Genomic DNA, 115,343 nt, shown 5'->3' with positions numbered 1-115,343 from the left:
AGGATCCCCGTCCCGGCCCTTCACTCCGACATCGGGCTAGCGGCCGACGAATGCCACTGCACCCGCCGGCGCCACGCCCGCTGGTATGCCGAACTGAAGTTCGAACGTGTAGACGATTGCGTCGCTCACGTTCGTATTCTCCCTCACCGGGTGACTACCGGGAACCGGAGCCCGCGCCGCGCACGCATGTCGGCACGACCGCGCCCTGCCAGGCGATGTCTCACTGTCCTGGGCAGCTCAGCGCCCGTATGGCTTCCCGATCGATCCGGAAAAGATCGCGGAGAATGCTCGTGGCCGACATGGTGCGGCCCAGATGTCTCCCGACGGACGCTCGCTGTGATCCCGGGGTGACCTGCTCACGTGGAGCAGCGTGGTTCACGCGCCGACCGGCGTGCGGTGCCCACCGGCGTCACGGGATGAGGCTTGCTCGTGGGGAAGCAGTGTCTCGACCAGTAGCTGGGCCTGGGCGGCCGGGCCGGTGGGGCCGAACGCTTGTGTTGTGGCGTAGACGCCTTCCATGATCAGCATGAGGTGGTCGGCGAGTGCTTGCGGATCGCCTATCGGCGTGGTGGCCGCGAGTTCGCCGGTCAGCGCACCGAACTGGGCCCGCACCCAGTGCTTCATCGTCACAGCGTGTCGGTGACCGAGCGCGTCGTGGTCGGGCAGTTCTCCGAGGGCGATGAGGAAGGGACAGCCGCGGCACGATTCGGGACGCACTTGTTCGGCCAGCGCGTCGAACAGGGCGAGGATGCGCTCGCGCGGCCCGTTCCCGGCCGCCGCGGCGCGGAACCACTCCCGGTAGCGGTGGTCTTCTCGTTCGAGATACGCGGCGACCAGATCGTCCTTGGAGCCGAAGAGCCGGTAGAGGGTGGGCGGTGCGACGTTCGCCTCGGCCGCGACGCGGTCCACGCCGGTCGCGCGAATACCGTGCTGGTAGAACAGCTCTCGCGCGACGGCGAGGATGTGCTCCCTGGTGTCCGCGGCGGCGCGGCGTTTCGATCCCACGGGAATACGGTAGCGCTCGCCAGCGATGTTAGGGAGCGTTACGTTACAACGATGCGGGAGTGCGCAATGACCGACTTGAACGGAAAGACCGCCCTGGTGACCGGCGCTTCACGGGGAATAGGCCGGGCCATCGCCGAGCGTTTGGCCGCCGACGGCGCCGAAGTCGCCGTGCATTACGGCACCAACACCGAGGCCGCGGAAGCCACGGTGTCGGCGATCCGGCGCTCGGGCGGCCGGGCTTTCCCGGTGCGCGCCGAGCTGGGCGTCGAGGGGGACATCGACCAACTGTTCGGCGAACTCACCGCGGGTCTCGGTGACCGGCCGTTGGACATCCTGGTCAACAACGCCGCGATCATCGCCTATGACGCCACGGTCGAGCAGGCCACGCCCGAGCACTTCGACCGGTTGTTCGCGGTCAATGTGCGGGCGCCGTTGTTCATCGTCCAGCGGGCGTTGCCGTTGCTGCGCGACGGCGGACGCATCGTCAACATCTCCTCCGGCGTCACCTGGTTCGCCACGCCGGAGGTCGTGTACGGCATGACCAAAGGCGCGCTCAACGTGCTCGGCCGGTCACTGGCCAACACCTTGGGGCCGCGCGGGATCACGGTGAACACGGTCTCGCCCGGCATCACCGACACCGACATGAATTCCTGGCTGCACACCAACGACGGCGCGATCTCCGGTGTGGCGGGCATGACCGCGCTCGAGCGCGTCGGCCGCGGCTCGGACATCGCCGACGCGGTGGCCTTCTTCGCCTCCGACGACGGACGCTGGGTCACCGGTCAGACGCTGGAGGTGAACGGCGGGCTGTTCCTTGGGCCGAGATCACCGTCCTGGTGACCGCCCCGATTGCGGGCCTGCGGCACCGGTACCCGTGCGGCGGGCGGACGCATGGTCGCGAACGAGCAGCCACCGAAATTCGGTGGCTGCCTCGCGGCGTGCGGCGGTAGCGTTGCGCGACCTCGCCAGCGCGAGAGTCTGCCGACGTGTGAAGGAGTGATTTATGTCCCGGCGAGCGCCGAGCGCGCCTCCCCGTGTGGATCCGAACGACCCGTCCGGCCACGCCTGATCCAGCCGACGCCGCAAGCGCTTGTCGAGGCGCGCTCGGTCTTCTCCTGCTGCATTGCACACCGCTCAGTTAGGAGTGATCCGGGTGTCCAGTAACACCTCTTCGTCTCACCGCGGTCCCAGCCCGTCGCTGCGGACCGATACCTTCACCTGCGTCCGTTGCGGGCTCGTCGTCGCGACGCTCGCGCCGGACCACAGCCGGCGCAACCACTGCCCGAGCTGCCTGAGTTCGCGACACACTCACGACCACGTCGAGGGCGGCGCGTCCGATTGCGGCGCCCGCATGGTTCCGCTCTCGATCGCCGTGCTGCGCACGGGCGAATGGGCCGTGGTGCACCGGTGCACCCGCTGTCACGAATTGGCGCTGCACCCGGTGTGTGGCGACGACAATCAGCTGATGCTGATGCGGATGGCCGTGCGCCCGCTGGCCGAGCCGCCGTTTCCGCTCGAAGTGTTCGGCGATCTGTAGGGGTACGTGATGCCACGACGGAAACCCGAGGCGCGCCGTCCGCAGCGCGCCAAGCACGTCTTGCACGGGCGCGGAGGAGAATCCGGCGACATGTTCCGCTGCGTCGAGTGCCGCAGGGAGGTGGCGGTCCACGCGCCGGGCACCGCGCACCGCAATCACTGTCCGCACTGCCTGGCCAGCAAGCACGTCGACCGGCGTGTGCCGGGCGACCGGGCCGAGTCCTGCCGCGGCCGGATGGCCGCGGTGAGCATGTCGGTCCGGGATGATGGCGAATGGCTGCTGGTCCACCAGTGCCTGGCCTGCGGGCGCCTGCGGGTCAACCGCATCGCGGGCGACGACAACGCCGTGGCGCTGATGCGGATCGCGTTGCGTCCGCTGGCGGATCCGCGGATCGGCCGCCGGGTGATGCTTTCGCTGTGATCGACCGGTGAACCGCTCGGGCCGCGTTGTTCTCGGCCCGAGCGGCCGCCGGATCAGGTCCACCCGCCGTCCCGCTAGGAACGGAATCCGGCGCTGAGGAACCACCGATAGCGGTGCGGCCTTCCCGCGCCTGGCGAGCCCTTCGATGAAGGGGGCGAGGACAATGAGGTCGCGTGAGGATCGGAACGAACCCGTTCGGGCGGAGCGGGGTAGCGGTGTATTCGAGCGGCCGTGGATGAGCACCGGCGTGACAGGCTTTCGATCGAATCTGCCCGCCGGCTCCAGCGACAGCTGCCGGCCGAGATCACACCGGGACTGACCGACAGCGAATTCGACACCATCGAATCCCGCTACAACTTTCGATTCGCCGAGGACCACCGAGCCTTCCTAGCGGCCGGACTTCCCGTGGACGAGCCTGGTGAGTCCGGGTGGCGAGGCTGGCCGGACTGGCGACGCGACGACCCGGAAGTCTTGCGTGCGTGGCTCGCTCAACCCGCCGAAGGTGTGCTTTTCGACGTCGAACACAACGGTTTCTGGCACCCAGCATGGGGTGACCAGCCCGCCGATCCGATCCGATGTCTGGCGATCGCGCGCCGCGGGCTCGAGGACGCGCCGCGGCTGGTTCCTGTTTTCGGTCATCGGTTCCTGCCCGGCGTCGCGGGGCAATGGGGTCACCCGGTGCTGTCGATTGTACAGACCGACGCGATCTACTACGGCCTCGACCTTTCCGACTATTTTCGGCACGAATTTCTGGGACAGGCCAGCGACCTCGACTCGGCTCACGCAACAGTTCCCTTCTGGAACTACCTGCTCGGTGACAGCGGCGGACCACCGGACTTGAGGGTCGTCGCACCGTCTGATCCCTACGCTGTCAGTCCCGACCAAGCCGTAGAACGACTGCGCATGCTGGCGCTGGAGCGTCTCATCGGACACCGGGTGGAACCGGAACAGCTCATCGAAGCCGCCCTCGTCGCACTGGTTCTCGATATCGACAGCGAGTCCCTGCCTCTGCTTGGTGGACTCACCCGAGCAGAGATCGAACTAGCCGAAGACCTGTTCGAAAGGGTGTTGAACGAACTCGGCATCGTGGCAACGATTCCCACCGATGAGTGCGATGTCCGGCGCCTGCTGGTTCGATGGTGGCTCGGTCAGATCTCACACGGCCATCTGTCACCCGTGATCGGTGCCGAACTGATCGCGACCCAGGCTTGGATGCAACTCGACCGGCCGCAATCGCTGCGCCCGCTGCTAGAGCTCGCCGACCGCTACAGCGACTGGGAAGCCAACCAAACCGCCACGCCTTTTCAGCTTGCTACAGACATCGTTACCGCGGCGCGGGGGCTTTTGAACGGCTCGTGGGCGTACTGATCAGCTCTCGGGCAGGCGAAGAGCAGCTCGACCGCCAACACCGATCGGCGCGGCACTCAGTGGGCATGGCGGTTGATGCCTGCTGGTGGGCAGGTGTCAGCTGAATCGGCGCCAGTGAGTGCCGGTGCGGGCGAGTTCGGTGTGCTCATCGCGGGTGAGGGGTGTGCGGCCGCTGCCTTTTGCCAAAGCTGTCGGGGTGTCCCAGCCGAGGCGGTCGGCTGCCTCGGTGACGCCGAGGAATTCGGCGACCAGGGTCGCGGCAGTCGGTGTGGTCCAGGCCAGGGTGTCGAGGGCGGCGGTCAGATCCAAGCCGTGCAGAACCAGTTCCACGACGCGAGTGAGCAGGAACTCCCGCAGAATCATGCCGTCACCCCAGCGGGTAACGATGAGCCGGTCGAGTGGATGACCGGCGACGACGTGCGAAGCGAGGCGGCGCTGGTGCTGGAAGGCGGCGACCAGAGTCACCGGATCGGGGTGGGCGGCTGCGTCGCGTTGCGCGGCCGCTACTCGTTCGGCGTTGGCGGCCGCGTCGAAGATGCCGGGATGGTAGTAGCCGGCCGCATCGAGATCGGCGTGAGGGGGCGGCGCGACGGCCAGTCCGGCAGGCACCCGGGCGACCGCGGAGGTGACATGGGCGATCAGTTCGGCCACCGTCCACGGCGGACAGGGAGTCGGACGGGAGAACTCGCTCCCGGTGAGTGCGGCCAATGCCTCTTCCCACCGGGCGCTCTCCTCGCTGAACGCACGCACTACGGGCTCGGGGATCTCAGGCATCGACTTCACCCCGTCTGGCGCGCAGGGTGATCAGGACGACGAGCGCGGCGGACACGGCCAGAGTGGGGTGCACGATCCGGTCGCGCATGTCCACGGGGATGACGCCGAGGATTTCGCCGCCGCCGAGGATTCCCAGCAGCGTCTCCAGCGCGTACAAGGCGCCGACCGCGGTCACCACCGTCAGTGGACGCAGTCGTAGACCTACCAGCAACGTCAGCGCGACCACCAGTTGCAGGCAAGCACGCCAACCCGATCCGGGCAGGGTGAATTCCGCGCCTGTGATCAGCGTGGTGACGGATCGGACGAGCAGGAACGCGCCGACGATCAGGCAATACCATTGCGCGACAGCGAATGTCGAGAGTTTTCGAGAGGTGACGGTGGACATCGAACTCCTTGTTGCCAGTGCGGCAGTAACAGTAGCCTTATACTGCCACAGTGGCAATAGTGGCGGGTAAACGGCGCAGGCGTTCAGCGGACGAGGCGCGGTCGGAGATCCTGGCCGCAGCGAGTGCGTTGTTACGGGAGCAGGCCGTCGAAACGGTGACGGTGAGCGCGATCATGAGCCGGACGACGTTGTCGCGGAAGTCGTTCTACGTCTACTTCCCCGACCGGGTCGCGCTGCTGCGAGAGCTGTTGGCACCGTTGCGTGCCGAGACCGATGCCGCGATCGCGCGGTGGCGCACAGCGCCGGATCCGCGAGCCGCGGCACGTGCAGCGCTGGAGTCCGCGGCGCGCATGTATCAGCGCGACGGCGCGGTGCTGCGCACCTTGGCGGCCGCCTCCCAACGCGATGCCGAAGCCGCGCAGCTGTGGCGGGAGTTCCTCGCCCCCCTCGAAGAGGCGGCCGCCGAGACGATCGCCCAAGCCGACGACCGGTTACCCGCGTCCGCCACGGCTCGGGCACTCGTCACGATGAATGTGCACCATCTACTCGACGAGGCCGTCGACGCCGCACCCGAAACCGTCGACATCGCAGTGGAAACCCTGGCCGCCATCTGGGAACGCACCCTCTATCCACACGACTGACGAGTGCCGTCTTCGGCGACCTCTCGGGGAGCGAACGGCGTCTCGGCATTCCGTGACCGGTCCCGCTCTGAAAGTGCCCGGGTTGCGTACACCTCAGCCGCGCAACGCCGCCGCCAGTTCGGCGCACAGCGAATTCGGATGCGGGATCCGAGGCCCGTCCGGGGAATCGACGTTGTGCCACGGCACATCCCGTGCGGTGCCGGCCGGGCGGGTGAAGACGTGCTGGTGGAGGTGAACACCAGGCCACGCTCATCCAGGATCCGGTAGGACGTCGACATGGACGCCACCTCAGCCGACGGGCGGAAGGTATTTCCGGGCGAGCCCGGGACTCAGCACTACACCCGACAACGGCGCGAACAGCGTCAGGATGAAGTGGTTCTCGCCCCATCCTGACGCTGTTCTGCTGCTGTATTGCGTCGGGTCCGACTATGGGCGGGTCACCTCGGTAGCCTGGAGGTTGCGCAGGACGCCGTCGCCGGCCTCGTGCTGGGAGGGGTAGAGCAGTTGCACGGCCACGGTCAGGGGCGTGCCGGGCTCGATGGTGTGGGTGTCATCCGGCGTGGTGATCACGACCGATCCGTCTGTGCCGTCCTCGATCACGCGGTACCACTGACTCTGCTGGGGATTGATGCGTGTCCGTGGCGGGACGTCGAAACGGATCTCCCACCACACCACCCGCTGCTCGTGGGCGGCCAGCGTGAGGTCATAGCTGATGACCCATCCCTTCGCGTCGTCAGGCCAGGTCTGGGGCCACTGCCCGACGATCGCGGGGGAGACGGTGACGGGGGGCCGATCGACGTCGGTGGTGACCGAGCCGGAGTGCCGTTCGGCGGTATTGGCGCGTGAGGGCGAGGTGATGAGGCTGGTGCAGGTGAGGCGGCCCTCGAACTGCGGGTCGATCGTGCCGGTCAGTTGGATGACCGCCTTACCGCCCTTGGGCAGGTCGATCGGCAGGTGCAAGCCGTCGCGAACCGATCCGGTGCCGCAGACGGCCCCGTTCTCGGCCTGGCAGGTCAGTTCCAGGTCGGTCAGCTCTGTCGGAACAGTGCCGTCCAGCACGGCGTCGGGGGCGTCGTTGGGGCCGAGGTTCTGCACGCCGATGGTGTAGGTGATCCGATGTCCCGACTGTGCCGTCTGCGGGCCGCTGATCTCCAGAGGCATTTCCGCGGGCAGTGTCACCTTCAGGTTCCTGATGCGGTGAGAGGCGGTCGCGGCGCCGGTTCCGGCCGCGAAGCCCAACTTGAAGGTCTCGGGCACGCGGGGCTGACCGCTCGCGCCGCCGAGATCGAAATTGTCGATCAGCAGGGTGCCGTTCGGGTTGGTCCTGTCGGCGTGCCGAACGGTCAGCCGACCGCCGATGATGGAGACCTGGATGTGCGCGCCGCGCTCCCAGTCCGCGCGGAATCCACCCGGCACCGTAACGCCGGTTAGCCAGCCGAATCCCTCCCGCAGACTGCCCGCTCCACGTACCCCGACGGTGTTGGGCCGTTGCGCGCCGCCTCCGGTACCGGCCAAGGGTGTGGCGAAGTTGCCATAGTTGTCGAAGCCGACGCCGACGAACCCGGCAGTGACCCCGGGCGCGACGATCTGCCCCGACCCTGTTTTCGTCATCGAGTAGCCGAGTGCGGCGCCGATACCGCCGGGCTGAGTGGTGTGCGCGCCGTCGATCACGTAGACGCTGAAGCCGTCGCCGAGCATTGCTGCTCCCTCGCAGGAGTAGTCGAAGTCGATGGTGACCCCGAGCGTGGACGAGAACGGCTGATCGAGGAACGCCGTCCCGGCCTGGGAATTGGCGTTGGGCGTCAGCTCCAGGCTGCCGTCGTGCAGCCGCGCGCTGCCCAGCAGTTGCCAGTGCGGGTTGGTCACCGTCTGCTGGGTGAACGATTCCACGATCGGGAACTGTGCCTGCTGGATGGTGACCGGTGCATACGTCGTCATAGTCGAACCCTCCTTGGCCGGATGTGCCATGAGATGAGCGATTGCGCCATGCAGATCGACTCCGCCGCAGATGCAGCGGAGCCTCGGTCCAGTGATGTGGCTCCTGGCCGAGCAACCCAGAGCCACACAGTCGACTGTAGGAACATCCGAACGCGACCGATTCACCCCTTTCGAGTGAATCGGGGCAACCGTGCGGCTCGCTCGGTCGGCGAACCACGCCCAGACGCAGGCGTGGTTTGCGTTTCCGCACCGTGAACGAAGACCCGCCGCCGTGTGTGACAGAGTGGCTGTGCCTGCTCGGCATCGTTGACAATGAAAGCTTTCGACGCCGAGACCACGCAATGAGGCCGGTTTGGTCGGAGTCACGATCATGGCGCTGGATGATCACGCCGGACTGGTGCCGGTCAAGCAAAGTTTTGCTCACAACGCAGTTCCCTGGCTCCCCCCGCTGAGCTGACCTGTGCTCGGCAGGGGTTACTTCTTCCTCAGTCCGTCCAGGGCCTGCTGGGCTTGATTCCTGGCGACGGCGCCGAGCTCGTCGAGGTTCACCGAGGGCTCGCCATGCTGGCGCAGGATGGGGATGCGCACTCGCACCGAGACGTTGCTGTCCTGCACGCCGACGAGGTAGTCCATTCCAGTCGTGTAGCTGGATTCCGATACCGCGGTGTGCCAATAACCCTGGGCGCCTATGCCGGTCATTTCGCCGGAACTCGATCCCGGCCCCGGAGTGGTGTCTTGGCGTTTCCAATCGTCATAGGCGGGAGCGGCTCCGGCCGCTGTGAACTCGACGCTGAGGTCGACGGCCGCTTGATTCCAGTGGACGCCGTCGCGCGCGAGGCTCTTGTAGCTGAATTGGCATGACAGACGGCCGGGGGTGTAGACGCTCGGCGGAGTTTCGTGGTGGGAGGGCGGCTGGTCCGGTGTGGACGACCACTGGAGCAACGGGGCGGGATCGATCAGATCGCACGCGTTGGCGATCCTGCTCATCGAATAGATCCCCGGCGCCGGTTCCGGACGTGGGGTGGCCGTGGCGGTAGACGATGTCGCCGCTGCGCTGGCGGACGCTTCGACAGGGACGGACCCACTGCCACCGGCGCCGTCGGCGATGACGATGCCGATCACCACACCGGCGCCCAGCATCGCCACCAACGCGACGACACCGGCTGCGAGCAGACCCCGCTTACGGTAACCGGCAGAGGAGGACGCACCCTGCTGTGCCCACGGCTGATACTCCTGACCAGGTTGGCCGTACCCTGTGACCGGCCGTGTCCAGTCGCCGGTCGACGAAGGTGCTTGCCGTAGAGCGGGATCGGAGTCGCCCGGGACGGGTGGGCTGGGTGTGTGCCGCGGGTCCGTCATCTCTCGCAGCCCTTCGATTCCTCGACGTGATCACCGTCGACCCCTCCGTTTCGCGCCGATCGTACTGCGCCGGTGTCCGAGTAGCCACCGACCATCCGCATCGGCCCGTTCGAGTCGATGGTCGCTAGTTCTGGCGCAGTCCGGCCAGCACCTTGCGCGTTTGGGATCTGGCGACCGAATCGAGTTCGTCCCGGCCGACCACCGGTGCTTCCTTTTCGCGTGAGAGGTCGATCTCCACCCGCACCGCGACACCGCCGTCCCATACGCACATCACGTATCTGGCGTCCACGATGCCGCCGAAGTTGTCGTCTTCGAACTGCCAGTAGCCTTGGGTGCCGATTCCGGTGAACTCCCCGGACGTCACCACGGATCCGTCATCGGCGAGGTCGGCGGCGCTGCGTTTCCAATGGTCGTACGTTCGCGAAGCCGAACCATTCATGACGTCGGCCCGGACTCTGACCGTCGCGGTGTTCATGGGAAAGGTGTCGCCGGTCGAATTGCCGTAGTGCAGATTACAACTCAGGGTGCCGAAGTCGCCGGATGACGGAGTTTCCTCATGTGTCGGATCGAGGTGCGGCGCCGACGCCCACCTGGTCAATGGAGTGAGATCGACAAGGTCGCACGCATTGGTGACCGCCCTCATCGAATAGGTCACCGGTCCCGGCGGCACGATGGCCGAGGCCGTATCGCTGTCCTGAGCCCGCATCGTGAAACCGATCACCACCCCCAACACCAGCACAATCACTCCTAGCCCGACTAAACCGGCAACAATCAATACCGGCTTGCTTCGGCCGACCCGCTGCGTGGGAGCCGCCGTCGGCAGAGGTTGTTGCGGCGGCCAGTGCCCCCCACCGGCGTGCTGGTGCCCGGTAATCGGGTGACCGGAGGGTGGAGCCGACATGCGAGAGTAGACGTCCGAATCCGGGACCGGCCGGCCATCTGTCGAAAATGGCCGCGCAAGAGAATCGGCGTCAGCCGCCCGCCTATGATCATCCGATTCGTGCGCAGCGCCAGTCATGTCTGTAGCCCCTCCGGCCCTGAACGGGCCCCCGCCACGTCGTCGAGTCGGCCCTGATCATAGCTGTTCTTTCGATCGGGCTGCGGGGGCGATATGGAGAGCGCCTTGGTTGAGGCCGAGCATCAGCGGCCCCTGGGTCGCTTGCAGCTTGCTGCGTAGCTGGTCGGGGATGTAGTCCATGGTGGCGATTCGGTTGGCGTAGTTGAGAAAACTGTGGCAGCCGACTGCCTTCACTCCCGCCCGGCTGATGCCTGCGACAGCTTCGGCCAGTGTCCACGAGGCATTTTCGGCGGACTGGATGATGTCGATGGCGTCGAGGTGCCGTGACCGGATCTGGGCAGCGAAGAACCTTGCCGCGAAGCGGCGGTAGAGCACATACTCCGAGGCGCCGGTCCATTTCGTGTGTTCTATCGTCGCCAGGAATGCCTCCCAGAACGGTCGCTCGTGCTGATCTTCGACTCGCCGGATCAGGTCCGCGAGTATCTCCCTGTCGAACACCATGTGATGCTGCATCCCGCTGTACGGATCGACCGCCCGCCACTCGGCGAGTAGCCGGGTCGCGGCGGCGATGGCGGAGTGGCGGTCAGGCATCGCGTGCCTGCGGGTGCCGAGGCGCCATCGCAGCGGGTAACCGAATGCCAGACAGGATCTGCCGTCGCTCTCGACGAACACGACATCGTCGACGATCGCATAGTCCGCGTCGAGCACCAGGAGGTGCCGGACGGTTCTCGGCAGGATGTGGAAACAGTTCAATTTGACCAGCTGCTGGAAATACCAGGAGGAATTATGGTGACGGCCGCCGACTCTGCGCAGGGCCGCCTCGATGGCGGCCGGTGTCGGCGAGATCGCTTCCTCATCGATCCACTGCACCACGTGCTCGGTCCGCACTTGTTCGCGCAATGGCGCGGATCCGACTATATGCACCGACCGGATCTGATTACGGCAGTGCGCCCTCAGCCCGGTGATGCAGGCGTCGAGGCTGGACAGGTCCTTGGCCGCTACCGGAATCATGACGTCGATTGCCGGTAGGCGCGTAGTGTCGGTGACCACGTTCGTACTCCCGTAGGCTGGTCGGCGGCGGTAACCGTAGCCGGTATCCCTGGCTCTCGGAAAGCCTCGCACCGTTGGCATTTCAGCACTGGCAGTCGGTGAGCGCCGTTCCTGCGTCTTGGTCGATGAAGACACTACTGCCTGCCGCGCAAGTCTTGACCGGCCGATCGAGACCAGGCCGACCCCAATCGGATGCCGGTGACGGTGGACAGGACAATCGCGGCGGTGGAGTGCAGGCCGACTGATCCCGCGCGGTAGTGGTATCGAGAGCCGGCAGCCGGCCAGGGTCGATCGTGCGCAGGACCGCCAGCGAAGCGGTGAGCTAGGTGGCGGGGCCGCGGCGACAATCATGACCGACTATCGATCGGTGTTACGCGGGCGGGATGCTCTGCTCGTACTGGAAGACGTTGTACGGGTCGTACTTCGCCTTGATCCGGCGCAGTTGCTCGAAGTGCTGTCGCCCCCAATAGGCGGTCGCCCACTCTTGCATTCCGGCGTTCGGCACGTTGACGTAGGCGCCGTCCGTGTAGGGCCGCAGCGCCTGGCTGAACTCGGCGATCCAGGCCTGGGCCTGCGGGGTCAGCGGGTCGCTGACGCCCGGTTGTGTCGAACGCGTCCCCCACGCCGCGCCGATCTCACCGTAGAAGAGAGCGTCGCGATGCACGAACGCCGTCCCGCCGCGCGGCTCGCTCTTGATCGCCCCGCCGAAGGCATCGACGAAATAGTTGCTCTCCTCTGTGGGTGCGTTTCGCATGAAGGAGCCGATGATGTCGATCGCCTTCGCTGGGAACGGCTCTTTGACGAACTGCGAGAAGAATTTCCAGTTCGCGGGCTCTTGCTCGAGCGGGATCTGGGCTTTTGCGAAAATATCGCCCCAATTACCGACCTGCACCGTGACCTCGGGCGTGCCGACCGACAGGATCGGAGCCAGCATCTCCCTGGCCTGCGCCGCCGCACCTTCCACAAGCCACGCGGACAGCAGGATCTGGGACTTGTGGACCTCGAGCTCGGATCCCAGGCGGCTGTCGGCGGACGGCACCGTACGCTGCCATGCCTCGAAGACCCCAGCCAGATCCCCGAGTCCATCCCATGTCGCCTGCACATTGGCGAGCCCCGTGAGCGGATACACCTGGTAGGTGAGTTGTGTGACGATCCCGAAGTTGCCGTTTCCCGCGCCGCGAAGCGCCCAGAGCAGATCCGAGTGCTGCTGCGAGTCCGCGTTGATCACCTCGGCGCAGTCCTGACCCGAAGGGACGACGACCTCGGCCGCCATCAGGCTGTCGCAGGCCATGCCGGCCCATCGGTTGAGCGGCCCGAGGCCACCGCCGAGCGTCGCGCCGCACACGCTTACGCTGCCCTCGCTTCCGGTCGTGATCGCGAAGTTCTGCTTCGCGAGCGACGTCACCGCTTCCAACTGGTTCAGCCCGGCGCCGACCGTCGCGGTTCGAGCGCCAGGGTCGATCCGGACCGACTCGAGCCGGCTGACGTCGATCACGATGCCGTTGTCGACGTTCGACCAGCCTTCGAGGGCGTGGCGGCCGCTGCGCACCCGCAACACGACGTCGTGCTGCCGCGCCCACGTGAGGGCGTTCACCACGTCCTGTGTGTCCTGCGCGAAGACGATGACCAGCGGATAATGCGAAAAGAGCTGGTCCCAGCCGAGGCGTGCGTCCGTGTACGCCGCGTCACCGGGGCGAACGATGTAACCGGTCAGCGTCGCGGGCGGGCATCCCGGGCTCGCATACGCGATATCCGGAGTGTCCGCGGCTATCAGGCCCGAAACGACGACCGCTCCCATGCCGGCGGCCGTCGACGCCCTGAGCAGGTCACGACGGGAAAGATCACTCAAGTCCACTCCTCTCCGGTCCCTGCAGCGCCGCACGACGCTTGGCGTAGATCTCAGCGACCGCTATGTGCTCTGCACGGCCGGACAACCCGTCGCTGAGTAATCTCGGAGCGCTCGGATCTCGGAGCGGGGCCGCAGGCGTCGCCGAGTCGGTGATCGGCATGACGCGACGGCACGACGCGTCGCTCCCGCCGGGCTCCCATCGTTCTTCATCGGTTCGGTCACCGGTTCTCGCCGCCCTGGGTGAGTATGCCATGATTTGCTGAATAGTTGCCAGGAGTCGATCACCGAGAATCGGCGCTCCCTTACTTTCCGAATGTCAGCCGACGGCATGGCGAACTGTTGAGTTCGTCCGGCCGCTGACGCGGCTATGGACATGTGCACCCTTGAAGCGGCGGCGCGAGTCCGACACGGCCGCGGGCTCCTGGGACTCTCAACCTGCGCGTCTACTTGGGCCGAGTGGGTCATCACCGCCAGACCCGGATTCGGGTTCGACCAAGTGCCTCGCGGGTGAAACGCCGAAATGCGCCACACCTTCGTTCGTAGCTCGCGGGGTTGCGTCCAGTGGCGGGCACGGTCGGGGAGGGGCTGGTGGTGTCCGACGACGCTCGGCCGGCGCAAGTGAGGAGTAGCGCGGCCGCGGCGTCCGGCTCATCGGTCAGCTGAGGCCGTATCCGATTCCGAACGTGATGGCGAGCCATCTGAGGACCATGTGGAGGTCGACGCCGAGATCGAGGCCGAAGGGGCCCATCGATCTCATCTCCTTCCGAGATCGAGATTTCTGCGGTTCCCCGACCTGTTCATGATTCTATCGCTGGTCACAGCCTTGCTGCATCATCGATCGGCACTGATGGACGGTTGATCGGCGTGTTCGGCGGCGCGGGTGCGGCCGAGGGGAACGGAGCGTGATGGGTCGCCGGGGCGGTGGACCTCGATGAGGGTGAGGAAGGGGGTGCGGTGGGCGAGGCGTACAAGAAATCAACAATTCTCGTGGTGGCGTGGCGATGAGTTTTGCCCTTCGGTGCAGTCTGATCTGCATGGGCAGACTCATCTATGGCTTCAACGTGTCGGTGGACGGCTACATCGCCGACGCGCAGGGCAACATCGACTGGTCCGATCCGAGCGAAGAGCTCCACCAGTACTGGAACGACTTCGAGCGGGAAACCGCCCTGTCGTTCTACGGGCGGCGGCTCTACGAACTCATGTCCGCGTACTGGCCGACCGCCGACAAGGCCCCGGACGCCACCCCGCTGATCGTCGACTTCGCCCGCATCTGGCGCGACATGCCCAAGGTCGTGTTCTCCCGCACCTTGGAGTCGGTCGACTGGAACTCCCGCCTGGAACGCGGCGACCCGGTCGAGGTGGTGACCAAACTGAAAGCAGAAACCGACGGCACGTTGGAGGTAGCCGGCGCAACGCTGGCCGCCCCGATCGTGCAAGCCGGACTGGTGGACGAGTACCGGCTCGTGGTCACGCCCACCGCGGTGGGCGGCGGCACCCCGTTCTTCCCGACACTGCCGTCATGGATCTCGCTGCGACTGTTGGAGAACCGCACCTTCCCGGGCGGCACGGTCCTGCTGCGCTACGAGGCGAAACGCGACTGATCGGACATACAGGGCGGACGGCCGCTGCGGGGCCACGGACGGCCTGAGTGGAGGGCGGCCGGTCCAGGTCCGCGCCCCGGTTTCATTGGCGAGCAGCTCGGGCTGTAGCGCATGATCCGGCGGAATCATGCGGTCGGTGTCCACTCTGGCGCAAGGCGCCACCAGCGCCGACTATTGGGCCTCCGACCAGCTGTATCGATCGATGAACACTGGATGCAAGGACCACATCTTCGGCATGACGGGCCAGGGCGGAGCCACGCGAACAGGCTGTTCTTCATCGACGCCTTCCTCGGATGCCTCCTGCCGCGTCACAGCGCAATGCAACGGCGCGAACGATCGCAGCCCGCGAGAGTCGGTGCAGTACGGCGCTCCGCAGGACACCCTGGATGGCGCTGTCTGAGCCGAACTAGCCTGGGAGGCCGGTGATCCTGTAGACCCGGCCTTCCAGAGCAGATCCGCGGGGCTGTCGTGCGCGAGGGGCGGCGGCCGGCTCGGGTCAGGTCAGTTTCATGCCGTGGACCGTGTCCCCCGGAATCACGCCGCCACGGGGTCCGACTCGATAGAAGGCGGCGGTGACAGTCATCAAGGTTCCTGCGGCTGCGGGGGTGAGTTGGCCCCTGGTAGCGGAGATGGTGACCGTCGTCGTGTGGGGGGAACGGTCGCATGTCAGCTTCATCTGGTTGGCCCCTTCCACCCTGAGATTGCTGGGGGCGTTCGCCAGCGCGAAGGCTTGGATGCCGTCGACGTAGGGGCGCTGCGGATCGGTCGTCCAGTTGGGGGGACATTGATAGTCGACAGTGACCCTCGCCTGACCGTCGCCGATGCGAGTGATGGCGGTGGGGGTGACTCTGTGGTTGGTGCCCGCATGGGCGGCCGGGGCGGCGGTGATCAGACCGGCCGCGGCTGTGAGGGCACCGAGCGTGCCGATGATGATACGCATCCAACTTCTCCCGTTCGTCAGTGTGAAACCGCAAGCAGTCGAAGAACAGACAGACGATACGGCGGAGAACGTCTTGTGGAAGTCACCCGGCCGGCCTCGTGTGTCGGCGCTGTCGGGCATCCACTGGGGCAATCTGTCCATCCGACAACCGCCGACGACCCACGGCCGGGGTTGCCCGCCCCACCAAGCCCCCCCCGTCGACCCCACGCCGGAACTGCGATCGCACGCCGGAAACGCTCCGTTCCGCAAGAAGATACGCCGATTATCGACCGAAGCCGGTCACGCCGGAGGTGGCCGATTCGGCCCGGGCCGAGGTGATCCGGCAGCGCTACACCAGAACGGCCCATCACCTGGCCGCCGGAGACGCCTCAGTCCGGCGTCGAATTCGTGCTGCGCAGGAAGGTGAGGGCGGCCAGGACGCGCTGGTTGTAGAGCGAGCCGCGCCGGTTCAGTCCGGTGGTCTCCGGCAGCGCCAGTTTGCTGGTGATCGCGGACAATTGCTTCTCCACAGTACTGATCTTGGTGCGCAGCGTCTGCGCGATGCCGCGGTTGGAGCGGCCCTCGGCGACCAGAGCGAGAATGCGCCGCTCGTGCGGTGTCAGCTTGTCCAGCGGATCGGTCACCCGGTGGCGCGACATCAGTTTGCTGATGATGTACGGGTCGATGACCACCTCACCGCGGACGATTCGGGTGAACGCGTCGATGAGCTCGTCCAAATTGCCGAGTCGTTCCTTGCCGAGATAGCCGACGGCACGCGGGATCTCCTCGATGCTGAGCAGACGCTCGGCGTACGCGGCCTCCAAGTAGTCCGAGAGCAGCAACAGACCGACGTCAGGATAATTCGCCCGCACGAGTTCGGCGATATCCAGACCGTCGGTGTCTTGGAAGGCGGTCAGCCGGATGTCGAGCAGGGCGAGATCGGGTGCGTGCTCGTCGATCAGCGGCAGCGCTTCCGGCCGGGTCGATGCCTGGGCGAGCACGTCGATGCCGCGACCGCGCAAGGCGTCGGTGAGCAGATCCAGGAAGAGGCCGCGATCTTCGACGATGACGATTTTCATGACGTCGCTCCCGTCTCGGGCGCCTCGGGAAGCCGAGCGCGCAATGTCGTTCCGTGACCGGCCTCGCTGATGATGCCCAGCTCGCCGCCGACGCCCTCGACGCGATGGCGTAACCCGGTCAAGCCGTCGCCCGGGCGGGCGCCGCCGTGGCCGTCGTCGGTGATTTCGATGACGAGATGCCGGTCGTCCGGGTGCGCTCGCACGTGCGCGGTGGTCGCACCGGAGTGCTTGTAGACGTTGGCGAGCGCTTCGCTGATCACGAAATAGGCGGTGATCTCCACGTGTTTCGGCCACCGTCGCGCGGTCAGTTGGAAGGTGACCGGCAGCGGGGCGCGATCGGCCAGATTCTCGATCGCGGCGCCGAGGCCGTGTGCGTTCAGGACGGCGGGATAGATGCCCTGGGTGAGGTCACGCAAGGCGCGGATGGTGTCGGTGAGCTCGGCGTGGGCGGCCGAGACCGCGCGCCGCGCCTTCTCCGGTTCCGGCTCCTCGCCCGAGGCCAGCGCGCGGTGGGCGCTGTCGAGCAGCATGAGGATGCGGAAGAAGCGCTGCTGGGAGCCGTCGTGCAGATCCCGTTGGATTCGCCTGCGTTCGTCGAAAGCCGTCTGCGCCAACCGCAGACGGGAGAGGCGGAGCTGTTCCAGCTGCGCCTGCTGGGTGGCGTAGAGGCGCGCGTTGTCGATGGCCAGGGCGACGGCCGTGATGGCCGCGTCGGTCGCCTCCGCCTGACCGTCGAGCGCGGCGTCGTGCTCGATCACCGCGATGGGGTCGCCGCGGCGCCGGACCACGGTCGCCGAGCGGGCCGGGGTGTGGCCGGTCACGGTCACCGGCTGGCCGTGGATGTCCACGTACCGGCCGTCGCCCAGGACGTAGGCGATGGTCAGCGTGGGATCACCGAGGGAGCGTCGCAGCGCGGCCTGCAGTGCCCCGGGATCGGAGATCGAGGCCAGGTCGCGTTCGATGTCGTTGAGCAGATCGACCACGCCTTGGTGGGCGAGTTTGCGCACCAGCCAGCGGACCAGATACAGCAGCGGGATCAGGACGATGACCGCGACGGTGAACAACGACGCGAGCACGGCTTTGGCTTGGACGGGCGCGGGTATCACGGTAACCACCGCTTCCGCGATCTTGATCGCCGCGGTCGCGCCGATGCCGATCCAGACCGGGCCGGCGGGCCTGCGGCGCACCGGTGCTGCCACCGCCCAGCGCCGTACCACGATGGCGACGGCCGCGACGCCCATGACGACGCCGAGGACGCTGCCGGTCGCCCCCCAGAAGGTGACCGGGCGGTGGATACCGATCGCCCACGGCGGTTCAGGGTGATCGACGACGTACCGCACGACCTGGGTGCCCGTCGCGATGAGGTGCGAAGCGATTACGAAACCCTGGTCGAACCTGCTGCTCAATCGACCGGTGGGCCAGGCCAAGAGGACGTGCGCCGCGATACCCATCCAGCTGTAGGCGAGGCAGAAGCCGATCGCGAACAGCACACCGTCGGCAGCCCTGAGGTACTGGAGGTAGTACACGGCGGCGCCGAGCACCATCAACCATCCGATGCGCGGTGAGGGCAATCGGACCCAGGCGACCACGCCGGCCGCGATAACCACCAATCCCGCGCTCCGTGGCGGTATTTCCTGCCACCAGAGCGGCGTCCACACCGCCCAGGACACGGCCATGGTCCAGCACGTCACGCCCAGCGCGGCGAGCCCGGCCGCGGCCGCGGGCGCCCAGCGCGGCGCCCGCGCAGGACGCGCGTCGCTCTCAGCAACCATGACCGTCACCGCACGATCTCCTCGTTTTCCCCCGCTGGCCCGATCATCCACGACCACACCACAGACGCAACCAAGGTTTCCACCCATCCGCGTCCGAGTTTCCCGTCGCGCGGGCGGCGGATCACCGGGACAGCGCACGCCGCTCGAGCCGCGAGAATATCCCTGTCGGCACAGCCGATTTCGAGGGGAAGATGCCATGAACGAGTACTGGTCGAATTTCCGCGCCGTCCGTCGGCTGCCGCGTCCGGTGGACCGCAGACGGTTTCTCACCCGCGCCGCGGCGGCGGGAGCGGGTCTGGCGCTCGGCGTTGCCATAGCGCCGAAAATTGCTTTCGCCGGGTCCAATTCGGGCTTCCGGTGGTGCAGCCGCTGCCAGAACATGTGGTTCGCGTGGGGCGATGATCAGGGCCACTGCCCGGTCTCGCATCTCTGGGACCACAGCCACTACCAGGACGGCAGTGCGGTCTACTGGTTTGTCGACGAACAGCCCGAGATCGGCCAGGATCGCGCGGGCATGCTCGGCCTGAAGTGGTGCCGCACCTGCAAAGCGGCGTACTTCTCCTTCGATCGGGGCGTCTGCCCGAACAACTCGGAGGGGCACACACCGTCGGCCGAGACCTACCGCATCGAAACGGATCTGCAGCCACCACTGTCGGACTTCCCGAAACAGCCCGGCTGGAACCGCTGCACGAAATGCCAAGTGCTGTACTTCGGCCCGAATTGGATCGACAGCCATTGTCCGGCGGGCGACGCGCACCGCGGAGCGGCGGTCGACTCGGGCGCGGGATGGCGGTTCGAAGGCTACTTCCCGAGGATTCGATGAGCCACCGGACACCACACGACGACACCGGGACCGCGGGCGTGCTGCCTGCAGGGTTCTCGGCGGTCGAACTGCTGGACGACGACGTGGTCGCGACGGTGACGTCGATCGCCGACCGCGACGGCCGCGAGGCCGTGCTGACCCTCGCCAAGGCGCCCGCGCCGGACCAGGGGCGCACGGCGTTCCGGCGGTGGGCGAAGGCGCTGCTCGACATCTCCGCCGGCCCGCACGTCGCCCGGATGATCGCCGCCGACATCACGCTGGACGGACGGCCCTTCCTGATCGTCGAGAGTGGGCCCGTGCTCGCCGACCACCTCGACGAACACGGCCCGCTCTCGGTGCGCACCACCCGCGAGCTCGGCATCGCGATCGCGGACGCGCTGGCCGCCGCGCACTCCGTCGACCTCCCGCACGGGGCGCTGCAGCCCGCCACGATCCTTCTGACGAACGACAGGCCGGTACTGGCGGGCTTCGGCATGAACGCCCCCGGCTTGGCGATGCCCGCTGCCGTCGACGCGTACACCCCGCCCGAGGATCTGCCCGCGGCGCTGGCCGGCCGGATCGTGGCCGGGCCTGCCGGTGACGTCTACCGCCTCGGCGTCACCATGTATGTGTTGCTGGGCGGCGAATTGCCCTGGCAGGAAGCGCTGTTCGACCTCGGGGCGCGTAGTGTCGCGCTGCCGGAGATACCTGGTGTCGCCGCCGAATTGGTGGCGCTGCTGCGGGCCGCGACCACGGCCGATCCGCTCGCCCGGCCGAGCGCGGCGCAATTGCGTGACTGGCTGGCGGGGATCGTCATCGATTCCGACCATCGCGCGACCGGCGCCATCCCGCGTGAACTCCTCACGGGCAGCGGAGTACGCAAGGTCGGACGCCGCAGAGCGGCATTGCTGGGCGCGGCCGGCCTCGGGTCGGGGGCGGTGGCGGGAACCCTTGCCCGGCACGCGAGTCCGGGTACCCCGCCGCCCGCGCCCATCGCGCTGCCGAATCTGGCGCCGGTGCTCCCCGCTGCGGCGACGGCCGCCACCGGTGGGTTGTCGATCATCACCGTCGTGGCGATCACCGTCGTCACGGTGACGGTCGGCGTGGTCGGCGCGATCACCGCTCCGCGCATCCTGCCCGACGTCTTCGGCGGCGCGCAGCCGTGCGACTCGGTGATCGGCGACCGTCGCTACGCCGACGTGCTGGCCGACTCGGCGCGGTTCCTGAACGACAACGGCTACAACTTCGTCTTCAAATTCGCCACGGAGGCCAACGCACGCGGCTCGGTCGACCTCCCGGCGCGCACCGCCGCCTTCGTCCTCGAACCACCGGGCAGATACCGAGGGGAAGTCCGTGTGGAAGGTGACGACCTCCTGCTCAGCGGACCAGTGGGCGGAACGGCTCCGGGCACCTGGACCCGGCGCCCCGTGGCCACCAACCCCATCGCCCGCGCCGTCCTCGGCGTGCCGGGAATCGCCGCCGAGACACTGCGCACAGCCGATCCCGTCGAGCGCGACGGGTGCGACTTCACCGGGCAGGTGGACGTCGGCGCGCTCCGCTCCGCCACAGGGCAGCCCGCCGGGACGGGCCGCGCCGCCTTCGAAGCCGGAATCCGGGACGGCACCGGCGAATTGCGCTACTTCAACATCGAGACCGGCAATCCCGCGCAGGACATCGAGCTGAAAGTGGAGCGCTCCGCTTCCCCCTCGGCGCCAGGCGACCCGGAGCCGACGAAGTCACGCACCGATCTGTCCGGCCGCTGGACCAACAACGAGTACTCCTTCCTCACCAACGGCTCCGTCGCGGGGCTGATGATCGGCGACCAACCCGCGTGCAGGTCGACGACAGTGCGTTCCGCCGGGACCAGTATGGACGTCCAGTTCGACTGCCTGCCCGGGACGCAGCTGCCGCGAACCGTCGCCGTGCACGCGGAGCTGCTCGACGACGAGCACCTGACGCTCACCGGGAACGCAGTGCTCAGCGGCACCTACCGGCTGGCGAGCTGACGATGACGCGGCTACCCGATCCTCTTCGGTCGCGCGCCGTCCTCGTCGGCGCGAGCAGTTATGCCGACCGAGATCTCGCCGATCTGCCCTCCGTGCGCGCCAACGTGACCGACCTCGCGGAGATCCTCACCTCCGATCACGGCACCGACCTGCCCGCCGCGCACTGCACCGTGATCACCGAGGATCGGCCCATCGCCGAACTCGGCGCACGAGTCGAGCGAGCGGCCGAGGACGCGGAGGACCTGCTGCTGTTCTACTACGCCGGGCACGGCCTGCCGGACAACTCCGGCGGGCTGTACCTCACTCTGCCGTCCACCCGGACGACCACCCTGCGGTGGACGGGCCTTCCGTTCGAGACGATCCGGGAGGCGTTCGCCGAATCGAGGGCGCGCAACCGGGTGGTGATCTTGGACTGCTGCTACTCGGGGCGCGTGATCGGAGACCGGATGTCCAGCGGCGCACCGACCTTGACCGGTCAACTGGACGTCGACGGCACCTTCACACTGACCTCCACCCCGCGCAACGAACTGGCGATGGCGCCACCGGGCGCGATCCACACCGCCTTCACCGGTGAACTGATCACGCTGCTGACCGAAGGCGATCCCGAAGGACCCGAACTGCTCACCCTCGGGCATATCTACCAGCGGCTCCGGTGGACGATGGACCAGCGCGGCCTGCCCCTGCCCGAACGCTGCGGCACCCGGACGGCCGATCTGCTGGCGCTGGCACCCAACCGCGGGGACCGCGGCGCACCGATCTCCGCGACCGACCGCTACGCCGAACAGGTGCGGCAGCGGACCGCGGCGCTCGGCCCCGACCACCTCGCGGTACTGGCGATGCGCGACCGGCACGCCTTCGCGGTCGGCGAATCCGGCGCGGCGGCGGAGGCAGCGCGCCTGTACGCGGGTCTGGCCGCCGATTTCGCCCGCCTACTCGCCGCCGATCACCCGGAGACGCTGCGGGCGCGGGAGCAGCACGCCCGGTGGACCGCGGCCGCGGGAGACCAGGCCCGCGCGGCGGAACTGCATGCCGCGCTGCTCGCCGACCGCACGGACGTCGGCCGAGCCGTCCGCAGCGGACCCCGGGCGGTCGGCCGGTCCCGCGCGTCCCGGAAGGAGCCCCCATGACATCCCACCTCGCCCACCTGCGGGTTGTCGTCGGCGACTACGACGACCTGCTGTCCCTGCGGTCCTGGCTGCGGGACGAGGACGCCCTGCGTGGCCGGATCGAACTCGTCCACGCCGCTCCAGCTCCCGACCGAATGGGCAGTCTGTCCGATGCCCTGATCATCGCGCTCGGCGCCGGCGGCACCCTCACCGTGCTGGCCCGTGCCATCCCCGACTGGCTGCTCCGCCACAAGAATGTCACCATCGAGATCACCGGTCCGCAGGGCAGATCCGTCACGATCTCCGCGACGGGCGTCCGCGACCCGCGTGCCTTGATCCGAGAAGTCCTCGCCCGCAACGGAAACGAGTCCGAAGGGCATGGTCTTCCGGATGCGGATCAGTGATCCGCTCCCGCGGGGCGAAGGCGCAGTCCAGCGCCGAGTTCGCTTCCGGATCGAAGGCTATCCAGGACGCTCGACGGCCGCGCGCGGCGAGTACACCACGGCCACCTTCGTCGGTGCGGCAGCGCTCGACAGTTGTCGGCGCGGTCTGTACTCAGGCGAGACCAGCGGTGGACAGCGCGGTTGCCAGGTCGGCGTCGTGGTTGCCGACCCAGGCCAGGTAGCCGTCCGGTCGGATCAGCGCGGCTGTCGCTCCTGCCCACTGTGGCCGGTCGTGGACGGGGACTGCTCGTGCGAGCGGCAGATTCGCGGCCGGTTTCATGGCGCCGGTGAGATCGACCAGTACGTGGCGTGCGCCGGCGAGGGTCGCGAACAGTGTGCGGCCATCGGTGAGTGGCAGGTCCGGGGCGCGGTGACCGGTCAGGGGGTGTGCGCCGGGGGCGGCCGGGTAGGTCGCCGACAGTCCGGACAGGTGCTCGCCGAGTGTGCGAGCGAACTCGGGTCGGTGGGTGATCATGTCGGACAACAGGGCGCGCAACTGCCTGCCGTCCGGTGAGAAGGCGGTCATCAGTGCGGCCTGGGCTTGGGTGATGTGCAGTGCTCTGGTACCGATCGGGTGCCGCTCGGTGTGGTAGGTGTCGAGCAGGCCGTCGCGTGCGCGTCCGGAAACGGTGGCTGCCAGCTTCCATCCGAGGTTCATCGCGTCCGCGAGCCCGAGGTTCATTCCGATTCCGCCTGCCGGCATGTGCTGGTGTGCCGCGTCACCGGCGAGCAGTACCCTGCCCGCCCGGTAGCGTTCGGCTTGCCGGGCGGCATTGCCGAAGCGCGACAACCACTTCGGCGAGTGCATAGCCCAGTCCGTGTGGACGATCGTGCGCGTCTTCCGCTGAAGTTCGCACAGGGTGAGAGGACCGGGCCAGTCGGTCCGCAGATCCTCGGGGGTGATACCGATCAGGCGATATGTCTCGCCGGCCAGCCGCACACCCATGAGCAGTCCCGCCTCGGTCCACTCCGTGAAGACCGGCTGAGGCGGCGGATCGGCGAGTTCGACATCGCCGAGCCAACCCAGCAGTGTGGAATCGACGCCGGGATAGGCAATGCCCGCGGACTGCCTGACCGTGCTGCGGACGCCGTCGCAGCCCACCACCCATTCGGCCTCGATGTCGGCCTCCTCATCGAGGTGCACCGTGACCGACTCGGCGCGAACGGTCAACCCGGTCACCCGCTGCCCGCGCCGGACATCGGCTCCGGCCGCGCGAGCGTGTGTTTCCAGCAGTTGCTCGGTGCGCACTTGCGGAAGAGTCAGCGTGAACGGGTACGAAGTGTCCAGCAGCCGGAAGTCCAGCCGACTGTCCAGGGCGGCGAAGTGTCCGCTCGGGATGCGGTTGCCTTCGGCTAGGAACCGGTCCACGAGGGCTCGAGATGCGAGGATCTCGAGGGTGCGCGGATGTATGGCCATCGCTTTGGAATTCGGGTCCGGCTCCGTTCGCGCCTCCAACACCAGCACTTCGGCGCCACCCAGGCACAATTCCGCCGCCAACCACAACCCGACCGGGCCCGCGCCGACCACGACAACCTGGCGATGATTCACACCCGATCTCCTTCTCCCCGAGTGACACAAACGCTAGGGGTCAGTCCGCATGGTGGAATCGGCGGCCGAGATCGGCGCCGAGACGTTCGGACTCGCTGAAGCGTTGGAGGGGTTCGACGATGGACACCCCGACCCCGGCATCGCGCAGATCGTGCCGCAGCGCCAGAGCGAAACCGCGCAGCCCGAATTTCGAGGACATGATCGGTTCCTTTCCTGCCGGGCCGATCGGCTCGGTCCAGGTGACGGACTCGTGCGCCCCTTCGGCTTCGGGACTACACCGTGCTGGCCACCTCCGCGCCCCTATCCGGGCAGGTCGGGGTCGTCCGGCCGCTGCGTCTGCTCGGCGTAGAGCTGTTCGTCCTCGGCGTACGACTCGGTGTGGCCTGCGACGGTGGCCATGGTTGCTCCTGTGGTCGGGATCGGCTGCACGCCAGCGTGTTCGACGCCGCTAAAGCCTCGGTTGAGCCGAGGCCGGCGCGCGGTCGACCGGACCTATTGGCTGTGGCCTGCCCTCGACACCACGGGAACCCGCGCGGAGACGGGGAATGGTGTGCACAGCCGCCTCGAACTCTGGCGACGGGTAACGGCGAGTCCGGCCGATCTTCGGTCTGAAGTCGCGGCGTCAATCGGAACGCGACAAAGCCCGGTAGGTGCCGATGACGAATCCGGTGGCGGCCCCCGGCTGCGGTGGATAACCTTCTTTCTGCCAGGGGTCGGAGCAGAGGCCGAGTGGCGTACTATCGGTGCGCAGTGAAGCGATGAGGGTGGGGAAACCGTGAATCAATCACATTCGAGCCCGGGACGCGCCGGTAGCGGAGATGCCGTGCAGCCATCATATGGGGCCTGCCCGCCGCCGGTAGATGTCGGCTCACTGCCGCATGACGTGCTGCAGTGGTCAGCGGCTGCGTTCGGCGCGGTTGCGCCCGCGGCGACTGTGTTCGGTAAGGCGTTCCTCGAAGCGCTGGGTGAGCGTGCCGCCGACGGTGCGGCAGCGCTTCCGGGCAAGCTTCGCCAACGCTGGTTTCAGCGGACAAGGCGATCTCACAGTGGCGTCGAGGTGGTGACCGTGCTCGACATCGAGAACGTGGACGCCGCAGCGATTCTGGTCACCGCCGATCTCCCGGACGACGCCCGTCTGGCCCTGCTCGACCTCGATCCCACCGCGCCTGGCGTGCACGGGAAGGTGTTGGGCTGGGACGTCGAATCCCAGCAGTGGGTACCGGTGGAAATACCAATCACACAGGTGAGTCCACCGCCGGGCGTCGGGGGATAGGATCTGGCCGACCGCGGCAGCGAATCTCTAGGCAGGCCGATCCTGGACGGTGTCCTCCGTCCGGATCGTGGGCTGTGCTCCGCCGCCGCGCTCGCCAGACCGGAGGGGGTGGTCGGGCCCGACGAACGGGTGTCGCTGCGGGCGGGCTGCCCGCACTGCACAATACGAGGGGAGTCATGTCGAACCGGATACGTCAGGCGCATGCCGAAGATCAGCTGCCCGCTGTAGAGGATGGGTCTCGTCGCTGATGAGCAGTTCGTAGGATCTGTGTCGGTCGACCGGATCGAAGAGATTGGTTCTGATCAGGAGTTCGTCAGCGCCGGTCGCATCGACCAGTGCCTGTAACTGTGGCAGCACAGTCGCGGCTGCCCCGACGATCACGCCGGTCAGCTCGTCGTTCCTGTCTCCAGACGTCGCATATCCATGTGCTTCAGCGGTTTCCGGGCTGGGTAGTTGTATCGGTCGGCCCTGTCGGCGCTGGGCAATCTTCATTCTCAACGATCCGGCCAGCCATTGGGCTCGCTCGTCGTTCTCGGCGACGATAACTGCCACGCTGATCGAGATCCGCGGGGCAATCCGGGCGGTATGGTCACCGCTGCCGAGCATCCAGATTTCCGGTCCAGCCCCTGACCTGCTGTGCACGAAACGTTCCACGTCAAGGTCCAAGTGTCGTACGCAATCGCACGGCAACCCATCAGGCACGACTGCCTCGCGCTCGATGGGTTGCCCGCCAGTACCGGCGTCATCAGCCATGTTCACCAGCATTCGATGCCCGGCAATCCGCTGGCGATGCTCAGCGACGCGGCGATCTCGGCATGGGCTTGCCTGGGGGAGCGACCGAAACGGGCCCTATGCGACCGTTCCGCGCGCGGCGTGAGCGCGCGACCGACCTTGCGCCGCACCGCCGTTGCGACGGCCGCTGCTCTGGCGCGGTCCGCCGCTGCCCCTGCGCGGGCCGCCACTGCTACGGTACGGTCCGCTGCTGCGGCGGTCGTCTTCACGGGCCGCCCGCTCGCTGTAGGAGGGCGCGACGAATGGGGCAACCGTGCCGACGAGCTCGGCCACCACGGGCGAATCGGCGGTGACCCGTTGCGGGGTCACAGTGATCTCGGCCTTGCGCATGAGGGCGGTCAGGTCGCGCCGTTCCCCGGGCAGCACCAGGGTGATCACCTCACCGGAGTTGCCCGCCCGCGCGGTACGGCCAGAGCGGTGCAGGTAAGCCTTGTGTTCGGCGGGCGGATCAACGTGCACGACCAGTTCGACACCGTCGACGTGCACGCCGCGGGCGGCCACATCGGTCGCCACCAGCACCAGGGCATCACCGGCGGCGAAGACCGCGAGGTTGCGGTCGCGGGCGCTCTGCGAGAGGTTGCCGTGCAGATCGACGGCCGGAATTCCGGCGAGGGTCAGCTGTTTGGCCAGTTTGCGAGCCTGATGTTTGGTGCGCATGAACAGGATTCGCCGACCCGAGCCCGAGGCGAGCCGGTGTACGACCTCGCGCTTGGCTTCGACGCTCGCGGTTTCGAAAACGTGATGGGTCATGGCGGCGACCGGGGAGTTCGCCTCATCGACGGAATGCAGCTCGGCATCCGGCAGAAAGCGGCTGACCAGCTTGTTGACACCGTTGTCCAGGGTGGCCGAGAACAGCAGGCGCTGACCGTCCTTCGGGGTGGCCGCGAGAATGCGGGTCACGCCTGGCAGGAACCCGAGGTCGGCCATGTGGTCGGCCTCATCGATCACGGTGACCTCGACGGCATCCAGGGAGATCAGACGTTGGTTCATGAGATCCTCGAGCCGGCCGGGGCAGGCGACGACAATGTCGACCCCGGTGCGCAGCGCCCGGACCTGCCGGTTCTGCGGGACCCCGCCGAAAATCGTGGTGACGGTCATGCGGTAGGCCGCGGCGAGGGGTTCCAGTGCGGCCGTGATCTGGCTGGCCAATTCCCGAGTCGGCGCCAGCACCAGGCCGGTCGGGCGGCTCGGTGCGCGCCTACCGGCGAGACCGCCGCCGAGTCGGTCGACCATCGGGATGGAGAAGGCGAGCGTCTTGCCGCTGCCGGTCCGGCCACGGCCCAGCACGTCGCGCCCGGCCAGGGAATCGGGCAGTGTGTCGGTCTGGATCGGAAAAGGTTCGGTGATCCCGGCGCGAGTCAACGCCTTCACCAGCGGTGCGCTCACGCCGAGCGCGGCGAAAGAGACGTCAGCAGAACTCATAGGTGTTGCGGTGCCTTTCGGACATCAGGTGGTGCCCGAGCCGTTTGTGGACCTTCCGGGTCCGCGCCGGGGGCACGAAGTGGCGAGATTGCCGATGGGCAAAATCGATCGCCGTAAGAAGAGCGGATGCGGCAAGCGCTGGTTGCGAAGCGAATGCGATCTACGACGCTTGGCGTGACATGTCACGCACTTGATCAACAATAGCCTGTGATGCGCGGTTCGTACTCATCGGGTGAGATTTCTCGCCTCTGGCCAGGGCTGGGTGGCCAGGCTCGTGTTCGAATCTCCACCCGGGATCCTCTCCGGAGGCCCCGCATGACGCGCTTACCGTCGCCGGGTGCGAGCAGATCTTCCTCGACAAGGCTTCCGGCAAGCTTGCGTCTCGTCCGGAAATGGACAAGGCGGTGGTGGTGGCCATTCTGCAGAGAGGGGCCGTGGCGCTGGCGGCCTCCGACCCGGCGCTGCTCGTGTGGTCGTGCGGGCGATCCTCGACTGGATGTCCGGCGGCCTGACTTTCTGTGCCACACACTGAGGGTTCGATCTTTACCGCATCGGGCTCGGCGCTGTCCGCTTCTTGCGCCCGCATGCGGTGTGTGTTCGTCGTGAATGGCTATCCGCCGCTGGCTATTACGCGGGACCACCGGATTCGGCGTGCCCTGCTGACGCCGAGGAGTGTTGGCCGCCACTCGGGTCAATGGTGCGCCGGTTCGATGTCGAGCGCGCGTTGAAGCTGGCTTGCCCACCAGCGCAGGTGAGCGGTCGAGTCTTGTGCTGCCGCGCCGGTGAGGCCGGCGCTCCGACGGAAATCGCTGCCGTAGAGCGGCTCGGTTGCCATCGCCTGGTGGAGGGCTGCGACCGCGAGTCGTGTCTCGTCGAGGGAACTCCCGGGAGGCCGACTTCGATGCAGGGCGTCGACGACCGGGTCGAGCATGCCGCCACCGCGGTCGCGCCAACCCGCCGCGTGCAGCGCCACCGCGAGTTCGCCATAGCCGCCTCGATACACGGACTCGAGCGACTCGACGAGTTCGAGCACATCGGTGCCGTGCTCCAGCCACGTGGCGATGACGTCTTGGAGCGCGGCTCGAAGCCGGCGTCCGCCATGGCGGAGGAGTTCGGCGAGCAGCTTCTCGCGATTGCCGAAGTGATGCGAGACGCCGGCGTCGGTCATGCCGACCCGCGCTGCCACCGCGCGCACCTGGACAGCGGCGACGCCTCCCTCGGCCAGCAGCGAAGCCGCGGCATCGAGGATCAACCGACGGGCTTCGTCCGGTGGTCTGCGCGTTCGCGAATTGGTCACCTCGGAATCCTACCTTGACTAGCCAAGGTGTCACTGCGTATCGTTACCTCGACATCTCAAGGTAAATCGGGGAGGGTGTGTCGATGGCCGAAATCATGGTGCTGAGAGGGAGATTCGGCACGGAGGTGAATCAGTGATGACAGACATGACCCTCACGCTGCCCGATGTCACCCTTCGAGCCACGGTGACCGGCGCGGGCCCCACGGTCCTGCTGCTTCACGCGGGCCGAGAGCGTCGCGACGTCTGGGCACCGGTCACGGAGGGGATGACCGAGTGCGGACTGCGGACGGTGGCCTTCGATCTGCGCGGGCACGGCGAGAGTTCAGGACGGGCCACCGCACTGCGGGTGATCGCCGATGACGTGATCGAGATGGTGGTTCGCGAACCGGCGCCGATCGTCGTGGTGGGCGCCTCCCTCGGAGGGCTCGCCGCCGTCGCCGCCCTCGCGGAGCCGTCCGTCGCGCAGCGTGTCGCCGGCCTCGTGCTCGTGGACGTGGTCCCCGATATCGATGCGGATCGCGCCCGGCGCTGGCTCGACGACCACGGACTCCTCGCCCGCGATACCGAGCTCGTCGACGATATTCTCGCCTCCCGCTCCGAACTCCACGCGATCATCGCGGCATCGGACCTGCCCATCCTGCTCGTGCGGGGCGGACTGCGGTCTCCGCTCGGCGACGCCGACGTGGACCGGCTACGCATGGCGAACCGCCGTATCACCGTTACCCGCGTATCGGACGCCGGGCATCTCGTCGCTCGCGACGCCCCGGCGGAACTCGCGCGCATTCTTTCGGCGCACGCCAGCAAGTGGCTCGGGACCGACGACGTCGTCCGCCGCGCGTTCGAGCTACAGCGCACGCTCGGCGCCGATCGGATCGATCACCCGGGCGGAACCCTCTTCGAGCACCTTCGCCGGGTGCACGCCCTCACGGTCGAATGGAACTCAGCGCCACCAACCCGGCTGGCGTCGATCTGCCACGCGTCATACGGCACCGATGGGTTCCCGCATGCCCTGCTGCCGATCACGGATCGCCAGCGGCTGGATCGCGTCATCGGCCCCGACGCGGCGGCGCTGGTGTACCTCTACGGCGCATGCGATCGCTCGCGCACCTACCGCGAGCTCGGCCGTCGGCCCTTGCCCGTGACCGACAGGTTCAGCGGCGGCACGAAGACGATCGGAGGAACTGAACTCCGTGATTTCGCCGTCCTGACCATCGCAAACAAGCTCGATGTCGCGCGCCACGCCCGGCTGGCACCGTCGATTCGCAGCGATATCTATGATCTCGTCGCCGCGCTGGCCGCGTACGCGCCGGACGAGGCGGCGGTAGCGCTTGCCGATGAAGCGCTCGCTCGAGCGAGCGCCGAGTGAGCCCACCCGGCTGCTCGAAGCCGTCTGGGTACTCGGCTGGATTCCGTCCTCGACGGCGCCGCGGCGCGCCGGGCGGCGCAACGGTCTCCCGCTCCGCTGTGTCGGCTTAGGCGTGACCGGTGCGCCGGGTGCGGTCAGTTCAGCGCGTGAGCGAACCAGCCGCCGGGTGCGAGATCGGGGCGTGGGGAGGACGGTGGGTTCCACGTCGAGGTGGGTTGTTCCGGCCACAAGACCTGTGCCCGTTCGGCGGCGCTGCGGAAGGGTTCTGCGTCGAGTTCGACGCGGTGCTCGTCGATTCCGGCGGCTGGCCAGGCGACAATTATCGACAGGCGTCCCGGTGGCGGGACGGGTGTCAGGTAGTAGGTGTAGCTGCTGAAGTCCGGGCTGCCACCGCCACCACACGACATCAACACCGCGGTTGTGCTGTTGTCATCCGAGGGGGAGTCGTCGATGTTTGTCGCGGTGCGGCTGTCGGCGAACTCGACACCGAGGAGATACTGGTCGCTACCGCCTCCGTGGAGTCCTGCGAAGGCCGCGGTCGCGGACACAGCGCCGGGCTGGCGAACGTGCAGCCGGAGGAATAGTTCGATTCCCTGGGTGTAGGCGCGGGCACCGCTGAGCGCGATCACGATGTCGTCGGTGCGCGCGAGCACAGCGTCGATGCCCACGATCGCGGGAAGCTCGTTCGACGGCCTGGTACGCCTCCGAAAGCCGGACGCCAGTTGCTCAGTGGTGGAGAGCTTGTCCAATGGTGCCTCCCTCGTCTTATCGCCCGTTTCGGTGCAGGCGCGTATGAGGCACGGTAGCGGTCCCCTCCGACAGCCAGGCGGCGATGGCTTCACATATCGGGCCTTCTGACATGGCAACACTGGCGTGGGCCGCCAGCCGGGGTCGGGTAAGTAGGCGACGGCCTGGCCGAGGGTGCTGCCGTGCTACGCGGCTGTCACGACCGCGTCGTATCGGCCGCTATGCGGGCAGGTGGCCGTAGCCGACGATCTTGATGAAGTAGTGCCCGGGCCGCATCGACGTTATGCAATTTACCTGCGCCTCACCTGCGCCAATTTCGAAATACCGCACTGAAACGGACTCGAAGACCACGCGGCCACATTGGTTGCGCGGCGAGTGGGCTTCGCCGTCGACGACGAGCTCGTAGGCGCCTGATCGGAGACGGTCCATCGCCGACTGCGCTAGCAGCGGGTCGGCCATCATGCGCGGGATTTCCGGGGTTCCCGGTTGCTGGTGATGATAGAGGCTTTGCGGTGGCGTTCGACGATCAATTCGTAGCAGTCGGTGCGGATTTGCTGCGACGCTACAAAGGCAGGCCAGCTTCACGGACAGGCAACAGCGATGTCGGCGCGCGCGAATAGGAACGCCGTCAATCGGTGGGCTGCTCGCAGGCGTGATGGGGAGGATTCGCTGCGAAAGAGTGTCCTATCACCCGATCGAATGTCGGTATGCAACCGGTCGTGGCCGCATGGTGTTCATCGGGCGCTGGTCGAATGGCGGGGCAACGTTCGCAGGGAGGAAAAACCATGACGAGCATCGACACTCACGTCGACGGTACGGTCGCGTCCCGGGTCACCGAACTGACCACGGTTTTCGAGCGGGGACTTCGCGAGAACCTGGGCGTCGGGGCGTCTCTGGGCATTCGACTGGAGACGGCAGGAGACGGCTACACCAGGTACCACCTCGACCCGAACCCGGCGACGATCAACGCGATGTTCACCGTGCACGGTGGTGTGCTGGCCACTTTGATGGACACCGCGATGGGTAGCGCGGTCTTCACGAAACTCGGCGACGGCGTGGCCTATACGACGCTGGAGTTGAAGGTGAACTTCATCCGGTCGGTGACGCTGGACGGTTCCCGGCTGACCTGCGAGGCCAACGCGGTGCACGTCGGGCGGCGCACCGCGACGGCGGAGGGCCGGATCACCGACGCGGGCGGCAAGCTGATCGCGCACGGTTCGACCACGATCCTGGTCTTGCAGCCCGGACACTGAACACAGCGTGCGGCCCGGCTCCCGAACAGCGTCGGGAGCCGGGCCGCGCTGTGGCGGTGCTCAGGCCAGCGATCGGCACTCGTCGATGAAACGCACCAATTCGTCGAGGCGGTCGCTGCGGGCGTCCACCGCGCGGTCGATCACCTTCACCAGGTGTTCGTAGGCCTCGGTGTGGTCGTAGGAGGCCACATCGGCGATCTTCAGCGCCCACCGCCAGTAACCGCGCATGGTGTCGGCCAATGGCATACGGAAGGTCGCGATCACCTCGCGGATCGGCTCCACAGTCGCGTCGCCCCGCACCCGCAGATAGCGGCCGACCACGTCGGCCATGAAACTGAAATGCCGCGCCTCGTCGCGCGACAGGCGCGCCAGCACCGCCCCGAGCACCGGGTCGTCCACGACCTCGCGCAGGTGCTGGTAGTACATCTGCGTCGCCTTCTCCTGCACCAGCGCGTACGCGAAGAACTGCACCGGATGCCGGTAGGGCAGGTCGAACGGCTTACGGCCCTCGATCGCGAGCTCGGCGCGCAAGGCGCCGCGCTCGGCCATCCCGGACGCCACCTGATAGCGGCTCAGCGCGCGTGCGTGGGTGTCCTCCTCCAGCGCCCAGCGGACGGTGAAGTGATAGAGCTCGCGGTTGTGGACGAACGTGTCCCGGTCGACCGTGTCGTCCACCGGGAAGTAGCGGTGGTAGACGTCGAAGTAGCCGGGCAGATGGTCCTCGATGAGGGTGACGAACTCGACCGCCGACCGCTGGCCGTCGGTGAGTCGGCCCGCGTCCGCCCGGGACCAGTCGACCGCGGTCTCCACATCCCAGGCCCGTGTGGCCGGTGAGGCCGCGAGGAACCCGTCGACGGCCGCGACCACTTCGTCGACGGGTATCAACGCCGATTCGATGTTCATCTGTCGCTCCTGCGGCTCAGCGGGCGTTGCGGCAGGTCAACGCGTAATGCTTGGTGGTGTAACCCCATCCGGCGTTCGCGATCTCCAGGTAGTGCCGCAGCTTCGCGGCCAAGCCGGGACCGTGCGCGTCGATGCGTTCGGCGGCGGCGTCGACGCCTGCGATCCAGTCGTCGATGGTGCGGCGGTAGTGCTCGGTGAGGTCGTCCACCGCGACGACGGAGAAACCCGCGTCCTCGGCGGCGGTGACCAGGTCGGAGAGCGGACGCAGATCGCCCCACCCGAAGATGTCCGCGCGCACGAATTCCGTTCCGGCCTTGGCGTCGAACGCCGTACGCGCGGACGCGTTGCGAAAGCAGCTCTCCGACACATACAGCGTGCCGCCCCGGCGCAGCACCGCGCGGGCGCGGCGGAAGACCGCGTCGAGGTCGGGCATGTGCACGATCGAGCCGAGCAGCGTCACGGCGTCGAAGCCGCGCGGCGGCAGCTCCAGTCGCTCGAAATGGCCGACCCGGGTGTGCACCCGATCCGCGAGGCCGCGGGCGCGCGCCTGCTCGGCGATGTATTCGTGCTGACGCGGGGCCGGGCTGACACCCGTTGTCCGGCAACCGAATTCCTCGGCCATGAACAGGATCAGCGAGCCCCATCCACAGCCCACGTCCAGCAGGCGTTCCCCGCCGGTCAGCCCGAGCCGTCCCGCCACGAAACGCAGTTTGCGTCGCTGCGCCTGTTCGAGGGTGTCGGAGTCGGATGCGTAGAGCGCCGAGCTGTATTTGCGCAGCGGGTCGAGGAACTGGCCGAAGATGTCGGGGTCGAGGTCGTAGTGCTGGTTGGTGTCGGCGGTGACCGGCTGGTCGGTGACGGTCATGCCGCCGCCTCGTCGAGCGCCTTGCCGACCACCGTGACGACGTCGTTCAACGAGGAAAGGCCGAACACGTCCTGGTCCTCGAGTTCGATGTCGTAGGCGCGCTCGATCTTGGCGACCATGCGCAGCACGCGCACCGAGTCGACGCCGGCCATGCCGCGCAGGTCCTGGTCGGGGCGCAGCTCGGCTTCGGGGATGCCGGTCTCGGCGGTGGCTATGGCGGTGACCGTGCGCAGGATCTCGTCGGCGGTGTGGGTGGTGGTCATGACTGGACTCCGTTGGGTGCGGGGGCGGTGCCGATGGACAGTGCGTGGGAGAGTGCGGCGACCTCGTCGTCGCCGAGGGTGAGTTGATGGCGCACGTCGTCGAGCGCGAACGGCTGATAGGCCGCGGTGGAGCTGGCGCACACCAGGCCGTCGGCGTCGCGGATCTCGGCGGACGCCTGGATCGGGTGGTGCTCGTCGCCGGAGAGCATGGCGACGCAGTGGTATTCGCGTCCGACGAGCAGCGGGGTGAGGAATCGGGTGCGCTGCGTGACGGTGAACGCCGGGTGGTGGCGGGCCAGGACGATGAGGTTGCCCATCACCTCGTCGCAGATCACGCCGATCAATCCGCCGTGCACGACTCCCGGGTAGGACTCGAACTCGCGCCCGAGCCGGAACCGAGCCTGGAGTCCGTCCGGATGCGGGGTGAACCGCAGGCGAAGGCCGGTCGCGTTGTGCGGCGAGCAGCCGAAGCAACGGTAATCCGGGATCACCGACCAGGGCACCCGGACGGTGTCGTCGAGGGCGCTGTCGCGGTCCACGGCGCTAGGCGATCGCGTCGGCCAGGGCCCGGCGGACCTTGGCGTTGCTGGACAGGTCGAGCCCGGTCATGGTGCCGAAGGTGCGCCGGATCTTGTCGTGCAGGACGTCCAGCTCGCCCTCGGCGGCGACCTGCTCCAGGAACAGGTCGAAGCCGGTGTCGATGGTCTCGTGGTCGCCGAGCTCGCTGATCCCGGCCTTGAACGTGCTGACCGGATGTTTGATCTTGGCCTCGGAGCTGTACACGTAGAGGGTCTCCAGCACCGACGGCAGCTCCTCGGGCCGCCGCCGCAGCCGCTCGGTGGCGTAGTGGATGAATTCTCGCGCGTGGCCCGCTTCGTCGCGACTGGCGTTGAGCAGCAGTCCCTTCAGCACGGGTTCGGCAACCCAGTTCGCCACCGCGCGGTAGATGTGGTTGACGGTGAGTTCGGAGATGATGTTGGTGGCCAGGGTCGCCGAGGGCGTGGTGCCCGGCGCGTAGGGCTCGCGCATCGAGTCGACGGCCTTGTCGTCGACGCTCTCGCCGAGCGCGCTCAGCCAAGCCCGGAACGCGTAGTGGTGCTGCACTTCCTGATAGCCCCACACCACCGCGAAGGTGGAGAAGTCGTAGTCGTCGACGAACTCGTCGAGGAATCCGTGCACGGCGGCGATGACGTTGGACTCGCCCATCGTCGCGCTCTTGGCCAGGGTGATGTACTCGGGACGGACCATGGACTTCTGGACGGCGTCGAGATCGAGGTCGGCCAGCTTCCAATGCAGGCGCTCGTAGTGGCGGAAGACGTCATAGCTGTGCACGAAAGGCTCCGGTTCGGGTCGGGATTACCTGCGGTGGGTGAGGAGATCGCGGGCGGCCAGCCGCTGGAGCTTGCCGCTGCTGGTGCGGGGGATGCTGCGCGGCGCGACCAGGTGAACCCGGACCGCGACCAGGCCGAGTTCGGCGGAGACCCTGGCGCGGATCGCGTCGGTCAGGGCGTCGGCGTCGGCTCCGGTGCGCTCGGATTCGGCGATGAGCGCGATCACGTCCGCGTCGTCGGGGTCGATCGCCGCCGTGCACCTGCCCTTGTACACGCCGTCGAGGTCGCGCACGGTCGCCTCGACGTCCTGGGCGTAGTAGTTCACGCCGCGCACCGTGATCATGTCCTTGCACCGGCCGGTGACGAACAGCTCGCCGTGGCGCAGATAGCCGAGGTCGCCGGTGCGCAACCAGCCGTCGGTGAACAGCCCCGCCACTCGTGCCGGGTCGGCGGTGAGGTATCCGTGGGTGACCGCGTCGCCCCGGATGAGGATTTCACCGACTTCACCGTCGGCCAGGTCGCGGTCCTCGCCGGGGGCGACGACGCGCAACCGCATCCGCGCAACCGGCGTGCCGACCGCGGCGACCGGCCGAGCGCCCGGGGCGTCCGATGGAACCGGCCGGGCGACCGCGTCATCCGACAGCGCGGCGCGATCGACCCACTCGAAGACGGGCGCGCGGCCCAGCGGCGGGAAAGTGACCGCGAGCGTTGCCTCGGCCATGCCGTAGACGCCGAACATCGTCGCCGGGCGGAAGCCCGCGGGAGCGAAACGCTCGCAGAACGCGACGACGACGTCCCGCGAGATCGGTTCGGCCCCGTTGAACGCGATCCGCCAGCGGCTCAGGTCGTAGTCGCGCACCCGCTCGGCGGGCACCGCGGCCAGCAGCGCTTCGTAACCGAAATTGGGCATCGCGGTGATGGTGGTGCCGCCGGCGGCGAACTCGGCGAGCCAGCGGGCCGGGTCTTTGACGAACGACAGCGGGGACCACACATGGGCGGGAATGCCGCGCAGAATCGCCGAGAGCGTGCCGAACAGGCCCATGTCGTGGAACAGCGGTAGCCAGAAACCGCCCTGATCCTCCAGGCTCAGATCGATGCCGGTGCGAATCGATGCCAGGCCGCTGAGCACGTTGCGGTGGGTCAGGCGAACGCCTTTGGGCGTCGCGGTGCTGCCGGAGGTGAATTGGACGATGGCCGCGTCGTCGCCCGTCAGGGCGGGCAGCGCTTCCGGCGCCGCGTCGTGGCCGGCGAGAAGTGTCGCGCTGTCGACCAATTCCACGTCGAGCGCGGCGCCGATCAGTGCCGCCAGGTCGGCGAAGCGGTGCGACACCACAATCGTGCGCATGCCCGCCGCCGCGATGACGGCGGCCAGCTTCCGCGGGTAGCCGCTCGCGGCCCGCGCGCCCGCGGGCAGTGGAAGGGGAGTGGCGGCGCCGCCCGCTGCGGTCACGCCGAACAGGCAGGTGAGGAACTCGGGGGCGTTGGGACTCAGGATACCCACCGGTTCTCCGCGCCGGATCTCGCGCCGGTGCAAGGCTGTCGCCGCGACCAGCGACCGCCGGTGCAACTCGGCGTAGTGCACGGTTTCCGGCACCGACCAGAAGGTGGCGGCGACCGCGGGACGGGTGGCGGCGATCTCGGCGAGGCGGCCGTGCAGGGTCACGGCCGGATCCGCGGAATTCATGTCTGCCACGGAAACAGCGAATTGTGACGGCGCATTGAACTGGCTGTGAATTGACGTCGGCGATAAACAAGGCCGATCAGCCGATCACACTGCGCGATAAAGTATTCCGGCTATGGGCCGATAGGAACGGGTGATCGTCGCCGCGCCGGGCCGGTCCCGAACACCACGATGGACGGGAAATTTCTTCCGCGTCCCGGAATTGTCCGCAGCGATCCGGCGGATGTCATGTGTTTTCCGCGCCGTGTCCATTTCTACCCAGGAGTCGCCGGTGAGTTCCGACCAATCCGAGGCCGAGGAACCGACCCCGGTTCAGCTGGCGGTCGTCGAGAGCGTCGCCGCGCACATGCGGCACGACCCGTACCCCAGTTACGCCGTGTTGCGCGCCGCGGGTCCGTTCGTGCCCGGTCCGCACGACACCCACCTGGTGACCCGCCATCACGAGGCGCAGGCGATCATGCAGGACCCACGCTGGAGCCACGCCGAGGAACCGGAGCTGCTGCACGGTGACAGCGAGGTGGAACTGCCCGGATCCTTTCTCTGGATGGAACCGCCGGAGCACACCCGCCTGCGCGGACTGGTGAGCAAGGCGTTCACCGCGCGCACCGTCAGCGGCATGCGCGAGCGCGCCGAGCGTCTGGTCGAGGACCTGATGGCGAAGATGCTCGCCGAGCGCGACGTCGACCTGCTCGAGGCGCTGGCCTATCCGCTGCCGCTGACCATGGTGTGCGACTTGCTCGGCGTGCCGCCCGAGGCGCACGAGCACGTGCGCGCGATCTCCGCCGGCATCGCGCGCGGCCTCGACCCCGACGTGCTGCTGTCGAAACAGGAGCTCGACGCGCGTACCGCCGCCGTGCACGCCTTCGACGAATTCTTCGGCGACCTGGTCGAACAGCGCCGTCGCGCCCCGCGCGCCGACTTGATCACCGCACTGGTTCGGGCCGATGACGCGGGCGCCCGCCTGACGCGCGCCGAACTGCTCGGCACGCTGCTGATCCTCGTCGTCGCCGGGCACGAGACCACGGTCAACCTGATCGGCAACGGTGTGCTGGCGCTGATCCGCGATCCGGAGCAGTTCCAGCGGTTGCGCAGCTTCCCCGAGTTGTCCGAGGCCGCGGTGGACGAGGTGTTGCGCTACGACGCCCCGGTGCATCTGACCACGCGTACCGCGCACGACGAGATCACCGTTTCGGGAAAGGTTTTCGCACCGGGCGAGGCGGTGATCGTGCTGCTGGCATCGGCCAACCGCGACCCGGCGGCGTTCCCGCGTGCCGACGAGTTCGATATCGCGCGGTATGCGCGCGGGCGAAAGGCCGAGCGGCACTTGTCCTTCGGGCTCGGCCTGCACTACTGCCTCGGGGCGCCGCTGGCCCGGCTGGAGATGAGCGTGGTGCTGCGGGCACTCGCCGACCGGGTGGCGTCGCTTTCCCTGCTCGAGGAACCGCTCTACCGGCCGAACGTGGTCGTGCGCGGCATGTCGCAATTGCGTGTCCGGATGGAGGCCCGATGAACACCGTTACCCCCGCCGATGTGACCTTCGATGCTTTCGAGCCGAGCGAGCGCGCCGACCCGTATCCGGCCTACCGGCGGGTGCGCGACGCGGCAGCGCTGTTCCCGTACGCGTTCGGCGATGTGCCGGTCACGCTGATCACCCGCTACGAAGAGTGTGCCGCGATCCTGACCGGCGCCGACTGGGGGCACGGTTACGCGGCGGGCATCAGTCCGTTCCGGGACACCACCGCGGCGATCCCCGGTTCCTTCGTCCGCATGGATCCCCCCGAGCACAGCCGGTATCGCAAGCTGGTCGCGAAGGCGTTCACCCCGCGGCTGATGGCCGAGATGGCTCCGGTCGCCGGGCAGGTCGTGCGGACCATCGTGGACGCGGCCCTCGCCCGTCGCGAGCTCGACGTGCTCGACGGCCTGGCGGTGCCGCTGGCGGTGGCGATGGTGCCGGTCCGGCTGCTGGGCGCGGATCCGGCCGACGGACCGAAGTTCCGGCAGTGGCAGCTGGCCATCGCTCGGGGCAGTGACCCCGACTCCCTGCTCGGGCCGCAGGACGTCGCGGCCCGTACCGCGGCGGCGGTGGAGTGCATGGGCTACTTCGCCCGGCTGGTCCAGCTGAAGAAGCGGAATCCGACGCCGGATCTGTTGAGCGCGCTGGTCGCGGCGAGCGCGGGCAGCGACCAGCTCACCGAGGCGGAGGTGATCGGCATGGCCCTGCTCACCCTGGTGGCGGGGATGGAGACCTCGATCAATCTCATCGGCAACGGCATGCTCGCGCTGCTGCGCAACCCCGACCAGCTCGCCTTGCTGCGGGAGCGGCCCGAGCTGATCGCGCCCGCGCTGGACGAAATGCTCCGCTACGACGCGCCGACCCAGTTCACGATTCGCGTCGCGCTGGCCGACACCGTGGTCGGCGAGCACCGGTTCCGCAGGGGCGACGGAGTCGTGGTGCTCACCGCGTCGGCCAGCCGGGACGACCGGGTGTATCCGGACGCCGACCGCTTCGACGTCACCCGCTACGCGGGAAACCACCCCGCGCGCAAACATCTCGGCTTCAGCCTCGGCATTCACTACTGCGTGGGCGCACCGCTGGCGCGGATCGAGGCCGAGGCGGCGATCGGCGCGCTGCTCGCCCGGGCGCCGAGACTCGCGCAGGCGACCGACGCGATCGAGTACCGGCCGAGCTTGATCCACCGCGGCATCGTTGCGCTGCCGGTGACGTTGTGAACGAGACACGGCACGCCGTCGTGCTCGGCGCGGGCGTCGCCGGGCTGCTGGCGGCGCGAGTCCTGGCCGAGCACTTCGCGCGGGTCACGGTGTTCGAGCGCGACGGCTTCCACGCAGAGGGCGTGCGCAAAGGCGCTCCCCAGGCGCGGCACCTGCACGGCCTGCTGGATCGCGGGCGCACCATCATCGAGGAATTGCTGCCCGGATTCACCGACGAAATGACCGCGCGCGGCGCGACCAGGGCCGAGGCGCTGGTCGGCACCAGATGGTACGTGGGCGGGCTGCGGGCCGCGCCGGCCGCGACCGGGCTCACGTCGCTGATCGCGACCCGGCCGCTGCTGGAATCGGTCCTGCGGCAGCAAGTTTCGAAACTCCCCGGGGTGCGGCTCGTGGCAGCGACCGCGCGCGGCCTGATCGGTGACCGGCACGGCGTGCGCGCGGTGACAGTGTCCGGTGATTGCGGCGTCGAGACCCACGCCACCGACCTCGTCGTGGACGCGACCGGACGCGGCTCGCGTGCGCCGGTGTGGCTCACCGCGATCGGCGCCGAGCCGCCGGGACAACAGCGGCTGGAGGTGGATCTGGGCTACTCGTCGCGCTTCTACCGCCGCGTCGAAGGCCAGCTCGACGGGCACGCGTCGGTGATCATCTCGACCGGGGCGAATGGCCGCGGCGGCGGCGCGGTCCGGGTGGAAGGCGACCGATGGCACGTCACGCTCGCCGGGATTCTCGGCGACCATCCGCCCACCGACCCCGACGGCTTCACCCGCTTCGCCGCCTCGCTCGCCGCGCCGGACATCCTCGAGCTGATCACCCGCTCCGAACCGCTCGGCGACGCGGTGCCGCATCGCTTCCGCGCCCCGGTGCGCAAAAGCTACCGCGACCGCGCCGCGGCGCCCCCAGGCTTCCTGCTGCTCGGCGACGCGCTGTGCAGCTTCAACCCGCTCTACGCCCAGGGCATGGCGGTGGCCGCCCAGCAGGCCGTGGCGTTGCGCGCTTGCCTGCGCTCCGGCGGACCCACGCCCGACCTTTCCGCGCGGTACTACGCGGCGGCCGACAAGGCGCTCGACGTCGCCTGGCAACTGTCGGCAGGCGCTGATCTCGCGCACCGAGGTGTGGTGGGGCCGCGCACGGTGCGCACGCGGCTCACCAACGCGTATGTGGCCCGCGTGCATCGCGCCGCACACGTCGACCCGCGAGTGTCCCGGACCTTCCTGCGGGTGGCGAACCTGGTCGAACCGCCCGCCGCACTGCTGCACCCGGCGATGGCGGGACGAGTTCTGCTGCGCTCCCTCTCTTCCGATCGCTGACCCATTTCCACGACCGGCAGCATCGACCGGCGTCGGTGCTCCGCACAGGAGGAACCACTCGACATGGACTCGTCAACTGCCGGCGCGGCCGTCGCGGAACAGGATTCCGCCGTCCAGACCGCCCTGATCCAGCTCTTCGGCCCCGAGGGCAGGCCGGATCCCTATCGCCCCGCCCGGGTGTTGCGCGAGGCGGGCCGACTGCACCGGACGCCCATGGGCCACCACGTGCTCACCCGCTACGAGGACTGCGCTGCCGTCCTGTCGACCACCGCGTGGAGTCACGCGGAGGAGGCGGCGATGATGCATCCGACGGTGTCGCCGCAGGACGCGCCCGAGGAACTGCCCACCTCCTTCTTGTGGATGGAGCCGCCGGACCACACCCGCCTGCGAAATTTGGTGACCAAGGGCTTCACCCCGCGCATGGTGACCAGGCTGCGTCCGCGGATTCTGGAACTCACCGAGCAACTGGTCGACCGAGCCCTGGAGGCGGGCGAATTCGACCTGGTAGAGATGATCGCCTACCCATTGCCGCTGATCATCGCCTGCGAGCTGATCGGCGTGCCGCCGGAGGCCTACGACCAGGTCCACCAGTGGTCGCAGGATCTGGCGCGCGGCTTCGACCACGACTACACACTGCCCGAGGAGGCGCTGCGGGCGCGCAGCGCGGCCTCGCGCGGATTCATGTCCTACTTCCGGCAGTTGCTGAACGAACGCCGCCGCGACCCGCAGGACGATCTGCTCAGCGCGCTGTCGCAGGTGGAGGATCGCGGGGACGTGCTCACCGAGCAGGAGTTGCTGGCCACCTGCATCACCACCTTCGTGGCCGGGCACGAGACCACGGCCAATCTGATCGGCACCGGCACGTTGCAGTTGATGCGCGATCCCGAGGCGATCGATACGCTGCGCAAGAGACCGGAGCTGGTCGCGACGGCGCCCGACGAGCTGTTGCGCTTGGAGCCGTCGGTCCAGATCACCACGCGTGCCGCGACCCGTCCGATCACGCTGGCCGGTCACGACTTCGAGCCGGGCGAGGGGGTGGTGGTGCTGATCAATTCGGCCAACCGCGACGACGCGGCCTACGCCGACGCCGACCGCATCGACGTCGCCCGGTACGCCGATCCGATGAACCCGGCCAAGAAGCATCTCGGTTTCAGCCTGGGCATCCACTACTGCCTCGGCGCGCCGCTGGCGCTGCTGGAGATGGAAGTGCTGCTCGAGGTGCTGCTGCGCAGGGTTCGCGATATCGAGTTGCTGTCGGACACGCCGCCCTACAAACCGAATGTCGTGATCCGCGGTTTGGCGGCGCTGCCGACCCGCTTCACCGCCGCGTGATCCCGCCGTCCTCGGGTCGACTCGGCCGAGGACGGCGGTCGGTCGCCGACCGTCTCGATCTTCGCCTCGTCGACCTCGACGTGGGAGTTTGTCGGATCGCGTCGGTTCGGGTTGCCGTCCGGACGAGTTCGGAGGATCCTGGATGGTCACGGGTCTGGGTAGCACAGCCTGCCCGAGCCTCGGAGCCAGTTCATTCATCCGCCACGGTATCGGTGCCGTTCGTCCGATCCTGGTTCATCGTCGGTTACCTACTGGCGCTACCGTTTCCGGTACGCGGAAAAAGGAGCCGGCGGCATGGAGTTCCGACATCTGGTTTCGTTCATCACGATTGCCGAAGAGCTGCATTTCGGCCGCGCAGCGCAGCGCTTGCATCTCACGCAGCCCAGTCTCAGTGCCCAGCTGCAGAAGCTGGAGAAATCGCTCGGCGTGCAACTGGTCGCACGCAACTCGCACGAGGTCAAGCTGACCCCGGCCGGCCGGGAGTTCGAAAGCCAGGCCCGGCTCATCGTGGCGCAGATGGACCGCGCGGCCCAGGCCGCGAAGGCGACCGCCGAAGGGCGGGCGGGCACCCTCAATATCGGTTACAACCTTCCGGCCAGCAGACATGTGCTGCCGGAGGCGCTGACCAGAATGACCGAGCGACATCCCGACATCGTGGTGTCGCTGTGGGAGAAGCGCACCGGACCGCAGTTGGCCGCGCTCTCCGATGGATCTCTCGACCTGGCCCTTGTCTACGGCCATCCCAGCACGACCGATTTCCGGTACCGGCGGCTGCTGCACCGGGTGCCGCTGGTGGCCGTGGTCGGGCGCAGGCATCGGTGGGCCGACCGGCCCGGCGTACCCTTCGCCGAGCTCGAGGGCCAGGAATGTGTGCTGTTCGCCCGGGAGCAGTGTCCGGCGATGTACGACTCGATCTTCCGGGCGGCGGCGGATTCCCGCATCTCCCTGGCGGTGGCGCAGACCGCCGACGACCCGGGCGCGACGGCGCACATGGTGTCGGTGCGCCCGCTGGTGGGATTCGCCTCGCTGCCCCGGGCGATTTCGATGGGCATGGGCGGACCGGGGACGGCTTCGGTCGCGGTGAAACTGTTCGATCCGGTGCCGACGCTCGATTTGTACGCGGTGTGGCGTGCGGACGAGTCGAATCCGGCGGTCCGTTTCTTCTTGGATTGCATAGATGCTCGGGAACCGGCGCACATCGATATTGCCCGCGCGGTTTCTGCCTGACCACGTCGATAGGTGATGACATTCGCACGGTAGGAACCGCGATATCGGCGGAGCGGTAATTCCCTGCCGCCGACCAGAATTCGACATTGTGAACACAGTGTCTGTCATCGCAGTGTCGGTCGGCGAGAATGGTTACGATCTGCCGGACTCGGCGAGTTTGTACTCGGTGATTTCCGGCGCGGCCGCCGAGCATCCGGACCGGCTTTCGCTGTGCGACGCCGACGGAACTCGGCTAACCAGCGCCGAGGTGGACCGTACGGCGCGCGCCCTGGCCTCGGCGCTGGCCGAGCGCGGCGTCGCGGCGGGTGATCGGGTCGCGGTGCTCGGCCGCACGAGCCTGGCCTGGGTGCTGCTGGATTGCGCACTGCTGGCCCTCGGCGCGGTGGTGGTGCCGGTCTATCCCACCTCGTCGCCGAGCCAGATCGAGCACATCCTGCGCGACAGCGGCAGCACGCATTTCGCCGCCGAGAGCGCCGAGGACGCCGAGCGGCTGCGCGCGGCGGGCGCGGGCGAGGTCTGGGTCTTCGAGCAGATCGCCGACTGGGCCACCGGCGCGATCGATCCCGGACTGGCCGCGCGCATCGCCGCGGTGCGGCCCGACGACCTGGCGATGATCGTGTACACCAGCGGCACCACCGGCGTGTCGAAGGGCTGCCTGATCACCCATCGCAACATGTTCGTGTCCTCGTCGAACACGGTACGTCGCACCGGCACGATGTTCGACGGGACCACCGTGCTGGCTCTGCCGCTGTCGCACGTCTTCGGCCAGACCATCTTGTTCGCCTGCCTGTTCGGCGGCAGCCGCACCCACTTGCTGCCCGGCATTCCCGACCTGGTGCCGACCTTGCCTGCCGTGCGGCCGACCTTCCTCGCGATGATTCCCTACGGCCTGGAGAAGATCCGCAAGTACTGCCGCACCCTGCTCACCGAGGACGAGGAGCGGGAGGCGGTGCGGCGCGGTCTCGAAGTGATGCGGGCCGGGGCCACCCCGCAAGCGTCGGCGCATCCGGTGGCGGCCGCGCTCGGCGGCGAGCTGCGCTTTGTCATCTCCGGTGGCGCCTCGCTGGACGATTCGACCGTCGGGTTCTACGCGGCTTTCGGTGTTGTGGTGCTCAACTGCTACGGCCTCACCGAGGCCGCCACCGCCGTGACGGTGAGCGCTCCGGAGACCAACCGGATCGGCACCGTCGGCAGGCCGATTCCGGGGACCTCGGTGGCCATCGCCGCGGAGGACGGCGAGGTGCTGGTCGGCGGACCGCACGTGTCGCCGGGGTATTGGGGCGCGGCGGCGAGCCAGTCACCGGTGGACGCGGAGGGTTGGCTGCACACCGGTGACCTCGGGGAAATCGACGACGACGGATTCCTCCGGATCACCGGACGCAAGAAGGAGATCCTGGTGACCTCAGGCGGCAAGAACGTGGCGCCCACGCCCCTGGAGGATCGGATCCGGCTGCATCCGCTGGTGTCCAACTGCATGGTGCTCGGCGACGGCCGCGATTTCGTGGCCGCCCTCGTGACTTTGGATCAGGCGCAGGTGCGGCGCTGGCGCGCCGCCGAACCGGACGGCGATCTCACCGCCGCCGTGCAATCGGCGGTCGACGACGCGAATTCGCTCGTGTCCCGCGCGGAATCCATTCGGGCATTCCGGATCGTGGACGGAGATTTCACCGTCGAGAACGGATTGTCGACTTCGTCACGAAAACTGCGCCGCGCCGCGATCGCCGAAGCCTACGCGGCGGATATCGAACTGCTGTATTCCGCGCCGCGGCCCGCACGATAGCCGCGGCCGATCGGCCGATGAATCAGGCCCCGCCGCGGTGGTCGAGCGCCCGGCACGGCCACAGACTCGAATCGGAATTCGACTACCGGAAAGTGATGCCAAACATGTACGACGTCATCGTTGTCGGAACCCGGGTCGCGGGCGCCCCGCTGGCCATGCTGCTCGCCAGGAAGGGGTACCGGGTGCTGGCCGTCGACCGCGCGGGCTTCCCCAGCGACACCCCGTCGACCCACTACATCCACCAGGCCGGGCTCGGCTTCCTGAAGTCCTGGGGCCTGCTGGACGAGGTCGTCGCCACGGGCGTCCCGCCGATCCGGCATCTGAACTTCTCCTACACCGACATCGTCATCAAGGGTTTCGCCGATCCCGCCGCCGACGGCATCGACGCCGTCTACTGCCCGCGCCGCACGGTGCTGGACAAGATCCTGGTCGAGGCGGCGGGCAACTCCGGCGTCGAGGTGATCCAGGGCTTCACCGTCTCCGAACTGGTCTTCGACGGCGACCGCGTGGCCGGCATCCGCGGCGCGATCGGCGGCGGCGCCGAGCAGGAGTTCCGCGCCCAGCTGGTGGTCGGGGCGGACGGCTCGAACTCGATGGTGGCCAAGGCGGTCGGCGCGCAGGAGTACGAGGGCTCGCCCGCGGCGTGCTTCGTCTACTACTCCTACTACGAGGGCGTCGACTGGGGCATGCAGCACCGCACCGGATTCGGTGAGCAGCAGTTCGCGTCCTGGCCGACCAACGACGATCTGGCCCTGGTGGCGGTCATGCGCAAGCGGGACCGGTTCCGCGAATTCCGCGCCGACCCGGACGCGGGCGTGCAGGAGATCGTCGACCAGATCGACCCGGAGATCGGCGCTCGCCTGCGCGATACGGGCAAGCGGGTGGAGCAGTTCCGCCCGATGCTGTACCCGGACAACTACCGTCGCCGGTCCTTCGGTCCCGGCTGGGCGCTCGTCGGCGACGCCGCCTACCACAAGGATCCGTTCACCGGCTGGGGCATCACCGACGCGTTCAAGTACGCGCAGCTGCTCGCCGACCATGTGGACGAAGGTCTGTCCGGCGCGCGTCCGATGGACGACGCGCTGGCGGACTACCAGCGTGAGCGCGACGCGCAGAGCGCCAGCACCTACGAGCTGACGCTGAGCATCTCGGAGCTGTCGCTGACCCCGTACTACGACGCGGTGTTCCGTGCGACGTCGCTGGACGCCGATTACACCAAGCACTTCTTCGGGCTGATCGCGGGAATCTATCCGCCGGACAAGTACTTCGGCGAGCAGGAGCTGGCCGCGCTCTACGAAAAGGTGAACTTCCCCGCGGCGGCCAGGCACGTCAGCAAGGACGGAGTGACCGCATGAGCGCGCCCGTGCTGACCGCGCTCGGCGACAGTTTCGTCGAGGGCCGCGGCGACGCCGCGCCCGGTGGCGGCTACCGAGGCTGGGTGCCGCGCCTCGGCGGCCAGCTCGGGCTACGGCCCGCGGCGGTGCGCAATCTCGGCGAGCACGGCGCGACGACCACCGTCGTGCTGGAACGGCAACTGCGCGTAGCCCTGTCGGGCCGCTCCGGTCTGTTCGGTGTCGTGGTCGGGGTCAACGACCTGGTGAGCGATTTCGCCGAGGACCGCTTCGCCCGCAATCTCGCCGAGCTGTTCGGCGCCCTGCGTGCGGGCGGTGCGACGGTGTTCACGGCCAGCTACCCCGACATCCCGGCCCGGCTGCCCGTGCCGGACGGCTTCCGCGCGCTGCTGCGCGAGCGGTTCGCCTTCGCCAACGCGGTGCTCGCCGACGTCACCGCCGACACCGGCACGCTGCTGCTCGACATCGCCGCCGAGCCCGAATGGGAACGGCCGGAGATGTGGACCGCCGACGGTCTGCACCCCAGTTCGCTGGGCCACCACCGGTTCGCCGCGAGCGCGGCCGAACTCGTCGCGTCGCGCACCGCGACCACCGTGGCCGCCTGATCATCCATCCGGTTCGAGAGGAATCTCCGTGACAGACGACAGACGCCTGGCGCGCAACCCGATCGCCATCGTCGGGATGTCCGGGCTGCTGCCCAACGCCCACAACCATCGAGAGTACTGGCAGAACATCGTCGACGGCGTGGACTGCACCACCGAGGTACCCGGGTCGCGCTGGAGCCTGGACGACTACTTCGATCCCGACCCGGCCACGCCGGACAAGACCTACTCGCGCCGGGGCGCGTTCCTGCCCGACATCGAGTTCGATCCCCTGGAATTCGGGCTTCCGCCCAACCAGCTCGAAGTCACCAGCACCATGCAGACACTCAGCCTGGGCGTCGCGCGCGACCTGCTGCGCGACGCCGGTGCGGTGGACTCGACCTGGTACGACCCGAGCCGCACGGGGGTCGTCCTCGGCACCACCGGCCCGGTGCCGCTCATGCACCCGCTGGCCGCGCGGCTGTCCACGCCGGTGCTGAAGGAGGCGGCGCGCTCGGTCGGTCTGTCCGACGCCGACGCGGACGCCATCGCGGACCGTTTCGTCGCGGCTTTCGCTCCGTGGGAGGCGAATTCGTTCCCCGGCCTGCTGGCCAACATCACCGCGGGCCGGGTGGCCAACCGGCTCGGCCTCGGCGGCATCAACTGCACCGTCGACGCGGCGTGCGCGGCCTCGCTGGCCGCCTTGCGCACCGCTATCGCCGAACTGCAAGACGGCCGCGCGGACATGATGATCACCGGGGGCGTGGACACCGAGAACACCATCTTCATCTACCTGTGCTTCAGCAAGGTCGGCGCGCTGTCGGCCAGCGGGCAGATCAGTCCCTTCTCCGCCGACGCCAACGGCACGCTGCTCGGCGAGGGCATCACCATGCTCGCGCTGCGCAGACTGGCGGACGCGCGGCGCGACGGCAACCGGATCTACGCCGTCATCCGCGGTCTGGGCTCCTCCAGCGACGGCCGCGCCAAGAGCATCTACGCCCCGCGCGCGGGCGGCCAGCGCGTCGCGCTGGACCGGGCCTACGCCGACGCCGAGATCTCGCCCGCCGACGTCGCCCTCATCGAAGCGCACGCCACCGGTACGCCCGTCGGCGACAAGACCGAGCTCACCGCGCTGAAGCAACTGCTGACCGACGCGACGCCGGAGCGGGCCTTCGCCGCCCTCGGCAGCGTGAAGTCGCAGATCGGGCACACCAAGGGCGCCGCGGGTACCGCGAGCGTGATGAAACTGGCGCTGGCGCTGCACCAGAAGGTGCTGCCCGGCACCATCAACGTCTCCGCGCCCAACGCCGAGATCGCCGCCCCCGACGCGCCGTACTACGTGAACACCCGCACACGTCCGTGGATCCGCGACCCGCAGCGCCCGGTGCGCCGGGCGGCGGCTTCGGCATTCGGTTTCGGCGGCACCAACTTCCACGTCGTGCTGGAGGAGGCGGACGCCGATCGCGCCGCGCACCCGGTGCTGCACCGCACCGCCGGGGCGCACATCTGGCACGCGCCCGACGTGTCCGGGCTGATCGATGCGGTGCGCAGCGTCGCGCCATCCGACGGGGGCGATATCCCGGAGGATCACGCGCGCATCGGTTTCGTCTCGGTGGACGAGGAGAACGCCGCGCACCTGCGTTCGCTCGCGGTGGACGAACTGGTCCGCAACCCCGACGCCACGGACTGGGAGCACCCCGAGGGCGTGTACTTCCGCGCCGCCGCCCTGCCCGATCGCAAGGCGGGCGCGCTGTTCGCCGGACAGGGCAGCCAGTACGTCGACATGGGACTGGACGCGGCGGTGAACAATCCGGCCGTCGGCGCGGCGTTCGACGCGGCCAACGAGGCGTTCGCCGGCGCGCCGGTGCGGTTGTCCTCGGTGGTCTTCCCGCCTCCCGCGTTCGATGACGACGTGGCGGCCGAGCAGGAGAACACCTTGCGCCGAACGGAATTCGCCCAGCCTGCGATCGGCGCGCTGTCCGCGGGGCAATTCACCGCGCTGTCGGACTACGGTTTCCGCGCCGACGGGTACCTCGGGCACAGCTTCGGCGAGTTGACCGCGCTGTGGGCCTCCGGTGCGCTCACCACCGCCGATTTCCACGCGCTGGCTCGGGCGCGCGGCGTGGCCATGACGCCCGAGCCGGGCGTCGAGGCGGGCACCATGGTGGCGCTCGGCGCGTCCCGGCAGACCGCCGAGGAACTGCTCGACGGAGTCGAGGACGTCTGGATCTGCAATCACAACGCGCCCGACCAGGTCGTGGTCGGCGGTGGCGCCGAGGGGATCGCGGCCGTCGTCGCCCGCTGCGGCGAGCGTGGCGTGGCGACGCGCGCTTTGCCGGTGTCCGGTGCGTTCCACACGCCCTATGTCGCCCACGCCACCGCCGCGTTCGCCACCGCCGTCGCCGACGCGCACATCGGCGCGCCGGACGCGCCGGTCTTCGCCAACACACCCGGCGTCCGCTACGGCGACGACGTGGCGGCCAACCGGGCCGTGCTGACCGAACAGCTCGGCAAGCCGGTCGAATTCGTGGCCGCGCTCACCGCGATGCGCGACGCGGGCTGCACCGTGTTCGTGGAGTTCGGGCCGAAACAGGTGCTGACCTCGCTGGTGCGGCGCACCCTCGGCGACGACGTGGTCGTCATCGCCACCGACTCCGGCCCGATCGGCAACAGCGACCTCGCGCTGACCCGCGCGGCGGTGCGCCTGGCCGTGCTCGGATTCGGCCTGCACGGCATCAACCGCCACACCGTGCCCGCACCGGAGGCCGCGGTCTCCGGCCGCGCCATGACGGTGACGATGTCGGCGCCGGAATACGTGCCCGACACCCGGCGCAAGTCCTACGCCGCCGCGCTCGCGGCCGAATACCGGCTCAGCGTGCTCGCGGCGGCCCCCGCTCCGGTCGACAGCGTGGTCGATCACCAGCCCGCCGAGCAGCGGGCCGTGCCCACCGCTTCCACCGCAGCAACGGAGACACCCGTGCACCCCACACCGCAACCCGGCGACACCGGTTCGGACGCGCTCGAGAGCGCGCTCGTCCAGCACCTGCAAACGCATCGCCAGTTCCTGGACGGCCAGCTGGACATGGCCCGCGGCCTGGCGGGCGCGCTCGGCGACGGCAGGCTCGACGCCGCCACCGTCCGCGCCATCGAGGCGGTCAAGGAACACGGTGTCGCGATCAGCCACAGCCACGCGCGAGCCAGCGAGGTGCTCGCCCAGCTGGTCGAGCTGGAGAGCGGCTTCGCTCCGGTGTCGCGGCCCTCGACGCAGGTCACGCGGTCCGCACCCGCGACGCGCGCGGCGATCGAACCCGCGCCGGTACGACGGCCGCTGGCCACCGCCATGGTCGTGGACGAGCACCGCGCCGCCCGCGCACCGGAACCTGTTGCGGCACAGGCTAGGGCGACGAACGGCCACGCCGCGCCCGCGGCTCCGGCGGCCGAGAGCCAGGTGACCGCCGCGGCGTTACGCGGCGCGCTGCGTGAGGTGGTCGCGGAGAAGACCGGTTATCCGGTCGAGATGGTGGATCCGTCGATGGATCTGGAAGCCGACCTCGGGGTGGACTCGATCAAGCGGGTGCAAGTGATCGGCGCGTTGCAGGAACGATTCCCGCAGCTGCCGAACCTCGGGCCGGAGCAGTTGGGCACCGTGCGGACATTGGATCAGATCGCCGAGTTGCTCGGCGGTACCGGCGCGCAGGTCCCGGCCGCGACGTCGAACGGCACCGTGCACGGGGGCACCGATACTCAGGTGTCCGGTGAGGCGTTGCGGCGTGCGCTGCGTGAGGTGGTCGCGGAGAAGACCGGTTATCCGGTCGAGATGGTGGATCCGTCGATGGATCTGGAAGCCGACCTGGGCGTGGATTCGATCAAGCGGGTGCAGGTGATCGGGGCTCTCCAAGAACGCTTTCCGCAGTTGCCGAGTCTGGGTCCGGAGCAGTTGGGCACCCTTCGCACGCTGGATCAGATCGCCGATCTGCTCGGCGCGCAGGACGCCGGATCGTCCCCGGCGGCGAACGGCGCCGACGCTCAGGTGTCGGATGAGGCGTTGCGGCGTGCGCTGCGTGAGGTGGTCGCGGAGAAGACGGGTTACCCGGTCGAGATAATCGATCCGTCGATGGATCTGGAAGCCGACCTCGGGGTGGACTCCATCAAGCGGGTGCAGGTGATCGGCGCCTTGCAAGAACGCTTTCCGAATCTACCGAGCCTGGGCCCGGAACAGTTGGGCACGCTTCGCACGCTGGATCAGATCGTGGTGGAACTCGCCGGTGCGGCGGGAGGTGATGTCCACCCAAAAGCTGAGGCCGCGGCGAGAACGTCGCGGCATGCCGTCGAACTGGTCGCGCTGCCCGCGCCGGATCGGGCGGTAGCGCCCTACCGGGACGGGGCACGGGCGGTGCTCGTGGATCTGAACGGCGAATCGGACTCCGGCTCGGAGGCTATCGCGGCGGCGCTGACCACTCTGGGTTGGACTGTAGGACAAACGGATTCGATGGACGGACTCGGTGATGAGCCGCTCGACCTCTGCCTGGTCCTACTCGGCGGCACCGCCGACTGGGCGTCGGCGCAACGCCGCCTGACCGAGGGCATCCTGCTGGCAGGCCGCGCCGTGCCACTGCTGCGCGGCGGATCCGGCCGAGCGGCCTTCGTGACGGTGACGCGACTGGACGGCGCGCTCGGCTTCCTCGGCAGCGCGCGGCCCGAGCACGCGCTGCTCGGCGGCATCGGCGGTGTGGTGAAGACCCTGGCCGCCGAACAACCGGAGCTGTTCTGCCGGGCGCTCGATATCGATCCGGCCTGCTCCGCGCGGCAGTTGGCGGAGCTGGTGACCGCCGAGCTGTTCGATCCGGCCCGCGACACCCTCGAGGTCGGCATCGACGCCGCGCGGCAGCGAAGGACTCCGGTGCCGAGCGGGCACGCGCCCGCGCGCACCGTCCTCCCGGTGCGCACGGGCACGGAGCAGGATCCCACCGTGCTCACCGCACAGGACGTCCTGCTGGTCACCGGCGGCGCGCGTGGCGTCACCGCGACCTGTGTGCTGGCGCTGGCCGCTCGCAGCGAGGCGCGTTTCGTGCTGCTCGGGCGCTCCGAGCCGGCCGCGGAACCCGATTGGGCGGCAGGGGTTCCCGACGCCGATCTCAAAGCGGCGGCGGTAGGCGCGCTGGCCGGTTCCGGCGCCAAGCCGCGCGATATCGAGCGTGCGGTATCCGGAGTCCGCGCCACCCGCGAGATCAGGGAGACGCTGACCGCTCTCGGCTCCCGCGCCGAGTACCTCGCGGTCGACGCCACCGACGAGCAGGCGGTAGCCGCCGCGCTCGCGCCGTGGCGGGACGCGATCACCGGCGTCGTGCACGGAGCGGGAGTGCTCGCCGACTCCATGATCACGGACAAGAGCGCCGAATCGGTCGCGCGGGCGCTCGACCCCAAGATCGCCGGACTGGCCTCGGTGCTGAGCGCGGTCGGCGAACTGCGCCACGTGGTGCTGTTCACCTCTGTGGCCGGGCTGTTCGGCAATGCCGGACAGGCCGACTACGCGGCGGCGAACGAGGCGCTCTCCCGATTCGCGGTGAGCTGGCGGGCGCATCGGCCGAATTGCCACGTCACCGCGATCGACTGGGGCGCGTGGGACGGCGGCATGGTGACCTCCGCCTTGCGGGAACACTTCCGGACCCGCGGAGTCGAATTGCTCGACCCGCAGGTGGGTGCGGCGGCGTTCACCGAGCAGTTCACCGCGGCGCGCTCGGCGGACACGGTCGTGCTCATCGGACCGGCGAAGTCACTGTCGGACCCGGCGACCGTGGCCGCGACGGTGCGGGCCCGCCGGACGATCACCGGGATCACCGCGGACCCGATCATCGCGGCGCACCGCATCGGCGAGCACATCGTGCTGCCCGCCACCTTCGGGCTCGGCGCGATGATCAACTTCGCCGAACGCGCCCTGCCCGGCCGCATGGTGGTCGCCGTCGAGGACTTCCAAGTCCTCAAGGGGATCGTCTTCGATCGGCCGCTGGAGGAATTGGAACTGGAGATCGCGCCGGAAGCGGGCGCCGCCACGGTGCGCGCGACGGTGCGCGGCGAGAACGCCGTCCACTTCCGCGCGACCCTCGTGCTCGCCGAAGCGGCGGATCGGCCACCGCACCAGCAGGTGCCGCACGGTCCGGTCGGCGAGGCGACCATCTACCGCGACGCCGTCCAGTTCCACGCGCCCGCGTTGCAGGGATTGCGCCGGGTCCGGGCTGCCTCGGACGACGCGATCGTCTTCGACTGCGAACTGCCCGCCGCCACCTTGGCCGACGGTGCCTACGCCGGGCGGCTGCACGACCCGGTCCTGGCCGACCTGATCCTGCAGGGACCACCGGTGCTGGGTCACCGGCTGCTCGGCAGCGCCTGTCTGCCGCTCGGCGCGGGGCGGATCGACTACTTCCTGCCCCTGCCCGCGGGCGAGCCGTTCCTGCTCACCGTGGACAACCCGCGCGCCGGTCGTATGGACGCTCGGATCGATGCCACCGCCACTACGGCGGACGGCACTGTACTGCAACGTTTCTCGGACGTCACGGTGGTGACGACACCCGATCTGACGGAGAAGTTCCAGACCTCGGTGAGGCGGTGGATGGCATGACAACCCTGGAGTTCGACGGCATTCCGTTCGATTCGGTGACGGCGTCCGCGCAGAGGCCGGAGAGCGCAGACGGAGCGTCGTCGCATCGACCGAACCGCGACGACACGGGCATGCAGGTGAGTCCGCACGCCGGGCACCCGGAGCAGCCTCCGACCGGCCCCTCGACAGCGGATCCCGCGGTCACCGGGACATCTCTCGAAGCGCCGACGGCTGATGTCGACGGAGTCGCCGCGCGCGCGGCCGGTCCGCTCGCCGAAATCCGCTCCGGCGTCGTCGCCGCGCACCGGGCGGCGTTGGGCGCGCAGCTGGCGATGCAGCGTGCGGTGTGGCAGCGAACGCTGCGCCGTTCGGGTGTCACGGCCGAGGCTGCGGGTCACGAAGGCATCCATGCCGAGGCGGCAAGTCCGGTGTCCGGTGTCCGGGGCGAATTCACCGCCGCCGAGTCGGCCTTCAAACCGCTGGCCCGCACCGGCCGCACCCGCCTGGACCGCGCGGATCTGCTGCGGCTCGCCGAGGGTGACCTCTGCGACGTGTTCGGACCCGCGTACCGGCGCTCCGGCAGCGTGGTCGCGGCCCTGCTGGCCGGGTCGACCCGGCTCGCGCTCACCGAGGTGACTCGCATCGAGTTGTACGGAGGCCATGGCGACGGCAGCGTCGAAGCGCGGTTCGACGGTGACCCACGTGCGGCGGCGATTCAGGCCGCGGAAGTGTTCGCGCTGTATCTCGGTATGCCGCTGGTGCTGTCGGGCAGCTCCCTGGTCGCCGAATGCGCGGGCACGGTTGCGGATGTCGCGTCCGGCGCCATCACCCTCACCGTGACGGCGCTCGACCTGGTGCCCCGGCCGCACGTCACCGGCACGGTGGCCGTGGCGGGTGCGGAAGGGGCGCTCGACGTCACGGTCACCGTGGTGGAGCGCCCGGGCAGCGGGGTCGGCCCCGGCCAGGTCTCGGAGAGCCTGCTGCTCAACGAGTTCCACATGGCGCACCTCGCCCGTGGTGATCAAGGGATCGCCATGGGGCCGGAGTTCGCGGAGTACACCGGCGTGCGGGCGACCCGGTTGCCGACCGGCGGTCTGCTGCTGGTCGACCGGGTGCTCGACTTCGACGGCAGGCGCGGGAACCTGGACGGCGCGTCCTACACCACCGAATACGACTCACCCGCCGACTCCTGGTACTACGGCGACACCGCCAACGACTCCATGCCGCACTTCGTCTACATGGAGACCTCGTTGCAGGCGGCGCTGCTGATGGGCTACTACGCGGGCCCCACGCTCACCCAGCCCTGCACCACCCTGAGCCTGCGCAACCTGGGCGGCACCGCCACCGTGCTGCGGCAGATCGACCTACGGGACAAGACGATCCGCCAGTCCTCCCGGCTGCTGTCCACCACCATCCTGCCCGGCTCGTCGCTGCAGACCTTCGACTACACGCTCAGCATGGACGGCGAACCGTTCTACACCGGCGAGACCATGTTCGGCTACTTCAGCGACGAGGCCTTGGCCAACCAGACCGGACTCGACGCGGGCCGCCCCGCGCCCACCTGGCTCGCGGAGAACCCGGGTGCGCGGGTGCGCGCCATCGACGTCGCCGCCCGCCGCGCCGACCCGGCCGCCCGCCTCTGCGCGCGGCGCACCCTGGCGCTGATCGATCGGGTCGAGGTGGTCGACGGCGGCGGCAGGTACAACGCCGGATATCTGCACTCGCTGCGCGAGATAGACCCCTCCGACTGGTACTTCGCCCGGCACTTCCACCTCGACCCGGTGATCCCGGGTTCGCTGGGTGTGGAATCGGTGATCCACGCGATCCAGGAGTGGATGCTCGACGCCGGATTCGCCGACACGATCGGCGATCCGGTCTTCCGCATCCCCGCCGACCGGACGTTCAGCTGGCGCTACCGCGGGCAGTTCCTGCCCACCGACGGCACCGTCGAACTCGAAGCGCACATCAAGGAGATCCAGCGCGGCCCGCACGGCGTCACCGTCGTCGCCGACGGTTCGCTGTGGAAGCCGGGGCTGCGCATCTACGAGCTGACCGACCTCGCGGTCGAACTCGTCGAGCGGGAGGAACGCTGATGACCACGTCTCCGGCCGGTGTCCTCGCGGACACCGCCGACGGAATCACCGCCGTCCTGTCCGACCTGACGCGTCCGTGCTGGATCGTGCGCCACGGCGGACAGGTGGGCGCGACCTCCGACGAGCGCACCGCCGCGCACGCCGAGGTTCTCGCTGCGGTGGCCCCGCTGCCGCCCGAGCAACTGGGCGATCGGCGGTTCGCCGCCGCTCACGGTGTGCGGGCGGCCTACGCGGCGGGTGCGATGGCGAACGGAATCGCCTCGCCCGCCTTGGTTTCGGCGATGGCGCGGGCGGGATATCTCGCCTCCTACGGTGCGGCGGGCGTGCCGCCGGCCGCGGTGGACGCGGCACTGGCCGAGCTGAGACGCACGCTGGTCGGGAAACCGTTCGCGTGCAACCTGATCCACAGTCCCTCCGAACCCGCGCTGGAGCGCGCCATCGTCGACGCCTGCCTGCGGCACCAGGTTCGCTGCGTGGAGGCGTCGGCGTTCATGGACCTCACCGGCGAGGTCGTGCGCTACCGGGCGGCGGGGCTGGCCCTCGACCGGCACGGACGCGTGCAGGTGCGCCACCGCGTGATCGCGAAGGTCTCCCGCGTGGAGGTCGCCGAGCCGTTCCTGCGTCCGGCCCCGGCGCAGCTGCTGCGCGCCCTGGTCGAAGCCGGCGACCTGACGCCGGAGCAGGCCCGGCTCGCCGAACAGGTGCCGATGGCCGACGACATCACGGCCGAAGCCGACTCCGGCGGTCACACCGACCGCAGACCGCTGCTGGTGCTGCTGCCCGAGCTCATCGCGGCACGGGATCGACTGGCCCGCACGGTGCCCGCCGCCGCGGCCGTCCGCGTCGGCGCGGCGGGCGGCATCGGCACCCCCGCTGCCGCGGCCGCCGCCTTCGCGCTGGGCGCCGCCTACGTGGTGACCGGTTCGGTGAATCAGGCCACCGTGGAAGCAGCCCAGTGCGACGCCACCAAACAGCTGCTCACCCAGGCGGATTTCGCCGACTGCGCCATGGCGCCGTCCTCGGACATGTTCGAGCTCGGCGTTCAGGTGCAGGTGCTGCGCAGGGGCACCATGTTCGCCACCCGCGCCCAGCGCCTCTACGACACCTACCGCGCCTACGACGGCATCGACGCGATCCCGGCCGAGCTGCGCCGCGATCTCGAGACCACGCTGTTCCAGCGGCCCCTGGACGCCGTATGGGCGGACTGCGTCACCTACTTCACCGAACGCGATCCAGTCCAGCTGGCCGGCGCGGACGCGGACCCGAAACGCAAGATGGCCCTGGTGTTCCGGTGGTATCTGGGGCTGTCTTCGGGGTGGAGCATTCGCGGCGAGGCCGGCCGCGTCGCCGATTACCAGATCTGGTGCGGGCCCGCGATGGGCGGGTTCAACAACTGGGCCGCCGGAAGTTATCTGGCGGCATTGCGCAACCGGCACGTCGCCGACATCGCCGACCAGATGATGCTGGGCGCGGCCTACCTCACCCGGGTCGCCCAGCTGCGCACCGCGGGCGTGCGGCTACCCGCCGACTGCGCCCGCTTCGTACCCCGACCGAGGGAGGAACGATGACCACGCTGGAAACCGGTCCGGACACCCGGACCTCCTGGATGGTGTGCCCGTCGTGCGCCGCCATGCTCTACGCCAAACGCTACGAGCGCGCGGGCCGGGTCTGCCCGGATTGCGACGGGCACGGCATGCTGACCGCGGACCAGCGCATCGAGGCGCTCCTCGACCCCGGATCGGCGCTGGACCTCGAGCCGTCCGACACCGCGATCGATCCACTCGGCTTCACCGATTCCCGGCCCTACCCCGAGCGGCACGCCGAGGCGAGCCGGCGCACCGGGCTGCCCGACGCCATCCGGTGCGTGCGCGGCACGATCGGTGGCGCGCCGGTGGTGCTGGCGGTCATGGACTTCCGCTTCCTCGGCGGCAGTCTCGGCAGCGCGGTCGGCGAAGCGGTCACCGGCGCGGCCGAGACCGCGCTCGCGGCGCGGGTGCCGCTGGTGCTGGTCACCGCGTCCGGCGGCGCCCGCATGCAGGAGGGCATCCTCGCGCTGATGCAGATGGCCAAGACCAGCCAGGCGTTGCGCGAACTCGACGACGCGGGCGTACTGACCATCTCGGTGATCACCGATCCCACCTACGGGGGCGTGGCGGCCTCCTACGCCACGTCCACCGACATCATCATCGCCGAACCCGGCGCGCGCCTCGGCTTCGCCGGGCCGCGGGTGATCCAGCAGACCATCGGCGAGACGCTGCCCGCAGGCTTCCAGACCGCGGAATTCCTGCTCGAACACGGTGTGGTGGACATGATCTGCCACCGCTCGGCCCTGCGCGACCGGCTGGCCCGCCTGCTCACGCTCGCCGCCGACAGCTCGCGCCCCATCGAGCCACCCGTCGACGCGGATCCGGTCCGCAGCGCCCCGGACCGGCTCGCTCCGCGCGACGCCTGGCAGAGCGTGCGGGCCGCGCGCGAACTCGCCAGACCGACCACGCTGGACTACCTGGCCGCGTCGTTCGACGAATTCGTCGAACTGCACGGCGACCGTCTGTCGGCCGACTGCCCGGCCATGATCACCGCGCTGGCCCGCCTCGACGGCGCTCCGGTCGTAGTGATCGGCACCCAAAAAGGCCACACCGCAACCGAATTGGCGCAGCGCAATTACGGGATGCCGACACCCGCCGGATATCGGAAATCGGCCCGCGCGCTGCGACTGGCCGCCAAACTGGGCATTCCGGTGATCACCCTGGTCGACACCGCGGGCGCCTACCCCGGCGTGACCGCCGAGGAACAAGGGCAGGCCGTCGCCATCGCGGAATCGCTGAAACTGCTGGCCGGACTGCCGGTTCCGGTGGTCACGGTGGTCACCGGCGAGGGTGGCAGCGGGGGAGCGCTGGCATTGGCGGTGGCCGATCGCGTGATCGTCTGCGAGAACGCCGTCTACTCGGTGATCAGCCCGGAAGGGTGCGCCTCGATCCTGTGGAAGGACGCCGCCGCCGCACCCCGCGCCGCCGCCGCGCTGCGGGTGGACTCGACGTCCTTGGTCGAGCTCGGTGTCGCGGACGGCGTGCTGCCCGAGCCGCAGGGCGGCGCGCACCGAGATCCCGCCGCCGCGGCCGCCGCCCTGCGCCGGGCGCTGCGCCACGTCGTCGCCGACTTGGCGCGCTTGCAGCCCGCGCAACTGCTCGACCGGCGCCACCACCGTTTCCGTGTCTTCGGACTGTCCACGAACGATCAGGAGAAGTGATGACCGAGTCCGTGACCACCGAGCAGGCGGCCCGCGCGCTGAATCCGGTCGACGCCGACCAGGCGCTGGCCGTGCTGTCCCGGCACGCGCTGTCGGTGCGGGCCGAGACCGCGCCGACCTCGGTGACCGTCGCCAACGGCCCGCTGGTGCTGCGGATCAGCTGGGACGGGCACAACGGGACCAGCGGACCGATCGCCGTCGCGCCGACGGCGGACACCCCGGTCCCCGCTGAGCCCGCTACAAACGAAACCCATTCGAAAGAGACCACTTTCACACTCACCGCAGAGACCGTCGGCGTGTTCTATCGCGCCCCGGAACCCGGTGCGGCGCCGTTCGTCGCCGAGGGCGACCCGGTGCGAGCCGGTCAGCAGGTGGGCATCGTAGAGGCGATGAAGCTGATGATCCCGGTGACCGCGACCAGGGAGGGCAGGGTGGCGGAATTCCTCGTGGAGAACGGGGAAGCGGTCGAGCACGGGGCGCCGCTGCTGGTGCTCGAGGTGGTCCGATGACGGTGCGGCCGATCCGCAAGGTGCTCGTCGCCAACCGCGGCGAGATCGCCGTGCGGGTCATCCGCACCTGCGCCGAGCTCGGGATCGCCACCGTCGCGGTGTATTCCGCGGCCGACGCCGACTCGGCCGCCGTCCGGTTGGCCGACCAGGTGTTCCGGATCGGACCCGGGCCCGCCAAGCGCAGCTACTCCTACATTCCCGCGATCATCGAAGCAGCAAGGGCCACTGGAGCCGACGCCATCCACCCCGGATACGGATTCCTGTCCGAGGACCCGGATTTCGCCGAGGTGTGCGAGGCAGAGGGACTCGTGTTCGTCGGCACGCCGGCCGCGATCATGGCCGATCTCGGCGACAAGTCGACGGCGCGGTCGCTGATGGCCGCGGCGGGGCTGCCGCTGCTGCCGGGCAGCCGAGACCCGCTCGACACGGTGGACGAGGCGCACGCGCTCGCCGACGACATCGGCTACCCGGTGATCATCAAAGCGGTGGCGGGCGGCGGCGGCCGCGGGATGCGGGTCGTGCGCGACTCCGCGGACTTCGCCGCGGCCTGGCAGGAGACCCGCGCCGGCGCCACCGCTGTGTTCGGCGACGGCCGCTTGTACGTGGAGCGCTACCTCGACTCCGCGCGGCACATCGAAGTCCAGATCCTCGCCGATCAGCACGGCACGGTGCGGCATCTCGGCGCCAGGGACTGCTCGTTGCAGCGGCGGCACCAGAAGCTCGTCGAGGAGTCGCCCGCACCGGGGCTTTCCGAGGAACTCGTCGATCGGATCGGGGCGGCGGCCGTCCGCGGCGCCGAAGCCGTCGGCTACGTCGGCGCGGGAACCTTCGAATTCCTGCTGGACCGCCAGGGCGACTTCTATTTCATGGAGGTCAACTGCCGTCTGCAGGTCGAGCACCCGGTCACCGAGATGGTCACCGGCATCGACCTCGTCGCCGAGCAACTGCGCATCGCCTCCGGTCATGCTCTGGCGTTGCCCGCCGACGTCGCCACACCGCGCGGTGTGTCCATCGAATGCCGGATCAACGCCGAGGATCCGCAGCGTGAATTCGCTCCGACTCCCGGCACGCTCACCGAATGCTCGTTTCCCGGCGGACCTTTCGTCCGGATCGACACGCACGTCGCACCCGGCTACGCCATTCCGCCGCACTATGATTCGCTGCTGGCCAAGATCATCGTCTGGGCGCCCGACCGAGCGTCGGCCATCGCACGGATGCGACGGGCACTGGCCGAGACCAGGATCCGCGGCAGAGGCGTGGCTACCACGGCCGAATTCCTGCACGACATCCTCGATCACCCCCGATTCCGCGCCGCGGATCACGACACCGCCCTCATCGGGACCCTCACCACGGTGTCGCGCGTCGCCTCATGAAGCCGCCGGCGTCGGACGCGGTGACGGCCCGCGTCCGACGGCGGCGCCTCTGCCGGCCTCCGTTGCGTGAGAAACGAACACGGCCGCTCGTTCGATGAGACCATTGTGCTGCTCGGTGGGCGCAGGAGGAGGCGAGCATGATCGACGGAATGGCGATTGCCGCTTATTTGGCCGCAGCGGTTGGGGGAGCGAGCGGAAGGTGGGTGAACACCCAACTGGACCAGGCGTTCAGTGCCCTGACCGCGACGGTGACGCGGAGACTCGGACGTCAGCCCGTCGAGATCCTTTCCCAGAACCCGGACAGCATCCAGGCGCGCCGCCGCGTCGCCACTGCGATCGAGCGCGAAGCCCTGATCGACGAGCAATTCGCCCGGGAACTGTCCGAGATACGCGCTCGGCTGGATCAGCAGGACGCACCGAGTGTGGTGGCGCAGCTCGAACAGGGCGGTCAGGTCGTGGTGAACAACCGGGGCCAGGTGGTCGGGCGCGACTACATCAGCACCAACACCAACATCGACGTTCCCCGCCCTGATGACCTCTCGAGAGCCCCTGCTTGGGCGAAAGCGTGCATCTGGATCGGCGGGGCGATCGCTGCCGTCGGTTTCGCGCTCTTCATGTCGGCGCTCTTCCAGCACAACGCGGAACCCGGGACCGAGTTCGCGATCTTCGCGATCGGAGGCGGTGTCATGGCCGTCGGCCAGCTCGGCGCGAACACATCGACTCCCCGGCCGCGGCGTTGATCGGCGACCACCACCAGCAGGGCCGTCCGGATGATGGGAATACCCGGTCGATGGCGGCATCGCCGAGCGGGGTTCTCGAAGTCATCCGACCTCGAAAACCCCCTCGACGATCTATTTCAACCCCGACCGCACGAACGCGTTGACGATGTGCCGTTGCAGCAGTAGGTACATCAGCAACACTGGCAGGCACGCGAGGCTGGCCAGCGCCATCATCGGACCCCACTGGTCGCCTTCGGTGCCCATGAAACTGCGCAGACCCAGTTGGAGCACGCTGTTGGACTGGCGCAGCACCACCGCGGGCCAGAAGTATTCGTTCCACGCGTTGATGAACAGTAGGATTCCCAGGGCCGCCAGAGCGGGGCGCAGATTCGGCACGACCACCGTCCACAGGATCGACCAGGAGGAGCGGCCGTCGATCTTCGCCGCCGCCACCAGCTCCTTCGGGAAACTCGCCATGTGCTGGCGCAGCAGCAGCACCGCGAGCGCTGAGCACAACGTCGGCAGCACCACACCGATCAGGGAATTGATCAGCCCGAGCCGGGTCAGCAAAACGTAGTTCGGCAGCATCGTCACCTGGAACGGCACCAGCCAGGTGCCGACGAACGCCAGATACAGCAGCTTCTGGAGCGGGAAGGTGTACATCGCGAACGCATAGGAGGCCAGCAAGGCGATCAGCAGCTGTCCCGCCGCCGAGAGCGCCGCGACGAAGAACGTGTTGCCGATCAGGCCCACCACGTCGACTTTGTCGGCCGCGTCGGCATAGTTGGCGAACGAAATCGGCCAAGGGATCGGCGACAGGGAGGTGACGTCCTCCGGCCGCCGCAGCGACGTGGCGAACAGCCAGTAGATCGGGAACGCGCACAGCACCGCGGTCGCGGCGAGCAGCAGATGGCTTCCCGCGCTGCGCAATCGGTCAATCGTCATGGAAGGCAACCTTTTCCGAGACCCACACCAGCACTCCCGCGATCACGCCGAACCCGGCGAACAGCAGCACACCGGCGGCGGCGCTGAGTCCGGCGTCGAAGCTGTGGAAGGCGTAGTCCCACAGCAGGTAGTAGATGTTGGTGGTCGCTTGCGCCGGACCGCCTTGGGTCATCGAGTCGATGAGCGGGAAGGTCAGCGTGGGACTGAGCAGAACCGTGGTCAGCACGAGGAACAGCAGCGTGGGCGACAGCAGGGGCAAGGTGATCCACCGGCGGATCTGCCGTGCGCTCGCGCCGTCCACCCGGGCGGCCTCGTCGTAGTCACCGCTGATGCCCGCCAGCCCGGCCCAGATCACCAGCACGGCGAAGCCGAGCAACTGCCATCCGGTGATCACGATAATCACCCCGTGCGCGGTGCCCACGTCGTAGACCCAGTTGCGATCCGAGCGCAGCACCTGATCGACGAAGCCGCTGCCGGGATGCAGCAGCCAGCGCCACACCGCCGCCGCCGCGACCGGCGCGACGAGGAACGGCACGAAGACGAACGCGTGGTAGACCGTCCGCGCCCGTCCGTGCACCCGCCGGCTGGCCAGCGCGATGAGCAGCGGGAGCACCACGGTGAACGGCAGCATGCCCGCGATCAGTACGCCGGTGCGGCCCACCGAGTCCCAGAAGGCCGGAAGATGCAGCAGCCGTTCGTAATTGCCGGTGCCGACCGGCTTCATCGGCGAGCTCGGCAGCAGATTCCACGAATACGTGGACAACTCGACCGCCTGGACCAGCGGCCGGTAGATCCACACGACCAGCAGCACCAGCGCGGGCGCCAGATACAGGTACGGCACGGCGAAGCGCCCCGCCCGGCGGAACCGGGCGGGGCGATGCGCGGGCGCGACCGTTTCGGCCGCTTCCGTGACCGGGAGCGAGGATTCGACGACGAACATCGAGTTACCCGGCCTCCGCGGCGAGCGCGGCGAGCTGCTCGAGCACGTCCTGTTCGGGCCGGTCGTAGAGGATCTCGGCGGGTGTCGCCTCGATCGCCGTGGCGACCATGGTGGACCCGAACAGATCGATGCGGCTGTAGCCGAATCCGATCAGTCCTCGATGACGTCCGACCGGGGCGATCGTGTCGATCCGGTAGGCCAGCGCGGGACCGATCCAGACCGGGATGCCCGCCAGCGCCGCCGCGCCGGTGAGATGGTTGTGCCCGCAGACGATCAGCCGCACGTCCGATCCGGCCAGCACCTCGGCCAGCAGTTCCGGCCGCTCCAGCCGCAGGTATTCGGTGGCCGCGACCGGCGAGGGGATCGGCGGGTGGTGCAGCACCAGCAGTGTGCCGCGCGGCGCAGGTTCGCGCAGCTGCGCGGCCAGCCAGTCCAGCTGGTGCTCCTCGAGCCGCCCGTCGTGCCGTCGCGGCGTCGTGCTGTCGAGCGCGATCACCCGCAGACCCGCCACGTCGGCCACCTGGTCGTGCGTGGTGTCCGGGTCCAGCGCGGCGGGGTCGGCCCCGAGCAGTTCGGTGGCGAAGGCGGTGCGCTCGTCGTGGTTGCCCATGACGTACACCGTCCGCGCGCCGAGTTCTTGGGCCACCGGCTCGACCGCGCCGCGCAGCCGCCGGTAGGCCTCTGGCGAGCCGGTGTCGGTCAGATCCCCCGAGAGCACCAGCGCGTCGATGCGCTGCCGCGAGGCACGCAGTTGTTGCAGCACGTGGGTGAGGTTGGCGTAGGTGTCCACCATCCCGTGCACCAGTTCCCCGCCGGGCCGGATGTGGGTGTCGGTCAGCTGGACGATCGTCACCTCGCTCATGACGCAGGCAGGAGTTTGGCGCCCTGGTCACGAGCGGCGGTGAGGGTGGACTGCGGCTCCTTGCCCTGGAATACGATCGCCTCGACGGCGTCCATCATGCCATCGCGGATCTGCAGATAGTTGGTGCCGGGCATGGAGATCCACGGTTCCATGTTCGCCAGCTGCGCGACATTCGGTCCCAGCAGCGGATTCTGCTTCGCCCAGGCCTGCAGCCCCTCCGGGTCGTCCATCAGGCCGGTGCGCAGCGGCAGGTAGCCGATGCCCTGCGAGATCTTGGTGTAGGCGGATTCGCTGGTGAGGAACTTGATCAGCTCCCAGGCGGCGCGCTGCTTGGCCGGGTCGTTGGCCAGGATGTGCAGCGAGGCGCCGGAATTCGTCGGCACGGCGGGCTTGCCCGCGAAGCTGGGCATCGACGCCGAGCGCAGATCCCACTTGTCCTTCGCGCCGGTGACGAAGGTGCCCTGGATCGCGCTGGTCTCCAGGATCATGCCGATCTCACCGCGGGCGAAAGCCTCGTAGCCCTGCTTCTGGTTGAGCTTCGGCATGCCGCCGGAGTTGACCAGCTGCTGGCTCATGGCGGCGACCTCCACCGCGGGGGCGTCGGCGAAGGTCAGCTTGGTGCGGTCCTCGGAGATCACCCGGCCGCCGTTGGACCGCACCATCGACTGGAAGCACCAGTCCTTGGCGGTCTTGGTCAGGCAGTCGACATAGACGCCGCCCTTACCGGTCTTGCCGGTGATCGCCGTCGCGGCCTCGGCGACCTGCTGCCAGGTGGCCGGCGGATGCGCCGGATCCAAGCCCGCTTCGGTGAACAGCGAGGCGTTGTAATACAGCACGGGCGTGGAGAACACGAACGGCACGCCATAGGTGTGGCCGTCCCAGTCGGCCAGCGTGCGGGCCTTCGGCGCGAAGGGATGCTTCGCTCCGTCGAAGTTGTGCTGCACTTCCTGTTTGCCGACCAAAGTGTCCAGGGGCTTGGCGCCGAGCTGGTGGATGGTGAAGTCCAGGTCGCTGAAACCGAGCTGGGCGACGTCCGGCGGCGAGCCCGCGACCATCTGGTTCTGGATGCTGGAAATGGTGTCGGTGGCCGGGTTCGGGCTGTTGCCCTGCGGCTTCTGCGCGGTCACCGTGATGTTCGGGAACTTCTTGCGGAAGTCGGCGATCAAGGAGTTGAAGGTGTCGGTCCAGGCCCCGGCGAGTCCGTAGTTGTAGGACTCGAACACGATCGACACCTGCTGGTCCGGCTTCAGCTCCGGGATCTGCGCGCTGTCGGCGTTCGAGTCGGTGGTGGTGCTCCCGAGTCCGCCGCAAGCGCTGAGCGCGACGGTGGTTGCGAACACCAGGCCCAGAATGGGCGCGGTGCGTTTCACGGTGTTTCTCCTCATCGAGTAGGGGTGTTCGAGGTTCAGGCGACGGCGACGGGTTCGCCCGCGCTGTCGACGGTGGCGTCCCGGCGCGTCTCCTGCCAGGTCAGGCGCAGCCCGGAGCCGGCATGGAACAGGTGGATGTGGGCCGGGTCGGCCCGCAACGCGATATCGTCGTCGACCGCGACGCCCGCGGGTCGCGGCGCTCGGACGCACAGGATCCGATCACCGGTGGTGAAGTGGATCAGTTCCTCGCTGCCGAGGTTCTCCACCATCGTCACGCGGCCGCGGATGTCGGCGCCGGTCCGATCCAGGCGCAGCTGTTCCGGGCGGATGCCCGCGACCACTTCCACGTCGTCATCGAAATTCGCTGCGTCGATGCCCAATTCGATGTCGATGCCGTCGGCCACCACGCGCAGCGAACCGTCGCGCTCGGTGACGACGGCGGGAAACAGGTTCATCGGCGGCGCGCCGAGGAATCCGGCGACGAAAGTCGACCGGGGACGGTCGTAGAGCTCGGTCGGCGTGCCCACCTGCTCCACCCGGCCGTCGTTGAGCAAGGCGATCCGGTCGGCCATCGTCATCGCTTCGACCTGGTCGTGGGTTACGTACAGGAACGTCGCACCCAGCCGCTGATGCAGCCCGATCAGTTCGGCGCGGGTCGCGCTGCGCAGCTTCGCGTCCAGGTTCGACAGTGGTTCGTCCATCAGGAACGCGCCGGGGTCGCGCACCATGGCGCGGGCCAGCGCGACGCGCTGGCGCTGCCCGCCCGACAGCGCGGACGGTCGGCGGCGCAGCAGCTCGGTGAGTCCGAGCACCCCGGCGACCTCCGCCACCCGCTCGGCGATCCTCGCCCGCGGTGCGTGCCGGGCGCGCAGCGGGAATCCGATGTTCTCGGCGACGGTCAGGTGCGGGTAGAGCGCATAGCTCTGGAACACCATCGCCAAGTCGCGCTGCTGCGGCGCCTGATGCGTGATGTCTCTGTCGTCCAGCAGGATCCGGCCGTCGGAGGGATCCTCCAGACCGGCGATCATCCGCAGCAGTGTGGATTTGCCGCAGCCGCTCGGGCCGAGCAGCACCATGAACTCGCCGTCGGCGATGTCGAGGCTCACCTCGCGCACCGCGTGGGCGGCGCCGAAGCGCTTGGACACCGCTTCGATTCGCAGTCGTGCCACCGTCGCCCCTCAGCCCGGCAGCTCGCCCGCGACGATCCAGGTCGCCACCCGGGCCGCGATCGCGGGGGAGTCCTTGATCCACAGGAAGTGGTCGCGATTGACCACCGGCGCGTTCTCGTCGATGTGCCACCGGGTCACCCGGGCCTTCGGCATGCGGGAGACCAGGAAGTCGACGTTGGACTTCGGGCCGAGCACGTCGTCGGACAACGAGATCGCCAACACCGGCGCGGTCAGCTCCCGCAGCAGGGTGTTGTATCGGCGCTTGCTGCCCTTGGGCCGGTAGTAGCTGGTCAGCGAGTGCGTCGACCAGTCACGCATGACGCCGCCCGGCATCGGGGCCGGGATGAGCACACCGCCGGGCCAGTGGCCCTTCCACCGGGAGACCAGGCCGATCCACTGGATCTGGCTCAGCGCCTCCCACCAGCGGCGCGGCCCGAACGCCCACCAGAAGACCGTGCCGGTGCCGATGACGGTGACGCCCGCGATCCGCTCCGGCTCGGCCGCGGTGAACAGCAAGGCGAGCTGCCCGCCCAGACTGTGCCCGAACAGATGGATCGGCGCCTCGGGGAACCGCGCCCGCACCGCGTCGACGATGGCGGGCAGATCGGTCTCGATCATCTCGCGGTAGCCGAAATCGCGGTGCGACCCGAATTCGGGCTCGGCTTCGCCGTGTGCCCGCAGGTCGGTCATCGCGACAGAAAGTCCCTGCGCGTGCAGTTCTTTCGCGAGGAACAGGTAGTTCTTCGCCTTCATCGCCATGGCGGGCAGGATGAGCACGACGGGCGCGCCCGGCTTCTTCGAGGCCAGGAAGCGAACGGTGAAGGTGACGCCGTCGGCGGTCGGCACCGTGGTCGATTCCAGTGTGGTGAACTCCGAACGGTTCTGCGGCGCCGCGGTGGTCATCGCTGGTCCTCCGCGATGGTGACGTCGCAGACGTAGTCGAAGGTGAACTTCGCGACGACGACATCGCCGTCGTCGAGCAGACTCGCCTTACCGGACAACTCGAAGCGGCTCGAGGCCGTGGCGGCCAGCACGTCGGCGAGTTCACGCTGGTCGACGGTTGCGATGGCGCGGATGCGGCCGACCGCGGGCTTGCGGTAGGACGCGCTGCCGCCGCGCAGCACCAGCCGCTCGACGGTGCGCAGGCGAGCGGCCGCGGCACCGACGAACGCCGCCGCTCCGCCGATGTCGGCGGCGGTGAACAGCGCCCCGGCGTGCACGGTGCCCATGTGGTTGCCGACCGTGCCGACGGCGGGGATCTCGACGACGGCGCGTTCGGGCCCGATCTCGGTGATCAGCGTGCCGACGTGGCGGCCGAACGGAACCATCTCCTGCGACACCGCCCGCAGGTATTCGTAATCGACGGCGTCGCAGTCGAGTTCGGGGTAGGCCGCCGCGAAACCGGCGATCTCACGCGTGGTCATGACGTCTCCTTCAGCGTTTGGTGCGCAGTGCGCGGCGGGCGATGGACCAGCGCAGGACCTCCGACGGTCCTTCGTAGATGCGAAAAGCCCTGGCTTCGACCAGGAATCGAGCGACGAGGTGGTCCTCGCAGACGCCGAGCCCGCCGTGCAGCTGGACCGCCCGGTCGAGCACCCGCCATACCGCCTCGGAGACGAACGTCTTGGCGATCGACGCCTCGTGCCGCGCCTGCGAGGAGGTCGGTCCTTGCGCGTCGATGGTCTCGGCGGCGGTGCGGATCACGCCACGCGCGGCGGCGATGTCGATCTCGTTGTCCGCGATGAGCCCCTGGGCCATGCCGTGCTCGGCGATCGGAGCGCCGAACGACGTGCGCGTGCCGATGTGCTCGATGGTCAGCTGGTGCGCCCGCACGGCGAGCCCGAGCCAGTTCATGCTGAACACCAGCCGCGAGGGCGCCAGCCGGACCTGCGCGAGCGCCAGGCCTTGGCCGACCTGGCCCAGTACGGCGGAATCGGGCACCTCGCAGTTGTCGAAGGTCACCTCGCAATGGCCGCCGGGCGCGCTGGTGTGGTCGAGCGTCGGCATCCTGCGACCCACCCGCAGTCCGGGATTGTCCTGGTCGACCAGGAACATCGTCGGTCCGTCGCCGGTGCGCGCCACGCAGATGGTGAACGCCGCGCCCTGCGCGCCCGTGGTGAAATGCTTCGCGCCGTTGATCACCCAGCCGGAATCGGTCTCCTCGGCGACGGTCCGCAGCATTCCGGGATCGGATCCCGCTCCGGGGGCAGGTTCGGTCATCGCGATGGCGGAACGGACCTCGCCCGCCGCCAGCGGCGCTAGGTAGCGCCGCTTCTGCTCTTCGTTCGCGACGTGCGCGAGCAGGTGGATGTTGCCGTCGTCGGGCGCCCACGCGTTCACCGCGATCGGGCCGAGCAAGCTGGCCCCGGCCGCTTCGAGCACCTGCGCCTGGGCTCGTGTGTCCAGGCCGAGGCCGCCGTACCGGGGATCCGACAGCGGCCCGAAGACGCCGGCCTCCTTGGCCTTCTTCTGCAGCTCGAGCCGCAGCGCGTCGTCCATCACCCGCCCGTCCACCACGACCTCGCGTTCCACCGGAACTACGTGGTCCCGAATGAAGTGGGTGGTCTTGTCCACCAATTGCGCGACAGTGCTCATGGCGTCAGTCTCGGCGCGGCGCCGGAGCGGGGGAGGGGGCGATAGTCAACGTCGATTGCGCGAATCGACTGCCCATTCGTCCGCTGCGTGGGCGGCGCATCTCGGCGACGGTGATCGCGGAGACGTTGCCGGGCTAGGGGACGGATATGACAGACACAGCGGTGCGAGTATGGCGCCGCCGCGACGAGGCCGCGGGCGTGTTCGCGCTCGACCTGGTCCCGGTAGACGGCGGCGAACTGCCGTCGTGGACACCGGGAGCCCACATCGATGTCGCGGTCGGCGCGGCGGGTGTGCGGCAGTACTCGCTGTGCGGCGACCCGGCCGACCGGGCACGCTGGCGGATCGCGGTGCTGCACGAACCGGGCGGGCGCGGTGGATCGGCCTACCTGCACCGTGCCGCGCAACCCGGATCGGTGCTGCGAGTGTCCGCGCCGCGCAACAACTTCGAGCTCGTCGGCAGCGACAGCTATGTCTTCCTCGCCGGAGGCATCGGGATCACGCCGATCCTGCCGATGGTGGCCGCCGCGGAAGCCGCGGGCGCCCGATGGTCGCTGTACTACGGCGGCCGCACCCGAGGACACATGGCCTTCGCCGACGCCATCGCCGAGCGCTATCCGCTGGCAAAGCTGCTGCCGCAGGACGAACACGGCTTGCTGCCGCTGCGGGAGATCTTCGCCGATCTCGGCGACACCCCCGTGTACTGCTGCGGACCGGAGCCGTTGCTGGCGGCGGCGGAGTCCGAAGGCGCGCGCGCCGGGGTGCCGGTGCATGTGGAGCGTTTCGTGCCGCGGCAGGCGCGGTTCGCGCCCAACGAACCGTTCGAGGTGCGTTTGGCGGCCAGCGGCAGGACCTTTCGGATCGGGGCGAACCAATCCATCGCCGACGTCCTGGAATCCGCCGGGATCGGCATCGTCACCTCCTGCCGCGAAGGCACTTGCGGCAGCTGCGAGACCGCGGTGTTGTCCGGCGACATCGAGCACCGGGACGAACTGCTGACCGACGAGGAGCGGGCGCGCGGCGACACGATGATGCTGTGCGTCTCGCGGGCCAGGTCCGGCCCGCTCGTCCTCGACCTGTGACCTGCCCGCCGCGGCCGCGGCGGGTGTGCGGCGCGCTCGGCGTGACCGCTTCCTGTGAGAAAACCGAGAGGAAACAACCGAGGATGAGGAAAATCGTTGCGGTGGCCGCTGGTCTGGTCGCCGCAGTCGGGATCGCCGCCGGCTCGGCCGGTGCGCAGCCCGGTAGCGACGACGCCGTCGACTTCACCGCCTACGCCACCGACACCCAGTCCATCGTCACGACCGATGCCGGTTCCATGGTCGTCGAGGACGGGCTGTTCAAGATCAAGGCCGCCAACGGCGCCGTGCTCACCGGCATGCCGCTGAAGTTCCGGGTCGATGACTTCGAGTTCCCGATCGTGGCCGACATCGCCGACCACACCGCCACCCTGACCCCGCAGTTCGACCTGGCGCACGCGGCCTACAAACCGGTCGCCCTGCCGTTCGAGGACAAGGCGCCCTGGAAGAACGAATACGACCGCGAGCAGGCCGCCTGGTCTCGCATGACCAGCACCATCACCATGGGCGCCACCCTCGGCACCCTGATCGGCGGCATCGGCGGCGGCGCCGTCGGCTGCGTCCTCGGCGGCATCGCGGGTGCCACCGTCGCTTCGGCCGCCATCGTCGGCCTGTTCGGCGCGTTCATCCCAGCCGCGGCCATCGGCTGCCTCGGCGGCATCATCGCCGTCGGCGCGCTGGGCACCATCGCGGGCCAGATCCTGGTCACCGCCCCGGTGGCGATCGGCGCCGCCATCCAGTACTTCACCACTATCAACCAGCCTCCTGTGCAGGCGAAGTAGATAGCGGCGAAGAACCCGACGTCTCGTTCGTTGGGGGACACCCGACCCCGTCCGGCCACACCCCGGACGGGGTCTTTCCGTGCGGCGGGGATTGCGCTGCCGCTGTCCCCCGAATCCGGTACCGGCCGACCATCTGTCGGCGAATCCGGTGACCGTGTAGCAGAAGCGTCCACCGCCCGCATCTGGTCACCGGCTTCGTGCGCAGCACCGCTCATGTCTGTAGCCCCTCCGGACGGATCCCGATCACGTCATCGAGTCGGCCCTGATCGCAGCTGTTGCGTCGAAAGCCGGGAGCCGAGGTCGGCGAAGGTGATCGCACGGAACCGCCGCTTCTCGTCAGTCGCTTCCCGGCGCGGGGTGGACGACCATGACGGGGCAGGAGGCGTGTTGCACGAGGTCGTTGGCTGTGGAGCCGAGGAGCATGCCGGCGAAACCACCGCGTCCGCGGCTGCCAACGACGAGCAACTGCGCATCTTTCGACCGCGACAGCAGATGTGCACCGGGGGCGGCCATCTCCACCTCGCGGGTCACGCGCACGCTGGGGTACTTCTCCTGCCAGCCCGCCAGCCGCTCGGCGAGGACCGCACGCTCGACGTCCTCGCGTACGGCGTCGAGCCGGCCCGGCTGGCCGGCGAAGCGGCTGGCATCCCAGTCGCTCCAGACGTGTACGGCGACCAACTCCGCTTCACGCGCGGCAGCCTCCGCGAAAGCAGCCGCGATGGCGGATTCACCAACCGGGCTGCCGTCCACGCCGAGGACCACCGGGCCGGTGCGGTGGACCTCATCCTGGGTGCCGGAATCGGGGCGCACGACGATCACCGCACCCTTGGCGTGCGCGGTGACCGCCAGCAGCGTCGATCCCAGATGCGCCACCGTCCCGGTGTTGCCGGTTGCCCCGAGCACGACCGCGTAGGCCTCGCGGCTGTGGTCGATCAGCAGCTGCTTGCCGGTGTCGGTGGAGGTACGGGTGGACACCCGCAAGCCCGGCGCTACCGATAGCGCCACTTTCTCTGCGCGGGCGAGCATTTCCTTTCCGTGCTCGCGGACCGCGTCGACCACCGACGGCATCAGGACTTCGTAGCCCCCGAGCACCCAGCTGGTGCCGACCAGGTCCAGTCCGTGCACGATCTCGAGTTCGCGCCCGCGCTGAGCGGCGAATCCCGCCGCCCACCGCAAGGCTGTCCACGAACCCTCCGATCCGTCCACGCCGACGACGACCTTGGCGGCGGCGATATGATGCGGATCGTCGAATTGCTGCTGGCCCATGGAACTCTCCCTCTACCGTGGTCGTGACGTACCCGATGGGCACCGTCGAAGCGTACGACCGGTGCGGGGGCCCTCGGCGTGGCTGATGGTCACCTCGAGTGAGGCCGAAAGACCATGAATGCGAACCGAGCGCGGTTGTGTTCGCCCGAGTTCCAGTGTCGTGTCCGCTGCGGGTGAGTTATCCGCTCGACGCGAATCGGGTGATGTGCGGGAGCGCCTCGACAGGATGCTGTGCGCGGATGGCCTCGCCGATCGGCTCGAAGCGCCATGTCCCCCGAGCCGGGATACCTTGCCCAGTGTGGGAAGCCTCCGTGCTGAGGTCGTAGCGGGCGATCTCGGCGCCGGGCGCGGTCTTCGGTTTGCCACAGGGAGCGGTTCTACGGCACGATGGCTGGGCCCGCCGGTCAGTCGATGCCTTCGATGATGCGGAAGTCGCGCGCGACGCCGTCGGGGAGGGCCACCAGCGCCTGCTGGTATGCCTCGCTCTCGTATGACGCGACGGCCTGTTCGAAGCTGTCGAACTCGATCAGAACGACGCGTTGCGTGATTCCGGCCTCGTGGGCGACGACTCGACCGCCACGGGACAGGACACGCCCGCCCCCAGCCTGGACAGCCGGACGGGCCAGCTCGTTGTAGGCAGTCAGCCTGTCGAGGTCGGAAATGGCGGGGTAGACACTGACCCAGTAGCCCTTGGCCATGGAAACCTCCTGTGTTCGGCCGGACACGTCCGACTTGGAAGCGATCGATCCCGGCGACGCGTCCTGCGGTCGGTGGAATCGTCATATGCGCAGGTTAGGGCTTGATGTGCGGTCGGGGGAAGGATCGGTACGCGCTAGACTCAGAACGGATCGTTATCAATCGACAGGGAGGGCTCGTGGCGCCGGATACGGTGAGCCTGCGGTACTTCCTGGTGCTGGCGCAGGAGTTGAACTTCACCCGCGCCGCCGCACGGATCGGTATCGCACAGCCCGCACTCAGCGCCCGGATGCGTCGATTGGAGGCAGAACTCGGTACGGCACTGCTGGTCCGCAACACGCGTAGCGTCGTATTGACCACGGCGGGTGCGGCTTTGGCGGAGTCCGCGCCGCCAGCGCTGGCGGCGCTGGACCGGGCATGGGACACCGCCCGGAGCGCGGGGGCCGGTGAACTGGGCACGCTGCGCATCGGATACAGCCTCAGCGCCGGGGCCGGGACGGCACCGGCACTGGTGGACAGGCTCATTCGCAGCAGCCCCGGACTCGAGGTCGGCGCGGTCCCGATGGCGACACCGGAGATCTCTCCCGCGGTCGCCGACGGCCGCATTGATGCGGGGATCACCCGCGGTGAACAGCCGGGTCGTGGCGTGCGCCGGTTCCTGCTGCGGCGTATGCGCATCGGGGTCCAGCTGGCGCAGCATCATCCGCTGGCCGAACGCTCGGAGATCGAGATCGCCGATGCGGCCGCGTATCCGCTACGACTGCCCGACCGTGCGGCCAACCCCGTGGTCCACGATCAGCTGTCCGCACTGTTCCGCGGCATATGGCCGAGCCCCCGATTCCATACACCCGCAGTCTCTTTCGACATGTCTCAGCGCGACCTACGCGACGGGCTCACCCTCGCTCCGGCCGGTGAGGTCGCGGCTACGACACAACCGGCTGGTCTCACGTGGCGACCGCTGCGGGGCGCGCCCAGCCTGACGATCCACCTGGTGCTCCCGCGCGAACAGTCGCCGCTACACCGCCGCATCCGCGCCGTCGCCAAAACCCTGGCGCACGAGCTGCACTGGCTGCAGGACTGACGCGCAAGAGGTCGAGCGAGGCAGACTTCTGCGATGGCGAGGCCGCCGAAATCGGTGCCGAACTCGCCCAGCTAGGCCCTACCGGGTACCGGCCCCTGCGGGTGCGGACACCCCGTTCTGATCAGGGGCCGCGAGAGGGTGCGCGTTCTCCCAGATGCGGGTGAGGTAGTTGCGCGCGACCTCGGTGCTGCCGTAGGGGACGATCGCGCCGACATTGCCGGGGCCGCCGGGGCCGTTGTAGCGCCCGTCGGGGGTGAGGCTGATATTCGCGGTGACCTTGCGTGTGGTCGCCGCCTCAGCAGGTGGCGGGCACCGTGTCGCCCGCCAACCGGAACTCGAACCGGATCGCGCCCGGACTCTGCGCGGGCAGCACTATGGCCGCGCCGTGCCCTGCCCTCCAGCTCCGGGGGACCAGGACGTAGTGGTCACCGATGCGGCTCAGTGGCGCCAACCCGTCGTAACGGAACCGGTAGGCGGATTCGGTACCAGGATCGGTGGCGCAGGTCGTCGTGCGGACATCGGGGCCGGAAAAGTGCAGTTCTTTTTCGCTGTAGATGATGACCTGCGGACTGGTGGGCAGTTGCGCGGCCCATTCCCGCGCCCGGGTCTGACCGACCGCGACCGAGTAATCGGTGGCGATCCAGAACAAGTTGATGCCGACCATGAGAAACAGGATCACCCACTCCACGACCGCTACCGCCTGCGCCGGTGGCGGCGCGGTGCTGGGCCTGCTTTCCCGCAGACGTTCGCGCCGCAGCACGACCAGCAGCCAGAACGTCAGTACACCAGCGATGATCGAGACCGGTGCCACGCACAATCCTTTGTTGAGCGGAGTCACCACATAGATGCGGGAGAGACCATTGACCAGGACCGCTCCGGCGATCAGCGCGAGGACGAGGGTGGCCCACCGCCCCGGTCGACGCGCACGCACCGAATCCGGCAGCGCGATATATCCCCACAGCACCGCCATGCCGGTGAGACCGGCGAGCGTCAAGGGCACGAACAGGGCGTCGACGGTGCGCATCAAGTACTCGCGGATGCTCGGATTCAGCGTGGTCGAGTCGACACCGAAGTAGTTGAAATACCAGTAGACGTGTGCCCAGCCGAAATAGAACAGGACGGCGGTCAGCAGCGTTGTCGGGGCGATCAATTGCCCGATGGATCGCGCGACGTGGCCGAATCCGTCGAACGCCGACCCCGCCGCGGGTGTCGGTGCCTGCTCATCTGGTGGTGGTGGCACGTGGCTTGCTCGTCACCGTCTCGGTGGGCGTTTGTGTTCGGGTGGTCGAGTTGGTTCCGGTATGGGGAGCCGCCTCGGTGGTGGAGCCGGTCTCCGGTTCGAAGCCTGTTGTGCCGCACGGCGATCTCCGCGGGGGCAGTGTCCCGGTGAGAAGGGTCAGCGTCGAGCCGGACGTCAGGATCAGCGACCCGTTCGCCGACTGTTCGGTCGGGGTCGAATCCTGCTTCGCACCGCGAAATCCGGAGTATTGGCAAACGCTGCGCTCGGTGTCGGCCTTGTCCTGCGCGATGGCAACGCTGGCGCAGCCACCGCACGCCGCGGCTATGCGACGCACGGCCAAGTCCTTGACTTCGACGATCGGTGCCCCCTGGAGTTCGGTGAAGGCCGGGATGCGAAACGGCGCACCCGCCGCCTTGCCCGCATCGGTCTTTCCCGGCCTTCCCGGCGCGTTCTCGTCTGGCGGGGTATCGGTTCCGGACGGCAGCTGGGTTGTCGTCGCAGTGACCGCTTCCGGGTCGGGTATCGACGTGGCGCATGCCGAGATCGCGACTGTCACCGCACCCACGATCATCATCCGCCGAATGAACATTTCCCTCCCTCCGGACATGATCATCATCGAGCGTTGGTGTACGCACACGGGACCAGCACGCGTTGCACCAACGATCATCGCGCGAAGAATACGAACGGGCGAGGAATTCCCCGCATCCTGCTGCTCCTGCACAGGAGCTCATCGGCCGACGCCCAGTCGATCTGGTAGGGCGTGGACCCGAACCCTGCTCGGTCACTCGCCACGAACGCGCCGCACAGACATTTGCGGAGGTGCGGTCGCGGCAGGTGCGTGTCGAGATCGACGGCCCACGTCGATAGGGGTGCTGGCCGTCCAGAACCGGCGTCACGCGCCGGGGCGTGAACGCTGCGGACTTGCGAATTCGCCTTTCCGGCAAAATGGTTCGTGAATTGCGGGTAGTATTCGAGCATCGGTGGGGCGACTACATCGGCGGGGCGGTGTTGATGGAAGTAGTGGGCGTCCACCACTCATACGGCAGGCGGTCGGTGCTGCGTGGCGTCGATTTCGCCCTGTCACCGAGGATGGTGGCCGGCGTTGTCGGTGAGAACGGGACGGGCAAGTCGACACTGTTGAAGGTTCTCTCGGGAGAGCTGCGACCGGATCGGGGTGTGGTCCGCCATCGGGGGCGGTTCGGGTACTGCCCGCAGCGGGTCGTCTTGAACGACGCGTTCACCGTTCGTCAGCACCTGAATCTCTTCGCCGCAGCTTATTCCGTGCCGGACCTGCGGCGAGCCGAGCAAACCATGGAGATTCTGCGTTTCGCCGAATACGCCGATGAGCGGGTCGCGACGTTGAGCGGCGGTACCCGGCAGAAGCTCAACCTGACGCTGGCGGTGATGCACGACCCACAGGTCCTGCTCCTGGACGAGCCGTATCAGGGCTTCGACTGGGAAACGTATCTGCGTTTCTGGGATCTGGTCGCGCAGTTCCGTGACTCCGGTGGCGCGGTTCTGGTCGTGTCGCATCTGGCTTACGACACCGATCGGCTGGATCAGGTGTGGCGGTTACACGACGGTGTCCTACAGGGCAGGGAGTAATGGGTCGAAGGAACCAGAACGTGCGGCTGTTCGTGACAGCCACCCGCTACGGCCTGGTGGAGCATGCTCGCAACCGGTTCGCCATGCTGCTGGTCGCTGTCTTCATCCCCGTGTTCGTCACACTGGCGGGTCTGATCATCACCGATACGCGGGTACCGTTCCGGCTTCGGGACACCGGTGTGGTCCTCCAGGCCAAAGGCAATGAGCTGGCGCAGATCTCGGGTGCCCTGACCGCTGTCTGTCTGATCATCGGGTTCATGATGTTCGCGGCGACCTTCAGCAGCGGGGCGTTCGACCGGCGATTGTGTATGGCCGGGTATCCCCGGGTCGCTTTGGGTTCGGCGAAAATCGCGTGCTTGGTGGTGGCTTCGTTCGTGGTCAGTGCATACGCCACCATGGCGATCTGCTTGTCTTGGTCGCCGCACCAGCCGATCGTGCTGGCCGTGGCGCTGTTCTGCGACGCGATGACTTACGGGGCGCTGGGTGTGGTGTTCGGCACGCTGCTGCGCCGAGAGGTGGAGGGTATGTTCGCGATCGCGATGATCAGCTGCTTCGACATGGTCGTGCAGAACCCCGTCGCCAGTATCGGGGCGGACAGCGATGTCGTGCGGTGGCTGCCTTCCTATGGCGCCATGCAGGCTGCGACCGCGGCCGGCTTCTCCGACGCCACACTGTTCACGGGGTTGGTTGTACAGCTGGGCTGGTTCACCGCGAGTGTCCTGGCCGGGTTGGTCGCTTTTCATCTGCGCACCCGTTCGGCCCTCGGCGCCACGACACCGATCGGCATGCCGGGACAACCGGCGAAGCAATGACCGGTTGCCCCGCACGACACCACCGTTCGATGCGCCGTGCGGGATCACCGGCTTCGCCGGGCAGTGCCGGACTTACACTCCGGTACGCGCCGGGTCGGTGGCCGGGTAGTAGTAGAGCTGACGACGCAAGCGTTCCAAGTCCGGAGTCCCGGTAGACGTGGTCGGGGTGTACCGATCGGCCTGATGCAGCCGCAACGCCAGGTCCTTACTGTTCTCGAAGATCGCCAGGTACTCTCTCCGTCGGCCGGACAGACCCGGGGTCATGCGGAGCAGCGGCGGGATATAGTGGATGATCGCGTCGATCTGGGTACGCTTCTCGGCCACCTGGTGTCGCACCTGCTCGACGGCTTCGTCACGGCCGCATCCGGTCTCGTGGCAGATCGCGCGAACCAGGTTGTAGGGAGTGTGGTCGGCCTCGTCCTGGTCCAGGCCCGCCAGATCGTTCTCCGCAGCGGTCACCGCGAAGAGCAGTTCCTCGAAACGGCGGAACACCGGGTGGCGACGCAGCGTCGACGGCAGTTCGAGGTCGTAGTAAACCTCCGTGCAGGCGAGGAAGATATCGGCTCCGAAGGTCGATTTCCGCAGCGGCAGGTAATCGGCCGTGGTGGGGATGTAGCCGTCGATGCGATGGTGCGCTTCGCGTTCGCAGGCTTCGAACCAGTCTTCTACGCTGTCGAGGAACCGCTCCTGCCAGCCGATGGTGCGGCCCTCGCGCAGGCGCGGCCACACGCTCGCCCACGCAGTCGCGATCGCGCCGGAACGCGGCGCCTGCGGGTCCTGGCGCAGCACGGCCACCAGTCCCCGCCGCAGCGCGGTGACAGCTTCGCGATCCCTCAAGCGGGGATCCTCGAACATGTCATCCCACACCACGGCCAGTGCGGCCATCCCGACGAAAGCCTGTTCTCGGGGCGTGTCCACCGCCGCCACGACACGCATCGGTAACCGGAACGCCCCTGCCCACCGGTGGTGACGATCGAACTCCTCCGCAGAGGCGATCAATCCACTGTCGGCCATCCAATTTCGCAGCCAGCTCGTGACCGATGGCGCGAACACCTCCCCGTCGGCCTGCGGCCGCGTCGACTGCTCGGCGACAGCGGCACCTGGTGTTCTGCGGTCGAGTATGGATCGGGCATAGGCGATCATCTCGTGGCGGGCGCGAGGGTCGACAGCCACGGCGGCGAGCCGACCGGCGGCCTGGTCCATGAATTCGTCGGCCAGCGCGTGCGCCTCGGTCACGGCGCCGGAGGCGAGGACGAGCTCCCGGGCACGGGCGGCTTCCTCGGCGGTCATCGCTCTGCGGAGCAGACGGGCGAGGTTCCGGTCGACGGCAGCCGCACGAATCACCGGCAATGTGTAGATGCCCTCGGGCAGGTCCGCGTTGACGGGCTTGCCCATTTCTCCGGCGGTGGAGGTGAGGTCGAGGATGTCGTCGTACAGCTGGTAGGCCAGTCCGAAGTGTCGACCGAACGATGCCAGAGCCTCTTCGTCATCCTCGGTTCGCCCCGCCTGCATGGCGCCGACACGGCATGCCAGCGACAGGATCGCCGCGGTCTTGCCGTCGATCGAGTCCAGGTAGGCCTGTTCGCTGCGGGATGCCGCGTATTGATCCGCAGCCTCGATCACCATGCCGGCGCACATCTGCTCGCCCGCGATGGTGGCCGCGAGAACTTCGCGCAGACCGAGTTCGGCGAGCAAGCGCGTGGCCGAGGTCGTCACACAATCACCGGCCAGTACCGCCAGATGCGAACCCCAGACGGCGTTGGTGCTGGGGCGACCCCGGCGCTGGTGAGCATGATCGATGACGTCGTCGTGGTACAGCGATCCCAGATGCAGCAGCTCGACCGCCGCAGCGGCACGCACGGCACGGTCATCGGCCGGGGCTGCCGGATCGGTGAGCAGATAGTACGACAACAAGGTCAAAGTAGGACGAACCAGACGACGGGTGCTCTCCGCACTCTCGTCGGTGAGCGCGGTCAGTTCGGGTCTGCCATCGAACCGGATAGGGCCGAGGACAGCTCGGACGCGGTCGAGGTCGGCGTCCAAATGCGGGAAGACGGCAGAATCGATTTCACTGGGCACGCGCGCTCCTGAACTCGGGTACATCGCTCATCCACAACACAGCCGATCAACAGCATTTCACCATTGCCGTATGAAAAGTGTTGGCACATCGAGGGTTTGAAATATTCGCACCAGGGACAGCCTGCAACGGCCTGCCGCCGCGAGGGGGCATATCGATCCGCTGCCGCGGGGGTCAGCGTGGGCGCGTCACGTTCTGGGAGAACTGCCCCTGTACGTTGCCGGGCGGGTTGTAGAGGGCAACGACGACGCTGTTGCCCGCGGCGGCGAACCCGATGCCGAGTTGCGTGCTCGCCTTCCACACCACCTGCGTGAAATGTCCGGTCGCGGTGCTGAATCCGGGATCGTTGTAGTCGTAGTCCTTGGCCTCGTCGTACCACATCTGTGTGGCCGTCTCGACACTACGCACGGCGTCGGCGAAGCCCGCCGTTGCCAGCCAGAGGTTCTCCCCGGCCCCGTTCTTGTAGGGGCAGCTGTGATCGATCGTGCCCTTGTCGGCGTAATACTGCGCGCATTTCTGCGCCAGTCCGACCAAGGTCTGGTCCGAAGTCATGGCTGGGGCACCGTGCCGGGCCCGGAACTTGTTGTGCGCGGTGAGCCCGGCCTGGGTGAGATCGCCCTGCCCGGCGGCTGGGCCTCCGCCGGAGATGAGCGCGGCGAGCAGCACCGCGGCAATGACCGTTACCAACCGTCCGACACGCACGACGACCTCCCCGGGAAAGAGCAGGACACAACAGAGACGAATCAGAGAGCCACCGAACGCCAACCGGCCGTTGGCATTTCGGGTTGCGGCGAGAATACCGCAGGCTTCGCTCGCTTCCCGCTGATGGCGGTGCACCAGCGACGCGCCAGTGCGCCGAGCAGCTCACGCACCGCGGCGATCCGGTCCCGCGCGGTCGGCCCTCGAACGGCTACAGCAGCCGCCGGAGACAGAGCCGCTCGACGCGCGTGGCTCACTAGGCTGGCTGGGTGAAGTTCACAGCGGATGTCGAGCGTGGTGGGTGGCTGCTGGCGCGCGTCGGCGAACACGGAGTCGGCAGCGTCGCTGGTACCGGATTCGAGGCTTATGCGCGGATCCTGCACCCGGTCGAGGCGACCCGCCGCGACGTCACGGTCACCGACGAGTGGGGCAATCCCGAGGTCGTGGAGGAGGCGATGTGGCCGTGGGCCGAGGTCGCCGTGCGCAACGGCAGAGTGATCCATCCGCTGGTGCAGTGGCGCAACCTCACCGACGGTGAGGACGAAGCGGCGATGTCGTTCGACGACGGTTGGAAAGTCGGCCAGACCGTCGAGGGGTGGTTCGACCCATCCCTGCTGGCCGCGCTCACCGGTCACCTCCGTGCGGCCACCGAGACACCGGAAGAGGTGACGGCCGGAGTGTGGAATGGATTCGGTGAGCTGAACACCTCCTCGGGTGCGGTGTTCATCGCCTCCACCGACGGCGATCCGCAGGACATCGAGCGCGAGCGAGCTCGAATCGACGCCGAGCTGGCTGCCTCTGTCACGCCTCAGGTCAGACAGGCGGTCGAGGCAGGGCCTTTCCTGCGGTGGCCGGGACGCGACTTCATGCTTTTCGACACCGGCCTGTCCGAACTCGCCGACCCCAGCTGGGTGCATGCGGCGGGCCTGGGATGGACCAGCGACTTCCCCGGAGTGACGCCCCAGCTGCTCTGGCCCGCCGACCACGCGTGGGTAGTGGCCACGGAAATCGACTTCGACTCCACGATCGTCGCCGGCTCACGGGCTCTGATCGACGCGGTTGTGGCCGACGACCGTTTCGAGGCATTCGAGATCACCGAGAATTCGGATCTGAGCTGGGACGGCGACAAAATCAATCCCGCGCCGAACGACTGACACGACGGCGAGGAGTGATCGGACGGCGAACGGGTCCGGTGGCCACACCGGGTCGGAATGCCGGCTGTTCGGCGCGGCGTTTGATGCCGTACAGCATCTTGCGTTCCATCACCAGGCTCGCCGATTCCATCACATAGCGGTAGAACCGGCGGGTGAGGTCCGAGGCACCGGTGAGTCCGATGCGGTTGCGGCTCACCAGCCGGGTGGATTTCCCTGCCGGATACAGCCCGAATGCCCAGACCCAGTGGCCGTCGTCGGAGGCGAAGACCAGGGCGCGCTCGCGTTCGACGGTCGCGGCGCGCATGCGCGGGCCCGACTTCCCGAGCGCGAAGCCATCGCCGACCTTCAGCTTCTGGAACTGCGGCAGAATCTGGTCGGCACTGTGCATGTCGAGGCCGAGCAGGTTTTCGATCCAGTCGTAGGTGTATGCGCCGCCTCGGCCTGGCCCCAGCTGAACCAGCCACGGCCAGATGGCGTCGGCACCGGTGTCGATCGTGATCGCCCGCGTCGTGACGATGTCGGCGTCGGCGAGCAACTCGTCGCCGGGCATGGTCCGCGCGATCTCGTCGGCGGCGGCACCCCAGGTCGAGGACCTGACGCACCAGCGGGCGCCGTAGGCAACGGCGAGGGCCGATGCGCAGGTCGCGGCAAATGCTGTTCTTCTCATGTGTCCTGACTTCCCTTCGGCGAGCCGATGAGTTGTGCCGAGCACGCGGTCGGAAGATCGCGGTGTCGAGGGAACACTCTGATCCGTTGCGGGCCGGAGCCGGACCAGGTGCAGCCTGTGCGCAGGAAGCTGCGCCATCGCGACACGAACCGCTTGTCTGGTGTTCTATCCGGAATGTGCGACCAGTACCGGGCAATACGCGTGCTGGACCAGGAAATTGCTGGTCGAGCCGAGCAGCAGGCCGGTGAAACCGCCGCGGCCGCGGTTGCCGACGACGATCAACTGGGCACTGTTCGACCAGTACTGGAGGCGATCGACGGCCCCGCTCAGATACACCTTGCGGGTGACGCGCACATTGGGATACTTCTCCTGCCACCCGGCGAGTCGTTCGGCCAGAATGGCGTCTTCAGCGGTCTCCAGAGCAGGTCCCATCATGTCTGCCCCGAGCTTTTCACCCGCGAATTCGCCGAAGTGCCAGTCACTCCAGGAATGCGTGGCCACCAGCTCGGCGCCGCGGTCGGAGGCTTCGGCGAACGCGGCGGCGATCGCGGCCTCGCTCACCGGGCTGCCGTCGATGCCGACGACTACCGGGCCGTCGTTCCTGAGGCCCGATTCGGTGTCGGCGCCGCGGACCACGACGATGGAGCCGTGCCCATGTCCGGTGACCGCGAGCAGTGTGGAGCCGAGGTGGGCGAAGGCGCCCGCCGTGCCGGTCGCGCCGAGTGCGAGGAGACGAGCGGATCCGGAGAGGTGGATCAGCAGCTCGGACGGACTCGCCTCGGAAATCTCGGTGGTGATCTCCAGGTCGGGTGCCATGTCGCGAGCCACCCGGTGCGCGTCGGAGATGATCTGTATCGCCTGTTTGCGCACCGCTTCGACGATCGACGGCGTCATCGCCAGACGGCCGCCGGGCATCGAGCGCAGTGCGGCCATGTCCAGCCCGTGGGCGAGGTGCAGGGTGCGGCCGCGCCGCGCCGCGACCTGCGCGGCCCAGCGGACGGCCAGCTCGCCACCTTCGGAACCGTCGACACCGACGACCACCGGCGCGGACGCCAGCAGGTGCGGATCGTTTCCAGGTGGCATCGTGTTCATGCTTGTCGCCCTTCGGAATTCGATGGATCGGCGCTGCGCTCCTGGACACGGAGGCGGCGGCGGAGGTTGGCGAACTGCCGAGTTTGCATGATCAGGTGGGCGGGCTGACCCAACAGGAAGTCGGCCACCGCCATGATCGGCCGAGGCGCATCACGCCCGAGGGTGCGCACCACCAGGCGAGTGCGTCCGCCGGGCAGCTCGGTCAGGTGGAAACCCCACACTCCCTGGGTGAACATCCGGGGGAGTGGCCCGCGTGGGTCGAAGGGGCGGCCGCTGGGCAACGCCAGGTCGCTGCGCAGCACCAACGTCGTCGGGCGATCCGCGATCGCCACGGTGAAATAGGCGCGCCCGCCGACCGTCGCGTCGACCCGGTCCCCCTCGCGCAGTTCCTGCCACTCCGGTTCGATCCGCATCGAACTCGGTCGGCCGCCGTTGTCCAGACGATCCCAGCTGTACCAGCCGGCGCGGTCGGCGCCCATTTGGACGAGCCAGCTCCAGACCTCCTCCCGAGGCGCCTCGAAGGTCGTGGCCATCGTCGAGCAGGCCGTCGGAGCGGGTACGAGCGTGTCACCGGGGTACTCGGCCGCCGCCTCTGCCGGGGTGGCGCCCCAGCACAACAACCGATGCCGCAGTCCCAGCGCTGCCGCGCCCGCTACCAACAGGGGAACGGTCCATCGCATGTGTCGTGTCCTCCCGTCCGGTCTTCGCGCATTCAGCTCAGCAGACCGAGCGTCGTGCCCGACAGGGCCGATGGTCCCGAGAAGTATCGAGCGTTGAGGAAGAAACCCGGTTCATCCGATTGCCTGTGGACAACCGGGGCGTGCCGACCCTCTCAGCGAATTACATCTTCATCCGAGCGATGCGCGCACCCACGAGCAATGCCGTAACAGCAACGACGCCGACCACGGTCATCAGCCGGTTGACGTCGGTCGCCGGACGCCAGCTCACTCGGCCGTCGCGCAACACGTACACCCCGACCGGTCTTGCGTTGAGACCGTATCCGACGCCGGATCCCGCCGGACCGTCCTGGTCGCTGCCGCTCCCACCACCGCCACCGCCGGACATGGCGGCGACGGCGATCACCGTGGTACCGTCTCGCTCGACCGGCTCGGCGTAGACGCGCTCGACTGCCATGGCATCCTTCGCCGAAGCGAGAACGTCTTCGACCTTCATTGTGTGCTTCCTTTCGCCGCAGTCTCGGCGGACTGCTCGACTGATCGACGCGAATCGCATTCCGTGCCGGTCGCATTCGCGTGGTGGGGCCCCCTGTGCCGACATGGTGGTATCTACCGGTCAGGCGGGGGCATGCTGCTGCGTCCCACTCGGCGAACGACGTCGAGTGAGACGACGCAGGCGCTCATGCTCGAGCCAGAACACCGCGACGCTCGAGACGAAGCACAACACGGTGGCTATGGCGCCGAAAACGACCCAGTCGGTCAGTCCTTCTCCGGCTATGGTGAGGGTGGATGCCAGGCCCAGTACTCCGACGATGAACAACACGATGCCGGGGATGTTGTACGGATCGGCGAGGCTTTCTCCCGGTTTGGCGTGGTAGGGCTGGCCGGATGTCGTATCGCTCACGAGGATTCCTTCGAGTCGGTGAATCGGGCCGCGGCCGGGCGGATGCCGCCGCCCCTGATCACCATGCCTGCGAGGGTTGTCCAGCTAGCAGAGTCCTTGGTCCCCGTGCGGCCGGACCAAGGTCGATCCCGCCGCGGGAGGCATCGATTGTGCGGCGGTGACCGCTGATGCCCGGCTTTGCCGCAGATCGTTCCGGGCAATCCGGCTACGTCTCAGTGTCGTAGTCGGCAGCCGGGTGACGCACCAACTTGGATTCGACACGCTCCACTCCGACCAGTCCATTCCGCCATCCACCGGAAGCATCCTTTCGCGCACTCGACGCTAGCCACCACGTCGCACTTGGATCAGGATGGCCGACGGCTGCCCGGCGTTTGTGCTCGTTCGGCACCGTTGCGGATCGGGACCTGAATCGGGACGGATTCGATTGTCCCCGCATGATTGTCGTTGGTCAGTGGCACTTCCTTGTTCAGCGCTGTGCGCCGCGAGCGGAGAGTATGTTGTCGACACCGTCGAGCAGGCACCGCAGTCCGAATTCGAAAATGCTCTGCGGCTGAGAGGCTTCGAAGGCGTCGGCCCCGAAGCGCGCGATCATCGGAAGCTCACCCGAGGCGAACGCTTCCTGGATTCTCCCGGTGCGGGCGCCGAGCCACTCCTCGCGAGTGCTTGTCGCGAATTGCTCGCGCGCCAGGGGGTACGCGGAGCTCTGGGTGTGAGTGGAAACCATGATCGCGATCCGGACCATGGTGGGGAAGTCGAGGCCGAGGTCGTCGACCGCGCGGAGGCGCCAGTCGGTGTAGGCCATCAGCCGGGGTGCGATCGGCGGTCTGGTGGTCAACGCGAAAAGTTGCGGCACCCAGGGATGTTCGCGGTAGATCTGCCATTCTTGCCATGCGGATAGTTCCAGCTTCGCTCGCCAGCCCGGTGGGCCCGGTTCCGGTAATGGATGATCGCCGAACACCGCGTCGATCATGAGCCGTCCGAGTTCCTCCTTCCCCGACACGTAGCGGTAGAGAGTCATCACGCCCACGTCGAGTTCGGCAGCGGTGTGGCGCATGGAGAGATGAGAGCCGCCTTCGCGGTCGACCAGGCCGATCGCCGCCCGCACCACGCGGTCGACGGACAGGGTGGCGCTTGCCGCCTCCGTGGGCGCGGGGTCTTGTCGCTGTTTCGCCGCTACACGTTCGCGATACGCCCGCGCCCTGCATGCTCGGGAGCAGTATCTGGCTGGTCTGCCGCGTGCAGCGGCCGCCAGTTCCCGGCCACAGATCTGGCAGGTCGGCATCCTCAGCCCCTTTTCGTCACGAATCCTTGCTCGGTGACGAAAGTCTACCCTGGTGGGTCGATCTCCGACGACGCTGTGCGCTATTTCTATTCATGCAGGTAGATGCCAATCTATCCGGCGGGTGCGGAATGTCGCGACATCATCGGTACGATGCATTTATGACTCGTACGGTGTACTCAAGGAATGTGCCGCAGGCGCCGCGGGCGCGAAACTGCGTCGAGTTGCGTCAGGTGGTGAAGGTGTACGGTGACGGGCCTGCCGCAGTCCGGGTCCTCGACGAAGTGAGCATCGACTTCCCGCGGCGCACCTTCACGGCGGTCATGGGGCCGTCCGGCTCGGGCAAGAGCACCCTGCTGCAGTGCGCGGCCGGATTGGACCGGCCCACGTCCGGCTCGGTCGCGGTCGAGGGCACCGAACTGACAACGCTCGATGAGAACGCGTTGACGCGCCTGCGCCGTGATCGCTTCGGCTTCATCTTCCAGTCCTACAACCTGGTCCCGACGTTGACCGTGGCCCAGAACGTCACACTGCCCTTGGAGTTCGCGTCCCGGCCGGTCCCGGACGCCGGAGTCCGGGCGGTGCTGGCCCGGCTGGGCCTCGAGCGATATGCCGGAAGTCGGCCCGCGGCGCTGTCGGGTGGTCAGCAACAACGCGTGGCGATAGCGCGCGCGTTGCTGAGCGCCCCCGCCGTAATCTTCGCCGACGAGCCGACCGGTGCGCTGGACAGCCGGGCCGCCGCGGAAGTGCTCGGCCTGTTGCGGGAGGCGGTCGACAGGGAGGGGCGCACCATCGTGATGGTCACCCATGACCCGATCGCCGCGGCCGTGGCCGATGCCGTGGTCTTCTTCGCCGACGGGCGGGTGGTGGACGTACTGCCCGGCCCGAGCGCGGACACGGTGGCGGCACGAATGGCCCGATTGGGTGATCGCTCCACCAGGCGTGGAGGAGTCCGATGATGTGGCGGTTCGCCTTGCGTACCGTCCGAGCACGCTGCTCCGCATACATCGCGTCGGCGTGCGTGATCGGAACCGGAAGCGCGCTGCTGACCGCCTTCGCGACACTGGTCGAGTCAGGAATCGCGGCACCGCAGGGAGAATCGCTCGCGATTCTCGCGGCGATCATGGGTGGCTGGACCGTCGTGGTAGTGGCATTCGGCATCGCCTCCACGGTCACGCTCGTAGTTCAGCAGCGCACCCGCGAATTGGCCTTGATCAGGACGATCGGCGCTGTTCCCCGGCAAGTGCGCGCCATGGTGCTGGTGGAGACGAGCGCGATTGCGTTGCCCGCGTTGGTCGTCGGCCTAGTGCCGGGAATCGGGCTCGGGGCGTTTCTACTCGATCGGATGGTCGCGCTCGGTGTGGTCGACGTGCAGATCCAGCCGGCCGTGCACGGACGAACGATCGCTGTGAGCGTGGCCGTCTCGTTGCTGTCGACGCTGGCCGCCGCGGCGCTGGCGGGCCGTCGCGCGGCGATGGTGCCATCGGTGCTCGCGCTGGCCGAGGCCTCCGGTGCCAAAGCGGTCGCGGTCACCCGAGCGAAATCGATCCTCGGCGCAGTGTTCCTGCTGATGGGATTCGGCTCCGGGATCGGAACGCTGTGCATGGCGGACGGGCCGCTGCTGGCCGCAGGCGCCGGACCCGCATGCATCGGTGTCGCGATCGGCTCGGCATTGGTGAGTCCTCTGGTCGTCGCGCCGCTCGACCGCCTCGCCGTTCTGGTCCCGAGCAGTCTCGCTCGGCTGGCTCTGCGTAATCTGGCTGCCCGCGCCGATGACGCGAGTACGGTCGTCGGTGCACTGACCCTGCTCATCGGCATCGCCACCGGCACGCTCTACATGCAGAGCACCGAGGACAGCATCGCCGATCGCGCACCGGATGACATCGGTCCACAGTTCGCGGCCGCGAATTACCTTGTCGTAGCGATGATCATCGCATTCTGCTCGATCACGGTGGTGAACGCGCTGATCGCGGCGACCTGGAAACGCCGAAGGGAGTTCGGCCTACTCCGGCTGACGTCCTCGACCCGTCGTCAAGTGCTGGGCATGGTGGCGGTCGAAAGCACCGCGGCGACCCTCGTCGCGATCGTTCTCGGCACCATCGCGGCGGCAGCCACCATCGTCCCCTACAGCATCGCCAAGACCGGTTCGCCGATTCCGGCCGGCCCGTGGTGGATGTATCCCGCCATCGTCAGCGCGGGTCTCTCGATCGCTTTGACCGCGACCGCCTCGACGAGTCTCCGCGCCACTCGGATGCCACCGCTCGTCGCCCTCACCACACCGTGAGTCCAACTAAGCACCGAACCTCTCCCGGTGCGATATCGAAAGCAGGACGGCTATGCCCGAAACCAGGGAATTCGACCTCGTGCTCTTCGGAGCGACAGGTTTCGTGGGAGCGACCACCGCACGATACCTCGCGGAGGTCGCGCCCGGATCCGCACGAATCGCGCTCGTCGGACGTTCACAGGCGAAATTGAGCGCGTTGCGCGCCAGGCTGGGAGCCGCCGCCGCGGGCTGGGAGCTGATAGTGGTCGACGCGATGGATCGAGATGGTCTCGAGACCCTCGCCGTACGGACCGCGGTCGTGATCACCACGGTCGGCCCATATCAGCGCTATGGCCTACCGCTGGTGGCCGCTTGCGCGAAGCACGGCACCCATTACGCCGACCTCACCGGGGAATCCATATTCACCAGGAACGCGATCGATCGATACCACGACCTGGCAGTCGGTACTGGTGCGAAGATCGTGCATTCCTGCGGGTTCGATTCGATTCCGTCGGATCTGAGTGTCTACCGGCTCTACCAGGCCGTTGTCGCCGACGATGCCGGGGGACTCGAGGATACGACCTTGGTCGCGACCGTGAAAGGCGGTGTCGGCGGCAGCACGATCGATTCCGCTCGCGCCATGTGGGAGGCCATCGCCGCGGACCGCGCGCTACGGGCAGTGATATCGGACCCCTATTCGCTGAGTCCGAACAGATCGAGGGAGCCGAAGGTGGGCCCTCAGTCCGACCTGGCGCTCCGGCGCGCGAACAGCATCGAACCGAGCCTGAACGGGTGGGTGGGCACCTTCGTGATGGCGCCGCACAACACGAAAATCGTACGGCGCAGCAACGGGTTGCTCGGGTGGGTCTACGGCCAGGATTTCCGCTACCGGGAGGTCATGGACGCGGGATCCTCGCGCGCGGCCCCGCTGATCGCGGCCACGGTGACCGCTGGTGTCATCGCCGGAATGGGTGCGGTCGCGCTGCTTTCCAAGTCGTCGCCCGGACGCAGACTGCTCGATCGCGCGCTGCCCGAACCCGGCACCGGACCGGATGAAAAGACGCGGGCCGATGGATGGTTCCGTATGACGACCTACGCCCACACCTCCTCGGGCGCGGATTACGTGGCGACCTTCGCCGGGCACGGCGACCCGGGATATCAGGCGACGGCGGTGATGCTCGCCGAAAGCGGGCTGTGCCTGGCCTTCGACCATGCGCGGTTGCGCCCCGTCGCTGGAGTCCTCACTCCCGCGACGGCGATGGGTGACGTGCTCATCGAGCGAATGCGCGGAGCGGGCATGACCGTTGATATCGCGGGACCGGCGGGAGGGTGAGGCAGTTATGCGAGTGTCGGAGCGAAACACTGATGGGGTGGCCCCGGTGCGCGGTGCCACCCCATCAACCCGTCAGAGCCCGCTGCTGCCGAGGGACAGTATGCTGCTTCCGGCGCTGAGCAGCAGCGACAGAATCGACAGGAAGTTCACTTCGCACTCTCTTTCTCCTGGTTGCCGCCAGGGCTTTCGTGGGCCGGTCCGGAAAGGTCTCGAGCACTTCGCGTCTCGTTCACAGACCGCTTGGGGGCAGCGTAGGCACTCACAGTGGTTCTCCGGGCGGGTAGCACTGCCCACGTCTGGCAACAACGGACACGGAGGAGGCGAATCCGGCATCAGCGCGAGTTACGCGCTGCGCCTACTCGCCGGACTGGACGCCCCGGGCGATATTGCCGCGGCGTTCATGAGTCGCTTCTCTCCCGGCTGGGAACGTGAAGCGGGCCAGGGAAGAGGCTTCCCGATATTCACGTAGGGCCGCGACCGCGGCGTTGTATCCACTCATCCCGTGCGCTCCCGGCCCCGGCGGCACGGCGGCCGAGCAGATGAACAGCCGGTCCGCTACACGATAGGGGCGCCTGGTGATGCGCGGTCCGCCGAAGACCAGCTGGCGGACGTTCTTGTCGCCCGTGAGGATGTCTCCGGCGACATAGTTGGGGTTGTAGGCCTGCATGTCGGTGGGGCCCACCACGGTGGTGGCGAGGATCCGGTCTCGGAATCCGGGTGCGAACCGCTCTACCGCACCGAGCAGTACTTCGGTGATGTCCTCCGAATACCCGTGCGGGACATGAGCGTACAGGTCGATCGGGTGCACGTTCCCTCGTGAGCGTGTCGGATCGGCGAGGTACTGCTGTCCGACGACGATGAAAGGCCGGTCGGAGAGCCGACCTTGGTGCACCGCGTGTTCGGCGCGGACCACGTCGGCCGCGCTGCCGCAGATGTGCAGACTTCCCGCCTTGTGTGCGTGGGAGTTGGTCCACGGGATACCGCCTTCGACGGCCAGGCTGACCTTGTAGGCGGCCGGCCCGTGCCGGAATCGGCGGTACGCTCGGGAGATCCGCGACGGCAGCCTGTCACCGGCGATGTCGGCGATCGCGGCCGGGGCGAGGTCGAATATCACCAGGTCGGTCGGCGGCAGCTGGTCGAGGGACTCGACCCAGAAGCCGGTCTCGATCCTTCCGCCCAGCTCTCGCAGTGCGGCCGCCATGGCATCCGTGATCGCGCGCGAGCCGCCCACCGCGACCGGCCACCCGTAGCGATGGCCCGCGGTGGTGATGCCGAGACCGATCGCCGCGGACAGGATCCGGTGCTGTGGTTGCCAGCCGTGGGCCATGTTCCCGGCGAACAGCGCCCTTCCCTGTTCCGTTCGGAACAGTCGTCCGAGCGTCGCGGCGGGGATCAGGGACGGAATGCCGAATCGGGCCAAGCGCAGCGGATGCGACGGTATCCGTAGGAGTGGTTGCATGAAATCCGTCGCCAGCGCCTCGTATCCAGCGGAGGGGCCTGCGAACAGGCGGCGCCAGATCGGCCCGTCGTGCCCGAGGCCCGCCGCGGTGTCTTCGAGCGACCGATGCAGCACTGCCGCTGTTCCGTCGTCGAGCGGGTGAACGCAATCGATTTCCGGCCACGCCCACGTCAATCCGTATCGGGCCGAATCGATCCCCCTCCAGAACGGTGACCCGACCGCCATGGGGTGGGCCATGGCGCAGTGGTCGTGCAGCAGGCCGGGGAGGGTGAGCTCGCCGGAGCGGGTGCCGCCGCCGATGGTGGCGGCACCCTCGAGCACGGTGACCTCGACCCCGTGACGGGCCAGCGTGACGGCGGCAGCCAGTCCGTTCGGCCCGGAACCGACCACGATTGCCGTGGTCATCGCACACGCACCGATGGCAGCTCCTGGGTATCGGAGCGGAGCGGATGAACCGGGAACCGGTCACCCGGCTCCGGCCACGGCTGACGGGCGAGCATGTCCTCGACCAGCACGTAGCCCTCCTCGATGACACCGGTCCTGGCGTCGATGATGCGGTAAGCCTGGCGTTGCCGGTGAATGGGCTGGGACTCGAGCACGACGATGCGCAGCTCGCCTTCCTCGAATCGGCAGCGTCGCTGCAGCGCTGCCAGCAACTGCTCGTTGTGCAGGTGTCCTTCACCGAAGTTCCAGCCCAGCAGCGGGCCGGCGACGATCTCTCCGTCACGGATGGCGTAGTCGTCCTCGTTGTCGACCGCGCGGGTGATCAGACCGTTGAGCGCCCGGCCGTGGGTGTGCATCGATCGCCAGCCGAGACCGCTCTGGATGAGGATGTCGGCGATCTCGGGGCCGTACAGCTTGGTCAACTGGCTGACCGGCAGCCCGGCGCTCATGGTCACATGCCGCTCGAGTTTCAGCTCGGCGTCTCCGCGGAAACACCAGGCGCTGGTGGCCCAGTTGCCCGCGTAGTAGCGCATCGAGGTCAGGAACGAAACCCATTGCGGTCGAAGGTGTCCGAGGATGACAACCAGTGCGGAGAACAGGATCAGCGCGAGCACCAGCGGTGATCGGAGCTCCTGGACGTGGATATAGCCGTAGTGTCCGAACAGGTAGAACAGGCTGAAGATGAAGAAGATGTTCCATTCCAGCGGCACGCCCATCGGGACGGTGGAGATGATGTGGAGATGGAAAACGGCCATGAAGATGATCGCCGCCCAGGTCAGCGGGCCGCCGTTGCCGAGGAAGACCAGGTAGGCGGGGACCAGGTATTCCACGACGGTGCCGCCGTGAGCCAGCAGAGTCGGAATGCGTGACGGGCGCAGATCCTGTGGGGGATTGCGGTACATCTTGCGCTTGAGCCATCGCAGTCGCATGACCGGACTGTTGCTCATCATGACCGCGACCACGTGCCCGAAGTGGTGGTTGAGCTTGGACGTGGCCGCACCCCACCACAGTGCCAGCATGACCAGTTTGAATCCGATCATCATGTCGGCGAAGGGGACGAAGAACATCAGCAACATCAACAGGTAGTGCTCCGGGCGGGCGGCCAGGAAGACCGTCTTGTCCCGCAACCCGAGCGCGCAGAGGGCGACGACCAGAGCGACGACGACCTTGGGATCGAGCAGACCTACGTGACCGCCGTCGACCGGCGGAACGCCACGACCGGGCGCGAGCAACGCTTGGACTCCGGAGCCGAGGACGACCGCGTACAAAGCCACGTCGACGACCCCGCGCTCGTCCCCACGGGTGAACGGCACCTTGCCCGGCCACGGCGGCAGCCGCAGGGTGCCGGGACGCAGGAAGTACAGCAGCCCGCCGACCGGCGGCAGGAATCGCATGGTGAGCGGTCCGAATCCGCAACCGAATCCCAGGATTTCGAAGAGCAGAGTCCAGACGACGAGCTTCTGGTAGACGATCGGCTCGGTCCACCAGGAGGTGATATCGGTGAGCGCTCCGAGACCGGGGGTCAGGGAGATCACCGCGGCCGCGCCGAGGACGTACAGGGCGCATTTGACGACATAGAGCAGATAGACGGCATGCGGCGTGCCGAAGCCGTGCTCGACCCAGTGTTCGGCGACGGTTCGAAGTCGTTCACCGCGCGGGCGGGTCTTCCATTCGGCATAGTCGATGTCCGGAAGATCCGGTTTCGTGAATCCCATGGCAGATGTTCTTTCGAGAGGGAATGGAAGGGGTCAGCGGCGCGCTTCGACCGCGCGGCCGCGCAGAATCCGCTTGTCGATCTTCCCGACGGCGTTCTTCGGGATCTCGTCCACGGTCACGATCAGTTCGGGAAGTTTGTAGGGGGCCAAGGACTTCCGGAGCAATTCGAGCATCTGTTCCGGCTCGACCGTGGCGCCGTCGCGATAGGACACGTAGGCGATGGGCACTTCGCCGTAGACCGGGTGTGGTCGTCCGATCACGGCGGCCTCGAGCACCTGCGGGTGGGTGTAGATCGCGGACTCGATCTCCTTGGGATAGATGTTCTCCCCGCCGCGGATGATCATGTCCTTGCTGCGGTCGACCAGGGTGAGATAGCCGTCGGTGTCCATGCGACCGATGTCTCCGGTGTGCAGCCAGCCATCGACGATCACCTTCGCCGTCTCCTCGGGCCGACCCAGATATCCCCGCATCACGGTCGGCCCCTTGATCACGACCTCGCCCACCGATCCGGCGCTGAGGAAATTGCCCTCGCTGTCTACGATGGCGATCTCCTGCCCCGGCAGCGGGAGACCGACGGTGCCGGGTTTGCGGACACCGTCGAGCGGATTGCCCGTGCTCGCGCACGTCCCCTCGGACAGGCCATAGCCTTCGTAGATCGCGATACCGTAGCGCTCCTCGAAGCGGGCGAGCAGTTCGACCGGCATCGGGGCCGCACCGCAGAGCGCGAAGCGGATCGAGGAGGTGTCGGGCCGGATGTCGGCCGGCAGCGCCGACAACATGGCGTAGATGGCGGGCACCGCGGAGAAGTAGGTCGGCCGCGCCGCCGCGACCCTGTCGAAAAAGGTTCGTGGCGAGAACCGGCCCGCGACAGTGGCCCGGCCGCCGGCGAGCAGCGGCGACAGCACGCTGACCACGATGCCGTTGACGTGGAACAGCGGCAGGATCAGCAGGCTGTGGTCGTCAGCGGTCAGCCGCATGCTCGCGACCATTGTCTCGGCCATCACCATGATGTTCGAGTGCGTCAACTCCACGCCCTTCGGGCGCCCAGTGGTACCGCTGGTGTAGATGATCAACGCCAACGCGTCGTGCGAGAACTCGGTCGCGTCCGCGACGCCGGCGCGGCCTTCGTGCCGATTCAGCTCCGGCACCGAGATCCGCTCCGGTCCATCGACCTCGCCGGACTCGTGTTCGTCCACGCAGACCAGTACCCGAGCGCGGGAATCGGCCAGCTGATAGTCGGCCTCGGCCGCGGTGGACGACGGGTCGATCGGCGTCGCCGCGGCACCCAACCGCCAGGCCGCGAACAATGCCACGATCAATTCGAGCCGATTGGGCAGCCGCACGGCGACAACATCGCCGACACCGATCCCCGCCTTCGACAACCGATCGGCATACTTCCGCACGGAGTCGAGGAACTCGGCGTTGGTGATAGGCCCCAGGTTGTCGTCAGCGAGACACGGGCCGGTGGGGGAGGTCCCGGCGCGTACATCCGGGAGGGCAGCGAAGTGCATGTCGATCTCCTTGCTAACGCAGCAGCTCACTTGCGTGAACGTCACGTTAGGAAGGCGATGTGACCTGGACCATATTGTGCGCGCATGAAGATGACCGAAGGGATCGTGCGCCCCGCACGAGGGATGTCTCGGTCACCCCACGGACTGGAGCACTGTCGACCCCAGCCATCGGCAGGCCAGCAGGGCCACCTCGACGTCCAGTCGTCTCTCCCGAAGCGAATGCCCCAGTACCGCCTCCGCCTTGCGAATCCGGTACTGGACGGTGTTGCGGTGCAGCACCAGCCGCTCGGCCGTGGTCTGGAAGCTGCCGTTCGTCTCCAGGAAGACACGCGCGGTTTCGCGGAGCTGCGCCGTGGCGTCGTCATCGCGCGCCAGCGCCCCGAGGCTCTCGCTGATCCATGCCCGCGTGGCGGTCAGGTCCGAGCACATCAGCGCGATCGGCCCGATCTGAGCCGAACAACATATCGGCGCGCGCTGTGGCGCCGGTGCGGACAGCGCGACCACCTGCGCCTGCGTCGCCTGGCGATGCGTCAGCCGGAAGCCTTCCAGCCCGGTGGCGGGTCTGCCCACCGCCACCCATGTCGCCTCGGGCGTGCGCACCGCGGCAGGATCCAGATCCAGTTCCGGTTGCGGGAGCCACGCCCACAAGGTCGATTCGTCGGCCGGGATCAGCAGGGGTGGTCCTTGGCAGGACAACTGATCGGCGATGGTCATCGCCACTTGTTTGGCCGCGCGCAGCTGGTCGGCGCCCGCGTCGGACCAGGCCACCATGCCCAAGTGGGTTCGGTCGAGCCGATATCCCAGCGCACGCTCGCTGTCACCCGGGTCGACGCGCTGTCCGGACAGGATCGAGCGCACCCGAGCGGTGCGGACGGCCATCTGGTTCTGTAGCCACCGGTCCCGCTCGTCCTGGTAGGCGGTCACGACTTGTTGGGAGACCCGATCGATGTACGCGAACGAACGGTCGGTCATCTCGGCCACCGCGGAGGTGATCAGCGCGACGTCGTCGGTCGCCGCGGTGAGCTCGCCGAGCATGTGGTCGTTGAACAGTCGCTGTCCGATCCGATACGCCCGCAACAGCGCGGTGATCGACGTGCCGCGCTGGGCCATGCGCCGGGCGTACTCCAACGCCTCCGTCGGAGCCTCCAGCTCATCGATGTCCAGTCCCAGCTCGTAGATGTGCAACGCGGTCACGACATTGCCGGTGACGCTGGCCCGCAGCAATGACTCCACCCGGCTGTCGCCGCGCAGTTCCGGCTCGATCTGGAGCATCTGCTCCGTCAGACGTTCGGACAGCGCCAGCGCATGTCGGCTCAGTCCTCCTGCGATCCTCGCGAGCAGTTCCGTGGCGTCGCTGTGCATGGGCTCATCCTGAGATCGTCACGATCGAGCGGACTCGGGAGCACTCGGTCCTCGACCGCCTACGATCCGCAGCGCGAGGTCCGCATAATAGTCGCCGATCTCCTCCGGTGACCACGAACCGCCTTCGTGGTACCAGCGCGCGATATCTATTCCTAGCGAGAGCAGCGCGGTCGCGGCCATATGGGTATTCGAGGTCTCGAACACCCCCGCGGCAGCCCCTCGCTCGATCAAGCTCCTGACCTCTCTCTCGATCGCACGCCGGGTCTCCTTGATCTCCTCTTGATGTTCCGGGCTCAAAGCGGCGAGCTCGTAGTTGATGATCCGGGCGACGGTGTGGGCGCGGGCGTGATGGATCGTGAACTCTTTCATCACGGCGACCAGCTGCCCGGCGGGGTCTTGTGCCGACGCGATGGCGGCGCGGACCCGCTCCAGGGTGTCCAGGTGACCGGCGCGTGAGATCTGATAGAGCAACTCTTCCTTGGAACGGTGGTACACGTAGATCGTCCCCGTGCTCACTCCGGCGATCGATGTGATGTCGCGGGTCGTGGAGCCGTGGAAGCCGCGTTCAGCGAAGGCGACCACCGCCGCGTCGAGCAGCCGCGCTCGGGTCTGGTCCGCGCGCGATCGGTCCTCTGTATCGGTCACCTGGACAGTATGGCGCTACACAGCGAGCACGAGTTTGCCGGTGTTGGCCCCCGTGAACAGCATGTTCAAGGATTCCCCGAATCGGGCGACACCGCCGTGCACGACATGCTCCCGGCTCTTGATCCTGCCCTCGGCCAGCCAACCGGAGATCTCCGCGATGGCCTCGCCGTATCGATCCGCGTAGTCGAAAACGACGAAGCCTGTCATCGACGCCCAGGAGACCAGCAGCGACATGTACCGCGAAGGCCCAGGAGGGAGCTTCTCCGCGTTGTACGCCGAGATCGCGCCACAGAGGACGATGCGGGCGCCGCGCCGGAGATCGGCGAGCGCGGCATCGAGAATGTCACCGCCGACATTGTCGAAATAGACGTCGATTCCCTCCGGAACGACCTCCCGTAGCCGGAGCAGGACGTTCTCACTCCGATAGTCGATGGCCGCGTCGAAGCCGAGTTCCTCGGTCAGCATCCGGCACTTCTCAGCGCCGCCCGCGATCCCGATCACTCTCGCACCCTTGATCTTCGCGATCTGACCGGCGACGCTGCCGACGGCGCCCGCGGCCGCGGAGACCACCACCGTGTCCCCGGCTCGGAGTCGGCCGACTTCGAGCAAGCCGAAATAGGCTGTCATTCCCGGCATTCCGAGCGTACCCAACCAGGTCGGACCGTCCGCCGAACGCAGATCGACTTTTTGCACTCCCCGGCCGTCATGGATCGCGTACTCGGTCACGCCGAAAGTTCCGCTGACGGCGTCGCCGACGGCGAAGTCGGGATGCGTCGACTCGACAACGGTGGCGATATCCAGCGCCCGCATGACCTCCCCGACACCGACCGGCGGGACATATGATCGGACGTCGTTCAGCCAGCCGCGCATGGCCGGGTCGAGGGAGATGAAGTCCACCTTCACCAGGATCTGCCCGGGGGAGAGCGCGGGCAGATCCTCGGTCGTCAGGTTCCATGTGTCCGCGTCGGGCAGCCCCGACGGCCGTTTCGCGAGCCGTACCTGCTGGGTAGTTGTCACGGGGATCTCCTTTCGTTCGCCGAACAGATCGGGCCGGCCGGCGCCGAGTTCCGAGACATTCAGGCCTCTTCCGACGGCAGCCCGACGAGGTCCGCCAGCAAACCCCGATGGTGGCCGGGACTTCCCAGCCCGATCTGGTCGGCCTTGGCTCGTTTGAGGTAGAGGTGCGCCGGGTGTTCCCAGGTCATACCGATCCCGCCGTGCAATTGGACGGCTTCCTCGGCGGCCCGCACCGCGACATCGCTGCAATAGGACGCCGCGACGGCGGTGGCGATCACGCTGTCGGGGTCGTCCGCCGCGAATGTTCCCGCCGCATGCCGCGCGGCGGCCGAGGCCGACTCGACCTCGACGTAGAGGTCGGCGAGGCGGTGCTTGAGCGCCTGGAATCCGCCGACCACTCGGCCGAACTGGCGTCGCAGCTTCAAATACTCGACGGTCGTCTCCAGGCACCGGGCGGCGACTCCAGCTTGCTCGGACGCCAGGAGTGCCGCGCCGATCGTCAAGCCGGATTGCATGGCTCCCGAACCGAATTCGGCGGCGACGACCACCCGGCTCGGCACGGAGTCGACGACGACGTCGGCCAGCGGACGGGTCATGTCGAGGGAGACCACCGGCTCGATCGCCGCCGCGGCGGCCGTCACGGCGTGCACCTCCGTACCGTCCGCTGTCTCGACGGCGGCCAGCAGTACATCGGCGTCGAGCGCACCGGCGACGCTGGTGACGCGGCCGGATACCCGGCCATCCGCATCAGCCGTCAAGGCCGGAACTCGCGTCGCGAGCGCAGTGGAGAACGGCGTCAGCAGCGCCGCGCTGCGACTTCCGTCGCCGAGTTGACCCACCAGCGCGGAGTCCCCGGCGAGCAGGACGGTCGTGGCGATGACACTGCTGGTCAGAAACGGTACCGGCGCGACGAATCGCCCCAGCTCCTCGAGGACCACAGCGGCGTCACGGGCTGTACCGCCTGCCCCGCCGCGGTCCTCGGGGATGAGCAGACCAGCGAGCCCCAGGTCGTCCACGATCGATGTCCACAGCGTTCGGGTCAGTGTCCGATCGCCTTCGTAGGCCCGTGCGACCGTGGACGCATCACATCGGGTGCTGAGCAGGTCACGCACCACGCTCCGCAAGGAGCTTTCGACCTCGGTATCGAGCAGCAGGATGTCGCTCATCGGCTCAGGTCCTTCCAAGCGATGTCCTTGTCCGCACGGGGTTCGCCCGGCAGGCCGAGCACCCGTTCGGCGATGATGTTGCGCAGGATTTCCGAGGTTCCGCCCTCGATCGAATTGCCCTTGGCCCGCAGGAAGCGATAACCGGCGCCGCGGCCGGCGAAATCTACCCGGTCCGGGCGCACCATCGTCCAATCGTCGTATCGCAGGCCGTCCTCGCCGCGGAATTCGACCTCCCAGCCGGAAACCTGCTGGTTGATGCGAGCGAACGACAGCTTGACAGCGGACGTTTCGGGCCCGGGTTGGCCGCCGGCCACCTGCTGCCGCAGCCGGGTCGCCGCCAGCCGGGAGACCTCGGCGTCCACCCATAGTCGCAACAACCGGTGGTGCAGTTCGGCGGTGCGCTTTTCCGGGCATTCTCGCCAGAGGTCGGCGGCGACACCCAGCACTCCGCTCTCGCGGGGCAGCGCGCGCCCCCCGATCGAGACGCGCTCGTTGTTCAGAGTGGTGGTGGCGACTCGCCAGCCTTCCCCTTCCTTGCCGAGGCGGTGCGTATCGGGGATACGGACGTCGGTGAGGAAGACTTCGTTGAATTCCGCTTCGCCGGTGATCTGCCGCAACGGCCGCACCTCGACTCCAGGTGCGGTCATGTCGCAGATGAAGTAGGTCAGCCCCGCATGCTTGGGCACGCCGGGGTCGGTGCGTGCCACCAGTATCGCCAACTGAGCCTTGTGCGCGACCGAGGTCCACACCTTCTGCCCGTTGACCACCCAGTCGTCGCCGTCGCGCACCGCCCGAGTGGCGATCGCGGCCAGGTCCGAGCCAGCACCCGGTTCACTGAACAGCTGGCACCAGATCTCCTCCCCGCTCCACAGCGGACGCAGGAAGCGCTGCCGTTGTTCCGTCGTGCCGTGGGCGAGGATCGTCGGCGCGGCCATACCCAGACCGATACCGTTGATCGCCGCGTTGTTGTCCGGAGATCCGGCCTGCTCGAACAGGGCGTCGACGAACGGTTGCAGTTCCCGATCGACACCCCGGCCACCGTGCCCGATCGGAAAGTGCACCCAGGCCAGACCCGCGTCGAACCTGGCCCGGTGAAAGGTCACGGCATCGGTGGTGGCCGGATCATATTCTGCGAGTAGGCTTTCCACCCGCTCGCGCAGATCGTCCCGATCGTCCATCACGGCACCAGCACCGCGACCGTCTCGGCGACACACGCGGGTTTGTCGGAGCCCTCGAGCTCGACGGTCACTCGGATCACTGCCTGCGACCCGATGCTGCCCGGCGCGAGCGAGACCAGCTCGACACCGGCTCGGACCCGGGATCCGGCCGGGACCGGAGTGGGGAATCGCACCTTGTTGGTGCCGTAGTTGACGCCCATCGACAAGCCCCGCACCGCATACACTTCGCCGGCCAGCATCGGCACCATCGAGAGGGTGAGAAACCCGTGTGCGACGGTGGTGCCGAATGGTCCGGCGGCGGCTTTCACCGGGTCCACGTGGATCCACTGGTGATCCCCGGTCGCTTCGGCGAAGCGATCGATCTGTTCCTGGGTCACCGTGTGCCAATCGCTGTATCCGAGGTGGGTTCCGACCGCGGACTCCAGCTCGGACAGCCCCTGGAATACCTGCACGACTCTCTCCTCCGTTCAGTTCCTCGGGCCGCCGGCCACGTAGATGACCTGGCCGGACACGAATCCGGCGCCCTCGCTCACCAGGAACGACACGGTGTGGGCGATGTCGGCGGGAGTACCGGTGCGGGCGACCGGAATCTGGGCGGCCATAGCTGCCTTGAGCTCGTCGAAGGGGATGTTCATCCGGGCGGCGGTGGCCGCGGTCATCTCCGTCTCGATGAATCCCGGGGCGACCGCGTTGGCGGTGACACCGAATTTGCCGAGTTCGAGGGCGAGGGTCTTGGTGAATCCTTGCAGCCCGGCCTTGGCGGCCGCGTAGTTGGCTTGGCCGCGGTTGCCGAGTGCCGACGTGCTGGACAGATTCACGATGCGACCCCACTTCTGCTCGATCATGTGCGCCTGCGCCGCCCTGGCCAGCAGGAACGACCCGCGCAGGTGCACATTGAGCACGGCATCCCAGTCGTCGACACTCATCTTGAACAGCAGATTGTCGCGCAGGATCCCGGCGTTGTTGACCAGCACCGTCGGTGCGCCGAGCTCGGCGGCCACGCGATCGACCGCATGGGTGACGGCCGCCTCTTCCGCGACGTCGACACCGACCGCGAGCGCGCGGCCACCGGCCGACTCGATTTCGCCGACGACCGTCTTGCAGGCGGCCTCGTCCAGGTCGAGCACGGCTACTGCCATACCGTCAGCGGCCAGCCGCCGGGCGACGGCGGCGCCGATTCCGCGAGCGGCGCCGGTGACGATCGCAGTGCGTTGTGTCGGATCGGTCATGAATACTCCTCGAAGATGTGAGTGCGGTGGAAAGGCTGGTCTCAGGGCGCGTAGACCACGCGGCCGACGGTCTGGCCGTCCGCGAGTCGCTGCACGGCGCCGGCAACGTTCGCGAGTGCCAGCCGTGCGCTGACCAGGGGACGGATCGCACCGTCGGCGGCAAGTGCGGTCAGCGCGCGGTGACACTCGGCGACGGCGCTCGGGTCCTGGGTGTTGTACAGACCCCAGTGCAGGCCGAGGATCGAATAGTTCTTGACCAGCGCGTGATTCAATGCGGCCTTTTGGATCTCGCCGCCGGCGAACCCGACGATCACGATGCGGCCTTCGAAGGCGACGCATTTCGTGGACCGCTGGTACACCTCGCCGCCGACCGGGTCGTAGATCACATCGGCGCCGCGACCGTCGGTGACCTGCTTGACCACGTCGACGAAGTCCTGTTGATGACGATCGATGACCACGTCGGCGCCCAAAGCCTCGGCATAGGCGGCCTTTTCGGCGCCACCGACAACGCCGATCACCCTTGCGCCTGCGGCCTTGCCGAGCTGGATCGCGGCGCTGCCCACGCCACCCGCCGCGGCATGCACCAGGAGGGTCTCGCCCGCTGTCAATCCGGCCCGCCGATGCAATCCGAACCAGCCGGTTTGGTAGCCGATGAACAGGGAGGCCGCCTCCGCGTCATCCAATGACGGCGGCGCGGGGAAGGTCTGGGCGGCTTCCAGCACGGCGAATTCCGCGAAACCACCGTGGGGCAGCGCCGCCCCGCCGAGCACCCGGTCACCGACAGCAGTCCCGGCCACATCGGCGCCGACCGCCACCACCTCGCCGCACAATTCGACGCCGGGCGTGAACGGCAACGGCGGCCGGACCTGATAGAGGCCGCGGCACATCAGCACATCGGGGAAGTTCGCCGCGGCGCCGCGGACTCGCACGACTACCTGGCTCGGGCCGGGCTCCGGGACTTCCACGTCATCGAGCCGGAGCACAGTGCCCGGTTCGCCCAACTCGTGGACCCGCCATGCCTTCATCCGCGCCACGTCAGACTCCGCCCGTCAGAGTGACGCCGCCGTCCACGACCAGCAGCTGGCCCGTCAGCCAGCTCGCGTCGTCGGAGAGCAGGAACGCCACCACGCTGCCGATGTCCTCGGGTACGCCGAGCCGCTTGAGCGGGTATGCCGCGGCCACCTCGTCTTCCCTGCCGTCGTAGAGAGCGGTGGCGAATTTCGTCTTCACCACCGCGGGTGCGACGGCGTTGACCCGCAAGTTCGGACCGAGTTCGACCGCGAGTTCCTGGGTGATGTGGGTGAGCATCGCCTTGCTCGAACCGTAGAAGCCGATACCCGGCGCCGGCTTGAGACCGGCGACCGACGACACGTTCACGATCGCGCCCCCGAAGTCCTTCATCCAGGCGCGATAGGTCTGCTGAACCCAGGACAGCGCGGCCAGACAATTGACCTCGACGATCTTGCGGGCCACCTCCAACGACAGATCGACCATCGGCCCGTACGCCGGGTTGATGCCGGTGTTGTTGACGAGGAGATCGGCGCTGCCGAACGTGTCGATCGCGCGCGCGACGGTCTCCGCCTGGTGGTCGACGTCATCGGCACGGCCCGCGACGGCCAGTGCGCGGTCCGGCCCGCCCAGTGTTTCCACCGCTTCGTCGAGGGCGTCCTGTTTGCGGGCGGTGATCACGACTCTCGCCCCCTCGTCCACCAAGCGCCGCGCGATGCCGAGCCCGATGCCTCGGCTCGCGCCGGTGACTATCGCGGTCTTGCCTTCGAATCTGTTCATCAATGAGTCCTTCTGCGCAGTAAGCGGTTACGACAGGCGCTCGAGCACCATCGCCATGCCCTGGCCGCCGCCGACGCACATCGTTTCCAAGCCGATCTGCTTGTCATGGAACTGCAGGGAGTTGATCAGGGTGCTGGTGATGCGGGCGCCGGTCATGCCGAACGGGTGACCGACCGCGATGGAGCCGCCGTTGATGTTGAGCTTGTCGTAGTCGACGCCCAGTTCCCGCGCCGAGGGAATCACCTGGGCCGCGAAGGCCTCGTTGATTTCGACCAGGTCGACGTCGTCGATGGTCATACCGGCCCGGGCCAGCGCCTGCTTCGACGCCTCCACCGGTCCCAGGCCCATGATCTCGGGCGACAGTGCGCTGACTCCGGTCGCCACGATCCGAGCCAGCGGCGTCAGGCCGAGTTCGGCGGCCTTGACATCCGACATGATCACGACCGCGGCGGCGCCGTCGTTGAGCGGGCAGCAGTTGGCGGCGGTCACCGTCCCGTCGGGCCGGAACACCGGCTTCAGCTCGGCGACCTTCTCCAGCGTGACTCCCGGCCGCGGCCCGTCGTCCTTCGAGACGACAGTGCCGTCGGGCAAGGTGATCGGGGTGATGTCGCGCTCCCAGAACCCGTTGGCGAGGGCGGCCTCGGCGAGGTTCTGGCTGCGGACACCGAAAGCGTCCTGTTCGGCACGGCTCACACCGCAGAGTTGCGCCACGTTCTCCGCGGTCTGCCCCATCGCGATATAGATGTCGGGCAGCAGATCATCGGTGCGCGGGTCGGTCCAGATCTCGCCTCCCGCGGCGAATTTCGCGGTCCGGCGCACCGCGTCGGCGAACACCGCGTTCTCGGTGCCGGGCAGGCCGTCGGCGTTGCCCTTGACGTAGCGGCTCACGGTTTCGACTCCGGCGGAGATGAAGACGTCGCCCTCGCCCGCTCGGATGGCGTGCAGCGCCATCCGGGTCGTCTGCAAGCTCGATGAGCAGTACCGGTTGACCGTTGTGCCGGGCACCCGATCCAGGCCCGCCAGAATCGCCACCACCCGTGCGAGATTGAAGCCCGACTCACCGGCGGGCTGACCACACCCGAGCATCAGATCGTCGATCCTGGTCGGATCGAGGGCAGGCACTTTCGCCAGCGCGGCCCGCACGATCTGCGCTCCCAAGTCGTCCGGCCGGAGATCGCGTAACGAACCCTTGCCGGCGCGACCGATCGGTGACCGGGCGACAGAGACGATGACGGCTTCGGGCATGACTGTGACCTTTCGGACATTACTGAGCGCTTGTTAACCTCCGCCACGATGCTGGACGGATCGGCGGTGGTCAATACGTCACAACAAATCCGCCGTGTGACACAGGACACATTTCCGTACCCGACTGCTCCTGGGCAGCACCGGGAAAGGCAGCTCCGCCTCTGCGGAAGACATCGGTCTCAACTGCCCGCTGCCTGGCAACATGGGGACGCTGATCGCGCCGCGCTTCGCAAGTCGGTGGCCGGGACCGGGCTGCCCCTCGAATGCCGTCCAGCCCTGTTCGTAGCGCGAGGACATAACGAAGCCTCGGCCCATTCCCGCGATGCCCGGCCAACTGCATGGTCAGGTCGGTGTTCCCCGGGGGGCGACGGCGACGTGGGCAACGACGCCACGCTGCGCGCAAACAGCGAAACGCGGTGGCACAGGCGGAATCCGGAGCTCACTCGGCGGCGCCGTGCGGCATGATGGAAGGCCAAGTCGCCGCCATTCGCGCCGGACTCGACCTCGACGTAGTACGCCGGGTGGCGGACGCGGTGAATGTGCCCATGCCGCCTCAGGATTCGGGTGGATATGCCGCGATCGAGGCCGCTGCCATGAAGGAGAAGCTGCACTGACGCTTGCAGATCACATCGCCACACGGACGCCGACGACTGCAGCCAGAAGAAATGAGGAAGCTGCGGCGATCAGCCTGAGGGCGTTGTTTTGTTGACCAGATCGGACTTGATCGCACGGGCATACGCACGATTCGCCCAACACTTGAGCAACGAGATCAGGAGGCTGGCGCGGGCTGATGCCGAACACGGCGTCAGGCCCGTCGCTCGCGAAGCGAGGGGTGCGGCCCAGATATTCTCTGACGCTGACAGAGGTTTTCGACACGCTTTCGATCCCGGCGATCCGTCGTTCCCGCATCCGCTGGTCGAATCCGGAGTCGCGCGGCCGGATCGTTTCTATAACGGTGCACGCCTGTGGCAGGTCGACCAAGTTTTTCCCAGAGCTTTTCGCGGAAGAGAAGCCGCAGCCGAGGAAGGCTATATTCGCACCGCGTCACACAGCACTGCCGGAGATGTTGTATACCTGACCGACGGCAGTGACATCGCCGGCGTGTACGGCACGATCACGAGCTGGACCGATGTCCGCGACGGAACGATGCGGTTCCACCCCGCGGGCATGGTGCTGGGTGTCGACGCCAACCGTATCCGGGTGAATCCGATGCTGGAGGAGGGGCATTCGGCGGCCAATTACATCGAAGGCGTCAGCGACCGCGTTTTCACCACCCCGGGTCGCGTGGACACATCGAAGATCGTCAGCGTGGAATTCCAAACCTACGACGACATCATCAACAATCCCGATGTAACCTTGGTGGCCGACGGCTTTCCCGGCTTCGACGGACTCCGGCAAGAGGATTTACGTGACCCCGCGGTAGTCGCCGAGCGCCTTTCCGGCATCGCCGATGCCGTGCGCAGAAATTACCCGACGATCGATGTCACCGTCAGCGCCAACCATCTCTCCAGCGACGAAGCCATCAGAACCTTCCTGGCAACATGAACAACTCACTCCGAGATGGCTTTCGGGATGCTCGCGGTCGACACAACGGCGGCTGCGGCGGCGAGGGCGGCCAAGAACAGGAAGGTGGTGGCGTAGCCGCCGAAGACGGATGCCAAAGCGGTGGCGGCGAATGGCGCCGCGGCCATGGTGACCATCAGCGGTGCCGCAAGCAGGCCGGTGAGGTGCCCGTAGTGCCCGGTTCCCCAGCGATCGCTGACGGCGGTGGCCTGCAACAGGGTGAAGACCCCGCGCGACATGCCGGCGGCGACCGCAGCCGCGATCAACGTCCACGCGGTGGTGAAGACCCCCAGCAGGGCGGTGGTCACGGCGATGGCCAGCAATATCGCCACGGTGCGCGTGCGGACGCCCGTGCGCGCGGCGAACGCGGAGTAACCGAGACGGCTGCTGACCTGCCCAGCGCCGCCGAGCCCGAGCGCGACCGCCGCCAAGCCGTTGTCGAGACCGCGTTCGGTCAGCAGCGGAACCAGGGTGACCACCACCGCGAAGGACGTGAACCCCGCGGCACTCAGGGCGAGCGCCAGCGTCAAGAAGGGGCGGCTACGCACGATCGGCCAGGGATCGGTGAGATGCGCGTGCCCGGGTTCCGCGAGGGGGCGGTGTGGCCACGGCAGGCGCAGCCCGAACCAGTGCCCTGGCACGGTCACCACGGCCAGAATCGCCATGAGCACCAAATATGTTGCACGCCAGTCCAAGCGCTCGGATATCAGGGCGGTCAACGGGGCGAATACCGTCGAAGCCATGCCCCCGGCCAGCGTGAGCGCGGTGAGAGCACGAACCCGGTTGGGGCCGTGCCAGCGGGTCAACGCGGCGAAGGCCGGGGGATACAGCACCGCTGCCATGGTTACCCCGGTCAACAACCAGCCTGCGAAGAACCACACCGGGTGCGATGCGGTCGCGACCACGATCAGCGCCGGGACGGCCAGTATCGACCCCGCGCTCATAACTCCCCGGGGACCGTGGCGGTCGACCCAGCGCCCGATCGGTATCCCGGTGAGCGCGGCCACGAGTTGCCCGCCGGAGAACGCGGCGGTCAGCGTGGTGGCCGACCAGCCGGTGTCGGTGCTGATGTGCCCGAGCAGCACGGGGAAGGCGTAGAACAGGATTCCCCAGCTGGTGATCTCGGTGACGCACAGCACCACCAGCACCCGGCGCAGTCCGGCCGAGGTGATCACCGGCTGTGGTGGGGCGGAAAGATCCTTCACCATCACTCAGTCCTTTCAGCGGTCGATGAAGACCACCGGTGTCAGGTCGAGGTGGTCGACGGCCGGACGTGTCCGTTCGGGCAGCTGGGCGAACTGTCACGTCAGTCCGCCGTCCGCACGGATGTTCTGGCCGGTGACCCATCGGTTGTCCGGATGAACCAAGAGGGCCACGAGGTCCGCGACGTCGGTGGGTCGGCCGATGCGTCCGAGTGCGGTCATCGCCGCGGCTCCCTCCACAGCGCCCGGTTGGGCGCCGCGGCGGAGCAGCTCGGTGTCGGTCGGACCGAGAGAGATGGTGTTGGCCGTGATGCCTCGGTGTCCGAATTCGCGTGAGGCGACGCGTGTGAGCTGCTCGACCGCCGCCTTGCTCGCCGCGTAGATCGCTTCCCCGGGGCTGGGCCAATAAGTGCCGACCGTGGAGACGGTGACGACCCGTCCACCGTCGCGCAGTCGCGGCGCGGCCTGCTGAAGAGTGAGAAACGTTCCGCGGGCATTCACTGCCATCACACGGTCCCACTCCTCGAGGCCCGCATCGGCCAGTGGCGCACTGGCGAACACACCGGCATTCGCCACCAGGATGTCGAGCCCGACATCGAGCTGCTCGAACACGGTGTCCGCGGCGGCGAACGCCGCGGTGACCTGGTCGGGATCGCCGAGATCCAGTCGCACCGCCGCCGCGCGTCCGCCGAGTTCGGCGATCTCGGCAACCAACGTCTCGGCAGTTTCGGATCGCGTGCGATAGGTGAACACCACAGTGGCGCCCGAGGCGGCCAACCTGGTAGTGATGGCGCGACCGATTCCGCGCGATCCACCGGTGATCAGGGCGCCGCGACCCGACAGCGGCTGGGAGGAACTGGCGGCGGGATTCATCGAAGTGGTCATGTCGGTAACCGTGGCATCTATCGCGGCGCGAATCGCTCCGCGATAGATGAGATGCTGACCGGCATGGTCGATACCAGTGTCCGGCTTCTGCGGCTGCTCGGTTTGCTGCAAACCCAGCGTCGCTGGACCGGGGCGGAGTTGGCTACTCGTCTGGGCGTGAACACCCGCACGATCCGCGTCGATATCGCCCGACTGCGTCGGCTGGACTATGAGATCGACGCTGCGCCCGGTGTGGCCGGTGGGTATCGACTCCGTGCCGGTGCCACGCTGCCGCTCCTTCGATTCGACGACGACGAGGCCGTCGCCGCCGCGGTGGCGCTACGCACCGCGGCGCGCGCGGGCGTGGCGGGTATCGGCGACGCCGCCGCCCGAGCGGCCGCCAAACTGGAGCAACTGCTCCCACCTCGGTTGCGTCACCGGTTGCATACGGTGCATTCGGCAACCGAACCAGTGCCCGATGCGGGCAACGTGTTGGACACCAGCGTCTTCCGGGCTGTCGCCACGGCGATCGAACGTAGCGAGATACTCCGATTCGACTACTCCGATCGGCACGCGACGAACAGCTGTCGTCGCGTGGAACCACACCGGATGGTGCACAGCGGCGGACGCTGGTATCTCGTCGGCTACGACCTCGATCGCCAGGACTGGCGTAGCTATCGCGTCGATCGCATCGACCCGAAGACACCGACCGGGCCCGGCTTCACGATCAGAGAACTCCCTGGACCGGATCTGACGACCTTCGTGACCCGTGGGCGGATGGCAGCACTGTGGAACTACACCGCACGAGTCACTGTTCACGCGCCCGCCGACACCGTCGCAGCCCGGATCCCCCTCGGCATCTGGACCGTCGAACCGATCGATACACATACCAGCGCGCTGGAAGCTGGAGCTCAAACCCCCCAACTGCTCGCGGCATACCTCGCCGCGATGGACCTCGACTTCCACCTCGACACCGAACAGGCACCGGAACTCGCAGCGGCCGTCGACGTCATCGCCGCTCGCTACACAGCAGCCACCCGCGACACTCGGGCGACCGAATCGACGCTCACTACTGTCCATCCGCACGGGATGCTCGGGGTGCCCGCCAGCCCGTGCAGCAGTCCCGCACCCGGCCCGCCGACAGCGGAGCCGCGCGAGTAGCCGCCTCGACCTGGCCGGCTCGTTTCTTCCGCGCCGCTGGGTGCCGCGACGTGGGTGAACCACACAGATCCGGGGCAGCGGCCGCCGTGCCGCCGACCGGCCCGTTCGTAGACTCGGAGCATGACGGTGCGTGCGGAGGAGACCGTGCTGCCGCCGAGCCTGGTGGATTTGGCGGTGCGGCATGTGCGGTCGGAGGTACTGAGCGGGGCGTACGCGCCGGGCGATCGCATCGGCGAGGAGGCCCTGTGCGCTCGGCTGGGCACCAGCCGGGCGCCGGTGCGGGAGGCACTGCGGCTGCTGGTGCAGGAGGGGCTCATCGAACATCTGCCGCGCCGCGGCTTCCGGGTGGTGGTGTGGTCGGCCACGGACGTGCTGCAACTGTTCGAGCTGCGGCGGGTCCTGGAGCGGCACGCGGTGGAGAGCGCGTTTCCGCTGCCCGCCACGGGAGATCCGCTGCGCGCGGTGCGCGCCGCGCTGGCCGACATGCGGGCGGCCGACGGCTGCTGCGACGACTTCGAGCGGGACAACGCGCACCGCCGCTTCCACGCCGCGATCGTCGCGCTGGCCGGCCAGCGGCAGCTGGATCTGGCCTATGCGCCGATCCTGCTGAAGCTGCAACTGCCGATGGCCCGAAACCTGCGGGAGGAGGCGCGGGCCACGCACCGCCGCGACGGGGTGCGCCGGCACGCCGCGCTGCTGGCCGCCCTGGAGACCAACGACCGGGACATCGTGCTGGAGGAGATGCGCACGCACGGCGAGCCGGCCTACCTCGATCTCGAATTCCGCTGATCGGCAACGCAGCCGAAACACACGAACACACCGGGCTTCACGCATTCTGTCGACAATCGACAAATGCACAGCACGGGACCGAGCGTCGCCGAGATCCTGTCTTCACACGAAAGCGGTAGCGGCTCACCGACGAATACCGCGGCACGGGTCGCCGACGCGATCGCCGCACACGGCGACGACGGTACCTGGATCACGCCGGTGCCCCGCGCGCAACTGCTGGCCGCGGCGGCCGAGATCGAGCGGCGGCCGGGCGCGCGCACGCTGCCGCTGTACGGCGTGCCGTTCGGGGTGAAGGACAGCATCGATGTCGCGGGCTGGCCCACCACCTTGGCCTGCCCCGACTTCGCCTATACGGCAACCGGAACCGCCCCGGCGGTGCAGCGCCTGCTGGACGCGGGCGCGCTGTTCGTCGGCAAGACCAACCTGGATCAGTTCGCCACCGGACTGAACGGCACCCGCACCCCATACACCATCCCGCGCAGCGTCTTCGGCGGCGACCTCGTCTGCGGCGGGTCCAGCTCCGGCTCCGCGCGGGCGGTTGCTCTGGGCGAGGTGCCGTTCTGCGTGGCCACCGACACCGCCGGGTCCGGCCGGGTCCCGGCCGCGCTCAACGGCATCGTCGGCTGGAAGCCGTCGCGCGGGTTGATCAGCACGGTCGGGCTTGTCCCGGCCTGCAAGTCGCTGGACTGCGTCACCCTCACCGCGACCTCGATCGAGGACCTCGACCGGGTCTTCGACGTGATCGCGGCGGTGGACCCGGACGATCCATGGAGCCGTTCCCGCGGGCCGCGCCACCGCGGCGGGCGGCTGCGCGCCGGGCTGCCCGCCGCGGCGGAGCTGGAGTTCTTCGGCGACACGGTGTTCCGGGATGCGCACCTGACGCTGCGGGAGCGCCTGGCCGGGCTCGGATTCGACTGCGTGGCGACTACTCTCGAGCCGTTCCTGGCGGCGGGCGAGCTGCTCTATCAGGGCCCCTGGGTGGCCGAGCGGCTGGTGGAGTTCGGCGACTTCGTGGCCGATCATCCGGACTCGATACTGCCGGTAGTGCGCGAAATCCTCACCGGCGGCTACCGGTTCGACGCGGTGGACGTGTTCCGGGCGCAGCAGCGGCTACAACGGCTGCGCGCGCGGGTGGCCCGGATGTGGGCCGACTTCGACGTGCTGGTGCTGCCGACCATCGGCACCACCTTCACCGTGGCGCAGGTGCTGGCCGATCCTGTCGCCACCAACACCGTGCTCGGGCACTACACCCATTTCGGGAATCTGCTCGACCTCACCGCCGTGGCGGTGCCGATGGGCGTGACCGGCGACGGGCGGCCGCTGTCGGTCATGGTGGCCGGTCCCGCGCTCGCTGACGACACCGTGCTGGCGGCCGCGGCGCGCATCCTCGACGAACCCCGCACGGTGGTGACCGCCGCCCGAGCAGCGAAGGAGCGACAATGACCACCACACAGTCCATTCCGGCGCGGCCGGGATCCTTCCGATACGAGCCGGGCACCCTGGCCCTGCTGATCATCGATATGCAGCGCGACTTCCTGCTGCCCGGCGGCTTCGGCGAGAGCCTCGGCAACGACGTCGGCCTGCTGCGCACGGTGATCGAGCCGCTGCGCGCGCTGCTGGCCGCCGCCCGTGCGGCGGGGGTGCCGGTGCTGCACACCCGGGAGGGTCACCGGCCCGACCTGTCCGACTGCCCCCCGTCGAAGCTATTGCGCGGCAACCCCTCCCAGCGCATCGGCGACCCAGGGCGGTTCGGCCGCATCCTGATCCGCGGCGAGTACGGCCACGACATCGTCGACGAGCTGGCACCGCTGCCGGACGAGGTCGTGATCGACAAGCCGGGCAAGGGCGCCTTCTACGCCACCGGCCTCGCCGCCGAATTGCAGCGCGCGGGCATCCGCTCCCTGCTGGTCACCGGGGTCACCACCGAGGTGTGCGTGCACACCACCGTGCGCGAAGCCAACGACCGGGGCTACGAGTGCCTGGTCGTGTCCGACTGCGTCGGTTCCTATTTCCCCGAATTCCAGCGAGTGGGACTGGAGATGATCGCGGCACAGGGTGGCATCTTCGGCTGGGTCGCCGATTCGGCCGCGGTCGTCGCCGCGCTGACCACGCCCGCCCAGCTCGACCCTTCCGCCGATACGCCCGGTCTAGTGAACAGGAAAACCGATGTCCCTCGAAACGCAACCCGGTGACACTGCACCCGCCGAGGAACCCGCCGCCCTCCGCTTGCCCTGGTGGACGCGCGGCGACACCAACGCCTACTTCGGGCTCTGCTTCAACATCCTGGTCAACGTGCTCACCCTCACCACGCTGTCCATCACGGTGGTGAACATCTCGAGCAGGGACGTGCTGGGCAGCGTGCTGCCCGCGCTGGGCGTGGCCCTGGTGCTCGGCAACCTGTACTACGTGCTGCTGGCCCGCCGCCTCGCCCGCCGCGAACAGCGGGCGACGGTGACGGCGCTGCCGTACGGACCCAGCGTGCCGCACATGTTCATCGTGGTGTTCGTGGTCATGCTGCCGATCTATCTGGGCAGCCACGATCCGCTGAAGGCGTGGTCGGCGGGCCTGGCCTGGGCGTTCCTGATCGGCGTGATCGTTATGATCGGCGGCTTCGTTGGTCCCTACATCCGCCGCATCACCCCGCGTGCGGCCATGCTCGGCACCCTGGCGGGCATCTCGATCACGTTCATCTCCATGCGCCCGGCCGCGCAGATGTGGGAGGCCGCGTGGATCGCGCTGCCCGTGCTGGCGATCATCCTGATCGGCTTCTTCACCGACGTGCGGCTGCCCGGCAACGTCCCGGTCGGTCTGGTGGCGCTGCTGGTCGGCACGGCGATCGGCTGGATCGGCGGGTTCATGTCGGTGCCGGACGTCAGCAAGGCCGCGCACGACATCGCGATCGGGCTGCCGACCCTGCACCTGCACTTGCTGTTCACCGGCCTCGGCAATCTGAGCCCGCTGCTGGCCACGGCGATCCCGCTGGGCGTCTACAACTTCACCGAGGCGATGAGCAACGTGGAGAGCGCCGCGGCGGCGGGCGACAACTACAACCTGCGCAGCGTACTGCTCGCCGACGGGCTCGGCGCCGTCGTCGGCTCAGGCTTCGGCTCGCCGTTCCCGCCTGCGGTCTACATCGGCCATCCGGGCTGGAAGGACGCCGGCGGGCGCACCGGATACTCGCTGGCCAGCGGCGTCACCATCGGCGTGATGTGCCTGCTGGGGCTGTTCGGGGTGCTCGCCACCCTGCTGCCGATCCCGGCGATCGTGCCGATTCTGCTGTACATCGGCCTGCTGATCGGCGCCCAGGCGTTCCAGGCGGTGCCCAAGTTGCACGCCGTGGCGGTGGTCGCGGCGCTGATCCCGAACCTCGCCGAGTGGGCGGTCGGCCAGATCGACAACGCGCTGACGGCGGCCGGCACCACCGCCGACAAGGTCGGTGACGCCGCGCTCGGCCAAGCGGGCGTGGTGTACGACGGGCTGAAGACGCTGGGCTCGGGCGGCGTGCTGGCCGGTCTGGTGCTGGGCGCGGTCGTGACCTTCGTCCTGGACAAGCGCTTCGTCGCCGCGGCCACCGCGTGCGCCGCCGCCGCGGCGCTGAGCTGGATCGGCCTGATCCACGCCGCCCAGGTCGCCTGGGCGGCGGCGCCGAAGGTGGCGCTGGGCTATCTGTTATGCGGGCTGGTCTGCCTCGCCTACTCGCGGCTGGCCGGGGCTCGGAAGCCGCTCGCAGCGGGCCCGGCAGTGCCCGAACGGCCGAT

Annotated in this window: 102 protein-coding genes and 2 pseudogenes; 45 read left to right on the top strand and 59 right to left on the bottom strand. The window is 68.2% G+C overall.

The genetic code is table 11. From position 1 onward, the window contains the following. Positions 1-375 precede the first annotated feature (375 nt). Complete coding sequence (locus NB3_RS18930; protein ID WP_067804911.1) at positions 376-1,005, bottom strand: TetR/AcrR family transcriptional regulator; 630 nt, start codon at positions 1,003-1,005, stop codon at positions 376-378. Between the two features lie 66 nt (positions 1,006-1,071). Here NB3_RS18930 and NB3_RS18925 point away from each other — a divergent pair, with 66 nt between their 5' ends. The 4 genes from NB3_RS18925 to NB3_RS18910 all read left to right on the top strand — a co-directional run bounded on the left by NB3_RS18925 (position 1,072) and on the right by NB3_RS18910 (position 4,330). Continuing rightward, entirely contained in the window at positions 1,072-1,845 is a 774-nt protein-coding gene (locus tag NB3_RS18925) for an SDR family NAD(P)-dependent oxidoreductase (protein WP_067804908.1), read from the top strand. Positions 1,846-2,149: 304 nt separating this feature from the next. Then, positions 2,150-2,542: an RNHCP domain-containing protein gene (locus NB3_RS18920; protein WP_174553225.1), complete on the top strand. Its 393-nt coding sequence runs from the start codon at positions 2,150-2,152 to the stop codon at positions 2,540-2,542. A 9-nt stretch (positions 2,543-2,551) separates the two neighbouring features. After that, on the top strand, positions 2,552-2,962 hold the full coding sequence (locus tag NB3_RS18915) for an RNHCP domain-containing protein (protein ID WP_067804904.1): 411 nt from the start codon (positions 2,552-2,554) through the stop codon (positions 2,960-2,962). 231 nt (positions 2,963-3,193) lie between these two features. Beyond that, positions 3,194-4,330 (top strand): hypothetical protein, encoded by a 1,137-nt coding sequence (locus NB3_RS18910; RefSeq protein ID WP_218020597.1) that lies wholly within the window; start codon positions 3,194-3,196, stop codon positions 4,328-4,330. A gap of 96 nt (positions 4,331-4,426) precedes the next feature. Here the strand turns inward: NB3_RS18910 and NB3_RS18905 are convergent, their stop codons facing one another. Then, a complete protein-coding gene (locus NB3_RS18905; RefSeq protein ID WP_067804901.1) occupies positions 4,427-5,104 on the bottom strand; it encodes a maleylpyruvate isomerase N-terminal domain-containing protein in 678 nt (225 codons plus the stop codon). Beyond that, on the bottom strand, positions 5,097-5,489 hold the full coding sequence (locus NB3_RS18900) for a hypothetical protein (protein WP_067804897.1): 393 nt from the start codon (positions 5,487-5,489) through the stop codon (positions 5,097-5,099). The genes NB3_RS18905 and NB3_RS18900 overlap by 8 nt, the downstream gene beginning before the upstream one ends. Positions 5,490-5,539: 50 nt before the next feature. Between NB3_RS18900 and NB3_RS18895 the strand changes: the two genes are divergently transcribed. After that, positions 5,540-6,130, top strand: coding sequence for a TetR/AcrR family transcriptional regulator (locus NB3_RS18895; RefSeq protein WP_067804894.1), 591 nt, complete (start codon positions 5,540-5,542; stop codon positions 6,128-6,130). A 426-nt stretch (positions 6,131-6,556) separates the two neighbouring features. Here NB3_RS18895 and NB3_RS18890 read toward each other — a convergent pair whose 3' ends face one another. The 5 genes from NB3_RS18890 to NB3_RS18870 form a co-directional block, all read right to left on the bottom strand. Continuing rightward, positions 6,557-8,068, bottom strand: coding sequence for a lectin-like domain-containing protein (locus NB3_RS18890; protein ID WP_067804891.1), 1,512 nt, complete (start codon positions 8,066-8,068; stop codon positions 6,557-6,559). A gap of 474 nt (positions 8,069-8,542) precedes the next feature. Further along, on the bottom strand, positions 8,543-9,055 hold the full coding sequence (locus tag NB3_RS18885; protein WP_157111868.1) for a hypothetical protein: 513 nt from the start codon (positions 9,053-9,055) through the stop codon (positions 8,543-8,545). A gap of 496 nt (positions 9,056-9,551) precedes the next feature. Further along, the gene (locus NB3_RS18880; protein ID WP_157111867.1) at positions 9,552-10,328 is read right to left on the bottom strand and encodes a hypothetical protein; all 777 of its coding nucleotides are present in this window, start codon (positions 10,326-10,328) and stop codon (positions 9,552-9,554) included. 174 nt (positions 10,329-10,502) lie between these two features. After that, on the bottom strand, positions 10,503-11,846 hold the full coding sequence (locus NB3_RS18875) for a DUF6492 family protein (RefSeq protein WP_157111866.1): 1,344 nt from the start codon (positions 11,844-11,846) through the stop codon (positions 10,503-10,505). Between the two features lie 19 nt (positions 11,847-11,865). Then, positions 11,866-13,197 carry an FAD-binding oxidoreductase gene (locus NB3_RS18870; protein ID WP_244891971.1) on the bottom strand — a complete coding sequence of 444 codons (1,332 nt, stop codon included), beginning with the start codon at positions 13,195-13,197 and terminating at the stop codon, positions 11,866-11,868. A 1,181-nt stretch (positions 13,198-14,378) separates the two neighbouring features. Here NB3_RS18870 and NB3_RS18865 point away from each other — a divergent pair. Continuing rightward, complete coding sequence (locus tag NB3_RS18865) at positions 14,379-14,945, top strand: dihydrofolate reductase family protein (RefSeq protein ID WP_067804881.1); 567 nt, start codon at positions 14,379-14,381, stop codon at positions 14,943-14,945. Positions 14,946-15,081: 136 nt separating this feature from the next. Continuing rightward, positions 15,082-15,345: a hypothetical protein gene (locus tag NB3_RS35135; RefSeq protein WP_157111865.1), complete on the top strand. Its 264-nt coding sequence runs from the start codon at positions 15,082-15,084 to the stop codon at positions 15,343-15,345. Between the two features lie 96 nt (positions 15,346-15,441). Here the strand turns inward: NB3_RS35135 and NB3_RS18860 are convergent, their stop codons facing one another. From NB3_RS18860 to NB3_RS18850, 3 genes are all read right to left on the bottom strand, one after another. Then, complete coding sequence (locus tag NB3_RS18860) at positions 15,442-15,885, bottom strand: hypothetical protein (RefSeq protein ID WP_067804879.1); 444 nt, start codon at positions 15,883-15,885, stop codon at positions 15,442-15,444. 368 nt (positions 15,886-16,253) lie between these two features. Beyond that, positions 16,254-16,943: a response regulator transcription factor gene (locus NB3_RS18855; protein ID WP_067804876.1), complete on the bottom strand. Its 690-nt coding sequence runs from the start codon at positions 16,941-16,943 to the stop codon at positions 16,254-16,256. Next, complete coding sequence (locus NB3_RS18850) at positions 16,940-18,715, bottom strand: sensor histidine kinase (protein WP_169810707.1); 1,776 nt, start codon at positions 18,713-18,715, stop codon at positions 16,940-16,942. Before NB3_RS18850 ends, NB3_RS18855 begins: the two co-directional genes overlap by 4 nt. A 196-nt stretch (positions 18,716-18,911) precedes the next feature. Here NB3_RS18850 and NB3_RS35620 point away from each other — a divergent pair, with 196 nt between their 5' ends. The 4 genes from NB3_RS35620 to NB3_RS18830 are packed head-to-tail and all read left to right on the top strand — an operon-like array spanning position 18,912 to position 23,033. Then, on the top strand, positions 18,912-19,538 hold the full coding sequence (locus NB3_RS35620) for a twin-arginine translocation signal domain-containing protein (RefSeq protein WP_067804869.1): 627 nt from the start codon (positions 18,912-18,914) through the stop codon (positions 19,536-19,538). Beyond that, positions 19,535-21,523, top strand: coding sequence for a serine/threonine-protein kinase (locus NB3_RS18840; RefSeq protein ID WP_067804865.1), 1,989 nt, complete (start codon positions 19,535-19,537; stop codon positions 21,521-21,523). Before NB3_RS35620 ends, NB3_RS18840 begins: the two co-directional genes overlap by 4 nt. 2 nt (positions 21,524-21,525) lie before the next feature. Then, entirely contained in the window at positions 21,526-22,650 is a 1,125-nt protein-coding gene (locus NB3_RS36595) for a caspase family protein (RefSeq protein ID WP_067804863.1), read from the top strand. Continuing rightward, positions 22,647-23,033, top strand: a complete 387-nt coding sequence (locus NB3_RS18830) for an effector-associated constant component EACC1 (RefSeq protein WP_067804861.1) — start codon at positions 22,647-22,649, stop codon at positions 23,031-23,033. The genes NB3_RS36595 and NB3_RS18830 overlap by 4 nt, the downstream gene beginning before the upstream one ends. Positions 23,034-23,184: 151 nt before the next feature. Here NB3_RS18830 and NB3_RS18825 read toward each other — a convergent pair whose 3' ends face one another. Together NB3_RS18825 and NB3_RS36815 are read right to left on the bottom strand one after the other, a co-directional pair. After that, positions 23,185-24,621 (bottom strand): FAD-dependent monooxygenase, encoded by a 1,437-nt coding sequence (locus tag NB3_RS18825; RefSeq protein WP_067804858.1) that lies wholly within the window; start codon positions 24,619-24,621, stop codon positions 23,185-23,187. Between the two features lie 40 nt (positions 24,622-24,661). Then, complete coding sequence (locus NB3_RS36815; protein WP_244891966.1) at positions 24,662-24,820, bottom strand: hypothetical protein; 159 nt, start codon at positions 24,818-24,820, stop codon at positions 24,662-24,664. An 867-nt stretch (positions 24,821-25,687) separates the two neighbouring features. On the opposite strand from NB3_RS36815, the gene NB3_RS35120 reads away from it, so the two are divergent. Beyond that, the gene (locus NB3_RS35120; RefSeq protein ID WP_157111863.1) at positions 25,688-25,894 is read left to right on the top strand and encodes a hypothetical protein; all 207 of its coding nucleotides are present in this window, start codon (positions 25,688-25,690) and stop codon (positions 25,892-25,894) included. Positions 25,895-26,068: 174 nt separating this feature from the next. On the opposite strand, the gene NB3_RS35115 is transcribed toward NB3_RS35120, so the two are convergent. The 3 genes from NB3_RS35115 to NB3_RS18810 form a co-directional block, all read right to left on the bottom strand. Further along, a complete protein-coding gene (locus NB3_RS35115) occupies positions 26,069-26,647 on the bottom strand; it encodes an LLM class oxidoreductase (protein ID WP_157111862.1) in 579 nt (192 codons plus the stop codon). 96 nt (positions 26,648-26,743) lie between these two features. After that, positions 26,744-28,108 (bottom strand): DEAD/DEAH box helicase, encoded by a 1,365-nt coding sequence (locus tag NB3_RS18815; RefSeq protein ID WP_067804853.1) that lies wholly within the window; start codon positions 28,106-28,108, stop codon positions 26,744-26,746. A gap of 691 nt (positions 28,109-28,799) precedes the next feature. Then, positions 28,800-29,360, bottom strand: coding sequence for a TetR family transcriptional regulator (locus NB3_RS18810; RefSeq protein ID WP_218020596.1), 561 nt, complete (start codon positions 29,358-29,360; stop codon positions 28,800-28,802). 190 nt (positions 29,361-29,550) lie between these two features. Here NB3_RS18810 and NB3_RS18805 point away from each other — a divergent pair, with 190 nt between their 5' ends. Continuing rightward, entirely contained in the window at positions 29,551-30,771 is a 1,221-nt protein-coding gene (locus NB3_RS18805) for an alpha/beta fold hydrolase (protein WP_218020595.1), read from the top strand. Between the two features lie 134 nt (positions 30,772-30,905). Here NB3_RS18805 and NB3_RS18800 read toward each other — a convergent pair whose 3' ends face one another. Together NB3_RS18800 and NB3_RS36910 are read right to left on the bottom strand one after the other, a co-directional pair. Continuing rightward, positions 30,906-31,439: a hypothetical protein gene (locus NB3_RS18800; protein WP_157111861.1), complete on the bottom strand. Its 534-nt coding sequence runs from the start codon at positions 31,437-31,439 to the stop codon at positions 30,906-30,908. A 439-nt stretch (positions 31,440-31,878) separates the two neighbouring features. After that, positions 31,879-32,063 (bottom strand): annotated as a pseudogene (locus NB3_RS36910) (ATP-binding protein); the annotation flags it as partial. 240 nt (positions 32,064-32,303) lie between these two features. On the opposite strand from NB3_RS36910, the gene NB3_RS18790 reads away from it, so the two are divergent. Beyond that, positions 32,304-32,771: a PaaI family thioesterase gene (locus tag NB3_RS18790; protein WP_067804840.1), complete on the top strand. Its 468-nt coding sequence runs from the start codon at positions 32,304-32,306 to the stop codon at positions 32,769-32,771. Positions 32,772-32,831: 60 nt separating this feature from the next. Here the strand turns inward: NB3_RS18790 and NB3_RS18785 are convergent, their stop codons facing one another. From NB3_RS18785 to NB3_RS18760, 6 genes are read right to left on the bottom strand one after another with little or no spacing between them, the layout of a single operon-like run. Continuing rightward, positions 32,832-33,674 (bottom strand): acyl-ACP desaturase, encoded by an 843-nt coding sequence (locus NB3_RS18785; protein ID WP_067804837.1) that lies wholly within the window; start codon positions 33,672-33,674, stop codon positions 32,832-32,834. Positions 33,675-33,690: 16 nt separating this feature from the next. After that, positions 33,691-34,539: a class I SAM-dependent methyltransferase gene (locus NB3_RS18780; RefSeq protein WP_067804834.1), complete on the bottom strand. Its 849-nt coding sequence runs from the start codon at positions 34,537-34,539 to the stop codon at positions 33,691-33,693. Continuing rightward, positions 34,536-34,802, bottom strand: a complete 267-nt coding sequence (locus tag NB3_RS18775; RefSeq protein ID WP_067804832.1) for an acyl carrier protein — start codon at positions 34,800-34,802, stop codon at positions 34,536-34,538. The genes NB3_RS18780 and NB3_RS18775 overlap by 4 nt, the downstream gene beginning before the upstream one ends. After that, complete coding sequence (locus NB3_RS18770; RefSeq protein ID WP_067804828.1) at positions 34,799-35,341, bottom strand: PaaI family thioesterase; 543 nt, start codon at positions 35,339-35,341, stop codon at positions 34,799-34,801. Before NB3_RS18770 ends, NB3_RS18775 begins: the two co-directional genes overlap by 4 nt. Before the next feature lie 4 nt (positions 35,342-35,345). Then, on the bottom strand, positions 35,346-36,134 hold the full coding sequence (locus NB3_RS18765; RefSeq protein WP_067804825.1) for a ferritin-like domain-containing protein: 789 nt from the start codon (positions 36,132-36,134) through the stop codon (positions 35,346-35,348). A gap of 24 nt (positions 36,135-36,158) precedes the next feature. Continuing rightward, positions 36,159-37,817, bottom strand: coding sequence for an AMP-binding protein (locus NB3_RS18760; protein ID WP_067804821.1), 1,659 nt, complete (start codon positions 37,815-37,817; stop codon positions 36,159-36,161). A 268-nt stretch (positions 37,818-38,085) separates the two neighbouring features. Here NB3_RS18760 and NB3_RS18755 point away from each other — a divergent pair, with 268 nt between their 5' ends. The 15 genes from NB3_RS18755 (at position 38,086) to NB3_RS18685 (ending at position 62,683) form a co-directional block, all read left to right on the top strand. Further along, positions 38,086-39,324: a cytochrome P450 gene (locus NB3_RS18755; protein WP_067804818.1), complete on the top strand. Its 1,239-nt coding sequence runs from the start codon at positions 38,086-38,088 to the stop codon at positions 39,322-39,324. Continuing rightward, positions 39,321-40,544: a cytochrome P450 gene (locus tag NB3_RS18750; protein WP_067804815.1), complete on the top strand. Its 1,224-nt coding sequence runs from the start codon at positions 39,321-39,323 to the stop codon at positions 40,542-40,544. Before NB3_RS18755 ends, NB3_RS18750 begins: the two co-directional genes overlap by 4 nt. Next, entirely contained in the window at positions 40,541-41,854 is a 1,314-nt protein-coding gene (locus NB3_RS18745; RefSeq protein ID WP_067804812.1) for an NAD(P)/FAD-dependent oxidoreductase, read from the top strand. The genes NB3_RS18750 and NB3_RS18745 overlap by 4 nt, the downstream gene beginning before the upstream one ends. 63 nt (positions 41,855-41,917) lie before the next feature. Next, positions 41,918-43,186: a cytochrome P450 gene (locus tag NB3_RS18740; protein ID WP_067804810.1), complete on the top strand. Its 1,269-nt coding sequence runs from the start codon at positions 41,918-41,920 to the stop codon at positions 43,184-43,186. Positions 43,187-43,480: 294 nt separating this feature from the next. Further along, the gene (locus NB3_RS18735; protein WP_067804806.1) at positions 43,481-44,413 is read left to right on the top strand and encodes a LysR family transcriptional regulator; all 933 of its coding nucleotides are present in this window, start codon (positions 43,481-43,483) and stop codon (positions 44,411-44,413) included. Positions 44,414-44,510: 97 nt separating this feature from the next. Further along, a complete protein-coding gene (locus NB3_RS18730) occupies positions 44,511-46,193 on the top strand; it encodes an AMP-dependent synthetase/ligase (RefSeq protein WP_244891964.1) in 1,683 nt (560 codons plus the stop codon). A gap of 95 nt (positions 46,194-46,288) precedes the next feature. Beyond that, positions 46,289-47,548, top strand: coding sequence for an NAD(P)/FAD-dependent oxidoreductase (locus tag NB3_RS18725; RefSeq protein ID WP_244891963.1), 1,260 nt, complete (start codon positions 46,289-46,291; stop codon positions 47,546-47,548). Next, on the top strand, positions 47,545-48,150 hold the full coding sequence (locus tag NB3_RS18720) for an SGNH/GDSL hydrolase family protein (protein ID WP_067804803.1): 606 nt from the start codon (positions 47,545-47,547) through the stop codon (positions 48,148-48,150). Before NB3_RS18725 ends, NB3_RS18720 begins: the two co-directional genes overlap by 4 nt. 28 nt (positions 48,151-48,178) lie before the next feature. Then, complete coding sequence (locus tag NB3_RS18715) at positions 48,179-54,742, top strand: type I polyketide synthase (protein WP_218020594.1); 6,564 nt, start codon at positions 48,179-48,181, stop codon at positions 54,740-54,742. Next, positions 54,739-56,814 (top strand): beta-hydroxydecanoyl-ACP dehydratase, encoded by a 2,076-nt coding sequence (locus NB3_RS18710; protein ID WP_084823470.1) that lies wholly within the window; start codon positions 54,739-54,741, stop codon positions 56,812-56,814. The genes NB3_RS18715 and NB3_RS18710 overlap by 4 nt, the downstream gene beginning before the upstream one ends. Next, a complete protein-coding gene (locus tag NB3_RS18705; RefSeq protein ID WP_067804800.1) occupies positions 56,814-58,382 on the top strand; it encodes a PfaD family polyunsaturated fatty acid/polyketide biosynthesis protein in 1,569 nt (522 codons plus the stop codon). The genes NB3_RS18710 and NB3_RS18705 overlap by 1 nt, the downstream gene beginning before the upstream one ends. After that, entirely contained in the window at positions 58,379-60,061 is a 1,683-nt protein-coding gene (gene accD / locus NB3_RS18700) for an acetyl-CoA carboxylase, carboxyltransferase subunit beta (RefSeq protein ID WP_067804796.1), read from the top strand. Before NB3_RS18705 ends, accD begins: the two co-directional genes overlap by 4 nt. Continuing rightward, a complete protein-coding gene (locus tag NB3_RS18695; protein ID WP_067804793.1) occupies positions 60,061-60,570 on the top strand; it encodes an acetyl-CoA carboxylase biotin carboxyl carrier protein in 510 nt (169 codons plus the stop codon). Before accD ends, NB3_RS18695 begins: the two co-directional genes overlap by 1 nt. Next, positions 60,567-61,943, top strand: a complete 1,377-nt coding sequence (locus NB3_RS18690) for an acetyl-CoA carboxylase biotin carboxylase subunit (protein WP_067804790.1) — start codon at positions 60,567-60,569, stop codon at positions 61,941-61,943. The genes NB3_RS18695 and NB3_RS18690 overlap by 4 nt, the downstream gene beginning before the upstream one ends. 203 nt (positions 61,944-62,146) lie before the next feature. Next, positions 62,147-62,683, top strand: a complete 537-nt coding sequence (locus tag NB3_RS18685) for a hypothetical protein (protein WP_067804787.1) — start codon at positions 62,147-62,149, stop codon at positions 62,681-62,683. A 111-nt stretch (positions 62,684-62,794) separates the two neighbouring features. Here the strand turns inward: NB3_RS18685 and NB3_RS18680 are convergent, their stop codons facing one another. From NB3_RS18680 to NB3_RS18645, 8 genes are read right to left on the bottom strand one after another with little or no spacing between them, the layout of a single operon-like run. Then, complete coding sequence (locus NB3_RS18680) at positions 62,795-63,607, bottom strand: carbohydrate ABC transporter permease (protein WP_067804785.1); 813 nt, start codon at positions 63,605-63,607, stop codon at positions 62,795-62,797. Continuing rightward, positions 63,597-64,547, bottom strand: coding sequence for a carbohydrate ABC transporter permease (locus NB3_RS18675; protein ID WP_084823469.1), 951 nt, complete (start codon positions 64,545-64,547; stop codon positions 63,597-63,599). Before NB3_RS18675 ends, NB3_RS18680 begins: the two co-directional genes overlap by 11 nt. 4 nt (positions 64,548-64,551) lie before the next feature. Next, positions 64,552-65,409, bottom strand: a complete 858-nt coding sequence (locus tag NB3_RS18670; RefSeq protein ID WP_067804782.1) for a metallophosphoesterase — start codon at positions 65,407-65,409, stop codon at positions 64,552-64,554. Beyond that, a complete protein-coding gene (locus tag NB3_RS18665) occupies positions 65,406-66,779 on the bottom strand; it encodes an ABC transporter substrate-binding protein (RefSeq protein WP_244891962.1) in 1,374 nt (457 codons plus the stop codon). The genes NB3_RS18670 and NB3_RS18665 overlap by 4 nt, the downstream gene beginning before the upstream one ends. Positions 66,780-66,814: 35 nt before the next feature. After that, entirely contained in the window at positions 66,815-67,948 is a 1,134-nt protein-coding gene (locus NB3_RS18660; RefSeq protein WP_067804767.1) for an ABC transporter ATP-binding protein, read from the bottom strand. A 9-nt stretch (positions 67,949-67,957) separates the two neighbouring features. Beyond that, on the bottom strand, positions 67,958-68,851 hold the full coding sequence (locus NB3_RS18655) for an alpha/beta hydrolase family protein (RefSeq protein ID WP_067804765.1): 894 nt from the start codon (positions 68,849-68,851) through the stop codon (positions 67,958-67,960). Beyond that, positions 68,848-69,372 (bottom strand): YiiD C-terminal domain-containing protein, encoded by a 525-nt coding sequence (locus NB3_RS18650; RefSeq protein ID WP_067804762.1) that lies wholly within the window; start codon positions 69,370-69,372, stop codon positions 68,848-68,850. The genes NB3_RS18655 and NB3_RS18650 overlap by 4 nt, the downstream gene beginning before the upstream one ends. Before the next feature lie 10 nt (positions 69,373-69,382). Then, a complete protein-coding gene (locus NB3_RS18645) occupies positions 69,383-70,543 on the bottom strand; it encodes an acyl-CoA dehydrogenase family protein (protein WP_067804759.1) in 1,161 nt (386 codons plus the stop codon). 146 nt (positions 70,544-70,689) lie between these two features. On the opposite strand from NB3_RS18645, the gene NB3_RS18640 reads away from it, so the two are divergent. Both NB3_RS18640 and NB3_RS18635 read left to right on the top strand, forming a co-directional pair. Then, positions 70,690-71,622: a PDR/VanB family oxidoreductase gene (locus NB3_RS18640; protein ID WP_067804756.1), complete on the top strand. Its 933-nt coding sequence runs from the start codon at positions 70,690-70,692 to the stop codon at positions 71,620-71,622. Between the two features lie 83 nt (positions 71,623-71,705). Next, on the top strand, positions 71,706-72,401 hold the full coding sequence (locus NB3_RS18635; RefSeq protein WP_067804753.1) for a DUF8020 domain-containing protein: 696 nt from the start codon (positions 71,706-71,708) through the stop codon (positions 72,399-72,401). A 336-nt stretch (positions 72,402-72,737) separates the two neighbouring features. Here NB3_RS18635 and NB3_RS18630 read toward each other — a convergent pair whose 3' ends face one another. Together NB3_RS18630 and NB3_RS18625 are read right to left on the bottom strand one after the other, a co-directional pair. Continuing rightward, positions 72,738-73,667: a universal stress protein gene (locus NB3_RS18630; RefSeq protein WP_067804750.1), complete on the bottom strand. Its 930-nt coding sequence runs from the start codon at positions 73,665-73,667 to the stop codon at positions 72,738-72,740. 404 nt (positions 73,668-74,071) lie between these two features. Then, positions 74,072-74,365, bottom strand: a complete 294-nt coding sequence (locus tag NB3_RS18625; protein ID WP_067805154.1) for a DUF1330 domain-containing protein — start codon at positions 74,363-74,365, stop codon at positions 74,072-74,074. 176 nt (positions 74,366-74,541) lie between these two features. Here NB3_RS18625 and NB3_RS18620 point away from each other — a divergent pair, with 176 nt between their 5' ends. After that, positions 74,542-75,444, top strand: a complete 903-nt coding sequence (locus NB3_RS18620; RefSeq protein ID WP_067804747.1) for a LysR family transcriptional regulator — start codon at positions 74,542-74,544, stop codon at positions 75,442-75,444. Positions 75,445-75,739: 295 nt separating this feature from the next. On the opposite strand, the gene NB3_RS18615 is transcribed toward NB3_RS18620, so the two are convergent. Then, entirely contained in the window at positions 75,740-76,684 is a 945-nt protein-coding gene (locus NB3_RS18615; protein WP_157111859.1) for a hypothetical protein, read from the bottom strand. After that, the gene (locus NB3_RS18610; protein WP_157111858.1) at positions 76,665-77,405 is read right to left on the bottom strand and encodes a hypothetical protein; all 741 of its coding nucleotides are present in this window, start codon (positions 77,403-77,405) and stop codon (positions 76,665-76,667) included. The genes NB3_RS18615 and NB3_RS18610 overlap by 20 nt, the downstream gene beginning before the upstream one ends. A 185-nt stretch (positions 77,406-77,590) precedes the next feature. On the opposite strand from NB3_RS18610, the gene NB3_RS18605 reads away from it, so the two are divergent. Both NB3_RS18605 and NB3_RS18600 read left to right on the top strand, forming a co-directional pair. Beyond that, positions 77,591-78,289 carry an ATP-binding cassette domain-containing protein gene (locus tag NB3_RS18605; protein ID WP_244891961.1) on the top strand — a complete coding sequence of 233 codons (699 nt, stop codon included), beginning with the start codon at positions 77,591-77,593 and terminating at the stop codon, positions 78,287-78,289. Between the two features lie 20 nt (positions 78,290-78,309). Continuing rightward, entirely contained in the window at positions 78,310-79,101 is a 792-nt protein-coding gene (locus tag NB3_RS18600) for an ABC transporter permease (protein ID WP_157111857.1), read from the top strand. Between the two features lie 72 nt (positions 79,102-79,173). Here the strand turns inward: NB3_RS18600 and NB3_RS18595 are convergent, their stop codons facing one another. Together NB3_RS18595 and NB3_RS18590 are read right to left on the bottom strand one after the other, a co-directional pair. Further along, positions 79,174-81,180, bottom strand: coding sequence for a polyprenyl synthetase family protein (locus NB3_RS18595; RefSeq protein ID WP_218020593.1), 2,007 nt, complete (start codon positions 81,178-81,180; stop codon positions 79,174-79,176). 172 nt (positions 81,181-81,352) lie between these two features. Beyond that, complete coding sequence (locus NB3_RS18590) at positions 81,353-81,880, bottom strand: CAP family protein (protein ID WP_157111856.1); 528 nt, start codon at positions 81,878-81,880, stop codon at positions 81,353-81,355. Positions 81,881-82,146: 266 nt separating this feature from the next. Between NB3_RS18590 and NB3_RS18585 the strand changes: the two genes are divergently transcribed. Further along, on the top strand, positions 82,147-83,031 hold the full coding sequence (locus NB3_RS18585; RefSeq protein ID WP_067804734.1) for a hypothetical protein: 885 nt from the start codon (positions 82,147-82,149) through the stop codon (positions 83,029-83,031). Here NB3_RS18585 and NB3_RS18580 read toward each other — a convergent pair. The 6 genes from NB3_RS18580 to NB3_RS18555 form a co-directional block, all read right to left on the bottom strand. Then, on the bottom strand, positions 83,009-83,566 hold the full coding sequence (locus NB3_RS18580) for an SRPBCC family protein (RefSeq protein ID WP_174553223.1): 558 nt from the start codon (positions 83,564-83,566) through the stop codon (positions 83,009-83,011). The genes NB3_RS18585 and NB3_RS18580 overlap by 23 nt on opposite strands. A gap of 297 nt (positions 83,567-83,863) precedes the next feature. Continuing rightward, on the bottom strand, positions 83,864-84,781 hold the full coding sequence (locus tag NB3_RS18575; protein WP_307694988.1) for a universal stress protein: 918 nt from the start codon (positions 84,779-84,781) through the stop codon (positions 83,864-83,866). 5 nt (positions 84,782-84,786) lie between these two features. Further along, complete coding sequence (locus tag NB3_RS18570; RefSeq protein ID WP_157111855.1) at positions 84,787-85,470, bottom strand: hypothetical protein; 684 nt, start codon at positions 85,468-85,470, stop codon at positions 84,787-84,789. A 160-nt stretch (positions 85,471-85,630) separates the two neighbouring features. Then, the gene (locus NB3_RS18565; protein WP_067804721.1) at positions 85,631-85,963 is read right to left on the bottom strand and encodes a spore germination protein GerW family protein; all 333 of its coding nucleotides are present in this window, start codon (positions 85,961-85,963) and stop codon (positions 85,631-85,633) included. A 120-nt stretch (positions 85,964-86,083) separates the two neighbouring features. Continuing rightward, entirely contained in the window at positions 86,084-86,371 is a 288-nt protein-coding gene (locus NB3_RS18560; RefSeq protein WP_067804718.1) for a hypothetical protein, read from the bottom strand. Between the two features lie 466 nt (positions 86,372-86,837). Next, positions 86,838-87,425 (bottom strand): TetR/AcrR family transcriptional regulator C-terminal domain-containing protein, encoded by a 588-nt coding sequence (locus NB3_RS18555; RefSeq protein WP_169810705.1) that lies wholly within the window; start codon positions 87,423-87,425, stop codon positions 86,838-86,840. Between the two features lie 386 nt (positions 87,426-87,811). On the opposite strand from NB3_RS18555, the gene NB3_RS18550 reads away from it, so the two are divergent. From NB3_RS18550 to NB3_RS18540, 3 genes are all read left to right on the top strand, one after another. Beyond that, positions 87,812-88,609 carry an ABC transporter ATP-binding protein gene (locus tag NB3_RS18550; protein WP_067804713.1) on the top strand — a complete coding sequence of 266 codons (798 nt, stop codon included), beginning with the start codon at positions 87,812-87,814 and terminating at the stop codon, positions 88,607-88,609. A gap of 62 nt (positions 88,610-88,671) precedes the next feature. Further along, positions 88,672-89,934 (top strand): FtsX-like permease family protein, encoded by a 1,263-nt coding sequence (locus tag NB3_RS18545; RefSeq protein WP_169810704.1) that lies wholly within the window; start codon positions 88,672-88,674, stop codon positions 89,932-89,934. A 52-nt stretch (positions 89,935-89,986) separates the two neighbouring features. Continuing rightward, positions 89,987-91,246, top strand: coding sequence for a saccharopine dehydrogenase family protein (locus NB3_RS18540; RefSeq protein WP_067804708.1), 1,260 nt, complete (start codon positions 89,987-89,989; stop codon positions 91,244-91,246). Positions 91,247-91,601: 355 nt separating this feature from the next. On the opposite strand, the gene NB3_RS18535 is transcribed toward NB3_RS18540, so the two are convergent. The 13 genes from NB3_RS18535 to NB3_RS18475 all read right to left on the bottom strand — a co-directional run bounded on the left by NB3_RS18535 (position 91,602) and on the right by NB3_RS18475 (position 106,006). Continuing rightward, entirely contained in the window at positions 91,602-93,110 is a 1,509-nt protein-coding gene (locus tag NB3_RS18535) for a phytoene desaturase family protein (RefSeq protein WP_067804700.1), read from the bottom strand. Beyond that, positions 93,107-94,864, bottom strand: a complete 1,758-nt coding sequence (locus NB3_RS18530) for a DUF3556 domain-containing protein (protein ID WP_067804699.1) — start codon at positions 94,862-94,864, stop codon at positions 93,107-93,109. Before NB3_RS18530 ends, NB3_RS18535 begins: the two co-directional genes overlap by 4 nt. 33 nt (positions 94,865-94,897) lie before the next feature. Beyond that, positions 94,898-96,376: a class I adenylate-forming enzyme family protein gene (locus tag NB3_RS18525; RefSeq protein ID WP_067804698.1), complete on the bottom strand. Its 1,479-nt coding sequence runs from the start codon at positions 96,374-96,376 to the stop codon at positions 94,898-94,900. 132 nt (positions 96,377-96,508) lie between these two features. Further along, positions 96,509-97,738: a PucR family transcriptional regulator gene (locus NB3_RS18520; protein ID WP_067804697.1), complete on the bottom strand. Its 1,230-nt coding sequence runs from the start codon at positions 97,736-97,738 to the stop codon at positions 96,509-96,511. An 18-nt stretch (positions 97,739-97,756) separates the two neighbouring features. Then, positions 97,757-98,383, bottom strand: a complete 627-nt coding sequence (locus NB3_RS18515; protein ID WP_067804696.1) for a TetR/AcrR family transcriptional regulator — start codon at positions 98,381-98,383, stop codon at positions 97,757-97,759. A gap of 15 nt (positions 98,384-98,398) precedes the next feature. Continuing rightward, positions 98,399-99,400: an NADP-dependent oxidoreductase gene (locus NB3_RS18510; RefSeq protein WP_067804694.1), complete on the bottom strand. Its 1,002-nt coding sequence runs from the start codon at positions 99,398-99,400 to the stop codon at positions 98,399-98,401. A 59-nt stretch (positions 99,401-99,459) separates the two neighbouring features. Beyond that, positions 99,460-100,566 carry an acyl-CoA dehydrogenase family protein gene (locus NB3_RS18505; RefSeq protein ID WP_067804693.1) on the bottom strand — a complete coding sequence of 369 codons (1,107 nt, stop codon included), beginning with the start codon at positions 100,564-100,566 and terminating at the stop codon, positions 99,460-99,462. After that, positions 100,563-101,744 carry an acyl-CoA dehydrogenase family protein gene (locus NB3_RS18500; protein ID WP_067804691.1) on the bottom strand — a complete coding sequence of 394 codons (1,182 nt, stop codon included), beginning with the start codon at positions 101,742-101,744 and terminating at the stop codon, positions 100,563-100,565. The genes NB3_RS18505 and NB3_RS18500 overlap by 4 nt, the downstream gene beginning before the upstream one ends. Continuing rightward, positions 101,744-102,196, bottom strand: a complete 453-nt coding sequence (locus NB3_RS18495) for a MaoC family dehydratase (protein WP_067804688.1) — start codon at positions 102,194-102,196, stop codon at positions 101,744-101,746. Before NB3_RS18495 ends, NB3_RS18500 begins: the two co-directional genes overlap by 1 nt. 15 nt (positions 102,197-102,211) lie before the next feature. Continuing rightward, positions 102,212-102,973, bottom strand: coding sequence for a 3-oxoacyl-ACP reductase FabG (fabG, locus tag NB3_RS18490; protein WP_067804685.1), 762 nt, complete (start codon positions 102,971-102,973; stop codon positions 102,212-102,214). A 41-nt stretch (positions 102,974-103,014) separates the two neighbouring features. Continuing rightward, positions 103,015-103,998 carry an NADPH:quinone oxidoreductase family protein gene (locus NB3_RS18485; RefSeq protein WP_067805146.1) on the bottom strand — a complete coding sequence of 328 codons (984 nt, stop codon included), beginning with the start codon at positions 103,996-103,998 and terminating at the stop codon, positions 103,015-103,017. 10 nt (positions 103,999-104,008) lie between these two features. Next, complete coding sequence (locus NB3_RS18480) at positions 104,009-104,764, bottom strand: SDR family oxidoreductase (protein WP_157111854.1); 756 nt, start codon at positions 104,762-104,764, stop codon at positions 104,009-104,011. 24 nt (positions 104,765-104,788) lie between these two features. Further along, positions 104,789-106,006 carry an acetyl-CoA C-acetyltransferase gene (locus NB3_RS18475; protein WP_067804681.1) on the bottom strand — a complete coding sequence of 406 codons (1,218 nt, stop codon included), beginning with the start codon at positions 106,004-106,006 and terminating at the stop codon, positions 104,789-104,791. 345 nt (positions 106,007-106,351) lie between these two features. On the opposite strand from NB3_RS18475, the pseudogene NB3_RS36225 reads away from it, so the two are divergent. Beyond that, positions 106,352-106,521 (top strand): annotated as a pseudogene (locus tag NB3_RS36225) (porphobilinogen synthase); the annotation flags it as partial. Between the two features lie 241 nt (positions 106,522-106,762). Next, positions 106,763-107,551 carry a hypothetical protein gene (locus NB3_RS35110; RefSeq protein WP_157111853.1) on the top strand — a complete coding sequence of 263 codons (789 nt, stop codon included), beginning with the start codon at positions 106,763-106,765 and terminating at the stop codon, positions 107,549-107,551. Positions 107,552-107,556: 5 nt separating this feature from the next. Here NB3_RS35110 and NB3_RS18465 read toward each other — a convergent pair whose 3' ends face one another. Together NB3_RS18465 and NB3_RS18460 are read right to left on the bottom strand one after the other, a co-directional pair. Further along, on the bottom strand, positions 107,557-108,777 hold the full coding sequence (locus tag NB3_RS18465) for an MFS transporter (RefSeq protein ID WP_174553222.1): 1,221 nt from the start codon (positions 108,775-108,777) through the stop codon (positions 107,557-107,559). A gap of 93 nt (positions 108,778-108,870) precedes the next feature. Beyond that, the gene (locus tag NB3_RS18460) at positions 108,871-109,656 is read right to left on the bottom strand and encodes an SDR family oxidoreductase (RefSeq protein ID WP_244891959.1); all 786 of its coding nucleotides are present in this window, start codon (positions 109,654-109,656) and stop codon (positions 108,871-108,873) included. 63 nt (positions 109,657-109,719) lie between these two features. Between NB3_RS18460 and NB3_RS18455 the strand changes: the two genes are divergently transcribed. The 5 genes from NB3_RS18455 to NB3_RS18435 form a co-directional block, all read left to right on the top strand. Next, positions 109,720-110,796 carry a helix-turn-helix transcriptional regulator gene (locus tag NB3_RS18455; RefSeq protein ID WP_084823479.1) on the top strand — a complete coding sequence of 359 codons (1,077 nt, stop codon included), beginning with the start codon at positions 109,720-109,722 and terminating at the stop codon, positions 110,794-110,796. A gap of 120 nt (positions 110,797-110,916) precedes the next feature. Beyond that, positions 110,917-111,585 carry a GntR family transcriptional regulator gene (locus NB3_RS18450; RefSeq protein WP_067804671.1) on the top strand — a complete coding sequence of 223 codons (669 nt, stop codon included), beginning with the start codon at positions 110,917-110,919 and terminating at the stop codon, positions 111,583-111,585. Between the two features lie 63 nt (positions 111,586-111,648). Further along, on the top strand, positions 111,649-113,028 hold the full coding sequence (locus NB3_RS18445) for an allophanate hydrolase (RefSeq protein ID WP_067804667.1): 1,380 nt from the start codon (positions 111,649-111,651) through the stop codon (positions 113,026-113,028). Continuing rightward, a complete protein-coding gene (locus NB3_RS18440; RefSeq protein WP_067804665.1) occupies positions 113,025-113,777 on the top strand; it encodes a cysteine hydrolase family protein in 753 nt (250 codons plus the stop codon). Before NB3_RS18445 ends, NB3_RS18440 begins: the two co-directional genes overlap by 4 nt. After that, the coding region (locus NB3_RS18435; RefSeq protein ID WP_067804662.1) for a SulP family inorganic anion transporter at positions 113,752-115,343 on the top strand (1,592 nt) is incomplete at its 3' end. The genes NB3_RS18440 and NB3_RS18435, both read left to right, overlap by 26 nt.

The sequence above is a fragment of the Nocardia beijingensis NBRC 16342 genome (assembly GCF_001612785.1).
GTDB lineage: Bacteria > Actinomycetota > Actinomycetes > Mycobacteriales > Mycobacteriaceae > Nocardia > Nocardia beijingensis.
The sequence above is the reverse complement of the archived record's forward strand: the minus strand, read 5'-3'. Positions and strand labels throughout refer to the sequence as shown.

What these genes read in the sequence shown, in the direction of transcription:
- NB3_RS18630 (WP_067804750.1), bottom strand. Translation starts at nt 73,667, where the DNA reads ATGGGCCAGCAGCAATTCGACGATCCGCATCATATCGCCGCCGCCAAG.
- NB3_RS35115 (WP_157111862.1), bottom strand. Translation starts at nt 26,647, where the DNA reads ATGGCTGATGACGCCGGTACTGGCGGGCAACCCATCGAGCGCGAGGCA.
- NB3_RS18720 (WP_067804803.1), top strand. Translation starts at nt 47,545, where the DNA reads ATGAGCGCGCCCGTGCTGACCGCGCTCGGCGACAGTTTCGTCGAGGGC.
- NB3_RS18550 (WP_067804713.1), top strand. Translation starts at nt 87,812, where the DNA reads ATGACTCGTACGGTGTACTCAAGGAATGTGCCGCAGGCGCCGCGGGCG.
- NB3_RS18760 (WP_067804821.1), bottom strand. Translation starts at nt 37,817, where the DNA reads ATGAATTCCGCGGATCCGGCCGTGACCCTGCACGGCCGCCTCGCCGAG.
- NB3_RS18725 (WP_244891963.1), top strand. Translation starts at nt 46,289, where the DNA reads ATGCCAAACATGTACGACGTCATCGTTGTCGGAACCCGGGTCGCGGGC.
- NB3_RS18575 (WP_307694988.1), bottom strand. Translation starts at nt 84,781, where the DNA reads ATGCCACCTGGAAACGATCCGCACCTGCTGGCGTCCGCGCCGGTGGTC.
- accD (WP_067804796.1), top strand. Translation starts at nt 58,379, where the DNA reads ATGACCACGCTGGAAACCGGTCCGGACACCCGGACCTCCTGGATGGTG.
- NB3_RS18455 (WP_084823479.1), top strand. Translation starts at nt 109,720, where the DNA reads ATGGTCGATACCAGTGTCCGGCTTCTGCGGCTGCTCGGTTTGCTGCAA.
- NB3_RS18900 (WP_067804897.1), bottom strand. Translation starts at nt 5,489, where the DNA reads ATGTCCACCGTCACCTCTCGAAAACTCTCGACATTCGCTGTCGCGCAA.
- NB3_RS18705 (WP_067804800.1), top strand. Translation starts at nt 56,814, where the DNA reads ATGACCACGTCTCCGGCCGGTGTCCTCGCGGACACCGCCGACGGAATC.
- NB3_RS18785 (WP_067804837.1), bottom strand. Translation starts at nt 33,674, where the DNA reads ATGAACATCGAATCGGCGTTGATACCCGTCGACGAAGTGGTCGCGGCC.
- NB3_RS18695 (WP_067804793.1), top strand. Translation starts at nt 60,061, where the DNA reads ATGACCGAGTCCGTGACCACCGAGCAGGCGGCCCGCGCGCTGAATCCG.
- NB3_RS18475 (WP_067804681.1), bottom strand. Translation starts at nt 106,006, where the DNA reads ATGCCCGAAGCCGTCATCGTCTCTGTCGCCCGGTCACCGATCGGTCGC.
- NB3_RS18780 (WP_067804834.1), bottom strand. Translation starts at nt 34,539, where the DNA reads ATGACCGTCACCGACCAGCCGGTCACCGCCGACACCAACCAGCACTAC.
- NB3_RS18915 (WP_067804904.1), top strand. Translation starts at nt 2,552, where the DNA reads ATGCCACGACGGAAACCCGAGGCGCGCCGTCCGCAGCGCGCCAAGCAC.
- NB3_RS18775 (WP_067804832.1), bottom strand. Translation starts at nt 34,802, where the DNA reads ATGACCACCACCCACACCGCCGACGAGATCCTGCGCACGGTCACCGCC.
- NB3_RS18505 (WP_067804693.1), bottom strand. Translation starts at nt 100,566, where the DNA reads ATGAGCGACATCCTGCTGCTCGATACCGAGGTCGAAAGCTCCTTGCGG.
- NB3_RS18650 (WP_067804762.1), bottom strand. Translation starts at nt 69,372, where the DNA reads ATGACCACGCGTGAGATCGCCGGTTTCGCGGCGGCCTACCCCGAACTC.
- NB3_RS18885 (WP_157111868.1), bottom strand. Translation starts at nt 9,055, where the DNA reads ATGAGCAGGATCGCCAACGCGTGCGATCTGATCGATCCCGCCCCGTTG.
- NB3_RS18625 (WP_067805154.1), bottom strand. Translation starts at nt 74,365, where the DNA reads ATGGCCAAGGGCTACTGGGTCAGTGTCTACCCCGCCATTTCCGACCTC.
- NB3_RS18875 (WP_157111866.1), bottom strand. Translation starts at nt 11,846, where the DNA reads ATGATTGTCGCCGCGGCCCCGCCACCTAGCTCACCGCTTCGCTGGCGG.
- NB3_RS18655 (WP_067804765.1), bottom strand. Translation starts at nt 68,851, where the DNA reads ATGACCACCGCGGCGCCGCAGAACCGTTCGGAGTTCACCACACTGGAA.
- NB3_RS18680 (WP_067804785.1), bottom strand. Translation starts at nt 63,607, where the DNA reads ATGACGATTGACCGATTGCGCAGCGCGGGAAGCCATCTGCTGCTCGCC.
- NB3_RS18460 (WP_244891959.1), bottom strand. Translation starts at nt 109,656, where the DNA reads ATGACCACTTCGATGAATCCCGCCGCCAGTTCCTCCCAGCCGCTGTCG.
- NB3_RS18805 (WP_218020595.1), top strand. Translation starts at nt 29,551, where the DNA reads ATGACCCTCACGCTGCCCGATGTCACCCTTCGAGCCACGGTGACCGGC.
- NB3_RS18520 (WP_067804697.1), bottom strand. Translation starts at nt 97,738, where the DNA reads ATGCACAGCGACGCCACGGAACTGCTCGCGAGGATCGCAGGAGGACTG.
- NB3_RS18690 (WP_067804790.1), top strand. Translation starts at nt 60,567, where the DNA reads ATGACGGTGCGGCCGATCCGCAAGGTGCTCGTCGCCAACCGCGGCGAG.
- NB3_RS18880 (WP_157111867.1), bottom strand. Translation starts at nt 10,328, where the DNA reads ATGTCGGCTCCACCCTCCGGTCACCCGATTACCGGGCACCAGCACGCC.
- NB3_RS18540 (WP_067804708.1), top strand. Translation starts at nt 89,987, where the DNA reads ATGCCCGAAACCAGGGAATTCGACCTCGTGCTCTTCGGAGCGACAGGT.
- NB3_RS18850 (WP_169810707.1), bottom strand. Translation starts at nt 18,715, where the DNA reads ATGGTTGCTGAGAGCGACGCGCGTCCTGCGCGGGCGCCGCGCTGGGCG.
- NB3_RS18675 (WP_084823469.1), bottom strand. Translation starts at nt 64,547, where the DNA reads ATGTTCGTCGTCGAATCCTCGCTCCCGGTCACGGAAGCGGCCGAAACG.
- NB3_RS18570 (WP_157111855.1), bottom strand. Translation starts at nt 85,470, where the DNA reads ATGCGATGGACCGTTCCCCTGTTGGTAGCGGGCGCGGCAGCGCTGGGA.
- NB3_RS18525 (WP_067804698.1), bottom strand. Translation starts at nt 96,376, where the DNA reads ATGCACTTCGCTGCCCTCCCGGATGTACGCGCCGGGACCTCCCCCACC.
- NB3_RS18485 (WP_067805146.1), bottom strand. Translation starts at nt 103,998, where the DNA reads ATGAAGGCATGGCGGGTCCACGAGTTGGGCGAACCGGGCACTGTGCTC.
- NB3_RS18750 (WP_067804815.1), top strand. Translation starts at nt 39,321, where the DNA reads ATGAACACCGTTACCCCCGCCGATGTGACCTTCGATGCTTTCGAGCCG.
- NB3_RS18735 (WP_067804806.1), top strand. Translation starts at nt 43,481, where the DNA reads ATGGAGTTCCGACATCTGGTTTCGTTCATCACGATTGCCGAAGAGCTG.
- NB3_RS18840 (WP_067804865.1), top strand. Translation starts at nt 19,535, where the DNA reads ATGAGCCACCGGACACCACACGACGACACCGGGACCGCGGGCGTGCTG.
- NB3_RS18740 (WP_067804810.1), top strand. Translation starts at nt 41,918, where the DNA reads ATGGACTCGTCAACTGCCGGCGCGGCCGTCGCGGAACAGGATTCCGCC.
- NB3_RS18905 (WP_067804901.1), bottom strand. Translation starts at nt 5,104, where the DNA reads ATGCCTGAGATCCCCGAGCCCGTAGTGCGTGCGTTCAGCGAGGAGAGC.
- NB3_RS18440 (WP_067804665.1), top strand. Translation starts at nt 113,025, where the DNA reads ATGACCACCACACAGTCCATTCCGGCGCGGCCGGGATCCTTCCGATAC.
- NB3_RS18790 (WP_067804840.1), top strand. Translation starts at nt 32,304, where the DNA reads ATGACGAGCATCGACACTCACGTCGACGGTACGGTCGCGTCCCGGGTC.
- NB3_RS35620 (WP_067804869.1), top strand. Translation starts at nt 18,912, where the DNA reads ATGAACGAGTACTGGTCGAATTTCCGCGCCGTCCGTCGGCTGCCGCGT.
- NB3_RS36815 (WP_244891966.1), bottom strand. Translation starts at nt 24,820, where the DNA reads ATGTCCTCGAAATTCGGGCTGCGCGGTTTCGCTCTGGCGCTGCGGCAC.
- fabG (WP_067804685.1), bottom strand. Translation starts at nt 102,973, where the DNA reads ATGACCGATCCGACACAACGCACTGCGATCGTCACCGGCGCCGCTCGC.
- NB3_RS18555 (WP_169810705.1), bottom strand. Translation starts at nt 87,425, where the DNA reads ATGCGCCACACCGCTGCCGAACTCGACGTGGGCGTGATGACTCTCTAC.
- NB3_RS18670 (WP_067804782.1), bottom strand. Translation starts at nt 65,409, where the DNA reads ATGAGCGAGGTGACGATCGTCCAGCTGACCGACACCCACATCCGGCCC.
- NB3_RS18565 (WP_067804721.1), bottom strand. Translation starts at nt 85,963, where the DNA reads ATGAAGGTCGAAGACGTTCTCGCTTCGGCGAAGGATGCCATGGCAGTC.
- NB3_RS18815 (WP_067804853.1), bottom strand. Translation starts at nt 28,108, where the DNA reads ATGAGTTCTGCTGACGTCTCTTTCGCCGCGCTCGGCGTGAGCGCACCG.
- NB3_RS18830 (WP_067804861.1), top strand. Translation starts at nt 22,647, where the DNA reads ATGACATCCCACCTCGCCCACCTGCGGGTTGTCGTCGGCGACTACGAC.
- NB3_RS18535 (WP_067804700.1), bottom strand. Translation starts at nt 93,110, where the DNA reads ATGACCACGGCAATCGTGGTCGGTTCCGGGCCGAACGGACTGGCTGCC.
- NB3_RS18645 (WP_067804759.1), bottom strand. Translation starts at nt 70,543, where the DNA reads ATGAGCACTGTCGCGCAATTGGTGGACAAGACCACCCACTTCATTCGG.
- NB3_RS18890 (WP_067804891.1), bottom strand. Translation starts at nt 8,068, where the DNA reads ATGACGACGTATGCACCGGTCACCATCCAGCAGGCACAGTTCCCGATC.
- NB3_RS18710 (WP_084823470.1), top strand. Translation starts at nt 54,739, where the DNA reads ATGACAACCCTGGAGTTCGACGGCATTCCGTTCGATTCGGTGACGGCG.
- NB3_RS18860 (WP_067804879.1), bottom strand. Translation starts at nt 15,885, where the DNA reads ATGCGTATCATCATCGGCACGCTCGGTGCCCTCACAGCCGCGGCCGGT.
- NB3_RS36595 (WP_067804863.1), top strand. Translation starts at nt 21,526, where the DNA reads ATGACGCGGCTACCCGATCCTCTTCGGTCGCGCGCCGTCCTCGTCGGC.
- NB3_RS18855 (WP_067804876.1), bottom strand. Translation starts at nt 16,943, where the DNA reads ATGAAAATCGTCATCGTCGAAGATCGCGGCCTCTTCCTGGATCTGCTC.
- NB3_RS18445 (WP_067804667.1), top strand. Translation starts at nt 111,649, where the DNA reads ATGCACAGCACGGGACCGAGCGTCGCCGAGATCCTGTCTTCACACGAA.
- NB3_RS18865 (WP_067804881.1), top strand. Translation starts at nt 14,379, where the DNA reads ATGGGCAGACTCATCTATGGCTTCAACGTGTCGGTGGACGGCTACATC.
- NB3_RS18500 (WP_067804691.1), bottom strand. Translation starts at nt 101,744, where the DNA reads ATGGACGATCGGGACGATCTGCGCGAGCGGGTGGAAAGCCTACTCGCA.
- NB3_RS18465 (WP_174553222.1), bottom strand. Translation starts at nt 108,777, where the DNA reads ATGGTGAAGGATCTTTCCGCCCCACCACAGCCGGTGATCACCTCGGCC.
- NB3_RS18640 (WP_067804756.1), top strand. Translation starts at nt 70,690, where the DNA reads ATGACAGACACAGCGGTGCGAGTATGGCGCCGCCGCGACGAGGCCGCG.
- NB3_RS18530 (WP_067804699.1), bottom strand. Translation starts at nt 94,864, where the DNA reads ATGGGATTCACGAAACCGGATCTTCCGGACATCGACTATGCCGAATGG.
- NB3_RS18450 (WP_067804671.1), top strand. Translation starts at nt 110,917, where the DNA reads ATGACGGTGCGTGCGGAGGAGACCGTGCTGCCGCCGAGCCTGGTGGAT.
- NB3_RS18635 (WP_067804753.1), top strand. Translation starts at nt 71,706, where the DNA reads ATGAGGAAAATCGTTGCGGTGGCCGCTGGTCTGGTCGCCGCAGTCGGG.
- NB3_RS18925 (WP_067804908.1), top strand. Translation starts at nt 1,072, where the DNA reads ATGACCGACTTGAACGGAAAGACCGCCCTGGTGACCGGCGCTTCACGG.